This is a genomic window from Eleftheria terrae (genome assembly GCF_030419005.1).
Classification (GTDB): domain Bacteria; phylum Pseudomonadota; class Gammaproteobacteria; order Burkholderiales; family Burkholderiaceae_C; genus Caldimonas; species Caldimonas terrae.
This window is the reverse complement of sequence record NZ_CP106953.1, coordinates 461,372-576,714: the sequence shown is the minus strand read 5'-3', so window position 1 is coordinate 576,714 and position 115,343 is coordinate 461,372. Positions and strand designations below refer to the sequence as shown.

The window sequence follows — 115,343 nt, the reverse complement described above, 5'->3', positions numbered from 1 at the left end:
CAGCCGAAGGCGCTGCTGCCGGAGGAGGCAGGCGAGCGACGCGACGAGGCGATGCCGCAGGTGGAGGGCGGGCGGCAGGTGCTGTTGGCGGGCGGCTTCGCGGCGCAGCTGCCGGCGCTGCAGGCGATGGCGCCAGCGCTGCGATGGCAGCTGCTGGGTGGCGCGGCAGGCGGGGACACGGTGGCGCCCGGGGCGCTGCTGGCGCTGGCCGAGCAGGTGTACGGGCAGGTGCAGGCGCTGCTGCAGGGCAAGCCGAGGCAGCCGGTGCTGCTGCAGGTGGTGACCGACAGCACGAGCGGGCCAGGGGAGCTGGCGGCGGCGTTGAGCGGGTTGTTCAAGAGCGCAGGGCTGGAGAACCCGGCGTTCAAGGGGCAGGTGCTGGTGCTGCCGGGCACGGCGACGGCGCAGCAGCTGCACCAGGCGGTGCAGGAGAACGCGCAGGCTGCGGCACGCGAGGACGGAGAGATCCGCTACGTGGCGGGGCGCCGCGAGGTGGCCGGGCGCCAGGCGCTGGGGGCCGTCGAAGGCGCGGCCGCGGCGGCGACGGCGGGGGCCGGCATGCGCGCGCCGTGGCGGGCGGGCGGGGTGTACCTGGTCACCGGCGGGGCTGGTGGACTGGGGCTGATCTTCGCGCGGGAGATTGCGCAGCAGGCACGCGAGGCGACGATCGTGCTGGCGGGGCGCTCGGCCTTGGGGGAGGCACAGCGCCAGGCGCTGCAAGCGCTGCAGGCGCATGGACAGGGAGTGCGGCTCCACTACGTGCAGCTGGATGTGTGCGACGCGCAGGCGACGCAGGCGTGCATCGAGGGCATCGTGGCGCGGCACGGCGGGCTGCACGGCATCGTGCACAGCGCCGGGGTGATCCACGACAACTTCATCCTGAAGAAGAGCGCGGCGGAGTTCCGTGCGGTGCTGGCGCCCAAGGTGCTGGGGGCGTGCCACCTGGACCAGGCGACGCGCGAGCTGCGGCTGGACTTCCTGGTGCTGTTCGCGTCGATGTCGGGGGTGGAGGGCAACGTCGGGCAGGGCGACTATGCGCTGGCCAACGCGTTCCTGGATGGCTATGCCCGCTATCGCAACGGGCTGGTGCGGGTGGGGCTGCGCCACGGCAGGACGCTGTCGATCGACTGGCCGCTGTGGGCCGAGGGCGGCATGCGGGTGGATGCGGCGACGCTGGCGCAGATGCGAGCGCAGGGCCTGGACACGCTGGACAGCGCCGCCGGCATCGAGGCCTTCTACCGCGCCTGGCTCAGCGGCGAGGCGCAGGTCATGGTGGTCTCCGGCGCGCCGGTGGAGGCAAGGCGCTCTACCGCGCCGGCACGCCGGCCCGAAGCGGCGCACGCCATGCCGGCGGCCACCGTGGAGCCGGCCGTTGCGGCGGCCGTCACCGCGCCGCCGGGTACCGCGCAGCCGCATGGCGAGCTGCGCGAGAAGACGCAGCGCTTGCTGAAGACGCTGATGTCCGGGCCGTTGAAGCTGACGGCCGACCGCATCGAATCGGACGCGGGGCTGGAGCGCTACGGCATCGACTCGATCCTGGCATTGCAGCTCGTCAGTGAGCTGGAGCGCAGCTTCGGCCCGCTGCCGAAGACCTTGATGTTCGAGTACCAGAGCGTTGCGGCGCTGGCGGACTATTTCATTGAACATCACCGCGGCACGCTGGCAGCGACCTTGACGCCAGCGGCAGCGACGCCGCTGGCGGGCAGCGCGCCCGTCGCCGCGTCCGCGGCCCGGTCTGCCGCGGCCCGCCCGGAGCCGGCGCCCGGCGGCATGCCGGTGGCGCGCTCGCGCTTCGCGGCGCCGGCCGCGCCGGCCCAGCCCGCTGCCTTGCCGGCGCCGGAACCCGCCATTGCCATCGTCGGCCTGAGCGGGCGCTATCCGGGCGCAAGCGACATCCGCGCCTTCTGGCAGCAGCTGCAGGCGGGCAGCGACAGCATCCGCGAGATTCCCGCCGAGCGCTGGAACCACGAGCTGTACTTCGACGCCGAGCCCGGCCGGCCGGGCAAGACCTACAGCAAATGGGGCGGCTTCATCGACGGGGTCGACGAATTCGACTCGCTGTTCTTCAACATCTCGCCGATCGAGGCGCAGCACATGGACCCGCAGGAGCGCTTGTTCCTGCAATGCGCCTACCACACCATGGAGGATGCCGGCTACACCGCCGACACGCTGGGCCGCCGGGGCACCCCCGACACCGACCGTCGCATCGGCGTGTTCGTCGGCGTGATGTACGACGAGTACCAGCTCTACGGGGCGCAGGCACAGGCGCTCGGCCAGCCCTATGCGCTGGGCGGCAATCCGGCGTCGATCGCGAACCGGGTGTCGTACTTCTGCAATTTCCACGGACCCAGCCTGACGGTGAACACGATGTGCTCGAGTTCGCTGACGGCACTGCATCTTGCCTGCCAGAGCCTGCGCCGTGGCGAGTGCGTGGTGGCCATTGCCGGCGGCGTCAACGTCTCGATCCATCCCAACAAATACCTGGCGCTGGCGCAAGGTCAGTTCGCCGCGAGCAACGGGCGCTGTATGAGTTTCGGGGCGGGTGGCGACGGCTATGTGCCCGGCGAGGGCGTCGGCGCGGTGCTGTTGAAGCCGCTGGCCGATGCCTTGCAGGACGGCGACCACATCTATGGCGTGATCAAGGGCAGCAGCGTCAATCACGGCGGCAGGACCCATGGCTACACGGTGCCGAATCCGCACGCGCAGGCCAGGGCCATCGAGTCGGCCCTGCAGAGCGCCGGCGTCGACGCTCGCGCGGTCAGCTATGTCGAGGCACATGGCACCGGCACCAGCCTGGGCGACCCGATCGAGATCGCCGGCCTGACACAGGCCTTCTCGCGGTACACGTCCGACACACAGTACTGCGCGATCGGGTCCGCGAAATCCAACATCGGCCACCTCGAAAGCGCCGCCGGCATCGCGGCCCTCACCAAGGTGCTGCTGCAGATGGGCCATGGGATGCTGGTGCCGAGCCTGCACGCCGACACGCTGAATCCGCACATCGACTTCGATCGCACGCCTTTCGTGGTGCAGCGAGGCCTGGCGCCCTGGGCGCGGCCGGTCGTCGAGCGTGACGGCAAGACGATCGAGTATCCGCGCATCGCCGGCATTTCGTCGTTCGGCGCCGGTGGTGCCAACGCCCATCTGATCGTCGAGGAATGGTCTGAACCGTCGCGACGCGACCGCGACACGGCGGTGCTGTGCCCCGGGCAGCCCGCCTTGGTCGTGCTGTCCGCCAAGGACGAGGTGCAGCTCGCGGAACAGGTGCGACAGCTGCTCGCCCACCTGGCAAGCAGCACGCTCGGCGACGCCGACCTGCCGCACCTTGCGTACACCTTGCAGCTGGGGCGGGAGGCGATGGAGTGCCGCCTGGCCCTGACCGCGAGCAGCATGGCCGAGCTGGCCGACAAGCTGCGGCGCAGCCTGGAGGGCGGCGCGGCGGCCGCGGCGCTCGACGGGTGCTACCGGGGCGACACCAAGGGCCACAGGGCCGCGCTCGCGGTGTTCGGCGTCGACGCCGGCCTGCAGCAGGCGGTGGTGGGCTGGGTCGCCCAGGGGCACCACGGTCGCTTGCTCGACCTGTGGGTGCGGGGCCTGCCGTTCGACTGGGGGCGCTTGTACGAGCCGGACGCGCAATACAGCCTGCAGCGGCCCCGCCGCATGTCCTTGCCGACCTATCCCTTCGCACGCGACCGGCACTGGCTGCCCGTGACGCCGGTGGTCGCTGCGGCCATGCCGTCATCCACCGCAGCTGCGCCGGCCGTCGGCGGACAGGGCGAACGGCTGCTGCAGAAGGTGTGGCAAGCCGGACCGCTTCCGCTGCCGCCAGGCGACCTGCCCGGGGCGCTCATCGTCTGCACCGCGGCCACCCGGGCCTGCGCCGACGGCCTGGCAGGGCTGATGCCCGGCAGCCGGGTGATCGCCGTCGATGAGTCACCGCGCGAGCCGCTCGATGCGCAGGCGTGGCAAGGCCTGGCGAGCTGGATCGACGTGACCGGATGCAGTACCGACCGGCTCGACAGCCTCGACTGGTTCGGGCTCTTGCAGGACTGGCTGCGCGGTCGTGCCGGCGCCGGCGGGCTCGCGCTGTGCGTGACGCGAGGGCTGGAGGCCTGCGGCGACGGCCTCCCCAACCTGGGAGGCGCGGAGCGGGTCGGCCTGTACCGCATGCTCTCCAGCGAACATGCCGGGCTGCGGTCGCGGCATGTCGACCTCGATCCTGCGGCCGACCTCGCGACCCAGCTGCGACAAGTCGCGATGGAGTGCGCGGGTGGGCTGGACGAACTCGAGGTGTGTTACCGCCACGACACGCGCCATGTCGCCGTCCTCCAGGAAATACCGCATCGACCCGACTCCTTGGCTGACGCGCCAACGCCGTTCCCCGCCGATCGGGTGTTGTGGATCACGGGCGGAACCCGGGGGCTCGGCGCTGCCTGTGCCGAGCACTTCGTGCGCCGATACGGCGTGCGCAAACTGGTCCTGACCGGGCGCGAGGCCTGGCCGCCACGCGCCGACTGGGCGCTGGTGCAAGGGGACGACACCCCGCTGGCCCGCAAGATCCGGGCGGTGCTGGCGCTGGAAGCGGCAGGCGCGCAGGTGCGGGTGTTGTCACTGCCCTTGACCGACGCCGCCGCGCTGCAGCAGAGCGTGCAAGCGGTGAAGGCCGAGTGGGGCCCGGCGGGGGGCGTGATCCACTGCGCCGGAACCGCGGACCACGAGACCCTGGCATTGCTCGACAAGAGCGCCGCCGGCGTCTCGCGCGTGCTGGCGCCGAAGGTGGCCGGGCTCGATCGCCTCATCGAGAGCTTCGCTGGCGAGCCGCTGCGCTTCTTCCTGCTGTTCTCGTCCGTGTCGAGTGCGGTGCCCTGCCTGGCGGTCGGCTACGGCGATTACGCGATGGCCAACGCCTACATGGACTACGCCGCCCACGCGCATGCGGCGCGGCTGCCGATCCGCAGCATCCAGTGGCCGAGCTGGAAGGAAACCGGCATGGGCGAGACGAAGAGCAGCCGGTACCGCGACCTCGGCTTCCTCAGCCACACCACGGCGCAGGGCCTGCGCCTGCTCGACCAGGTGCTGGCGCGCGACACCGGCCCCGTCGTGCTGCCGGCGCGGGTCGACCTGGCACGCTGGCAGCCGCAGCAGCTGCTGCAGGTCGCGGCCCGGCCGCCGGTGCGCGCAGCGCGGCCGGCTGCATTGCCGGCGCCAGCGCCGGCAATGCCGTCGTCGGTGCAGGCCTGGCTCACGCAGCAGGTGTCACAGGCCTTGCGCATCGACGCCGCGCGCCTCGACGCCGACACGCCCTTGCCCGACTACGGCGTTGACTCCATCGTGCTGGCGCAGCTGCTGCGCCAGGTCGGGCAGCGCGTCGGACGCAGCCTCGACCCGTCGATCCTGTTCGAGCACCCGACCATCAAGGGCTTCGCGAACTGGCTCACCGAGCAGTTCGGTGCGGCGCTGCCGGACGCGCTGGCGCCCGCTGCGGCCGCCGGCCCTGCTGATGCGCCGGCTGGCGCAGGCGCCTCGGCAGTGCCGCCGCCGGTGTCGGGCGAGCCGCCGGAGCCGGTCTCGGCGCCGCCCGCGGCGGGCCCTTCGGCCACCGCCCCGGTCGAAGCCGGCATGGTCGGCTCCGGCGCGCCCGCGCCGCTCGACAGCTCCGGCCGCGACATGGCCGCCAGCGGCCCAGCCGGCCACCGCAGCGCAGGCAACGACGTCGCAGCGCACGACATCGCGGTGGTGGGCCTGGCCTGCCGTTTCCCCGGGGCCGCCGACCTGGATGGCTACTGGCGCCTGCTGTCGGAAGGTCGCTCGGCGATACGCCGCGTGCCGAGCAGCCGCTGGGGCCGGTCGAGCCCCTATCACGCCGCCACGTTCGACGAGGCAACGCGCTTCGACCGTGAGTTCTTCCGCATCTCCGCGGCCGATGCCCGGGCGATGGACCCGCAGGCGCTGATGGTGCTGGAGGAGAGCGTCAAGCTCTGGCACCACGCCGGCTACACGCCCGAGCAGGTCAAGGGACGGCCGATCGGCGTCTACCTGGGCGCGCGCAGCCGCAGCACGGCGGACGCGGCCGCACTCGCGGCGGCCGACAACCCCATCATGGCCGTTGGCGCGAACTACCTGAGCGCCAACATCTCGCGCCACTTCGATCTGCGCGGGCCCAGCATGGTGGTGGACACCGCCTGCTCTTCGGCACTGGTGGCGATGAATGTCGCGGTGCAGTCGCTGCGCAGCGGAGAGATCGAATCGGCGCTGGTCGGTGCAGTCAGTCTGCTCGACGGCGATCACGCGCTGCGGCTGTTCGAGCAACGCGGCATCCTGAGCCGCGAGCCGGCATTCCATGTGTTCGACCGGCGCGCCAGCGGGGCGGTCCTCGGCGAAGGGGCGGGCCTGGTCTGGTTGAAGACGGTGGATCAGGCGCTGCGCGACGGCGACTCCATCTATGCGGTCGTCAAGGCGGTCGCCATCAACAACGATGGCCGTACCGCCGGGCCGGCTGCGCCCAACCTGCAGGCGCAGAAGGACGTCATGGCGGCGGCGCTGGCACGCAGCGGCAAGTTGCCCGAGGAGATCGGCTACGTCGAGGTGAACGGGTCGGGGACCGAAGTGACCGACCTGCTCGAGCTGAAGGCCATCGAAGCGGTCTACCGGCCGTCCGGCCGGGTGGCCTGCGAGCTGGGTTCGATCAAACCCAACATCGGGCACCCGCTGTGTGCCGAAGGCATCGCCAGCTTCATCAAGAACGTGCTGATGCTGTTCCACGGGCGGCGCGTGCCGTTCCTGTCGGGCCAGCAGCCGATGCAGCACTACGACCTGGCGGCGTCGCCGTTCCGCTTCACGCACACCACCGAGGCGGCGGGGCCGGCGCCCACGGCGACGGCGATCAACAGCTTCGCCGACGGCGGCACCAACGCCCACGTGATCCTGCAGGCGTGGCGCGAGCCGGAGGGGCGTTCGCTGCGTCATGTGCCACTGGCGCCCCCGGTGCTGCGCCCGGTCGCCTGCGTCGCGCCGGCGCAGGCCGTGGCAGATGCCGCGGCCACGCCCGGCGCTGCGCAGGAGCTTGCGGGCATCGACACGCTGCTGGGGGCCGGCCCGGACGCGCCAGGCCGGTGGCTGCAGGCGCCTTCAGCCGAGGCGATCGAGTCGGGGCTGCGAGCAGGCACCGCGGTGGCCCGTCCCGTCCCTGGCAGCCAGGGCGGGGCCTTGGCCCGGAACTTCTGGAAGTGACGCAGTGACCACGCCGCGCGCGGCGCGCCATGCAACGAGCAAAGAGGAAGAACGGGGATGAAAGAGCAGCTGGCAGTCGGGATGGACAACCCGATCGTGCGTGACCACCGGGTCCTGGGGCAGCACCTGTTGCCGGGCCTGGCGTACATCGATGTGTTGTTCCAGGTGTTCCGCGATCACGGCCACGACCACCGGACGATCGAGTTGTCGAACGTGGCGATCTACCGGCCGCTGGTGGTGTCCACAGCGCAGCCGGTGCAGCTGGAGATCGAGGCGGTCGAGGCCGAGCCCGGTCACTGGCGCGTCTCGGTCGAGGGCGGCGGCCAGCGCTACCTGGGAGCCGAGGTGCGCCGGGTCGAGCCCGCCGGCTTCGACGAGGTGATCGACCTGGCCTCCATCGCAAGTGCCGCGCAGCAGAGCATCCCGCTGGAAACGCTCTACGCCGCCTGTCGCGAGGTCGAGCTGGTGCATGGCGAGTTCATGCAGGCGCAGGGCACGGTCTACGTCTCGCCCGAGGCCATCCATGTCGAATGCCGGCTCGGCGAGGAGGCGCTGGCACTCGCGCCCCGCCTGATGTTCCACCCGGCCCTGATCGATGCCAGCGCCGTGGGTGCCGGCGGCGCGCGTGCTGCGCTGGACGCCCAGGGCGAGCCGCAGCTCGCCCTGCCGATCTACTACGGATCGTTCCGGGCCACCGATCTGTTGCAAACCCATGCCTTCGCCCGGCTGCGCCATGCGTCGTCGCGCGACACCGCGGAGCTGCGCTACTACACGCTGGACTTCTTCGATGCATCCGGCCGCAAGGTGGCCGAGCTGAGGGATTTCGCGAGCAAGCAGGTGCGCGATGCGTCGATGATCGACCCGGCGCGCGCCGTGGCGGCGGGCCCCGCGACGACCGAACCGCCGGCTGCCAGCGCGCCCGCGGCGCGCAGCGACGACGCCGGCTTCCGGCGCCTGCTGCAGCGGCTGATCGGCGACAAGCTCGGCGTCCCGCCGCAGCAGCTCGATCCGGCGGCGGGCTACTACGAACTGGGCCTCAACTCGGTGGCGCTGCTGGAGCTGGTGGGCGACATCGAGCGCGAGGCCGGCGCGTCGCTGCCGCCAACGCTGTTGTTCGAGCACGTGACGATCGAGCAGCTCGCCGCTCATCTTGCCCAGCACCACCGCGCCGCAGCGGCGGATGGGCCGGCTCCGGACGAGACAGGCGCGGGGCGCGCCGCGACGCCCGCCGAAGGCGGCGCCGTGCCGAACGGCGACGAGGAGGTGGGCGACCGCCTGTGCGCACGTTGCAGCGAGCAAGGCCTGCCCGGGCCGGTCCGCCGCGGGCATGAACCGATCGCGATCGTCGGCATGGCGGGGCGCTTCCCGGAGGCCGACAACATCGACGCGTTCTGGGAGAACCTCAAGTTCGGCAAGGACGGCATCCGCGAGATTCCCGAGTCGCGCTGGGATTGGCGGCGTTTTGCCTCGATGCGCTCGCCGACCGGCAAGCACCTGTCACGCTGGGGCGGCTTCATCGATGACGTCGACTGCTTCGATGCCCAGTTCTTCCGCATCTCGCCGCGCGAGGCGGAGCACCTCGACCCGCAGGAGCGCCTGTTCTTGCAGACCTGCTGGGAAGCCATCGAGGACGCCGGCTATACCCCCGCCACGCTGACCGGCGGCGCGGCTGCACCCGGGGCGGTCGGCGTGTTCGCCGGTGTCATGCACAAGGACTACGCCTTGATTGCCAACGAGGCGCAGCGTCCGGGACAGTCGGTGCCGTTCTCGCAGAGCAATGCGGCCATCGCCAACCGCGTCTCCTATGTCTGCGATTTCCATGGGCCAAGCGTGTGCGTCGACACGGTGTGCTCGTCGTCCTTGATCGCGGTGCATCTGGCGCTGCAGAGCCTGCGCACCGGCGAATGCAGCGTGGCGCTGGCGGGCGGGGTGAACCTGTCGCTGCATCCCGCGAAGTACCAGGCCTATGGATCGATGGACATGCATGCCAGCGACGGTCGCTGCCGCAGCTTCGGCCGGGGCGGCGACGGCTATGTCTCCAGCGAGGCAGTCGCGGCCGTGCTGCTGAAGCCGCTCAGCCGCGCCATCGAGCAGCACGACCATGTGTACGCGGTGATCCGCGGCAGCAGCACCAACCATGTGGGCGCGGTGAGCGGCTTCACGGTGCCGAGTCCGGGCGCGCAGGCCGACCTGATCGCCGCCTGCCTGGAGGGCGCCGGCGTCGATGCGCGCAGTGTCAGCTATGTCGAGGCACACGGCACCGGCACGTCGCTCGGCGACCCGATCGAGATCGAAGGCTTGTGCAAGGCCTACTCGCGGCACACCGAGGATCGGCAGTTCTGCGCCATCGGGTCGGTGAAGTCCAACATCGGCCACGCCGAGTCGGCCGCTGGCGTCTGCGGGTTGATCAAGGTCGCACTGCAGCTGCACCATGCGACCCTGGTGCCGTCGCTGTATGCGGAGCCGCTCAACCCGTTGATCGACTTTGCGAGCACGCCGTTCAGGGTGCAGCAGTGCGCACAACCCTGGCCGCGGCCGATGCTGGAGACAGAGGCCGGCATCCAGGCGGGGCCGCGCATCGCCGGCCTCAGCTCCTTCGGCGCCAGCGGCTCGAACGCGCACCTGGTGCTGCAGGAGCATGAGCCGCCGCCCCGCCCGCCAGCTGGCCGGCTCGAGCCGGCGCTGGTCGTCCTGTCGGCGAAGAGCGCGCCTCAGCTGCGTGCGCAGGCGGCGCGTCTGCGCGACCACCTCAGGTCGCACCGATGCAGCGACGCCGACCTGGCCGACATCGCCTACACCCTGCAGGTGGGGCGGGTGGCGATGGACCATCGGCTGGCGGTGGTCGTGAGCAGCGTGGACCAGCTGGTCGCCCTGCTCGACGATGTGGTGGCAGGCCGCCGCCACGAGGACATCCTGCTCGGCCAGGCCAGGCGTCGCGACGACAGCACGATGTTCAGCGCCGACGACGATGTCGAGGGACTGGTGGCCGCCTGGCTGAGCAAGCGCAAGCTGCGCAAGCTGGCGTCGGTGTGGGTGCAGGGCCTCGGCATCGACTGGAACCGGCTGCATGTCGACGCACGGCCGCTGCGTGTGTCCTTGCCGACCTACCCGTTCGCCCGCGAGCGGTACTGGCTGGAAGCGCCGCTGCCGCTGCCGCAGGCGGATGGCGCCGTGCCGGACCCGCATGCCGCGCTGCATCCGCTGGTGCAGCGCAACACCTCCACCTTGGTGCGCCAGCGCTACAGCTCCACCTTCACCCCGGCGGCGTTCTTCCTGGCCGACCACCGCGTCCACGGGGCCGCGGTCCTGCCGGGCGTGGCCTACCTCGAGATGGCCCGGGCGGCCGTGCTCGCATCGATGGAGCCCGGGCCGGCCGGCGCCACCGAGGTCGAGCTGCGCAATGTCGTGTGGCTGCAGCCCCTGGTGGTGCACGAGACCACGCAGCTGCACATCGGGCTGTCGCCGCAGGACGGTGGCGACGTCGACTTCGAGGTCTATTCGTCCCCCCACGGCGAGGCCGCGCCCGACGCCACGATCGTGCATGCCCAAGGCCGCGCCACCTGCCGCACGGCCGCCGTGGTCCCACCGGCTGGCCCGCCGTTGCTCGATCTGGCGGACCTGCGGTTGCGTTGCGAGGGCCAGCTGGAGGTGGCCGGCTGCTACGAGACGCTGCGTGCGATGCAGATCGAGCACGGCCCGGCGTTCCGCGGGCTGCGGCAGTTGCGCACCGGGACTGACGCCGAGGGCGGCCGCTTCGTGTTGGCCGACATCGAGCTGCCCGCCTGCGTGCACGACACGGCACAGGCCTACCTGCTGCACCCGAGCGTGCTGGACAGCGCGCTGCAGGCGGCCCTGGGCTTCGCAATGGACGGCACGCCGGGCGCGGCGTCCGGCGCTGCAGGGCAGACCGCCCTGCCGTTTGCACTCGAGCGGCTGCAGATCTGGGCTGCCAGCCCGGCCGAGGCGACGGTCGTCGTCCGTGCGGCGACCGCTGCGAGTGCTGTCGCAAGCCCCGGCGCGCCGGTGCAGAAGCTCGATTTCGACCTCTGCGACCGCGAGGGCCGGGTATGCGTGCGCCTGCAAGGCGTGGCGTCCCGGGCGCTGGCGGGCGAGGCGATCGGGGCGCTGGCGCCGCACGGCCGCAGCTCGGTACAGCTGTGGACGCCCGGCTGGGCGCCCAGCGCGCTCATCGCGGCCGACACGGCGGCCGCGCCGGCGCACCACTGGGTCTTGCTGGCGCCGCACCACGCGAACCAGTTGGGCGAACTGGCGGCCTGCTGTCCTTCGGTGCAGTGGGCGGCGCTGCCCGGCCCGGCGGACGCGTCGACCGTCGGGTGGTATGCGCAGCTCGGCGAGCGTGTGTTCGAGCGGGTGCAGGCGCTGTTGCAGCACAAGCCCAGGCAGCCGGTGCTGCTGCAGGTCCTGGTGGCCCCGGACGAGGACCATGACGCGATCTTTGGCGCGCTCAGCGGCGTGCTCAAGAGCGCGCACCATGAGAACCCCCGGTTCTTCGGCCAGCTGCTCGCCGTGCAGCAGACGCGCGACAGCGAGGGGCTCGCGGAGCGGGTGTTGCGCGAGGCGCAGGCCGCATTGCAGGGCGAGGCGGAGGTCCGCGACCGGCAGGGACAGCGCGAGGTGGCCCGCTTCGAGCCGGCCGGCCCGGTCGACCGCAGCGCTGCGGTGCGCCTGCCGTGGCGCGACCGCGGCGTGTACCTGATCACCGGCGGCGCAGGCGGGCTGGGCATGGTCATGGCGAACGAGATCCTGCGCCAGGTGAGCGGCGCGCGGATCGTGCTGACCGGGCGCTCCCGGCTCGATGAGGATCGGCAGGCCGCGCTCGCCGCCCTGGCGGGCGACGGTGCTGCCGTCGAGTACCGGGTGATGGACGTGAGCGACGCTGCCGCGGTCGACCGGGTGATCCGCTCGGTGGTCGAGCAGCACGGCCGGCTCAACGGCATCGTGCACAGCGCCGGCGTGATCCGCGACAGCTTCATCCTCAGCAAGCAGCCCGCGGAGTTTCACGAGGTGCTGGCCCCCAAGGTGGCGGGCACCTGGCATCTCGACCTGGCCACCCGGGCGGTCGAACTCGACTTCCTGCTGCTGTTCTCGTCGGCCGCCGGCGCACTTGGCAACGTGGGTCAGTGCGACTATGCGATGGCAAACGCCTACATGGACCGCTACGCCGCCTATCGCAACCGCCTGGTGCAGGCCGGACACCGGCACGGCCGGACCCTGTCGATCAACTGGCCGCTGTGGGCCGAGGGCGGAATGAGCGTGGACGCCGAAGTGCGCGAGCGCATGCGGCGCCAAGGCTACGACCTGCTGGGCACCGCCGACGCGCTGGCCGCCTTGTACGCCGCCTGGGCCGTGGACGCCGCGCAGGTCCTGGTGCTGGCCGGCGACATCGCGCAACTCGAGGCGAGGATCTCGCCGCACGCGGCGGCCGCGGCACCGCCGGTCCACCATGCCGCGGGGAAGCAGCCGGTGGTGGCCGCGCTGCCGGCGCACACCGGGCCTGTGGCGGACGACCTGGCCGGGCCGCAGGCGTTGCTGCCGCCGTTGCTGGCCGCGCTGACGGCCGCCATTTCGCGCTTGCTGAAGGTGAAGGCGGAGCAGGTCGACGTCGACGCCGACATCAGCGAATTCGGTTTCGATTCGATCAGCCTGACCGCGCTCGGCAACGAACTCAACCGGACCTACGGGCTGGAGCTGAGCCCGACCATCTTCTTCGAGTACGCCACGGTGCGCGAGTTTGCGACCCACCTCGCGCACGCCCACGGCGCCACGCTGGCTCGGCACCTCCTGACGCGCCCGCCGGCTGCAGCAGCGGCGGCTGTCGCAGCGCCGGCGGCGGCCGCGCCGCATCGGCGCTTCCGGGGCCGGGACGACGGCGCCGCCGCGGCGGCGTCGCCACAGGTCGCGCCCGCCTGGCAGCCGGCGACCCCGGCGGCCCGCGAGCCGATCGCGATCGTCGGGATGAGCGGGCGCTTCCCGGGAGCGCGGGATCTGGACGAGTTCTGGTCGAACCTGGCGGCGGGCCGCGATGGCATCACCGAGATCCCACCCGACCGCTGGGACTGGCGCGCGCTCTATGGCGACCCGCACCGCGAGGCCAACAAGACCCATATCAAGTGGGGCGGATTCATCGAAGGGGTCGACGAATTCGATCCGCTGTTCTTCGGCATCGCGCCGAAGGAGGCGGAGATGATGGACCCGCAGCAGCGGCTGCTGATGATGTACGGCTGGAAGGCGATCGAAGACGCCGGGTATGCACCGCGCAGCCTGTCGGGCAGCCAGACGGGCGTCTTCGTCGGCACCGCCGGCTCCGGCTATGGCGAGCTGATCGCGCGTGCCAAGCTCGCCATCGAGGGCTACAGCTCGACCGGCGTGGCCGCGTCGATCGGGCCGAACCGGATCAGCTATCTGCTCAACCTGCATGGGCCGAGCGAGCCGATCGAGACGGCCTGCTCCAGCTCGCTGGTGGCGATCCACCGCGCCATTCGCGCGATGGAGAGCGGGGACTGCGACGCGGCGCTGGCGGGCGGCGTCAACACCATCATCACGCCGTGGGCCCACATCAGCTTCAGCAAGGCCGGCATGCTGAGCGAGGACGGCCGCTGCAAGACCTTCTCGAAGCACGCCAACGGCTATGTGCGGGGCGAAGGCGTCGGCATGCTCTTCCTCAAGCGCCTGCGCGATGCCGAGCGCGATGGCGATCACATCTATGCCGTCATCCGGGGCAGTGCCGAAAACCACGGCGGCCGGGCGAACTCCCTCACCGCCCCCAATCCCAAAGCCCAGGCGGCCTTGTTGAAGCGCGCCTACCGGGAGGCGCAGGTGGACCCGCGCGCGGTGACCTACGTCGAGATGCACGGGACCGGCACGCCGCTGGGCGACCCCATCGAGATCAACGGGCTGAAGAGCGCCTTCGACGAGCTGTATGCGGGGTGCGCGCCGCCTGCGGCGGACCTGCCGCCACCGCGTTGCGGCCTTGGCTCGGTGAAGACCAACATCGGGCACCTGGAGCTGGCGGCAGGCGTGGCGAGCGTGATCAAGGTGGTGCTGCAACTGCGCCATAGGACGCTGGCGCCGTCCCTGCACGGCAACCCGCTCAATCCGCACATCGAACTGGCCGGCACGCCGTTCTATGTGGTCCACCAGGCGCAGGCCTGGCAGCCGGGGTGGGACGAACTGGGACGAGAGCTGCCGAGGACGGCCGGCATCAGCTCCTTCGGCTTCGGCGGCGCGAACGCACACCTGATCGTCGAGGAATACCGTGCGCCGCAGCCGATCCCGCAGCCGCCGGCGGCGCCCGAGCTGGCGCGGCCGGCGCTGGTCGTGCTGTCGGCGCGCACTGCGCCACAGCTGGCGGAGCAATCGCGGCAGCTGCTGGCCTTCCTTGACGCCCACCCGCTTGCCGAGGCGGACCTGCCGCACCTCGAATACACGCTGCAGTTCGGCCGCGACGCGATGGAGCACCGGCTGGCGTTCTCGGTGCGCTCGGTCGACGCGTTGAAGCACCGGCTGCAGGCGTCGCTGCAAGCCCCAGCCGATGGCGTGGACACGCCGCTGCATCGGGGCCAGTCGCGCAAGCGCCGCGAGGCGCCCGGTGCGCCGGGTGACGCTGCTGTGCCCGTTTCCGACGACGCCGGGCGGGAGGCCGTCGAGCGTTGCATCGCGCAGGCGGCCTACGAGCCGCTGCTGGCGCAGTGGGTGCAAGGGGGGGCGGTGTCGTGGGCGGCGCTGCAGCAGCGCTGCCCGCTGGTGCGTGGCGTGGAGCCGCACCGGCTCAGCCTGCCCACCTATCCCTTCGAGCGGCGACGCTGCTGGATCGCCGTCGAGCCGAACCTCGGCAGCCAGGCCGCGGTGCCCGCCGTCGCGCCCCCGCCCGTCGGCGTGGTGGCCGCGGCGGCCGACGCGGCGCCGGCCGCGGCGCAGCAGGTCTCCTTGCGCGCGCTGTGCGGCTCGGCATGGGCGGTCTCCGACGCCAGTGCGTCGCCGCCCTCCCGCCACGGCGCGGTCACGCTCCCCGGCACCGCGGGCGGCGCCGCAGCCGTGTCCCCCGACATCCAAGACCAACCCAAGCGCGCCTCGGTCGACGAGGCGCTGCGGAACTTCGCGATCAACATGATGGACTTGTTCAGCAGCAGTGACGCCACCGAGCCGTCCCTTTCCGACCGAGCCGGCGAACTGCCGGCAGGGCCGGGTGGCGAAGCGCCCTTTGGTGCCCCTTCCGCGCCCGAGGCAGCGCTTGCGCGCGTCGGCGACCTCGGCGCACATCGGCTGCGCGAGACGCTCAGGCACACGCTCTCACCGGTACTCGGCGTCGAGCGAGGCGAGATCGGCGACGACGATGCTTTCGTCGAACTCGGCCTGGACTCGATCATGGGGGTCCAGTGGGTCCGCATCCTCAACGACCGCTTCGGACTCGACATCGACGCCGTCAAGGTCTACGAGTACCCGAGCGTGGCGGCCCTGGCCGACTATCTCGCGGCCGAGATCGAGCGCAGCAGCCGTGGCGCGCGGCCAGTGTCCGAGCCGCTGCCGCCGGGTGTGGCGTCCGGCGGCGCTGCACCGGCAGGGCATGAGGCGGCGCTGCCGGCGGAGCCCGCCACGCGGTTCGCGCATCTCCTGCCGCCGCACGACGCGAGCGGGGGGGCCCAGGCCGTGCCGCCCCCGCCGGCGCCGCCCCGCCTGCCGGTGCGCCAGATCCGCGACGTGCTGCGGCGCACCCTGTCGGCGGTGCTCGGGATCGACACCGCCGACATCGCCGACGATGCGGTGTTCGTCGATATCGGGCTCGACTCGATCATGGCCATCCAGTTGATCCGGGCGATCAACAGCCAGTTCAACCTCGACCTGGATGCGGTGCGCGTCTACGACCACCCCAGCCTGGAGGCGCTGGCGCAGCATGTGGCGAGCGAGCTGGCGGCCAGCCCGGGTGCTGCGCCGCTCATGCCGACGGCCGGGGAGGTGGCCACGGCGCGGCCGGGCGACGCGCGTTCCGAACCCGTGGCAGCCTCGGCGTCCGGGCCGGCGGTGCTTGCGCAGCCCGGCCCGGCGGGCCCGGTCAGCGTCTATGCCTCGGTCGTGCGCCTGCAGGAAGTCGAGCCCGGCATCGTGCAGGTGACCATGGAGGACCGCGCGCACAAGAACACCTTCTCGCCCGACCTCATCGCAGGCTTGACCGAAGCCTTCGACGCCATCGCCCGCAACGACACCTGCAAGGTCGTCGTGCTGACCGGCTACGACACCTATTTCTGCTGCGGCGGCACCAAGGAAAGCCTGCTGGACATCCAGTCCGGCCGCGTCAGCTTCACCGACACACCGGTGTTCAGCATCCCGCTGGCCTGCCCGGTCCCGGTGATCGCGGCGATGCAGGGGCATGCGATTGGCGCCGGCTGGGCCTTGGCGATGTTCAGCGACTTCGTGGTGTTCAGCCGTCAGGGCAGCTACGAGAGCAACTACATGAAATATGGGTTCACGCCGGGCGCCGGCGCGACCCTGATCTTCCCCGAGAAGCTGGGGGCGGGGCTGGCACACGAGATCCTGTTCACCGCGCGGCAGTTCACCGGCGCCGAGCTCGAACAGCGCCGCATTCCCTTCCCGGTGGTCCACCGCGACGAGGTGCTGCCGCATGCGCTGGCACTGGCGCGCACGCTGTGCCAGTCGCCGCGTGTCGCACTGATGGCGCTGAAGGAGCATGTCGCCAGGCCGGTCCGAGACCAGCTGCAGCAGGCCTGCGAGCAGGAAGTGGCGATGCACCGGAAGACCTTCGTCGACAGCCAGGACGTGCTGGAGCGCGTCGGCGCGTTGTACGCCGGAGGCAGCCGCCCCATATCCAGCCCGCCCGGCCGGGGGATATCGGCCCCCGTGGTGCAGCCGCCGGTGGTCGCGCCCCCGGCCGGGCCGGCGGCCGCGGCCCCGGCGGGGCAGGATCGGCCGGCCGCCTCCGCGCCTGCCGGGGGAGCACCCGGAAGCGGGAGCGCCGACCTGGCGATCGCCATCATCGGCATGTCGGGCGCGTTTGCGAATGCCGACTCTCTCGACGAGTTCTGGCGCCATCTCGCCGAAGGCCAGGGCTGCGTCTTCGAGGTGCCGCCGCATCGCTGGTCGACCGAGAAGTTCTACGATCCCGATCCCGACGTGCCGAAGAAGACCTACAGCAAATGGATGGGCGCGCTGAGCGAGGTCGACCGGTTCGACCCGCAGTTCTTCAACATCTCGCGCGCCGAGGCGGCGGTCATCGATCCGCAGCAGCGGCTGTTCCTGGAGCACAGCTGGCGCTGCATCGAGGACGCCGGCCTCAACCCGCGCAGCCTGTCTGGCAGTCGCTGCGGCGTCTTCGTCGGCTGCGGGTCGGGCGACTACGCCGCCTATGCCGATCTGTCGGCCGAGGGGATGATGGGCAACGCGCCGTCGATCCTGGCCGCCCGCATCTCCTACTTCCTCAATCTCAAGGGGCCTTGCCTCGCGCTCGACACCGCCTGCTCATCGGCGCTGGTCGCCATCGCGCAGGCCTGCGACAGCCTGTTGCTCGGCCGCAGCGAGCTGGCGATCGCCGGCGGGGTCAACGTGTTGACCGGCCCCGGCATGCACATCATGGCCAGCAAGGCCGGCATGCTGTCGAAGCAGGGCCGCTGCTTCACCTTCGACGAACGGGCCGACGGCTTCGTGCCCGGCGAAGGTGTCGGCGTGGTGCTGTTGAAGCGATATGCCGACGCGCTGCGCGACGGCGACATCGTGCAGGGCGTGATCCGCGGCTGGGGGGTGAACCAGGACGGCAAGACCAACGGCATCACCGCGCCGAGCGTCACCTCGCAGATTGCGCTGGAGCAGGAGGTCTACGAGCAGTTCGGCATCGCGCCGGACAGCATCACGCTGGTGGAGGCGCACGGCACCGGCACCGGCCTCGGTGACCCGATCGAGGTGCAGGCCCTGACGCAGGCGTTCCGCCGCTATACCGACCGGCGCCACTACTGCGCGCTTGGCTCTGTCAAGAGCAACATCGGCCACCTGCTGGCGGCAGCCGGGATCGCTGGCGTGATGAAGGTGCTGCTGGCGATGCGGCACCGGACCTTGCCGCCCACCGTGAATTTCGAGCAGCTCAACAGCCGCATCACGCTGGAAGGCAGCCCCTTCTACATCAACACGCAAGCGCGCGAGTGGCAGCCGGGCGGGGCAGGTGTGCGCCGTGCGGCGGTCAGCTCCTTCGGCTTCAGCGGCACCAACGCCCACCTGGTGATCGAGGAGCCGCCGGTGCAGGAGGCTGCGCTGCCCGAGGCGCGGCGCAGCGTGCCGGTGATCGTCGTGCTGTCGGCCAAGCAGGCCGACCGGTTGAAGGATGTGGCGCGCCGCCTGCTCGACCACCTGGCGTCGAATGCGTATGACGACGCGCAGCTGGTCGACCTTGCCTACACCCTGCAGGTGGGCCGCGATGCGATGGAGTGCCGCCTGGCCTTCGTCGCGACCTCGGTGCAGGAGGTCCGGCAGAAGCTGTCGGACTACCTGGAGGGGCGCCTGGAGCAGGCCGACGTCGAGCTGTGCTGGCAGGGCGAGATCGGCAGGCACAAGGAGGTGATGGCGGTGCTCAACGCCGACGGCGGTCTCGACACCCTGATCGCCGGTTGGCTGGAGCAGGGGCGCTATGCCTCGCTGCTGGAGCTGTGGGTCCAGGGCCTGTCGTTCGACTGGCGCCGCTTGTATGGCGAGGGTTCCGTCTACGGGCCGCGCCGGCCGCGGCGCCTGCGCCTGCCCACCTATCCGTTCGCGCGCGAACGCTGTTGGCCCAAGGCCGTGCCGGAGATCGCGGTCGGTTATGCCTTCGACGCGCAACCGGCGGCCCCGCTGGCCTCCGGGGCGGTGCAGGCGAGCCGGCCGCCCGAGCCGGCGCTACCGCCGCTGGCGGTTCAGGCGCCCGCGCCCGCCGGCCTGCCGGACGAGGCCGACCAGGGGCTCGCGGTCAAGCCGCGCGGCATCTCGCTGGCCGAACTGGGCATGTCGCCTCGGTCGGCGTCGGCGCCGGAAGCGGCGGCTCCGGCGATGCTGGCGGCCTCACCCGTCCCGTTGCACGAGGTCGCCGCGCCGGCGCCGGTGGATGCGCCACCGGCCTCGCAGGCCCACCAGGCACCGTCGGCCGGTGACCTGATCGTCGAGCTGGCGCAGAGCCTGGCCGAGGTGCTGTACCTGGAGAGCGATGACGTCGATATCGAGGCCGCGTTCAGCGAGCTGGGGCTGGATTCCGTCACCGGCGTCGGCTGGATACGCGAGCTGAATCAGCGCTACCACACCTCACTCAGCGCATCCCAGCTGTATGACTACCCCAATGTGAAGGCACTGGCCAAGCATTTGCTGACACAGGATGCGGTGCGCACGCGCGCGGTGGCGTCATCGGCACGTGGCACCGCGCACACCGCTGCCGAGCCGTTGCCGCCAGTCGGTGTGGCTGGCCTGGCGACGCCGACCGGGGCCGGCGAGCACCGGCAGGCGCCCGCTTCGGCGTCGGCCGCAAGGCCGGCGGCGACCCGTGGCGCCGACCGGGCCGAGGCGCCGGCGACGTCGGCTGCATCGATGGCCGCGCCGCCCGCAGTGCAGGCACCGCCGGCCCCCCAGGCACAAGGTGAAGCCGCTGGCGCAGGCGCGTATGCGGCGGCTGGCGGGCGTGCGGAGCGTGGGGGCGAGGCGAAGGAGGTGCGCAGGCAGGGCATCGCGGTGGTGGGGATGTCGGGTGCGTTCCCGATGGCGGGTGACGTGCAGGCGTTCTGGGAGAACCTGGCGCAGGGGCGTGACTGCGTGTCGGAGGTAGGGGGGCATCGGTGGTCGATCCAGGAGCACTACGACGCGGACCCGCAGGCGCCGGGCAAGACGTACAGCAAGTGGATGGGCAGCCTGGAGGAAGCGGACCGGTTCGACGCGCTGTTCTTCAACATATCGCCGGCCGAGGCGATGTCGATGGACCCGCAGCAGCGGGTGTTTCTGGAGCACAGCTGGCGCTGCATCGAGGAAGCGGGGATCGACCCGCGCAGCCTGTCGGGCAGCCGCTGCGGGGTGTACGTGGGCTGCGGGCCGGGGGACTACGGCTATGCGCCCGGGGGCAGCGGGCTGACGGCGCAGGTGCTGACGGGCAACTCGTCGTCGATCCTGTCGGCGCGGATCTCATACTTTCTGAACCTGCGGGGCCCGTGCATGGCGCTGGACACGGCGTGCTCGTCGTCGCTGGTGGCGATCGCGCTGGCGTGCGACAGCCTGGAGAGCGGGACATGTGATGCGGCGCTGGCCGGCGGGGTGTGCGTGCTGACGGGGCCGAGCCTGCACATCATGACGAGCAAGGCGCGCATGCTGTCGCGCCAGGGGCGCAGCTTTGCGTTCGATGCGAGGGCGGACGGTTTTGTGCCGGGCGAGGGGGTGGGGGTGCTGCTGCTCAAGCGCTATGCGGATGCGGTGCGCGAGGGCGACCAGATCCACGGGGTGATCCGTGGCTGGGGGGTGAACCACGACGGCAAGACCAACGGGATGACGGCGCCGAGCGTGAACTCGCAGGCGCAGCTGGAGCGCGAGGTGTACGAGCGCTTCGGGATCGACCCGGGGACGATCACGCTGGTGGAGGCGCACGGCACGGGCACGCAGCTGGGGGACCCGATCGAGGTGGAGGCGCTGACGGCGGCGTTCGGTGCGTACACGCAGCGGCGGCACTACTGCGCGCTGGGGTCGGTGAAGAGCAACATCGGGCACCTGCTGGCGGCCGCGGGGGTGGCGGGGGTGATCAAGGTGCTGCTGTCGCTGAGGCACCGGATGCTGCCGCCGACCATCCAGTACGAGAAGCTGAACGAGCACGTGGTGCTGGAAGGCGGGCCGTTCTACATCAACGACCGGCTGCAGCCGTGGGAGACGGGGGGGCAGGGTGCGCGGCGGGCGGCGGTGAGTTCATTCGGCTTCAGCGGCACGAATGCGCACGTGGTGATCGAGGAGCCTGAGGAGGGTGAGCGCGACGAGGCGCCGGTGGTGGTGGTGAATGAGGCGCAGCCGGGGCTGCTGGTGCTGTCGGCCAGGAGCGAGGAGCGGCTGCAGGCGCAGGCGCGGCAGCTGCAGGCGCACCTGCAGGCGCAGGCGTGGAGCGAGGCGCAGCTGGCGCAGATGCTGTACACGCTGCAGAGCGGTCGCGAGGCGATGGAGCACCGGCTGGCGGTGCAGGCGCGCACGCGGGAGCAGCTGGTGCAGGCGCTGGGGGACTTCATCGGTGGCCGGCGCAATGCCGACGTGCAGGTGGGGCGGGTGCAGCGCACGGCCGAGGGGGGCTGGCTGAGCGAGCAGGACGAGGACGTGGGGGCGCTGATCGAGGCGTGGGTGCGCAAGCAGCGGTGGAAGAAGCTGGGCGAGGCGTGGGTGCGCGGGGTGCAGATCGACTGGCGGCGCCTGTATGCCGCGGGCCGGCCGCGGCGCATCTCGCTGCCCACCTATCCCTTCCTCAGGGAGCGCTACTGGCTGCCGTCCGCCGGCACGGCGCAGCCGCAGGGCAGCGAGGCCGCGGCCGACCTCGCCCGCGCCAGCGAGGTGTCGCCGGACCGGCAGGCCGAGTCCCTGCCCGCCGCCGCGGGTATGACCGACCGGGTGGCGACCGCAGTGGCCGCGGTGGCCGAAAAGCCGCGTCGCATCAGCCTGCTGGACCTGTCGGCCACGCCGGCCGAGCCTCGGCTTGGCGAGCTGCCGCCGGTGGCGCCGCCGCGACCTGCGACGGCGGACGGCCCGCCTGCCGCGGCACCGGTGCCACGCCCGCCGGCGCCGGGCGCCGACACGTCGCGCCTGGAAGCCGACCTGTGCGACATGCTCAGCGACACGCTGTTGATGCGAGTGACTGCGGCGGACTGCGAGAAGCCGTTCTCTGAACTCGGCGTCGACTCGATCATTGGGCTGGAATGGATACAGGCGGTGAATCGCCGCTATGGCATCAACATCACCGCGTCGGTGCTGTACCAGCATGCCAGCATCCGGCGCTTCACCCACTACCTGGCACAGCAGCTCGGCGATGACGGCGGCGCGGATGGCGCGGGGCCGCAGCATCCGGCGCCGCGGCCGCCCGGCACCACCGCGCCACGGGCGGGCGACCGCGCCGAAACGCGCGGCCAGCACGAGACGGACGGCGAAGTCGCCGTGCTGTCCCGGCCCGCGGTCGTGAAGAGCTCCCCGAACCCGGCACCCCGTGTGATGTCGGCATTGGCGGCTGACAGCAGTGCTGCGGCACGGCCGGTCGGGCAGGCGGTCGCGGCGGTCCCGCCCCTGCAGCGTGATGCTTCGCTGGCCGGGGCCGTCGAGCACGACGTTCGCACGGTGCGCTGCCTGCGGGCGTCCGACAGCGCGACGACACGTCTGTTGCTGTTCTACTGCCTCGCGCACGGCGAGGGCAGTTATCAATGGGTGGACCGGCTTGCGCCGCATGTCGAGGTGTGGGGCGTGGGCACGACCGAGCACACCGACTGGCGCGCCATGGTCGGCCATCTCGCCGACAGCATTCGCGCCCTGTTCGACAAGCCGGTCGTCGCCTGGGGCCACTGCATGGGCGGCATCGCCGCATTCGACGTGCTATGCGACCTCGAACAGCGCCACGGGTTGACGGCCAAGGCGGCGTTGCTGTCGTCGAGCTGTACGCCGGATGTGTTCGAGTCACTGAAGTACACCGAACCGTTCCGGGATCTCGACACCTCGATCCCGGACGAGGAACTCGAGCAGCTGTTCGTCGAAAGCAACCTGATCTTCCCCAAATCCTGGGGCATGAAGATCGTGTCGCCCGCCGCCATCCGCAACGACGTGGCACTGATCCGCTCGTACCGCAGCGAGCCCGGCAAGCGGATCTCGACGCCGCTGGAGATCGTGCAGGCCAAGGACGACCTGCTGATGAAGGACCCGATGCTGTTCGCACGGTGGCGGCAGATGACCACGGCGAGCTGCCGCTACCAGCAGATCGAAGGGACGCACCTGTTCTTCATCAGTCCGCTGCAGAGCTTCGTCGATTTCATCGCCGACACCTGTTTGACGGCGCCTCCCAACCCCTGACCGGCGCTGCAGCAGCCCGGTGCGGCCGTGCGCTTTGGCGCGACATGTGAATGACACCTCCGGGGCAGTTGCCCCGGCCACAACCTGAGCAAGGGTACTTATGACAAGACAGGAACTGATCGACCTCATCGGGATGAAGGCACGCGAAATTCTGCCGGGCCTGGATGACCATGCCTTCGCCGGGACCGACCGGCTGGTCGATCTCGGCGCCAATTCGGTGGACCGCGCCGAGATCGCGATGCTGGTTCAGGAAGCGTTGTCGCTCTCGGTGCCGCGCGTCGAGCTGTTCGGTCCCAAGAACATCGGCGAGCTTGCCGACCTCTTTCTGAAGAAGCTCGATGCGGCCTGAACTCGTCGTCACCGGTATCGGCGTGATTTCGGCGATCGCGCAAGGCAAGGCCGACTTCACCGAGGCCCTGCTCGCCGGGCGCAGCGCCTTTGGCGTCCTGCAGCGACCGGGACGGCAGCACGAGTCGGCCTACCTGGGCGCCGAGATCCCCCATATCGTCTTTCCGGACAGCCTCCCGCCGCAGACCCTCAGGGCAGCCTCGCTGTCGGCACAGACCGCGCTGGTCGTGCTGCAGGAAGCATGGGACGAGGCCCGGCTGTCGGAGGTGGACTGCCGCCGCATCGGGCTGGTGATCGGCGGCTCGAACGTGCAGCAGCGCGAGATCGCGCAGTTGCAGGCGCGCTATCGAGAGCGCCCGCAGTTCTTGAAACCGACCTACGCGCTGTCCTTCATGGACACCGACCTCTGCGGTTTCTGCACCGCACAGTTCGGCATACGCGGGCTGTCGCACACCGTGGGCGGCGCCTCGGCGAGTGGCCAGCTCGCGATCATGCAGGCGGCCCAGGCGGTCCTCAGCGGGCAGGTGGACGCCTGCATCGCGATCGGCGCGTTGATGGATCTCTCCTTCTGGGAGTGCCAGGCCTTTCGCGCCCTCGGCGCGATGGGATCAGACCGCTACGCCGACGCGCCTGCGCTTGCCTGCCGGCCTTACGACCAGCAGCACGACGGCTTCCTGTTCGGCGAGTGCGCGGGCGCGGTCGTGATCGAGTCGCGCGCGGCGAGCCAGCGACGTGGCGCGCCCGCGTATGCGACCTTGAGCGGCTGGCGTGCCGAGATGGACGGCAATCGGAATCCCGACCCGTCGCTGGAGGGCGAGATCGCGGCCATCCAGGGCGCACTGGCGGCGGCCGGGTGGACCGCGGAGCAGATCGACTATGTCAATCCCCACGGCACCGGATCGGTGGTCGGTGACGAGACGGAATTGAAGGCCTTGCAGGCCTGCGGGCTGAAGGGTGCCCGCCTGAACGCGACCAAGTCCTTGATCGGCCACGGCCTGAGCGCTGCCGGCCTGGTCGAGGTGATCGCCACGCTGCTGCAGATGCGCTCCGGGCGCCTGCATCCCACCCGCAACCTGGACGAGCCGATCGACGCGTCGTTCAACTGGGTCCGGCACCAGCCCGTCGCCCACCGGATCGAACGGGCGCTGACCTTGAGCATGGGATTCGGCGGCATCAACACCGCGCTGTGCTGGCAGCGCACCGACAGGTAAACAGCCATTTTTCAGGAGAGCAATGCCATGTCATTGGTCGGAATCGAAGCACTCAACGTCTTCGGCGGAACCGCGTTTCTGGACGTCGCCGAGCTGGCTCGATATCGCAAACTCGACACCACGCGGTTCGAGAACCTGCTCATGAAGGAGAAGGCAGTCGCCTTGCCTTACGAGGACCCGGTCACGTTCGGCGTCAACGCGGCGAAGCCCATCGTCGACGCGCTGCCGCAGGCGGCCAAGGACCGCATCGAACTATTGATCACCTGCACCGAGTCCGGCATCGACTTCGGAAAGTCGATCAGCACCTACATCCACCAGCAGCTCGGGCTGAATCGGAACTGCCGGCTGTTCGAGCTGAAGCAAGCCTGCTATTCCGGCACGGCCGGCTTCCAGATGGCGGTCAACTTCATCCTCGCGAACACGTCGCCCGGTGCCAAGGCCCTGGTGGTGGCCACCGACATCTCGCGCTTCATGGTCTCCGAGGCGGGCGATGGCGTCAGTGAAGACTGGTCGTTTGCCGAGCCGAGCGGCGGTGCCGGCGCGGTGGCACTGCTGGTCAGCGACCGGCCGCATGCGTTCCAGGTCGACGTGGGTGCCAACGGCTACTACGGCTATGAAGTGATGGACACCTGCCGGCCGATGCCCGACAGCGAGGCGGGTGACACCGACCTGTCGTTGCTGTCCTACCTCGACTGCTGCGAGAACGCCTACCTGGAGTATGCGAAACGGGTGAGCAACGCGAACTACCGCGACACCTTCCAGTATCTGACCTTCCACACGCCGTTTGGTGGCATGGTGAAGGGAGCGCATCGCACCATGATGCGCAAGATGGTGCAGGCCAAGACGGCCGAGATCGAGGAGGACTTCCAGCGTCGCGTGATGCCGGGCCTGAAGTACTGCCAGCGGGTGGGCAACATCATGGGCGCGACCTCCTTCCTGTCGCTCGCCAGCACGATCGACCAGGGCCAGTTCAGCGCGCCCCGCCGACTGGGCTGCTTCTCTTACGGGTCGGGCTGCTGTTCGGAGTTCTACAGCGGCGTCGTCACCTCCGAAGGGCAGGCGCGGCAACGGCAGTTCGGCATCGAACAGCAGTTGAACCAGCGCTACCGCCTGACCATTGAGGAATACGAAGCGATCATCCGGGCCAGCAGCGCTGTGAGGTTCGGCGTGCGCAACGTCGTGCCGGATGTCGGCTTCATCGGCGAGGCCTATCAGTCGGCGCGCGGCAAGGGACGCCTGTTCCTGCGCGAGATCAAGGAGTTCCACCGCGAGTACGAGTGGCTCTCATGAGCTACCAGACCCTCAAGGTGCGCTTTCAGGACTCGATCTGCTTTCTGCAGCTCGACCGGCCGGAACGGGACAACGCGATCAACGGGCAACTGGTCGCCGAGTGCCACCAGGTCCTGTCGCTGTGCGAGCAGTCGGCGACGGTCGTGGTGCTGAGCGGCACGCCGGCGGCGTTCTGCGTCGGCGCCGACTTCAGTGCGCTCGCTGAGGCCCCGGGGCCCGGCACCGACGCGGCGGCCGAGGGGCCCGGGCCGCTGTACGACCTGTGGCTGCGGATGGCGACGGGGCCCTATGTGACCGTCTCGCACGTGCGGGGCAAGGCCAACGCTGGTGGCATTGGCTTCGTCGCGGCGAGTGACGTCGTGCTCGCCGAGGACAGCGCGCAGTTCAGCCTGTCGGAACTGCTGTTCGGCCTGTATCCCGCCTGCGTGCTGCCCTTCCTGACGCGCCGCGTCGGCTGGCAGAAGGCCCATTACCTGACGCTGATGACGCATCCGGTCGGCGCGGCGCAGGCGCTCGAGTGGGGGCTGGTGGATGCGGTGGATGCGGACAGCGAGTCCCTGCTGCGCCGGCACTTGTTGCGGTTGCGGCGTCTGTCGAAGGTGGCCATCACGCGCTACAAGACCTACATGAACCGTCTCGGTGGCCCGGCTCTGTCCGAGCTGAAGGCGCCGGCGGTGGCGGCGAACCTCGAGGTCTTTTCCGACCCCGCCAACCGGCAGGCGATCGTGCGGTATGTCGAAAAGGGGGTGTTCCCATGGGAGAAGGGCTGATGTCGTCCGAAGTGGTCGAGGTCGCGGAGGTGGAAGCGGGCGTCGTGCAGATCACGATGCAGGACCGCGAACACAAGAACACCTTCTCCAGGGCACTGGTGGCGGGGTTGATGGACGCGTTCCTGCATGTCCGGGACACCGAGCGTTATCGCGCGGTGGTCCTGACCGGCTACGACACCTATTTCTGCTCCGGCGGCACCAAGGAAGGCTTGCTGATGCTGCACCAGGGGCAGGGCAAGTTCACCGACATGAACATCTACAGCGTGCCGCTGGACTGCGAGATCCCGGTGGTGTCCGCGATGCAGGGCCACGGCATCGGCGGCGGCTTTGTGTTCGGCCTGTTTGCCGACTGCGCGGTGCTCAGCCGGGAGAGCGTCTACACCACCAACTTCATGAAGTACGGATTCACGCCGGGCATGGGCGCCACCTATGTGTTGCCCAAGAAGCTGGGGATGCCGCTCGCGGAGGAAATGCTGCTGGGCGCGCGTACCTACCGGGGTGCCGAGCTGGAGAAGCGAGGCATTCCCTTTCCGGTGCTGCCGCGTTCGGAGGTGGTCGCGCATGCACGACAGCTGGCACGCGATCTCGCAGACAAGCCCAGGGTGTCGCTCGTGACCCTGAAGCGCCATCTGGTGGCCGGCATGCGCGCGCGGCTGCCGGCCATCATCGAGCAGGAGATCGCAATGCACGACACGACGTTCCATCAGCCGGAGGTGAAGGCGCGCATCGAGCGCGTTTTCGACAACTAGGCAAGACGGCCCGGCGCAGCCGCGTGGCAGCGCGCGGTCGGGCCGAGCGAAGCGCGAGGCGACCGGGACGCTGCAGCTCCAGGTGGCCGACCATCTGCACCCATCGAGAGAGCCCATGGCCATGAAGAGAAACTACATCGGGTTGGCGTGTACCGGACATGACAACGCGCTCGCCGTCGTGAACGACCGGGGAGAGGTCGTGTTTGCGGAGGCGACGGAACGCTTTCTTCAGAACAAGCGGTCGTACAACTGCATCCCCGACAACCCCATCCTGATCGGCAAGGTGATCAAGCAGTACTGCGATCCGGAGGCCGACATCGTCATCGCGAAGACCTGGAGCGAGGACGCCCCCGGTATCCTGAGGCAGGAGAGCGCCCTGGCGGCCCAGCGGCTGCAGGGGCCCTACCGGCCTTACTCGTCGAGCTTCATCAAGTACGACGTCGGTGCCTATCAGTACGTGCTGAAGTCGGTCAGCGACAGCATCCAGAGCGCCGGCGTCAACCTGAAGTTCTATTGTGAACAGGTGTTGGGCAAGCAGGTGGAGTTCAGGTCGTTCAACCACCACCTGACCCACGCCGCGACCGCGTGCTACACCAGCCCCTACGAGCAGGCCGCCTGCATCGTCGTGGACGGCATGGGGGAGGGGGTCAGTGTCAGCGGCTATGCGTATCGCGACCATCGCATCGAAGCACTGCCGGTGCCGGTGCAGTCCATGCTCGGCAATCTCGCGAAGAGCCTGGGCTTCTTCTATTCGCACTTGTGTGGCTGGTGCGGCTTCGACCCGTGGGCCGGCGAAGAATGGAAGGTGATGGGCCTTGCGCCGTATGGCAAGTTCAACCAGGCCATCTACGACGTCCTGCGCGAGAGGGTCGCGGTGTCCGGCTTCGACATCGAGTGCCCGGACCCGGAATGGAAGTCGGCCTCCAGGCTGCTGAAGTACATCCGCACGCCCGACCAGCCGAGCCTGGCCGCCGCCGATCTGGCCCACACCGGGCAGGTGGTGTTCGCGGAGATGATGACGGCGCTGCTGAACCGCCTGTACGAGTTCGGCATCTCCGACAACCTGGTGTTTGGCGGCGGATGCGCCCTGAATTCGTCGTACAACGGCAAGATCACGCAGCTGACGAAGTTCAGGAACGCGCACATCTTTGCGGCACCGGGTGACGATGGCAACGCGGTGGGCGCCGCCTTGCTCGCCTGTGACCAGGATCGCCGGCTGCAAGGGCTCAACAGCCGGCCCAGCTCGCCCTACCTGGGCTCGACGATGTCGAAGTCGTCCTTGCAGGACCTGGCCCGCTACAGCCGCATTCCCGGGCTCCAGCACCTGCCCGACGACATCTGCCGGCGCACGGCACAGCTGCTGAGCGAGGGCAAGATCATCGGCTGGGTGCAGGGCCGGGCCGAATTCGGTCCCCGCGCGCTCGGCAACCGATCGATCCTCGCCGATCCGCGACGCGCCGACATGAAGGACAAGATCAATGCCCGGGTCAAGTTCCGGGAGGAGTTTCGGCCGTTCGCACCGTCCATCCTGGCGGAATACGGGCCCGAGTACTTCCTGCACTACCAGGACACGCCCTACATGGAGCGCACGCTCGCCTTCCGGGAAGAGGTGCGGCAGCACGTGCCGGCTGTCGTGCATGTCGATGGAACCGGCCGTCTGCAAAGCGTCAAGCGCAGCTTGAACGAACGCTACCATGCGCTGATCAGCGAGTTCCACCGGTTGACCGGGGTGCCGCTGGTACTCAACACGAGCCTCAATGTGATGGGCAAGCCGATCGTGCACTCGGTCGAGGACGCCTTGGCCGTGCTCTACACCACCGGGCTCGACGCGATGGTGATCGAAGACTACTTGATAGAGAAGCAATGACTCGATCTTTCGCGGCAGCTTCCACCAACAGCCACTCTTCCCCATGAGCTTCATGATTATTCGACCCAAGGTAAAAGGTTTCATCTGCACCACCGCTCATCCAGCAGGCTGCCGCGCCAACGTCGAGGAGCAGATCCGCTACATCCGCAGCCGGGGGCCGCTGGGGGGCGATGCGCCGAAGCGGGTGCTGGTGGTCGGGGCGTCGACCGGCTACGGGCTCGCGTCGCGCATCACCGCGGCCTTCGGGGGCGGGGCTGCCACGCTGGGCGTGTTCTACGAGAAACCGGCCAGCGACTCTCGCACCGCGAGCGCCGGCTGGTACAACAGCGTGGCCTTCCACCGCGCGGCCGAGCAGGCCGGCCTGTACGCGAAGAGCATCAATGGCGACGCTTTCTCGAACAGCGTGAAAGCCAAGACGATCGAGCTGATCCAGGCCGACCTCGGCCAGATCGACCTGCTCGTGTACAGCCTGGCGTCGCCGCGCCGCCTGCACCCGGACACCGGGGTGGTGCATGCGTCGGTGCTCAAGCCGATCGGCGAATCCCTGACGCAGGTGGGCCTGGACCCGGGCCGTGAGGTCCTGAAACCGTTCACCTTGCCCGCGGCGACGCAGCAAGAGATCGACGACACCGTGGCGGTGATGGGCGGCGACGACTGGCAGCGCTGGGTGCATGCGTTGTCGGCCGCGGGTGTGCTGGCGCCGCAGTGCAAGACGACTGCCTACACCTACGTCGGTGCCGCCCCCACCCGCCGGATCTACTGGGACGGCACGATAGGCGCCGCGAAGAAGGACCTGGACCGCACCGCAGCTGCGCTGCGCGGCGAAGGCTACGACGCCGCGGTGTCGGTGCTGAAGGCGGTGGTGACCCAGGCCAGCGCCGCGATCCCCGTGATGCCGCTCTACCTGGCGCTGCTGTTCCGGCTGATGAAGCAGGACGGCTCGCATGAAGGCTGCATCGAGCAGATCCACCGGCTGTTCGGCGAGTGTCTCTACAGCGCCGACCCACGCCGCGACGACGAGGGTCGCAACCGGGTCGACGAGCAGGAGATGCGCGCCGACATCCAGGCCGCCGTCGAGCGACTCGTGCCGGAGGTGACGACGGAGAACCTCCGCCTGGTCAGTGACTTCGACGGCTTCCGCGCCGACTTCCTCAAGCTGTTCGGGTTTGGCGTCCCGGGGGTTGACTATGAGGCCGAGGTGGAGGCGGAGCTGCCCATGCACGGCCTGGTCGACCTGTCGAGCTGAGCGATGGCGGGCTGGCAAGCATGAGAACCGTCTTCATGTTCTCGGGACAGGGATCGCAGTACTACCAGATGGGACAGGCGCTGTTGGCGCAGAACGACGAGTTCCGCCAGTCGATGCTGTCGATGGACCAGGTGGTCCGGCGCCTGACCGGACACTCCGTCGTCCAGGTGCTGTACCAGGAGGACAGGCGCAAGTCGGAGGCGTTCGACCGCCTGTTGCTCAGCCATCCCGCCCTCTTCATGGTCGAGTACGCGCTGGCGCGCGCGCTGATCGCAGCCGGCGTCGTGCCGGACGCCACGCTGGGCGCCAGTGCCGGCACCTTTGCCGCGGCGACCGTGGCCGGCTGCCTGGAGGTCGACGACGCGCTTGCGGCGGTCGTGCAGCAGGCGCGCATCTTCGAAGCCTGCTGCGAGCCCGGCGGCATGCTGGCGGTGCTGGGCGAGCCGGCGCTGTACGAGCGGCTGGGGTTGGCGGGTCGCAGTGAGCTGGCGTCGGTCAACTTCAGCTCGCATTTCGTGGTGTCCGCGCCGAGTGCCGAGCTGGACCGGATCGCGGCGGAACTCGACAAGCGCCTCCTCATCTGGCAACGCCTGCCGGTGCCGTTCGCCTTCCACTCGCGCTGGATCGACAGCGCCCGAAGCGCCTGCGAGGACTTGTCCTGGTCGGTTCGCTGCCGGTCGGCCAGCTTGCCGCTGCTGTGTTGCAGCGAGGCCGACGTGGTGGTCCGACCTGGTCGCAGCTACTTCTGGGACATCGCCCGCCGCCCGATCCGGTTTGGCGAGGCGATCGCGAAGCTGGAGCGGCAAGGTCCTTGCCGCTACATCGACGTTGGCCCGGCCGGCACCCTGTCGACGCTGCTGAAGCACGGCCTGCCCGCCGACTCGGCGTCTCGGGCGCACATGGTGCTCACGCCCTACGGCCAGGACGTGCGCAACTTCAATGCGCTGGTGGCCATGGGGGCGGCCTGACATGCTGCAGCTGCTCGGCCCGGGCGAGATCCACTTGTGGCTCGCCTTCTACGACCGCATCGACGACGAGGCCACCTTGGCGGCGTTCCTGGCCTTGCTCAACCCGGCCGAGCGGTTGCAGCAGGGCCGGTTCTACCGCGCTGACGACCGGCGCCGGTACCTGGTCACCCGGGCCCTGGTGCGCACGGTGCTGTCGCGGTACCTGCCCGTCGAGCCGGTCGACTGGGTCTTCACCGCCAACGCCTATGGCCGGCCGGCGGCGCTGAACGACGAGGCGCGCGATGCGCGGCTGTTGTTCAACCTCTCCCATACCCAGGGCGTGATCGTCCTCGCGGTGGCGCGCGACCGTGCGCTTGGCGTCGACGTGGAGAACATCCAGGCGCGCAAGGTCTCCACCGAGATTGCCGATCACTACTTCTCGGCCGCGGAAGTGGCGGCGCTGCACCGGGTGCCGCTGCAGCAACGCCAGGAGCGCTTCTTCGAGTACTGGACCTTCAAGGAGTCGTACATCAAGGCCCGCGGCATGGGCCTGTCGATTCCGCTGGACCGGTTCAGCTTCGACTTCCCGCACGAGCACGGCGTCCGGATCACGGTGGCCCCCGAACTTGGCGACACGCTGCCTTGGCAGTTCTGGCAGCTGCGCCTGGCACCTCGCTACCTGATCGCGGTCTGTGCCGAGCGGCTGCAGGGCGCCGGCCCGGCGCCGTCGGTGCGGGGCATCTGGCCATGGGGTCTCGGGGATGGCGTGACCGCGCTCATCAGCCGGGAGTCCGACCCGTCCTGCCATTCCAGCTCCATCACTGCATCTACACAAGGAGGAACCGCATGATTGCTTTCGTGTTTCCGGGCCAGGGGTCGCAAAAACGCGGCATGGGCCAGGGCCTGTTCGATGAAGTCGAGGAGTACTCGCGCGTCGAGCGGGATGTCGATGCCATCCTCGGCTATTCGCTGCGCCGGCTGTGCCTGGAGGACCCGGACCAGCAGCTCAAGGAGACGCAGTACACCCAGCCCTGCCTGTATGTCGTCAACGCCCTGCATTACTACAAGGCGCTTCAGCAGGGGCTGCGGCCCGATTTCGTGGCCGGCCACAGCCTGGGCGAATACAACGCACTGCTGGCCGCCGGCGTCTTCGACCTGCTGACGGGCTTGCGCCTGGTGAAGCGGCGCGGTGAGCTGATGGCCCAGGCGAAGAACGGCGGCATGGGCGCGGTGATCGGGCTCGGCGCGGCGCAGATCGGCCATGTGCTGCAGGAGCACGGGCTGGACAGCATCGACGTCGCCAACTTCAATTCGCCCTCGCAGATCGTGGTGTCGGGGCCCGTGGCTGACATCGCTCGCGCCGGCCCCCTGTTCGAGCAGGCCGGTGCGCGCATGTTCATGCCGCTGCAGGTCAGCGCCGCGTTCCATTCCCGTTATGTCGCCGCGGCCGCCGATGCGTACTTCGAGGCGCTGGCGCCGGTGTCCATCGCGGCGCCGAAGATCCCGGTGATCGCCAATGTCACGGCCGAACCGTATCCCGCCAGTGGCGACGCCGACGTGGTCAAGTCCTTGCTGGTGCGCCAGATCACCAGCCCGGTGAAATGGACGCAGAGCGTGCGCTACCTGCTGGCCGCAGGCGTGACGGAGTTCAAGGAGATCGGACCGGGCAACGTGCTCACCCGGCTGGTGCAGCAGATTCGCCAGGACGACCCGCCCTCCGTCGGGGCCACGTCCGGGCCAAGACGGGGCGCATGAGGAGATCGGCAGACATGGCGATGATCACCGCGGAGTCGCTGGGCAGTGCGGAGTTCCGGCGCAACTACGGCTTGCGCTACGCCTACCTTGGAGGCGGCTTGTACAAAGGCATCGCGTCCCCGGAGCTGGTGGTTGCGATGGGCCGTGCCGGCATGCTGGCCTATGTTGGCACCGGCGGCATGCGCTTCTCGGAGATCGAGGCGGCCATCAGCTACATCCAGGCGCGGCTGTCGCATCGCCAGGCCTATGGGTTGAACCTGATCTGTCACCTCGAGAAGCCGGAGCTCGAAGAGCAGACGGTTGACCTGGTGATCAGCCGCGGCGTCCCGTTCGTGGAGGCGGCTGCCTTCCTGCACATGACGCCCAGCCTGGTGCGCTGCCGGCTCAGCGGCCTGCAGCGCGCGGCGGACGGCAGCATCACGCGGCCGCGCCGCATGCTGGCGAAAGTGTCTCGGCCCGAGGTGGCCGCCGCGTTCATGAGCCCCGCGCCACAGGCCATCGTGCGCGAGTTGCGGGAGAGTGGCAGGATCACCGAGGTGGAGGCCGAACTGGGCCGCCTCATCCCGATGGCCGACGAGATCTGCGTGGAGGCGGACTCGGGCGGGCATACCGACCAAGGCGTGGCCTATGCGCTGATGCCGGCGATGTTCTCGCTGCGGGACCGCATGATGTCGGAACACCGCTATGCCACGCCGATCTTCGTCGGCGCGGCCGGCGGCATCGGCACCCCTCATGCCGCGGCAGCGGCCTTCGTCATGGGTGCGGACTTCATCCTGACGGGCTCCATCAACCAGTGCACCGTGGAGGCGCGTACCAGTGACGCCGTCAAGGACCTGCTGCAGGAGTTGAACGTGCAGGACACCGACTACGCGCCGGCCGGCGACATGTTCGAGATCGGTGCGCGGGTGCAGGTGGCCAAGCGCGGCCTGTTCTTTCCGGCGCGCGCCAACAAGCTCTATGAGTTGTACCAGCGACACAACTCGCTGGACGAGATCGATGCCAAGACGCGGCAACGGCTGCAGGACCAGTACTTCAAGCGGTCGTTCGACGAGGTGTGGCGAGAGACCCGCGAGTACTACGAGCGCACCGAGCCGGGCAGGATTGCCGAAATCGAACGCAACCCCAAGCAGAAGATGGCGCTGATCTTCCGGTGGTACTTCGTCCATACCACGCGGCTGGCCCTGCAGGGCCGCGACGAGCAGAAGGTCGATTACCAAATCCATTGCGGCCCTGCCATGGGTGCCTTCAACCAGTGGGTCAAGGGCACCGAACTGCAGTCGTGGCGCAACCGCCATGTGGACATGATCGGCCTGCGCTTGATGACGGAGACCGCCCGGCTGCTCAACGAGCGCTTTCTCGCCATGTCGGGCGCCGACGCACGATGAGGGACCACGATGACAGACGACGGTGCAGGGCGGCGCGCTGCGCCCACCCCGCCCGGTGCCTGTCGTTCACCTGAACAGGAGACCCATGCACGATTGGAGCCACGACCTCGCCGCCGCCCTGGCCAGCGGCGACGGCGCCGCCATGAAGGCCGCGTTGTCGGACCTGCCGCAAGACGTGATGCGCCGTGCGACGCCCTATCTCGAAGCCCAGGCCATGCGCCATCTCGGCGCTCGGCGACCGGACCTGGCCCTGCCTTACTACGACCAGTTGGTCCAGGCCGAGCCCGACCAGCCCGGCTGGCGCCGCGATCGGGCGCGTGTGTATCTGGCGCTGGGGCGCGCCACGGAGGCCCTGGCCGACGCGCGGTACGTGGTCGAGCTGGCCCCTGACGACGCGCTCGGCCATCTGCTGCAGGCCGAGGTGCACGAGCGGCTGCAGCAGTGGGGCGCCGCGCACCAGCTGTATCGGCAGGTGTTGTCCATCGAGGGCCTCCAGGCTGATGTGCAGCGGCGGGTGGTGTCGCTCGAAGCCGCGGTGCGAGACCGGGCCGCGGCTTCGCCCCCGCACGCGCCGCCTGCGCCGGCCGGGCCAGCCGCCGTGCGGACGGAGGGGCCGGCACCGCCCGCCGACCTGGCGTTCGACCCCGCGCTGTTCGAGGATGCCGCGCTGCCCGCTTCGGCTGGCGATGCGATGGTGAACGGGCTCAAGCGGCATCTCGCGCGGTACAGCGCGCTGCGCCACGTGGCCCACACGCTGGTCCGCCTGGAGGACCCCGTCTGGATGGGCGCGTGGGATCGCGCGCTGGCGACCTTGGCGGGCGGCCGGGTGCTGTTGCGAGGCAGTGAGCTGGGGGTGCTGGGCGCAAGGAGCCTCGAACAGGGCGCTGCGTCGGTGCACCTGCTCGAGGCCTCTCCCCTGGAGGCGCGCATCGCGCGCGGTGTGTTGCAAAAGCAGTTGCTGAAGCAGTGGCATGCCCGGCATGGCGCCCAGATACCCCAGTGGTCCGAAGAGCAGCGGCGCGAGTCCTTCGAGGCCCATACGCAGCATGTCGAGGTGGTGGCGGCCGACGAGTCGAGCCTGGCCGAGCCGGACTGCGACGCCGTGGTGTTTGCTCACCTCGACCACGCCTTGCTCGGCACCGGCATTGTGAAGGCGGTGCGCCAGCATCGGCGGTCCGGCACCGGTGCGCAGGTCCGGGTGCTCCCGACGCGGGCGACGCTGTTCGCGATGGCTGTCCAGTGGGTGTATCCGGGGACCGGATATCGCCTGGAGCCCGTCGAGCGGCTCCGCTGGAGTCCGTATCCGCAGGCGCTGGAGCTGTCGTCGGAGCATTGGAGGCCGCTGACGCCGGCCGTCCGCCTTGGTAGCATCGATTTCGAGGATTTCGCCGAGACGGTGTGGGACGTGCCGATGCCGGTCGTCAGCACGGGCAGCGTCGAGGCGCTCATCTTCTGGTACGAACTCGATCTTGGCGGAGCCTGCCTCGACAACGCGCCCGGCAGCGCGCTGTCGTGCATCAAGCCGGGTGTGCAGTACACCGATCCGATCGAGGTTACGCAGGGAGGCGAACCGCTGTCGCTGCGGGTGCATGTCAACGAGAACCGCCTTTACCTGCAGACGCAGCCGCCCGCGACGCGGTTGCGAACCGGCAGCTTGCCGTCGTGGTACCTGCGGATGTTGGGAGACAGGCGGCGCAATGACGCCTACCAGGCGTCGTTGCTGCGTGCCATCGGCACCCGTCCGTGCGAACTGGCGCTGGACATCGGCGCGGGCTTTGGCCTGTTGTCGATGATGGCCGCCGAGGCGGGGGCGCAGCACGTGCTCGCCTGCGAGGTCGACCCGGAGATGGCTGGCGCCGCAGCCGATGTGATCCGGCTGAACGGCATGGAGGACCGCATCACGCTGCTCCACCAGGACTGCCGCGAGGTCCGGGTGCCTGACCACAGCCCCCGGCGTGCCGACCTGGCGGTGTTCGAGCTGTTCGACTGCAGCCTGATCGGCAAAGGGGTGCTGCGCCTGCTCGCCCACGCACGCGAACACCTGCTGACCGAGCACGCAGGCTATCTGCCGATGGGGGCCCGGATACGGGCGATGGTGGTCGAGTGCCGGCTTGACCAGGTCCTCGGGGTCGACGTGAATTTGCTGAACCCCTATCGGTTCTCGCGGTCTTTCATCAACGTCGACGCGGAACGCCTCGCATACCGCGCCTTGACCGCGCCCTTCGACGTGTTCAGCTTCGATTTCTCCACCGCCACGCCGACACCCGAAGAGAAGACGCTCGATGTTCCCTGCGTCGCCGACGGCACGGCAGGCGCGGTGTTGTTCTGGTTCGACCTGCAGATGGACATCGCGAGTTCGCTTTCCAATGCGCCAGGCAGCGGCATGCCGCTGCACTGGAAGCAAGGGCTGCAGTGGTTGCCTGAACTGCGCGTCGGCCGCGACGTGTCACTGCCGCTGCTGGCCCGCCACGACGGCAGCGGCTTGAGCTTCCAATGGCGTGCCGACGCGGTGCCGCGGGACGCATGGTCGTCGCTGCCGCGCTTCGATCCGCACACGGTCGCGGCGGAGGCCGAGCTGGAGCAGCACACCGCTGCGCTGCTGCAGCATTGCCTGCAGCATCCCGACGAACACCGCCAGGTGGCAGCGCTGGCGCAGCGTTTTGCCATCGAGCCGGCGAGGCATGGTCTGGATCCGTCCATCGCCCAGCGCTTTGCGGCAATGATCCTGGGCATCTAGGGGACGTGCCCATGTCGGCGCTTGCCGGAACCCTGTCTGGCGCGCTCTCGGCGGCGCCAGGCTCGCCAGGAGCCGCCATGCCGCCATGCCACCGGCACGACGGTGCGGCTCGCCGCCTTGCCCGCGGGGCACGCCAAGGGCGCGTGCGACGGATGGCGTGCCGTCCTGCCCGGGCGCAGTCGCACCATCACTTTCCTTCTGGAGCGATATGAAAGAGCTGAACAACAAGGTTGCCGTGATCACCGGAGCGGCCAGCGGCATCGGGCGCGGCATGGCCGAGGTCTTCGCCGCAGCGGGCATGCGAGTCGTGTTGAGCGACGTGGAGCCATCGGCCCTGGATGCGACGACCCAGGCCTTGCGCGACGCGGGGGCCGATGTGCACGCCGTCCGATGCGACGTCTCCAAGGCCGATCAGGTCGATGAACTGGCGCGGCAGACGCTGCGTCGGTACGGCGCGGTCCACGTGCTGTGCAATAACGCGGGAGTCGGCGTGCGTGCCGGCCCCAGCTGGACCAACAGCCTGCAGGACTGGCACTGGATCCTCGGGGTCAACCTGATGGGCGCAGTGCACGGCCTGCGATCGTTCCTGCCCATCATGATCGAGCAGGGAACCGAAGCCCACATTGTCAACACTGCGTCGACCTCAGGGCTGATCTCCGACGACAACACGCTGTACGGGGTCAGCAAGTTTGCGCTGGTTGCGTTGTCGGAGGGGGTGTACTGGGAACTGCGGCACGGGCGCTACAAGCCGAAGATATCCGTCCTGTGCCCGGGATGTGTCGACACCAACATCCTGGCCTCGCAGCGCAACCGGCCGGCCGAGCTGGCCGGCAGCACGCCGGCCGCCATCGATCCGGTGGCGGTCGCGGTCCAGGAATGGTATGCCGAGCAGCTAAAGCAGGGGCTGAGTCCGCGCGCGGTCGGCGAGCAGGTGCTGGCGGCGATACGGGACGAGCGCTTCTACATCATGACGCATGCCGAGGAATACCGTCCTTACATCGAGCGCAGGATGAAAGACGTGCTCAGCGGCAACAATCCCACCTTCCTGCCACCGCGCGGCATCGCGTCACTGATGCAGAAGCTCAACGCATTGGCCGGGCGGTAAGGCCCCTTCGGGCCGCGGCTTGCGGCCCACCTGGGCCGGTGCGAGACCGGCGCGTCGACAAGCGGCGCGCACCGGCGGCGCGCCCTGGTGCCGCACGGCCCGACGCTGGCGGTGGCGGCCGGCGCCCCGCGCGGCGGGACAGTCGCAAAGGAAGGCCATGGCATGCTGGCCGGCCCCGGCTCCCGGCGAAGTACCCGTCGGTGGAGTCGACCGCGCCGAAGATGGTGGCGTGCCACAGACGCTGCTGGAATGGGTGAAGCGGTCGGAGATCGATGTGGGCACGCGCGCGGGTACGACGACCGCCGAGGCGTAGCGGGTGAGGGAGCCGAAGTGCGAGGTCAAGGAGCTGCACCGAGCCGACGAGATCCTGAAGCTCGCCAGCGCGTATTCCGCGCCCGCGGAGCCCGAGCGCCGCACGAAGCCTTGAAGGCGTTTGTCGAGATGGATTGGCATGACTTCGGAGTCGAGCCGATCTGCTGGGCGTTGGAGATCGGCCGTCGGGCTACTGCCGCCATGCGGCTGGCCGGTGGCAGCCGCGCCGCTGCACGCGCAGGGAACCGGTTCAATCAGGAACGACATCTCTCAGCTCAGCCGCCGCGAAACACCAGACGTACCGGCTACTGGGGGAGGAGTCTCCACTCCGAGACGGCAGAACCCGCGTTTCCCAGTTGCTGCTCAGCGGCAAATGGCTTGAGACCGCCAGCCTCGCAAGACGAGCGCAGGCCCGCATGAGGATCATGGTGGGCTGCTTGACTGTGGCGGTGAACTGACGAAACTCTGGGTGCCTGCTGCCAGGCAGTGACGACACAAGGTTGGCACCGCCAAGCGACACGGCGTTATTCGATCTTCCCTGCCTGTACCTGCCTGGCAGGTTGACCGATCAATCTTCCAGATCCGCCACCGCACTCGCCGCTCATGCCCATTCGCCGCTCTCTTCAGTTCATCGCGATTCTCGTCGTATTGATGGTTTGCGGGCGCTTTGGCGCCGCACTCTATCTGTTTTCGCTGGAGGATTATTCGCCCGTGCCGGGGTCGCTGACGTATTACCTTGGCCTCTCGAGCTTCATTCGGCATACACCAGTGCCATCTGATGCGTTGACAGTGAAGTATTTCGGCTCTGTGGGAGATGGCACGAAGCTGCCGCAATCCGAGGTGAGCTACCAAGTTGACGTCAGCAAAGCAGACGCTGCTTGGGCCGACATGAAACGGTACGCCGATGAGAGCGGGTTCTCCTATAAGGCTGGAGGGCTTGACGCTTCCGAGCAGCACGATGCAACGCTAGTGAAGAAGGCCGAATTCAGCTCACCGCACGAAGGAGCCTTGACCTTGACCCTGACTCACGACCTCGCGACTCAAGCACTACGACTACACATGACGCATTACGACTAGGGCCTGTTCGAGAAGGTCAGCCGAAGGCTGAACCGTCCCCAGCTCGCCGGAGAGCAGGAGGGCGCAATCAAAGCATTTGGCGCCTATCAAGCACAGCGCAGCAGAGTCCGATGCGCATCGAAAGAAGCCAGGGAGGTTTCATCTCAACTCCAGCGCACGTTCAAGCCGTAGGCGTCCGGTCTGGGCACATTGATCCAGTCCCGCTGGCGTTGGAAAGTTCCCACTATGGACATAGTGGACGCTAACAAGAGTGGCAAGAGCGCAGCCGACACGCCTTGTAAGCGACGCCCGCATGCTGAGGAATTCAAGCAGACGGTGGTCGATGCTTGTCGGGTACCGGGCGCCTCGCTTTCGGGCGTCGCGCTCAAGTATGGGGTCAACGCGAACCTGGCGCGGCGCTGGTGCAAGGAGCGACCCGCGGGTGTGCAGGCCCTGCCGCCCGCACTGCTGCCGGTGAGCGTCTGCAATCGGGCACCGAGGCCGACGGTGGCTGCGCCAGCGTCCCCTATCGAGATCGTGACCCAGAGCGTCCGCATCATCGTGCCGACTCACGTCGACGCCGGCACGCTGCGCGAGGTGCTGAAGGCCGTGAGCGAGGTCTATCGCTGATGCTGGGCCCGCCGCCGAACACGCGGGTGTGGATCGCGGCCGGCCTCACCGACATGCGCAAAGGGCTTCGAAGGCTTGGCTGCACTGGTGCAGACCGCATTGACCGACAACCCGTACTCCGGCCACGTGTTCGTGTTCCGAGGCAGGCGCGGCGACATGATCAAGGTGCTGTGGTTCGACGGCCAGGGCCTGCTGCTGTGGAGCAAGCGCCTGGAGCGCGGGCGCTTCGTCTGGCCGCAGGCCACCTCCGATGCCGTGTCGCTCACCCCGGCCCAGCTGTCGATGCTGCTGGAGGGCATCGACTGGCGGATGCCGGCTCGGACCTGGCAGCCCGAGATGGCGGTGTGAGGTGACCGACGGTCAACGCGGTTGCGACGGGACCGGGCCGTTGGCACAGTACAGTCCGTGGCCGCGATCTCCGTCGAAGACGGCGAAGCGCTCAAGGACCGCCTCGCCCAACGCGATCGCGAGCTGCTGCTGGAGCGCCCGCGGGTGGAGATGCTGAAGCTGGAAATTGCCCGGTTCAGGCGCGACAAGTTCGGTGCCAGTTTGGAGCGGCTGGAGCACCTCGAGCAGCTGGAGTTGCTGGTCGAAGACCTCGAGACCCGGTGCAGCGCGCTGCCGGACGGCGAGGCGCAGAGCACGGCGGCGTCGACCCCTGCGCATCATCCCCCTGCACGCAAGCCACTGCCGCCACACCTGCCGCGCGAGACGGTGCGTCACGAGCCTGCGTGCAACTGCAGCGACTGCGGCGGCGAGCTCCGCTACGTCGGCGAGGATGTGGCCGAGGTGCTGGAGCTGGTGCCGCAGCGCTTCAAGGTGGTCCGACACGTCAGGCCGAAGTACTCCTGTCCGCGCTGCCAGACCCTGACCCAGATGCCAGCGCCGTGTCGCCCGATCGCTCGCGGCTTGGCCGGCCCGAACCTGCTGGCACACGTGCGGGTCAGCAAGTTCGCCGACCACCTGCCCCTGTACCGGCAGAGCGAGGTCTACGCCCCCGAGGGCGGGGAGCTGGAGCGCTCGACGTGGCGGACTGGGTCGGCAGCGCGTCGCGCCTGTTGGAGCCGTTGATGGACGCGCTGCGGCAGTACGTACTCAGCGCCGAGAAGCTGCACGCCGACGACACACCAGTGGCCGTGCTCGCGCCAGGCAAGGGACGCACGAAGGCTGGGCGGCTGTGGGCGTACGTTCGGGACGAGCGCTCCACGGGCAGTCAGCTGCCGCCAGCCGTGGGGTTCCAGTACTCACCCGACCGCAAGGGCGAGCGGCCACAGGAACACCTGAAGCGCTTCAGCGGCATCCTGCAGGCCGACGGCTATGCGGGCTTCGAGGCGCTGTATGAGCAAGGCCGGGTGGTCGAGGCAGCCTGCTGGGCGCACGCGCGCCGCAAGTTCTTCGATTTGCACCAGGCCACGAAGTCACCGCAGGCCCATGAGGCATAGCGACGCATCGGCGAGTTGTATGAGATCGAGCGGCACATCCGGGGCCGGTCGCCTGACGAGCGGTGGCGGGTGCGGCAGGAGCACGCCGTGCCGAAGCTGCAGGCACTGCGCAGCTGGATGGACGGCGTGCTGGCGACCACCTCGTCGAAGTCCGAACTCGCCCGGGCCATTCGTTACTCGCTGGGCCGCTGGTCTGCGCTTTTGCGCTACGCGCAGGACGGGCGGGTGGAGATCGGCAACAACGCCGTCGAGCGTGAGATCCGGGCAGTGGCCCCTGGCAGGAAGAACTGGTTGTTCGCTGGGTCTGATGCAGGAGGCGAACGGGCGGCCACGTTCTATAGTCTCATCGGAACGGCCAGGCTGAACGGCCTGGACCCGCAGGCGTACCTTGCGCATGTGCTGCAACACACCGGCGAACATCGCGCAGATCGGGTGGCGGAGCTGCTGCCGTGGAATGTCGCCTGCCTACTGGTTCGCAACGGCGCAGACGAACTACAAGCGGCCTGATGTCAAGGCGTCGGCTGGAGACGCTTACACCAGCTCCTGCCCAGCGCCGCGGGCTTCGCACCGGTTCCCTTTCCGCTTGCCGAGACGTGTCTGTGAAACCGGTTCCAAAATGTTGCGCCTGGACACATCGACCTCACGTAGGCTCCCGCGCTGGTCCACCCACAGGAGCAGGAGACATGAGACTAAAAGTTTTGCAAAAGTCGCTGGTGATGCTGATGGGCCTGGTGCTCTCGCCTCTGGCGATTGCCCAGAGCTGGCAGCTTGTCTGGCAGGACGAGTTCAACGGCAGCATCGGCCCCGACTGGGTCTTCGAAACCGGCAATGGCTCGAGCGGGTGGGGCAACAACGAGTGGGAGTACTACCGGCGAGAGAACGCGAGCATTGAGAACGGCAGTCTGGTGATCACGGCCAAGCGCGAGGACTTTGGCGGATTCCGGTACACCTCGGCTCGGATGAAGACGCAAGGCCACAAGACCTTCAAGTACGGGCGTGTCGAAGCGCGCATCAAGCTGCCCACTGGCATGGGGCAATGGCCGGCGTTCTGGATGCTGGGAGCCAATATGCCCAGTGTCGGCTGGCCGGCGTCCGGAGAGATCGACGTGATGGAGCACGTCAACACCGACCCGCAGGTGTACGGCACCATCCACTGGCAGGACCACACCGGCAAGTACGCACAGTACGGTGGCCACACGCCTGCCAACGTGACCGACTGGCATGTCTACGCGGTGGAGTGGGACGCCAACGCCATCCGTTGGTACGTCGACAACAACAAGTATCACGAGGTCAACATACAGAACGGCGTCAACGGCACGGAGGAGTTTCACAGGGATTTCTTCCTGCTGCTGAACTTCGCGATCGGTGGCAACTGGCCTGGCTTCAACATCGACGAGACTCGCCTGCCTGCAAAGATGTATGTCGACTACGTTCGCGTCTACTCGCAGGGTGGTGGGGGTGGCGGAAGCACCGGGGTGGCCACCGCCTACCAACACTGCAACTACGGTGGGTACGGCGTTCCGCTGGCAGAAGGGCGGTATACCCTGTCGCAGTTGCGCGCGATGGGCGCGGCCAACGACGACCTCTCGTCACTGCGGGTCAAGCCGGGCTATCAGGTGACGCTGTACTCGGACGACAACTTCGGCGGCCGCTCGCTCACGAAGAAGTCCGACTCGGCCTGCCTGGTCAACGACGCCTTCAACGATCAAGCCTCGTCGATCGTCGTCTCCAAAGACGCAGGAAGCGGGTGGAGCTATCACGTCGAGGCCGAGAGTTTCACGGCACAAAACGGCATTCAGACGGAAGCTTCCTCCGAAGGTGGCCTGAACGTCGGTTGGGTCGACAGCGGTGACTGGTTGTCCTACGGCGCCATCGCCTTCCCGACCAGCGGCACCTACCGCGTCGAGTACAGGGTCGCAAGCGGCAGCGGCGGGGGCATGCTATCGCTCGACCTGAACGCGGGCAGCACCGCGCTCGGGCAACTCGCGGTGCCGGCCACCGGTGGCTGGCAGAACTGGACCACGATCTCCCACGTGGTCCACATCAACGCCGGCACCTACAACCCTGGCATCTACGCCGTCCAAGGCGGCTGGAACATCAACTGGGTGAAGTTCACCAAGCTGTGATCCGACGCACGGCAAGGGGGCTGCGGCGCCGTCGGTCAACTCGTGCTGAGCTGCGAGACGCGCTTGCTGAATTCACGGTCAGCATCGTCAGCGTGAGGGGGTAGACAAGTCATGTTGACTTCGTTTGCCGATCTCGCAGGCCAGCTACGTGAGGTCCACAATCTGGCCCGCTGCAAGCTTTGACGAATCGCTCGCCGTCGCCAGAACGGTATGCGTCCGCCGGTCACATCTTGACCGGCGGACGCATACCAGCGAGGAGCGTCCCAGCAAATTGCCAGTTCTTGTGTCCCGTGGCCCAGGGCCTGATCTGCCGTTCGTGGAAATTGTTGTCGATGGGCACGGCGGGACCAGCGAGGTAGCGCGTCAGCGCCGCCCACAGGTTCAGGCTGTAGTCCATGGCCTTGGCGGTCGCTGAGCCATCGGGCGCCTTCGGCCGGAACTCCATCAACCACTTGTGCAGGACCTGCGCCACCGGCGCCGCGCGCGTTCGTCGCTCTGGCAGCCCATCTTCGGCTGGCAGGTTCTTCACCTTCCGCTCGATGCCGCAGAGCTGCCCGATGAACTCGATGGCGGTAGCCGCCAGGGTGCTCTTGTTGGCCAGGTGTAGCTCCACGAACTTGCGGCGGGCGTGGGCCATGCAGCCGACCTCGGTGATGCTGCCGTCGAGGAACAGCGCCTTGTGGCCGGCCAGCCACGCTGACGAGTTGCTGCCTCATCGATGGACTGTGGGCCATTTGCCGATGGCATTGCTGAACGCGGCCGCTGCCGCAAGTTCGAAGCTCACTTCGTTCGAGTCGGTAGGGTGGCATGTGCCGCCAACTACTTGCACAGACAATCCTTCGCTACTGAACTGCCGTACTTGGCTCCTGGTTCGAAAAGGCGAACGATACCGCGCTCTACGGAAAGGCGGAAGACGCCGGGGATTGCTTCCTCGGAAACTTCCCACGTCACTAAAAGTGCCTGAGGCGTCTCCAGGCAATCGACTTCCAAAACGACGTGGCGAAGCGGCCGATGGGGCCACTCTGCCTAATGAAGCGACCCTCGCCTCGTGCTGACGGGCCGCAGCGCAAACGCTTCATCGAACCTTCCGACATCAGAAGCTGCAACCGCTGGATTCTAGAGTCGCTGCAGAGGTACTTAACCGCAGTCAAGACGGATTGGCCGTACGCCTACTTCAAGCCGGCCTCATCTACAGCTGCAATACAGCCTGAACCGCGGTACGGTGCTGGGGCCGCTTCCTGGCAGACGGCGAGGCCAGTGGCCATAAAAACCATCTCGAGAATCAGTTGCGCCCCTGGGCGATGAGGCGCAAGGCATGGCCGTTTGCAGGGAGCGAACTGGCGGGCCAGCGTTCGGCCATCGTCATGAGCTTGCTGCAGGCTGCCAAGCTGAATGAACACCATCCCTGGGCCTACCTCAAGGACGTGCTGGCTCGACTGCCGACATGTCTCAGCCACCGAACCGAGGAGCCGCTGCTGCACCGCCGGAGCCCGGCTCTCTGACCGCCATCGGCGTCGTAGTCAAAACGCGTTGCCGGCGGTCGCATACGGCTCATCGGTGCTCTCGAACAGCTCCCGTGCTGGTCAGTTTCGGACCACGCCGCCTCTAGTCCGGAGGGTTCATCCAACGAACGCGATGGTCATACTTGGCTTCAGACGCGAGGAGTGCACTTCACAGTGACGACGCTGGGCGCAATTCTTATCGAGCCTCAGCGGAAGTTCGAACGCCGGATCGAAGCTTCGCTGCTCGCCCAGCAGGCGGCTGAGCGCTTCTCCACTGCAGCGCGTCCGGTAGACGGACGTGCTGATGTGGAAGAACGACTGTGCAGACCTGGAAGGCAGCAGGCTATCTCGCGGTCTTGTTTGCGATTTCGTCCAGCATGATTTGGTACAGGATGCGCGCGCTGAGCTTCAGATCTTCGATCGGCGCGCCCTCGTTCAAGCCGTGGAGATTAATCGGTGGCCCGAACCCCAAGGTGAAGAGCGAGCCGGCCGCTACAAGATTGACCTGCCCTTTCGCATCCGTGCCCCCGCCGATGGCTGCCAACGGCATCGGTGCGCCGACCGCCCGTTCATAGGCGGCGCTGATCCGTCGGAACCGCGGGCTCTGCGGGTCGCGCACGTCGGGCGAAGCGGCGTTCACAGTCGTCACCGTGACGGCCTGACCCGGCCGGTCCTGCTGAAAGCGGCTTACCAGTTGCCCGAAGACATCGGGGAAGATGCTGGTGCCCGGCAACTGCCCCTCGGTCTTGCCGTCCCACGCCACGCTGTGATGGCCGAGGGCATAGCGGATGTCGATCCTGAGGGTCACATCCTGCGGGCTGGTCGTGACGCGCGTCAGCGCGTAGGTCGTTCCGTTGCCTTGCTCGAAGACCTGATCGTGGCGTTCGAGCAGGTCGGGATGCTTCTCGCCGAAGACAGTCGTGCCCCAACCCCAGGCCATGAACTCCAGCATCCGGCCGACCCCGTTCTGCGCGAGCGTCCCGTCGTCCACCAGGTGAGCAAGAAAGTTCGCGAGCGAGACGACCGGACTCGCTCCCTTCGCGCGGTTCTCATCCGGCACCGACCCGTGTTGCGCGCCGATGACCTTGGTGGTCAGGACCACCGCCTTCGCGTCGCGCGACACCTCGAGCGGCGCTCGCCGATACTGCGGATCATCGAAGCCGTATTGCTGGTAGAGATCGGCGACGTTGGCCGCCAGGCGGTCGAGCGCGGCCTCATCGTCGCCGTTGATGCGCGCAGTCACCGTATCCGGGATTTGATTTGTGGCTCCGGGGGCGCTGTTGAAGGCCTCGATGAAGAGGCCGTTGCTCGGCGCCGCGCCGAGCGGGACGGTGAAGATTGGCCGCTCAACTCCCTTCTCGGCGCGAACCGTCCAGGCCGCGTCGAAGACGATGCCGAAATCGGGCACGCCGACCTCCTGGAAGTAGTACGCGGTCGAGAAGTCGGTCTCCTCGGAGGTGTCGAAGATCAGTTCGATCGCCAATCCGTCGAGTGCGTTGGTTCCGTCGTAGAGCTTCGCCAGCGCCCGCATCACGATGAACCCGAGGACGGCTGGGCCCTTGTCATCCACCGCCCCTAGGCCTACCAGGAAGGGCTGGGCTGCGCCGCGGTAGTCGCGAGTCTCGACACGTGGCTCGAAAGGCCGCCAATCCGCATTGCCGGGTGGCACCGTGTCAAGGTGCGTCAGGATCGCGACCTTCTTCGGCCCGCTGCCGAGACGGAACCCGAACACCCATTGGGTCTGGGACGGGCCCTCCCGGCGCCACTCGAACGGCTCGAGCTTCAGGGTTTTCTGCCCCCGATTGAACTCTTCGGCAAGCCGCATCAGGTAGTTGCGCGCGCCCGCCAGGTTGTCGACCATCCGCTGCTCGCTTTTGGGGTCTTCCGTACGGTACGTCTGCAGCGTGACGAGGTGGCTTGCCTCGGAGACGAATTGCTGCGCCAGCATCCGTTCCAAGAACGAGCGGCTGTTGTCGCCATCCGAACCGCCGCACCCAGCGAAGAACACAAGGGCAGCGACAGCCAAGCGAGCGTGATGCACAAGGACGCGTTTCATGCAGCGAAGCATAGACTGAAATGCGTGCGATGTGTTCACATTGCACGCTTGCTGGCCTATGACGCACTCATTGCAGCCGCACCGCTGGCATTGCTCTACCCGACGTCCGTGTCCGTCGTCAAGGCGTCGGTGGTGGGACGCTTGCGCGCTCTCCCAGTCGCGCGGCGGACTTCATTCCGCTCGCCCCTGTCGTTGATGGTCGAGTCGCATTCGCATTCCTGCAGCCCAATCTGTCACCAGGGCTCTCTCGGAGGTGCCGCTGAACGGCGACAGCACGTATTCGATGGACCCTGCGTTTTGCGGTCTTGATGCCTGTGCCAGAGGATGTGTTATCCGGGGCGACATCAGCGTGCCAGGGCCTGTTTGATAGGTGAGCCGCTCCCGCCGAGGCTGAACGGGCATAGGTGAAGAGCGGAGGGACGGATGGCTCGTCATCTTCATGAGCTGCCCGATGCTGAGTGGGCGGTGCTGGAGCCGTTGTTGCCACCGAACAGAACGGCGGGGCGACCGTACGGGGAGCATCGCCGGATGCTCAATGCCATGCTGTTCCTGTTCGGGTGCGATCGGCCCGAGCGTTCCGGTCGATAGCAGAAGGTGTATTCGCGCTTGCAGCGGTGGTGGCGATGTGGGTTGTGGAACCGGATGCTGCAGGCGCTGCAGACCGCACTGGACGTGGCCGGGCGCCATCCAATGGTTGCTGTGGTTGTAGACGGCTCCGACGTGCGCGCGCGCAACGCGGCGGCTGGCGCGCAGAAAGAGTTGCCCGGGTGCGCCTAGACGGTGCGCGCAATGGTGTTGGCCAGCGCGCTGGCGGCGACGTTCTTGTTGCGACCCGCTGCCACGTTGGAGACCCAACCCCGCGGACCGGCCTTCTGCATTGCGCGTAGATAACGGATCTGGCACCGTGGATCAGCAGGGTGCGCAGGTACACCTCGCCGCGCTTGCTCATGCCAAGGAGATTCTGCTTGCTGCCACTGGAGTGCTGGGGTGGTACAAGGCCCAGCCAGGCGGCAAACTGGCAGACACTTCCCCTCTGGCACATCGATGCCGCTATAGGGGGGCGTCCATCCCATTGCTTACCTCAAGACTGTGCTTCAGAGGACACAACCGAGTAGCGACTTGGGCCGTCACGCCCAAGCGTCGGGACCTGCAGTGGCGCCGGCTCTTCGCGACGCGTCCATTTTTGGTTCCGTCGCTGCCGCCATGCCATCTGGCATTGCGCCGTGATTCCGATCGTGTGACTGGACGAAGAACCCGCTGGTGTGTACCGAACCGCCACCTGCGACTCGCAACTCGCAACTCGCCATGGTCGCGGAAGACGATCACGGTCGTCAGGTGGGGCGTCGTTGATCACTTCGATGCGGCCCTTGTTCTTGTGCAGCCGCGCCAGTGCGTCGGCCTCTATGCCGAGCCAGGGAGTCACGATGCGAGCATGCGGTCCGTCGAGAACAAGCGTTGCTTCGCACTCACGTACCGTCTGTACCACTTCCGCAGCGTTGGTCGCGAGATTCTGCAGCGCCGGCTCCCATAGTCCGCATCCCGCATTCGAAGTGCATCTCGGTCCATCGCAGCCGCTGTCGAACGTCAGCATCCATGCGCGCATCTTAGTCGATCGATGTCCCCGAATACGACGCTTGAGCACGCCATTCAACGTGGCGAACGCCGAACAGGGCTAGCAACTTCCGTTCTAGTATCCCGGTGGAGAAATATCCTGCGAGGAGCGCTCCAACATCCTTTTTCGGTCAGTACGGGAGTAGCACGCTAGTGCTGCTCACTCCACACCAAACTCGGATGAACAACTACGCCCGGCTTTCGGAACTGGCAATATTCGTTCAGCACCACAGGCAGCAGCTTGCTAATGGCGGCGTGAAGCGAAAGGATCCAGACTCCGTCATTCACACGACCCTGTCGACCTGGCGCATCGGGTAGCGCACACGGTTGATTTCCGCGCCGAAACACCTAAGGTCTGCCTGGGGCTTGCGCGGCGCTCGCGCCTCGCGCATGACTCTCCAAAGGTCCATTTGCCCTGGTCCCGCCCCTCACGGCTGGCGGCGCATGGAACGCCTCCGGCGAAGGGTGATCGAGCGACGGCGAATGAACCCTTCGACCAACTTTGCTGGAGTGATGAACAATGGACGTTCGAAGCAAGATCATGGCGCTGACCCTGACTGCATTCGCTGCCGGGTTTTCCTCGAATGCGCACGCGGTTGACTATGTGGTGGACCTCAGTGCACTCGTCGGCGGAAGCTGTTCGTCTTTTGGCTCCGAGTGGCAACAGTTTGCTTACGACGGCGCTTCCAAGATCATATTCTGCAAGAAGCGGAGTTCTGTGAAGCCGCCTCTTGGGGTAGTGGACGTGACAGGAATCTATCCCGGGCGCGGTATCAGTTGCTCGTCGGCGTTCGGTGCTACGTGGAAAGACTTTGCGTTTGACGACCCGGCGAACCTTCGCTATTGCGCCAAACTGGGTGACGTCGATACCAGCGAGAACTACGTCGAAGACATTAACGCTGCCGTAGGTGGGAGCGATGTATGCAACCGGTTCGCGGGCAGGGGGTGGGATCCCGTGGTCTACAACGGTCACTCCAACATCACCTTCTGCGCGAAGTTCAGGTAGTCGTGATAGGGGCGTCCTGCCAGTTCATTGATCTCCTCCGTTCCGTCCAGGGAGCTCGGCCTTGCCACGGCGCACGCCCTGCAGCCCGAGCTGGCGCATCAGCCGCTCGACGGTGCAGCGAGCCACCGCGACGCCTTCGCGGGTTGAGTTGGCGCCAGACGTTCTCGGCTCCGTAGACCTGCATGTTGACTTGCCAGACACGCTGCACCGCGGCAGTGGGCTCGCATCGCGCCGGGCTTACAGCCAGCACAAAGCCGCGCTACGTTGACGTGCAGCATGACGTCGGTACGCCAAGGAGGCGATCTTCAGGACGCGACAGATCGACTCGACCCCGAACCGCATTCGATGCTGATCGACGAAAGCCTTCAGGACCTGGTGCGGCGGTTGAGCTCCACCTGGGCGAAAAACGCGATGGCCAGCATATCGTTGGCCTCGCGCAACTCGCGCTCCAGGTCCTTAATGCGCTGGGCGTCGGCGGTCGAGACGCCATCACGCCGGCCGGCGTTGACCTCGTGCTATGTAAACCAGGCGTGCAGCGTCTGCGGCATACAGCTGATCTTGCCGGCGATGGACTCGATGGCCGCTCACTGCGACGGGTACTCGGCGAAGTGCTCCAGGACCACGCGCGCGGCGCGCTCAGGCGCCTCGGAAGAAAACTTCGGGGACTTCTTCATGGCTCCATTCTTCGGAGTCGGAGCCTCCACGAATCCCGGGGTGATTCATGGTGTCGTGGAGGCTTGGTGCACGGACGAAAACGAGAGCCGTCCTTGCCGCGCTCTCAATGACCTTGCGTTGGCCGAATACGCCTGTAAGACCAAGAAAATGGAGCCAGCCTAGCGACTCCACGGGCCGCGAGGCCAACCCTTCGGGTGGCTCGAAGAGCCCAAGCGGATCACTTCTTGGCACGCCGCCGTACGCCCCCCGCCATCAGCCCGAGGCCGGCCACGAGCAGAGTCCAGGTCTGCGGCTCAGGGACGGGGGCGGCCGCGACGGCGATGATGCCGGGCCGGGTGAAGATCTCCCCGTGGAAGAGCGTCGCCGACGCGGAGAACGGGATCACCGGACCAACCGCTGTACCTTGGAACCAGTATCGATAGCTCGCGTGCACCGTCGGATCGTCAGCGACGCCCTTGGTGAAGGTCAGCTCGATCTGGTCGCCCAGCGTCGAATCGAGAAGGGCCGTGGCCAAGCGTTGCGTCGTGCCGCGGAACTCGCGGTCGAACAGGCCGAGGCTGGGGGCGCCTGTGGCGCGGTCCTTGAACACCTGCAGGTCAAGCACGTCGTTCCAGCCGGTCTCGCTGGAGTTATCAAAATCATGCAGGCGTAAGCCATAGCTGTTGGCCTGCGCTGTCGCTCCAGGCGTGACCAAGTCGAAGAGCGCCGAGACCGTGAAAGTGTGATGCAGCTTCAAGCCTCGGTCGGCGGTCTCGGGTGTGCTCTGCGTGTTGACGTTCAGGTAGGCCGCCTGGAAGAGGATGCCTTCAGGCCGGCCCGTGACCGGATTCATGGTCGCTACGCCACGGTGGGAAGGATCGAGCGTTAGCTTGCCGCTCGATTCCTCGCCTGCGAAGTCGCCCACAGTGTGGCTGTATCCCGCGTTCGGCGAATTGATGAACGTAGTACCGATGGGAGGCGCGATGCCGTCGTTGTACTCGTCGAGGAAGATCGGAATGCCGTTGCGCTCGACCGAGAGCCGATCGATGCGGTACTCGACGGCGCCGACTCCCGAGGCCATTGCGGCAAAGGCGCTTGCGGCAACCAGCTTTAGTGCAGCGACACGGCGGCGGTGTTTCACGCCTTCTACACAAAACGACATCTTCATGATTCTCCCTCGCGTGAGGTCACGATTATCCCCGAATGAGCGCGGTCTTCCCTGAGTTCAGAGCGCCTCGAATTGCGGGGGGTGGCAGTGTCCGTCCTGGGATTCGCGACTGTTGCAACTTTTGAGAAGATCGGGCCGTCAGCTTCCCGATCCAGTAGACAGTTGAATCAGTGGCCTAACGGGGCCGCCTGGTCATTGGCGTCGGCGCTTTCAAGCCGGAAGTGGCGGGGACTGGTAGGCGCGCGCTCGACGGAAGCGACCTTCACGCCGATGCTCCGGTTGGAGCACGCCATGAAGCCGGTGACCTGCTGCAGGCCGGCGTTGACCGGTCTCGCGTCGTTTCCCTGGGGGGCGCCCTGCACGGCATCCGGACCTCAGCGGCCCCTTCGCCGCCAAGAGAGTAGGGGCTGCCATTGGGACCTCGCGAGCTTCCGTGTGGCGTTGCGCCATCTGGGTTTCGGCGCTTCAAAATGAGATCCAAGCACCGACACAACCGCTGAAACCACGCCATGCTGAACTTCATTCGCACGATCCACACCATAGACGCCCACACGGGCGGCGAGCCGCTGCGCATCCTGGTGTCCGGTATGCCCCCCGTGCCGGGCCACGACATCCTGCAAAAGCGTGCCTGGCTGAAGACATACCGTGACGACCTGCGGCAGTTCCTGATGAACGAGCCACGCGGCCATGCGGACATGTACGGCGCCTACCTGCTGCCACCCACCTCCGCACAGGCTGACTTCGGCGTGATCTTCATCCACAACGAGGGCTACAGCGACATGTGTGGCCACGGCATTATCGCCCTGGGCAAAGTCGTGGTGGAGATGGGCTACGTGGAGCGGCAGGTGCCGGTCACGCGCATTGGCTTTGACGCACCGGCCGGCTTCATCGAGGCCCATGTCGAATGGGACGGCTCCCGCGCCGGCGCCGTCACGTTCAGGAACGTGCCTGCATTTATCTTCCAGCGCGACGTGGAAGTTGATACCCCGAGCTTCGGTCGCATCGTCGGCGACATCGTCTTCGGTGGCGCCTTCTACTACTACATCAACGGCGAGCAAGCAGGGTTGGAGATCAAGCCGGAACTCGTTCGCTCCTTGATCCAGCTGGGGGCCGAGACCAAGACGGCCGTCAAGTCGAAGGTCACCATACAACATCCGCTGGAGCCCGGGCTGAATGAACTGTACGGGACCATCGTGGACGGCAGCCCCAACTGCGTGGGCGTCGACCAATCCAACGTCTGCATCTTCGCCGACCGGGAAGTCGACCGCTCACCGACCGGCACTGGCACCTCGGGACGCGCAGCGCAGCTGTTCCTGCGTGGCCGGCTGCCACTGGACCAGGACTACATCAACGGCAGCATCGTTGGCAGCCGCTTCAGCGTGCGCGTGACGGAGGCGGTTCCCGTGGGGCCTTTCGACGCTGCGATCACCGAGGTGACCGGCACGGCCCATATCAGCGGCTTCAACCAATGGGTCCTGGAGGAGAGCGACCCCTTCCCGTTGGGCTTCTTCCTGCGCTGAGGCGAGTGGCCCACGCGTTCGCTGCCGTACCAGAAGAAAGAGGTGCGGGCGTTTCGAGTGCGCGAAAGAGGGCTTCCACCGACCGCCGGGTGGGCTCAGCAGGATCCACGGCCATTTGTCCTGCAGGAGGTGTGGGGCACGGCCTCATCAAGCAGAGCCACCCTCGGCGCGAACAGCAAAGCGCGCCAGCCGACGGCCAGCTGCTGACGAGCCATCGCCTCGCAGTCGGGTGCATTCGGCAATGGCGAGGCCGGGGTGGGACGCGACGCAGGAAGAATCAGTGCCACTCAATACAGCATGGTGGCTCTCCTGAAAACGACGGGCCTCCGGCGGCAGGCGAGCTGCAGCGAGGCGGGCCAGCTGAGGCGACACAGCGGCAAGCGTCCGCTCGCCTTCATGAACAGGCCCGCGGCGCTTGGCGATCTGCAAGTGCAGCGCCCAGCCATCACCGAGCGAAACCACAAGCCGCAGCGGTGCGGCAGAGGAGTCGCGTAGCGCGATCGCCGGCCGCATCAGGAAGATCGGCATCTCGGCTTGGGCTGCGCAGCTCGGCAAGCGACCGATCTGCGCGGGCCGCGTCGGGGGCAACCAGGCGAGCACCGTTCCAAGGCCATCGGCTTTGGCGGCCTGCTCCGTGGCCCGCAGTCGCTCGGCCCGTGTATCGGCCCGCACCCGCACCAGGTGCCTCTCAGGCAGCCCCACCAGACGCAACCCGGGGCAGTAGGGCGCGTGAGGCGTGCCCACCAGCCACAACGACCGTTGCGCACTCGCCAGGCGGCTCTGGGCGGGACTGAGCAGCGCCGCTACTCGGCCGGGCTGTCCTGCGGCCGCAGGAGCTCGGCGACGCCGCCGCAGGGCCAACGGCCGCCCAGCACTCCGCGTCCAACGCATCGAAGCCTGTGCTCGCTGTGCACCGTTAGCTGCGGGCCAGCTGCGTCCCGCGTCGCAGCGAAGATTCAATCGCCGGATCAAGCGATCCCCAGAACGCCTCGGCGCACCGCCGGAGTGCGACGGGGGAGGGAAGAAGCGGCGGCGGACATGCGAGCATCTGTCTCCATATGCAGTATTCCGCTGCTCCGTTCTTGTTGAGTCAGGCGGATGCCTCCACACGCGGCGCGGCAAGAGCCGCACGCCGTTCCTCAGCAATGAGGCGCCATGCTGCTGCGGCGCAGCATTTCACATCTTCGAGAAGGTGGGCACAGGTGACTGAACTACGTCCCGGTCGGCAGTGATGCACGGCTGCTGCGGGCCTTTGGTGTGGGTCTGCCCAAGGGAGACCGGAGCCGTGGCCGCGCTACCAGGGCCCGATCGTCCGACGGGATGCCGAGCGCATTGAGCTGAAGCTGGAGTCGATCGCTGCGACCTGTTCATGCGGTGGACGCACAATGCCCCGGGCGAGGAGAAGCGAATGATGGCCATCTTGTCCGACGGCCCGTACCCCTCTTGGCTGGCAGCACCGGTACAGGAAGCGGGTCATCTGCTCCCCGCTTACCCCGCCGAGGCGATTGATGCTGAGCCGGCCCCACTTTCCCCGAAACCCACCGATTCATCACTGCTAGACGGTGCTGCACCGGCCGGCCACTGAAACTGAGGCACAGATGGAGATCCCCCGCAGATGAGGGGGGGCGGCACGCCGCCATCCCGCTAGTCTGCGACCAAAAAAAGAAGGCGGCGTCAGCTGGCTACTCTGGGCCCAAATTGCACTTGTCATCGGGTCAGCTTGCCGCGACGGTGAGCGCGAGCCGAGGGCCTCGGCATCTGCAGGACATCGCTACCACTGTTTGAAGCGGTCGAACATCGAGTTCGCATTTCCTGGACTTACCAGCCTCAGTGCTGCTAGGGAGACGTTGCGTGAGCCACTTACGTTGTCAATGGCAGAAGAACTTGGGTCGAGCTGCGATGCGTCGAGGATCGTGGATTGCAATGGCCCTCGTGACACTGAACGTCATCTCTCCGGGCACTGCCCAAGGCGGGACACAAGCGTCAGCAAGCTGGAGCGGTCTCAGCTTTCAGGTGAACGATCTGCGTCCGGCTGACAATCTGCCAGCGTGGTTTGAGATGACTCCGGCGAACGAAAACATGGACCAAAGCTTTGTCGCTTCGGTCCTGGAAAAAGGCGACCGTGCCGGTACGATCTGGTGGGATGGCCGCACAGAGGCCAAGCCGTTCGCACCGATGTCGGCGACGGTCTCGCTGGACGGCCGCCATGCTGCGGCAGAGATCGACGCGCAGGGGAACGGATCGGCCTCCGCGAGCTTGGAAGTGCGAGGAAAAGCCAGTTCAGCGGCCCGCGTGATGCGATATTCCTCTGATCGCTGGGAACCGCCAGAGGGCGGTTTCTTGCTGGCTCCCTACTCGACGTTGACCATCTCCCTTCTTGCGTCAGTGAAGGTGGAGGATGCCGGTCTACTGGACGGTGTGGAGAGTCATGCACGGGCTCATGCCTTCCTATCCGCTGTGCTGCCTGACTGGGGAGGATCGGCGACGTCGGTCTGGGATCGCGCAGAACTGAACACAACCGAGGACAGCTTCTCAGACCTGCTTTCAACATCCAGGCACCTCACCATCCTGGTGGTCAACAACACCGCTGATGTTCAGCGACACCGTCTTTACGTTGAGGTAGGCACAGCAGTATCGGCAGTGCCGGAACCAGGGACTGTCGTTCTGGCGCTGGTTGGCGGCGCGGTTCTTTGGGCATCACGGGGTAGACGCCGTCCTCAGGAGTAAGGAAATACCGGCTGGCTCGAGCACAGCCGCATGTCATTCATGACTTCGCCGAGAGCCGGGTCGCCAAGCTTGCCATGGCGTTCCTCAGTGACGGGCTTGGCGTGCTGGTCTGCGACGACTAAAGCGGCTAAAAGACGCTGATGGCTCTGGGCGAGACCGATGCCCACTGCCTGGCGCACGCCCGGCGCAAGTGCTGCGACCACTGGGCCAACAACCACAGCCAGATCGCCGAGGAGGCGGTCGGGCACTTTGGCAAGCGCTATGACGTCGATCGGAAAAGTGCAGCCCCTTGACCCACAGCACGGGAGCGGATCAGCTAGGAGTTGGCCCGGCCGGTAGCCCAAGCCTGGCACACATCGCTGGTGATGCATCGGGAGAAGGTGCCCGACGGCTCGGCAACTGCCAAGGCCATCGGCCGCAGCCTTGAGTGCTGGACGGCACGCGTGCGTTACCGCGACAACGGCGCCTTGCCCGCAGACAACAACTGGACACGGAACCGAATACGCCCTTTCGCGCTGGGACGCACCCGCTGGCTGTTCGTCGGCAGCTTGTGCCGGCAAGCGAGCGGCTGCCGTCATGAGCTTGATCCAGTCGGCCAAGCTCGACAACAAACACCCTTGGCTACTTGCGCGAGCTGATGGCTCGGTTGCCAACGCAGCCGGCAGCCCGCATCGCGGTGTATCGAGTGTCTGGCCAATGAGCACTGGGATCGACGGCGCGCCAATGAACTCGAGGCAGCCCGAATCAATCTAACGGGGTGAGGACGAAGAGGGCCTGGCGATACTCTCGATCCTCGCCGTGGGCAAGGATTTGGCCGCGCCGGTTGATCTGCTCTGCAACGATCAGCGTCCAGCCCTGCAGATCCCCCGGCCTGACCAGTTCGTTGAGGTCCATGAACGTCACGCCGTCTCGAGCGACGAGGGCGCGCCGACCCCGGGTCCCTGGCAAGTTTTCACCGACGCCGACCACAATCCCCTGATCGTTGAGATCAAACGCCCAGGCGTAGGACTGCGGACCGGTAGGCGAAGGGGGTCGCAGGTGGTGCAAGCGCCCGGCTCGCCATAGCGCAGCGTCCTGCGTCAGATGGGGGCTTGGCGGATTCATGGAGACGAGAGCCTCACCCCGGTCGTTGAGGTCATACGCGCCGCTGCCGAACGGCCCCTGCAGATTGCCGCGCGGCGGGGCTTGGATCGTCCCCAAGTCGATGATCCGGTCCCCGGACCACAACGTCGGCCGCGAAAGACGCCGTGCCGCATCCTGCTCGGCCTCAGTGGCGGTCGGCGAGCTAGAGCCGATCACCTCGCCGCGCTCATTGATCGCCACCGCAGAGCTGCTGCCCGGGCTTCCTGGTCGGTCGTAGAGCGACCCCAGGTCGATAGGGCGGCCCTCAGGTGTCCACAGAGTTGCCCGTGTAAGGGTCACGTCGCCTGACCGTAGAGAGGAGTAGCCGACTGCGCGCCCTGCGGCGTCAACTGCTTGGGCGAACGATCCCTCGGGGATAAAGCCTGGAATGGCCACTGGGGGCAACTGGAGCAGCTGGCCACTTCGCCACAGGAAGCCCCGTGCGCCAAGGGAGCGGCCCTCTCGCGAGAAGACCTCTGAGCTGCCAACGATCATACCGCTGTCGTTGATTGCAGAGGCGTAGGACGAGCCATATCCAGTGGCATCGGTGCCGAGGACTCCGATCTCAACGATGCCACCTGTCGGCGGCCACAGGACAGCTCGTACGCCGAGATGGGAGGGGCCCGCGTAGAGCGAGAAACTCCCGATGACAGCACCTGTCGCGTTGATTCCGTTCAGCAGCCAGTTCGAGCCTCCATCTGGCGGGTAGCTCGAGAGCGGAAGTTCACGCAGGCGTCCGGCGGACCAGACCGACAGTCGTCTGGTCTCACGTGACCAATGGGCCACCTGACCGGCGTCGCTGAGCCACTGGTAGAAAGTTCCAACAGACCCGGGCGTGCCACCTGGATCGATACCAGGCAGCTGCTCGGCACGGTATAGCGGTTGCGCCGCCACGGCAGCAATGCTGCTCAGCAGCGCGAGAAGGACGGCAATACAGCGGAAATGATGGAGAAGTAGGTTCATGCGGTCGCTCCTCTGTCCGCAGCATCGGACGGCCTGTCAGTTCAAATCCACGGCGGCTTGTCGCATGCCAGCGCTTTGGGTCGTCGCCTGCTCGTGCAGACTCGTTCCGCTCGGCGCCTTCATTGGGCAAGCCGTCTGGCTCAGCTCGACACAGAACAGCATAGGCGCCCGAGCCCGCACTACACAGCGAGATCGCCGCCTACTGAATCGCCCCGGCTTTCGTGGAGGCTGGTTGGTTTAAGTGGTCACGCCGTCACGGCCGATCACTCAGCGAGTTAGCGATGGTAGTTTGCCTCGGCCTCGGCCAGCGGCATGTTGCCCAGCGAGGCCATCAAGCGATGATGGGTGAACCAGGCGACCGATTCGAGCGTGGCAAGCTCGACGGCCTCGCGGGTCTTCCAGCTGCGCCGGTGAATCACCTCAGCCTTGTACAGCCCGTTGATCGTCTCGGCCAGGGCGTTGTCATGGCTGTCGCCCTTGCTGCCAACCGAGGGCTGGATCCCGGCCTCGGCAAGCCGCTCGGTGTAGCGAATGCTGACGTATTGCGAGCGCCTGTCCGAGTGGCAGACCCGCCCCGCTTCGGCTTCGGGCTGGCGGGCATACAGCGGCTGCTCCAGCGCATCCAGGACGAAGTCGGTGCGCATCGAGTGGCTCACGCACCAGCCCACGATGCGCCGTGCGAAGACATCGACGACGAAGGCGACGTAGGCGAAGCCCTGCCAGGTCGACACGTAGGTGAAGGCGCTCACCCACAGCCGGTTCGGCCGATCCGCCCGGAACCCCCTGTTGACCTTGTCGAACGGGCACGGCGCCTTGGCATCGGCCGCCGTGGTGCGAATGCCCTTGCCTCGGACCACGCCGCGAAGACTCAGGCTGCGCACCAGGCGCTCGACGGTGCAGCGCGCCACCTTCGTGCCTTCACGCCCGAGCTGGCGCCAAATCTTGTCGGCACCGTAGACCTGCCGGTTGGATTGCCAGACCCGCTCGATTTCCAGCATCAACCGGGCATCGCGCTGTGTGCGTGCGCAGCAGTGGCCCGGCTCGCGTCGGCGCGCCGCATGGCGTCGGTATCCCGACGGGGCGATCTGCAGCACCCGGCAGATCGGCTCGACCCCGAAGTCACCCCGATGCGCATCGACGAACGCCTTCAAGACTTCGTGCGGCGGTCGAGCTCCGCCTGGGTGAAAAACGCGCTCTCTGACTGCTTGACCCAATCCAGCAGCGTCTGCAGCACGCAGCCGATCTTCGGCGCGATCGATTCGCCTGCGCGCCACAGCGACGGGTACTCCCCGCGTGCTTCATGCACCATCCGCACTGCGCGCTCCCGAACCTCAGGTGAAAACTTGTTCGACTTCTTCATGGCTCCATCTTCTCAAGAGTTGGAGCCTCCACAAATCCCGGGGCGATTCATATCGCTTCTTCAAGGTCCAATCTCTTTCGGTGATCGAACGCTTGAGTCTCAGGCTGCAATTTTCCGGCGGCAGCGCAGTTGGCCGGGTGAGACGAACAGCAGCTTGCGCACGCCTCAAGCCCAATGGTCGTCACGTACGATCCACATCAGCCGGCCACCTTGCCCCATTCGCTTGTTCCCCTGGCGACCCACCAGGCGCACACATTATCCTGTGTACGTGAGCCGGTCTACCGCGTTTTGCCGGTATCCGCTCTTGCCAAGCCTGCTGATCGCCCTGACGGGACCGCGTGCCCGTAAAGACATGCTAGGCTGCAGCGATCCACTTGTGAGCGCGGGCACCGCGCCAGCGATAACGTCTGGTGCCCTTGTACTGCTCGGATAAGCAACTGCCGCCGCAAGCGCGAGCTACTCTTCCTGCATCGACGCGAATAGGTGCACCTGGCACTGGTGCAGGGCCGGTGCGACAGTCGCGCGGTCCCTGGCTGCGACAATCAGGGTGGGTGTCCAACCGGACCCTCCGATGCACTGCCAACCTCCCATGCCTCTCCTCGACCCGACTGCCGCCGCCGTACCGACACCTTTCTCTAACGCCCGCGGCGAAATGGCGCAGCGTATGCGCGAGCTCGCCTGGGAGAAAACCCCGATGGGGCCGGTCGATGCATGGCCGGCGAGCCTGAAGTCATTGGTGATGATGCTGTTGGAATGTCAGCTTCCCATGTACATCGCATGGGGCCCGAGGTTCACACAGTTCTACAACGATGCGTATCGTCCCATCCTCGGCGCGAAGCACCCTGCTGCGCTTGGCAACTCGGCCGCTGTGACCTGGAGCGAGATATGGGACACCATCCATCCAATGTGGCAAGAGGCGATGGGGGGCGAGCCAATAGGGTTCGACGATTTCAAACTCACAATCGAGCGCTACGGCTACCCGGAGGAGTGCTACTTCAACTTCTCGTACAGCGCTGTTCGGGATGACGAGGGGCGCGCTTCAGGCGTACTGGTCACGTTCGCTGAAACGACAAAGCGAGTTCTCACGGAAAGACGACTGCGCTTCCTTGATGAGCTGTCCCAGAGCACTCGCGCCGTTGCGCATCCGGCCGATGCGATGCGGCTGGCCTCCTCATCGCTGGGTCAGTACCTGGGGGCCAACCGCTGTGCCTATGCCCGGGTCCTGCCTGACGAAGATACCTTCGATCTGATCGGTGACTACAACGAGCGCGTTTCCAGTATCGTCGGCCGTTACCGCTTCTCGGACTTTGGAGCGGAGGTTCTCCGCTTGATGCGGGCGAACGAGGCGTATGTGAATCCGGACGTCGACCGACACCCCGTGACGGCCGGCGCTGACTTGTCAGCCTACCGACAAACGCAGATCCAGGCCGTGATCTGCGTGCCGCTGCACAAGAACGGCAAGCTGGTCGCCGCCATGGCGGTACACCAATCCGTTCCCAGGGCGTGGACGGAGCAGGAGATCGAGCTGGTCGAGACGGTCGTGGACCGATGCTGGGACGCGCTCGAACGACTTCGTGCCGAAGCAGCGTTGCATGACGAAGCGCGCTGCCTGGAGCTGCTGAATCGAACTGGCTCCGACTTGTCGGCCGAACTGGAGCTGGAAGCTCTCCTTCAACGGGCGACTGACGCAGCCACCCAGCTGACCGGCGCAACGTTCGGCGCGTTCTGCTATCGCGGCATCGATGCTCACGGCGACGAGCACCTGCTCTATACCTTCTCCGGAACGTCGCGCGAGGCCTTCCAGACGGTGGACCGGCTGAACCCCACGGTATTGTTCCGCCCAGCTTCTCGCGGTGAACTCCCCATACGATCATCCGATGTCCTGGCCGATGCCCGGTACAGTGAATGGGCGCCTCACCTTGCCATGCGACCCGGACATCCGCCACTTCGCAGCTGTCTTGCCGTCCCAGTAATCGGGCGCTTGGGCGAGTTGATTGGGGCCCTCTTCTTCGGGCACCCGGAAACGGCGATTTTTTCCGAGAGGAGCGAGCGCCTGGCCCTGGGCGTTGCGAGCCAGGCTGCCATCGCCATCGATAACGCACGCTTGTATGCACGTGCCCAAAGGGAGGCCGAGGAACGAAGCCACCTGCTCGACAGCGAACGGGCCGCACGTGCTGCCGCTGAGCGGCTGAGCACGGTGAAGGACGAGTTCCTCGCCACGCTGTCACATGAGCTTCGCACCCCGCTGAGTGCCATCACGGGGTGGTCCCACATCCTGAAGCGCAAGCTCCAAGCATCCGACCCGCAGCTCTTGCGCGGGATCGAAGTGATCGAACGCAGTACGCAGCTGCAGGTGCAGCTCATCGAGGATCTGCTCGACATGAGCCGGATCACCGCAGGCAAGTTGCCGCTCGACATGCAGCCAGTGGCGCCTGTCAGCTTCGTTCAATCCGCCATCGACGTTATCCTCCCAAGCGCCGACGCTGCCGGCGTCAGGATCGAGACCTTCTTCGAGCCGGTGAACTCGGTGTTGGGAGACGCTCGCCGCCTTCAGCAAGTGGTGTGGAACCTGGTTTCCAACGCTGTCAAGTTCACTCCGCGGGGAGGTGTCATCCGGGTGGACCTGCACTCCGTCGACGGTCATGCAGAAATCCGGGTGGCAGACACTGGCGTCGGCATCCCTGCGCAGGCCCTGCCCCAGCTCTTCGAGCGGTTCCGCCAAGGCGATGGTTCCATCACGCGCAGGTTCGGCGGCCTGGGCCTCGGACTGTCCCTGGTGCGCAGCCTGATCGAGATGCATTGCGGCACCGTCACCGCGCATAGCGAAGGAGAAGGACGCGGTGCCACCTTCGTGGTTCGCGTTCCACTGCTGTCCTACGGCGAGGACCGACGACTTGTCCCGATGACGGCGTCCCCGCCCTCAGATTGGGGCTCTCTCGATCGGGCTCCTACGCTGCACGGAACGCGCATCCTTCTGGTGGAGGATGACTCGAACACCGCCGAGCTGCTGATTCGGATCATCGAAGAGCAGGGTGCGCGGGTGCACTGGGCGAAGGACGCGGAAGCCGCGCTGGAGGCGGTTCAGCACTTCGGCCCTGTGGTGCTCATCTCAGATATCGGATTGCCCGGCACCGACGGCTATGAGTTGATGCGGCGAGTTCGACGGTTGCCGGCCGATCAAGGCGGCAGGGTGCCGGCTATTGCACTCACCGCCTTCGCTCGCGACAAGGACAGGGAGCGGGCCTTCGCCGCCGGCTATTCGGCCCATCTGACAAAGCCGCTCCTGCCGAACGCAGTGCTGGGCCTGGTGGCTCGCCTGTGTGCCGAGACACCGGCCGACCGATGATCGGTCGGCGTGGACGCCCAGCGCTCCGACGGTACTGCGCGGGCAGAGTGCCACCGGGCCAGCAGCAGCCAGCCGAGGCCTTTTGCCGTCCGTGAAACCGACGCTGGAATCTGCGTCCGCGCTCGAGATCGCCGAGGTGCGGCGACCGCCTCTCGCGAAGCCGCCGTCGGTGAAGCCGCGTGGCGACAAGAGTGCTCACCGTGGCTCTGCGGGCGGTGTACTGCCGGATGGTGCACGCCTTGGCATGCAGGCCGGTGGCTTCAAGCGCCTGGCAACACCTGGCGGATGATCTTCACCAGCTCCGCAGCCGCGACCGGCTTCACTAGCCAGCCCGTGGCACCGAGCTTCTTGGCCTCGTCACGCTTGGCCTGCTGGCTCTCGGTAGTGAGCGTCAGGATGGGCGTGAAGCGAAGGACCCGGCGGGCCTCCCGGATCAGTTCCAGCCCGTCCATCTTCGGCATGTTGATGTCAGTGACGATCAGGTCGGGCTTCAGGCCGGCCTTGATCTTGGTCAGCGCCTGTTCGCCGTCAGGTGCCGTGTCTACCTTGAATCCAGCCATCTCCAGCGAGCTCTTCAAGCTCATGAGCATGGTGGCCGAGTCGTCGACGATGAGAAGGTGTTTCATGAGGTCATGTCCGGGGAAATCGTTGAAATGGCGCGGGTCCGCACCGTGGAAGCGGGGGGCAACAGCAAGCTGAATACCGTGCCGGCACTCGGCTCACTGTGCACCAGCACATGTCCGCCGTGGTGCGCGACGATGCCGTGCACTGCAGCCAGCCCGAGCCCGGTGCCTTCGCCGACCGGCTTGGTGGTGAAGAACGGCTCGAAGATCTTTGACATCAATTCAGGCGGTATGCCTTCGCCGCTGTCGGCTACCTGTAGACGTGCCATCCGGGCGTTGCCGTGCACGGCAGGGGAGACGTCAGTCGGCGTGTCCGCCATTCCGACGGTCAACCGCACCCGTCCCCCCTGGCGGCGCATCGCGTATGCGGCGTTGTTGACGAGATTCAGCATGCATTGCTCAAGTTGAGCCTGGTCGATCGTGACGGCGCAGTCCTGCTCCACCTCGACGACCAGGCCGACGCCTGCGGGAAGGCCGGCCGCCAGGAGGGCACGCCGATGTTCGACAAACTGTGTCAGGGACACCGCCTCGAGCCGTTGCGGCGTCTGCCTCGCGAAATCAAGCAGCTGGCGCACCAGTCCTGCCGCTTTCTCTCCGGCATCGACAATGCGGCCCAGATTGCGCAACTGCCGGCTGCCGGCCGCGGCCTCTGCCTGGCACAGCTCGGCGAGTCCGATCATCGAGCCCAGCAGGTTGTTGAAGTCATGCGCCACGCCGGCCGCCAGCTGAATGACTGCCTGCAGCTTGTCGTGGTCGCGCAGCCGCTCCTCGAGTTTGTGCTGTTCGGTCACGTCGTAGAGCGCACCGCGCCAAACCAGCCCACCCCCGGACTGACGGCTGCCCTTGACATGTGCTCGCACCCATCGCGCACGGGCAGGTCCGCCCAGGCGCAGGGTGAGGGGCCGCGGCGCGAACTCGTCCTGGGCGGTGTCGATGCAGCTGCGCAGGAGCGCCAGGTCGTCCGGGTGCACCGCATCCAGTAGCGGCGTGGCGTCCTCGGCCAATGTCGGAGGTTCGAGGCCGGTGAGCTCGGCGAATCCCTTGCTTGCGTAGTCGAGCCGGAGGCGGCCGCCATGCCCCTGCACCAGGCAGAACAGCACACCAGGCAGCTGATCCGCCGTGCGCCGTGCCTGCAGCAGCTTGTCCTCCAGCTGCCGGCGCTGGCGCAGCGGCAACAGCGCGAACTCGTTGACGAGCCCTGCGCGGGCCGGGCGCCGTCGGGCACTCGCCAGCACGTGGAGCTCGCGGCCTGTCGAATCCAATAGCACCAGCTCCACTTCGTCTACGCGTCCTTCGACGTGCAGCGCAGGCAGCACCACGATTTCGGCATACAGGCGGGCGCCAGGACTGAGCACATCGGTGAGGTGCAGTCCGCGGAGCGTATCGGACGATCGTCCCAGCAGCGTCAGCAGCTCCTCGTTTGCCGCAAGCACGCGGCCGTCGTCGGCGACGGTCATCAGCCCGCAGGGAGCATGCCGTCCGTCACACCATTGCAGGGTCTGGGCCGCGTTCATGCGCACTCCGCCACGGGGCAACGATCGAGTTCCGCAGCGATGGCCCGGACGACCTCCTCGGGATGGCTCAGGTGCGGGCAATGGCCAGTGGCAGCCAGCCTCACCTGTCGTCCGCGCCGCAGCGTGCTTTCGAGGAAATCGCCCACCGATGCCGGGGCCAGGGGATCGGCGCTGCACTGCAGCACCAGGGTCGTCTGCTCGAGCAGGTGCAGGAATGCGCGGTGGTCGCCCAGGAACACGATGCGCGCGAACTCACGTGCCACCTCCGGCCTGAGTTGGCAGAAGTTGCCTCGCAACTCGTCGGCCAGTTCCGGCCGGTCACCGTTCTGCATCACGGTGGGCGCGAGGAAGCCGGGCCAGGCAAGATGGTTGCGTTCGATCAGCGCGAGCAAGCCCTCCAGCTGCTCACGCGAGAAACCACCCCGGTAGTCAGGCGGGTGGTCGGCAAAGCACGGAGAAGGAGCGATCCATATCTGGCGTGCGAACACCTGCGGTGCGGCAATGCCGGCCAGCAGCCCCATCATGGCGGCCACCGAGTGACCGACGAACGTGCAGCCCGACAGGTTCAGAGCCGCACACAGCTCCAGCAGGTCGTCCACATACCCATCGAGGCTCGCGTGACGTGCGCCGTAGGCTGAAAGCTGTGAACGACCGGCCCCGGCGAGGTCGAACATCACCACCCGGTAGCCTGACTCGAATGCGGGCGCGACATGACGCCAGACACTTTGCTCACAGCCGAAGCCATGGGCAAACACCAGTGTGCGCGAGCCCTCGCCCCGAACGGTGGTGGCGTGACGATGAAGCACGGCCTGCCGGCGCTCGTCGGACATCGCGCCCGGGAAGGTCCTCATGACGGCAAGGCCTCGTGCAGCGCCTGCTTCAACTGAGACCGGTTGAACGGCTTGGCGAGTTGCAAGGTGGCACCGGCCAGGCCGGCCGTCTGTAGGTTGAACTCCGGCGAAAGCACGCGGCGCCCGCCCGAGATGGCCAGGATGGGGAGCTGCGCGCCACGGCGGCGCAGCTCGACGATGAGCTGGGCGCCGTCCATGCCCGGCATCAGGACGTCGGTGATGACGAGGTCGAAGTGCTCGGCCTCGAACCGGTTCAGGCCGTCCCGGCCGTCGTGGGCCTCGACGACGCGGTGGCCGTCGACTTCGAGCATCTGCAGCACGGTGTCGCGCAGCAGCTCATCATCGTCAATCAGCAGGATCTTGGCCATGATGCCTCCTCAGAAGAGTTCAATGCGCGCCATCGGCGCGCCGGGTTGTTCGTCGCGGCTGGCGTCGGGGTCGCGATGCAGAGCTTCGCTGGCCAGGTAGTCGGTGACCAGCGCACGGGCGCGCTCGCTCAGCGCCGGCTCGTCCAGCTTTGGCTTGCCGAGGCCGTCGAACAGCTCGCCTAGCAGTTCATCCCGGGCCCGTAGGGCTGGGCTCACACGGTCGATGATCTGCTTGAAGACGTCCTGATACTGCGCTGTATCCAGCAGGGTCGCGATGCCCTCGTCCAGTTCGCTGTGGTGCCGCGTCACGGCGACCATCAGCATCTGGTAGAAGTCGCGCATGTCGACATAGCTCTCGTCGAGCTGCTGTGTCATCGTGGCCAGTCGTTGCGACTCCGCCTCGTTGTGGCGTGTGCGAGCCTGGAACTCGTCGCTGTAGCCGCCTTCGACGGTCCGCACGAGCATCGCGATGTCGGCGTCGATGCGGCCTGCCGTCTGGTTTGATTCGTTCGCTAGGCGTCGTACCTCCCCCGCCAGCACCGCGAAGCCGCGGCCGGCAGAGCCTGCCCGGGCCGCCTCGATGGCCGCGTTGATCGCGAGAATCTCGGTCTGCTTCGCCATGCCACGGATGGTCTCCGTCATCTGCTGTAGCTTCTTCACCTCGCCCACCAAGCTCTGGAAATGCGCCCGCTCCGCGGCAATCTGCTGGGGCAGCTGGCGCACGAAGGTGGCCAGCTCCGCAATGATGTGCGCGTTGCGGTGGATGCCGCTTTGCATGGCCTCGCTCTGCTTGCGGGCATGGCCCAGGTAGTCGATCAGCCGTGCCGACAGCTGGCGCAGGCCGCTCGCCCGCTCCATGCCTTGTAGTGCCTGCGTCTCAGACAGCGAGACCGCGCGCTGAAGCTGCAGTTCCAGTTGGTCGTTCAGTGCGTGCGACTCCGCCTGCACGGCCGCCATCGCGGCCGTACCGCGGACAGCCCCTCGGCCAGCACGAGGCCGCCAGGCGAAGAGTGCACCGGCGAGGCGGCGGCCCAGCTGCGCGAGCGCTCCGCGCAGTCGTTTCGGGTTCATCGGGTCACCTCCGTGCTCCGCACCGCGATACGGGCGCCTTCAGGTCGGTCGGCACTCATTCCTTGGCTCCCGGCAGGTCGGACAGCGCAGCCGCAAGCCAGGCCTCGCGCGGCGCGGCCAGCAGCACGGGGCGCAGCGCCAGCAGCACCTGCAGCGCGGCAGCGTGCAGGTGTTCACACTCGCCAAGATGGACGGCGGGACGCGGCAGAGCGCGCAAGTGCTGTGCGAGCGCCTCGGCGTCTTCGACGCTCACGGTCCCGGCCAGGAGCGCCTGGTCTTTGAGAAATTCGATGCCCATCAGAGCAACTCCTTCGGATTCAGGATCATCAGCACGCCGCCATCGCCCATGAGCGCTGTCCCGGCGAAGCCGGTCATGCCTGCCAGCACGCCCTCGAGCGGCTTGAGGATGATGTCGCTGGCACCGTGGAACTGGTCCACGACCAGGCCGACGTTCTCCGCCCCCAGGCGCACCACCAGCACGGCCAGCTCGCCGTCGTCATTGGCCCTTTGTGGCGCATCGAGCGCCAGCAGGTCGTTGAGCTCGCGCAGCGGCACGATGCGGCCACGCAGCACGGTGGTGCGCGCCTGCTTGAAGTGGTGGATGTCATCGCCGTGCACGCGCACCGTCTCGACGATGAGGTCCATCGGCACACCGAAGCGCCGGCCGGCACTCTCGATCACCATCACGTTGCTCACCGCCATCGACAGCGGCAAGGAAAGCCGCAGGCTGGTGCCGAGCCCCGGCCGGCTGGACAGCGTCACCTGCCCGTTGACGCGCTCCACCGCAGTGCGCACCACGTCCATGCCGACGCCGCGGCCGGACAGGTCCGACACCGTGTCGGCGGTAGAAAAGCCGGGCAGGAAGATGAGTTGCACTGCCTGCTCGTCGCTCAGCGCAGCCGCCCGGTCCTCCGGCACCAGGCCTCGCTCGACCGCCTTGGCACGCACGCGCGCCGCATTGACGCCGGCGCCGTCGTCGGCAATCTCGATGACGACGCGGTCCCCCTCCTGCCGCGCGGTGATGCGGATGGTGCCGTGCGCCGGCTTGCCGGCCGCCAGGCGCTGCGCCGGTTGTTCGATGCCGTGGTCAAGGCTGTTGCGCAGTATGTGGATCAGCGGGTCGGCGAGGGCCTCGATCACGTTCTTGTCGGCCTCGGTGTCCTCGCCCTCGACCAGCAGCTGCACTTCTTTGCCCAGCCGCCGCGACAGGTCGCGTACCAGCCGTCCGAAGCGCTGGAACACCACGCCCACCGGCAGCATGCGCACCTCCATGATGGCGCGCTGCATGTCTTCCGCGATGCGGTGGATCACCCCGTACTGCGCCTTGATCTCACGCGCCAGCTCGCGCTGGCCGAACGTCGTCTCGGCTCGCTGTGCCAGGTAGGGCAGGCCATTCTTGGCCACCACCATCTCGCCGATCAGGTCCATCAGGCGGTCGACCTTCTCCTGGCCGACCTTGAGGACGCGCTGCGTGCGCTCGCCGCCGGTGCTCTCCTCGGTGCGCCGGCTGTCATCCGGCACGGCGGCGGCGGTGCGCGGCGCCGGTCCATGCACCGAGGCCCACGCCGCCAGCGCCGCCGCTTCCAGCGGACGAGGCAGAGCGTCGAGCGTGGCCATGGCCGCCTCGCTGTCTGCCCAAGGCGCGGCGCACAGCAGTCCACGCAATGCGCGACGCGCCGCTTCGACGCTATGCGGTGCGACCGAGGGGCGTGACAGCAGCGCCAGCTGTTCGTGCCAGATGGCGGATGCCCGCTCGCGCAGCGCCGGAGGTGCCTCCCCGGCCGCAGGCTGGGGCACCGCTGCGAGACCGTGCCATTCCACTTGCTCTGGCACGCAGCGGAAGTGCTGCTCGAGCTCGGCTTTCGCTGCTGCGCTCACTAGCACGATGTCCAGGTTGCAGCGGTAGCAGTCCCAGTCGGCCAGGGCTGCGGCGTCCTGCGGCCAGGGCGCGTTCTCCGCCACACCCGCGTGCAGCAGGCCGGGCGCGGTGAGGGCCAACCGCCACGGGTCCTCCCCCTTGAAGAAGCAGTCCGGCTCGGGCAGATAGCGCAGGGCGGTCGCTCCGGCCGGCGCATTCGTTGCCAGGTTGGCGGGAATGCGTGTCAACCACGCGGGCGGCTCCTGCGGCGGCGCTGCGGCCGGCGCGTGGGCCGTCTGCTCCGAGCCATCGAGCGCGGGGGTGTCGGGGAGCAACGCTCGCAGCGCCTTCGCAAGAGCGTCGGCCCGGGCGTCTGCGGTGTCGAGCCGTTGCTCGCGTTCGATGCGGTCGATCAGCTCGGCGCTGTAGTCCATTGCATCGAGCAGCGCGTCGGCCAACTCCGGGCCATAGGGCAGCTTGCCCTGCCGCACCCGGTCCAGCAGGTCCTCGCCGGCGTGCACCACCCTTTCCAGCGGCTTGAATTCGAACAGGCCGCAGTTGCCCTTCAGCGTGTGCACCAGTCGGAACAGGTCGTTCAGCAGGGCCGCATCGGCCGGGTTGCGTTCCACTTCGAGCAGGCGTTCGCCAATCGCCTCCAGGCCCTCGCGGGCTTCGGTGACGAACTGGTCCAGCAGTTCGGTGGTGTTCATCGTTGAACTCCTTGTGCCGTCGTACGCGCAATCTCGCGCGCACCGAGCAGCAGGGCGGCGGTCAGCACCAGGGCACCGGGCCGGGCGGGCTTGACCAGGTAAACATTTGCACCCGCGTCCAGGGCGGCGCTGGCGTCTCTTGCCTGGGCTTCGGTGGAGACCATGACCACAGGCGCCTGATGAACCAGCGGCAAGCGGCGCAGCTCGCGCACGAAGCCGTAGCCATCGAGCTTCGGCATGTTGACGTCCACCACGTAAAGATCGAACGGCGCCTGGCCGGCTTCGGCATGCAGCCGCTCCAGCGCCTCGACGCCGTTGCTGGCTTCTTCGGTGTGCCAGCCGGCATCACCCAGCAGCTTGCGGTGGTAGAGCCGCACCGTGGCGGCGTCGTCGATGACGAGGATGCGGTTCATGTGAGCGGCTTCTGGTGCACCATCGCCTCGGGAAAGCGGCGCACGGTGAAGAGGGACGAGATGCGGCTCATCGACTCGGAATGGCCGAGGCAGATGAAGCCGCCAGGTGTCATGGCGTCGTACATCGCCTCGGCGGCAACACGGCGCGACAGGTCGTCGAAGTAGATGAGCAGGTTGCGGCAGAAGATCACGTCGATGTCCCGGAAGCGGCGTGTGTCGGCCGGCTCGCTGAGGTTCACCCGGCTGAATTCGACCGACTCCACCAGGTCGCGAGAGATGCGCCACTGGCCGTCCGGCAAGGCAGTGAAGTACTTGTTCAAGTAGGCCGACGGCAGCTGGGCCACCGATCGCGGCGTGTAAATGCCCCGCCTGGCGGCGGCGAGGACTTCGGTATCGATGTCCGAGGACAGGATCTCCACGTCCCAGTCTTTCAGGCCGGCCCACTGCTCCAGGAGGTACATCGCAATCGAATACGGCTCCTCGCCGGTGGACGAAGGCACAGACCAGATGCGGATGCGGTCGCCCGGACGCTTGCGGGACGCGACTTCGTCCAACAGGTGGCGCACCAGGCAATCGAACTGGTAGGCCTCCCGGAAGAAGTAGGTCTCGTTGACGGTCATCACGTTGACCAGCTGCTGCAGCTCGTGAGCCGAGGCCTCGAAGCGCAGCGAGATGAAGTACTCGCGGAAGCTGCCGGCACCGGTGGCCTCGATACGCTCAATCAGCCGCTTGTCGACGAAGTAGCGCTTGTTCGTCTCGAAGTGAATGCCGGTCTTGCGATAGAAGTACTCGGCAAACTTGGCGAAGTCCGCGTCCGAGATCAAGGGCTTGGCCGCCGCCGCGGCCGGACTTGCACATGCGCTTTTCATGCCGCCTCGATGCGCGACTGCGCCAAGTCGGCGGCAAAGCCAATGTAGGGATCGTCGGCAAACCGGCGGCGGGCCGCGACCAGGGCCCCGAGCGAATCGGGCGTGCCGATCTCGGCCAGCACCTCCAGCGCAGCAGCCACCACGTTCACCGCGGCCTCCTCGTGCAATACCCGTTCCAGCCAAAGCGGTACGTCGGGATGCGGCAGGTCGCCAAGCAGGTTCACCGCGAAGATGCGTACGTCGCCATCGGCATCGTGCAGCAGTGCGTCGAGGTGCGGCAAGACGGCGTCGGGCAGGCGTGCCAGTACCTCTATGGCGCCGTTGCGCAGGGCGGCGTCCTCACTGCGCAGCAGCGGAAGCAGGCCGGCAACGGTGTCGTCGCCACCAACACAAGCGAGGCTGGTGAACAGCACGCTGCGCACGGTCGGATCGGTCTCCACCTGCAGCCTGGCGCACAAGTCCGGCGCCGACTGGGCGCAGCTCGCAAGGTCACGCGCTGCCCAGCGGCGCACGACAGGGTCGGCGTCCTGCAGCTGGGCCAGCAGCCCTTCGGCGTCGCGGGCATAGCTGCGTGCCTCGACGGCATGCAGGGCACGAATGGTGGAGTGGGCTTTGGTCAGTGCCATGGCGGCGGTCTCGGGCGGTCGGTTCAGGGGAAGGCAGCTCACTGCACCCAGTGGCGCAGCTGCTGAGCAATGGCGCCGGCTGGCAGCACCATGGAGGCACCGCCGCGCTGGATCAGCTCCTGCGGCATGCCGAAAACGACGGCCGTGTCGGCCGATTCGGCGATGGTGCGTCCGCCGGCGCGGTGCAGCTTGGTCATGGCGGCGGCGCCGTCATAGCCCATGCCGGTCAGCATGACGCCCAGCAGCCGCTGTGGCGGCAGCACCTTCATGGCGCTGTCCACGAGCACGTCGACTGAGGGGTGCCACGGCATGCCGGCCGTCTCAGGGCGCGGCACCGCATAGGCGCGGCCGCCGCGATCGCTGACCGCCAGGTCGGTCCCGGCGCGGCCGATGTAGACCCGGCCGGGCTCCAGCGGCACGGGGCCCTGCACCTCGCTGACATGCAGGGCGCACAGGCCGTCCATCCGGCGGGCGAAGGCATCGGTGAAGTTCAGCGGCATGTGCTGGGCCACCAGGATCGGCCAGGGGAAGTCGGCGGGCAGGCGCGGCAGGATGTCTTCCAGGGTGCGCGGACCGCCGGTCGACACGCCGACCAGGACCGCGCCCATCGCGTCGCGAGCCGTGTCCGCCGCACGGGCGGCTGGCCCGGCTGCCGCGGCGGGGCTCACCGGCTTGGATGCCGGCGCATGGCGTGCCAGGCTGGCACTGCCGGCGGGCGGCTTGGCCGTTGGCGCCGGCCCCGGGCGCAGGCGAGCTTGTGCCGCAGCGGCCACCTTCGCCAGCAGCAGGGCCTTGATGTCGTCGACATGGAGCGTGATGGTGCCGCCCGGCTTGGCGATGAAGTCCACTGCGCCGAGGGCGAGCGCCTCGAAGGTCGCCAGCGCTCCCCGCTCGGTCAGCGAGGACACCATCACCACCGGGGTAGGGCGGGCCGCCATCATCAACGAGAGTGCGGTCAGTCCGTCCATCTCCGGCATGTTGATGTCCAGGGTCACCACGTCGGGCTGCACTGCGAGCAGCCGCTCCACGCCTTCCGCCCCATGGCGCGCGGTGTGCACCTCATAGCCGGCTTCGCCCAGCACGCCGCCGATCAGCTTGCGCATCAGGGCGGAGTCGTCGACGACGAGCACCTTCTTCATGCCACGCTCCTCCCTGCTCAGGCCGCCAGCGGCAGGGCGGCCGGCTCTTGGCCGAGCAGGACCGAGACCATACCGGCCTCGCCGTCATGCAGCAGATGATCGGGCTCGATCAGCATGACCAGGCGCTTGCCCCCGTCGAGGTTGGCAACGCGGCCGATCAGCCGGCCCTGTTCATCCGACAGGCGCGGTGCCGGGGCGATGTGGTTGCGCGGGATGCGCAGCACTTCGGCCACCGAGTCGACGATAAAGCCGGTGCGCAGGCCACCCAGCAGGTAGACCATGATGCGCTGGCCTTCATTGCGCTCGATCGGCGCAAGGCCGAGCCGGCTGCGCTGGTCGACCACCGGCAGCACGGTGCCGCGCAGGTTGATCACCCCTTCGACGAAGGGCGGCGTCTTCGGCACGCGGGTCAGGGTGTCGGGCACACGCACGATCTCCTGAACACTCATGATGGGAACGCCGAATTCCTCTGCACCCAGGCGGAAGATCACGACCTGGGCGTCTTCGTCGCCGCTCTCGCGGGCGGTATCGTGGGTTTGCATCTCGATGGTCCGGGCAGATGGGTCTTCGATGCAGGCGGCGTTCGCCGCTTGCAGCGCGTCGTGCATGCCGGGCAGGCGCAGCAGGCTGCCGGTGTCGACGATCGACACCAGGCGGCGACCGCCGTCCAGGCGGCAGATCGCCGAGAACTCCTGCAGCTGCTCGTTCGTCGCCAGCACTTCGGGCACCGGCTCGGTCTGGGAGCGCGGCACGCTCATGACCTCCTTGACCGCGTCCGTCAGGAGGCCGACATGGGCGCCACCGGGCAGGGCGGTCACCAGAATGCGCTGCAGTGCGTCGTCGCAGGCAGCAGGCAAGCCGAACAAGGCGCGCAGGCTCACCAGGGGCAGCAACCGCTGGCGCAGCGACATCACGCCAACCACATGGTGGGCGGTGTTGGGCAGCACGCTCAGTCGCTCCGGCATTTGGACGATCTCCTGCACATCGGCGATGTCCAGGGCGTACTCCTGGCCCGCGACGGAGAAGGACACCAGCCGCAGTTCATCGCTGGCCGTCTCCACGTCGCCGCCCTGCGGCTCGTGGTCGCTGGCCCGCTCGTCGGCGCTGAAACGGCCGGAGCGAGAAGCGCCGCCGAACGCCGCGAACTGCCCCTCGACCAGCTGTTCGAAGTCGACGATCAGCAGCATTTCGGTGCCACCGCCGACCTGCGGCCGCTTGATGACGCCACGCAGGTAGTCCGCGCTGACGACGCTCTGGATGCTGGATGCGCTTTCGATCTCCGACGGCTCGACGTTGACGACGCTCGCCACCCGGTCCACCACGAAGCCAAGCGGCTGGCCGAGCTTGATGACCACCGCACGGGTGGCATCGTCGTGCTCGCGCTCGCCGCAGCCGAACAGGCGGCGCAGGTTCATGATGGGTAGCACGCGGCCACGCAGGTTGGCCAGGCCGTCCAGTGCGGCGGGTGCCAGGGGCAGGCGGGCGACTTCCGGCACGCGGATGATCTCCTGCACGGGCGCCATCGGCACGGCGAACATCTCGCCGGCGACCGAGAAGGTCACGAACTGGCGGTTTCCCGCCTCGGTCGCTGCGTCATCGGTGGCGACCGGCTTCTGGGATGTGCTCATCGCACACCTCCTTCTTGTCTGATGGTGGGAGGGCTCAGGCGCTTTGCAGTTCGTCGGCCAGCGAGGCAATCTCCTCGATGGCAGCAGCCAGTTCCTCGGCGCCCTGGGACTGTTGCTGGGCGGCGCTGGCGGCCTGCTCGGCGGCCTTTTCCGCCTCGCTTGCGGCAGAGGAGATCTGCTGCACGCCCACCTTGACCTGGGTCACCGCAGCGGCAATCTCCTGGGCCGCGACGACAGCCTCCTGGTTCCCCTTCTCGATGGACTGCACGTCGGCTTCGATCCGGTTGAGTGCGACGGTGATGCTCTTGGCCTTCTCCACCTCGGCGAGTGCTGCGCTCACGATCTCGTGCAGGTCGCGACCCACCAGACCGATCTGGTCCTGGATGGCCTTGACCATGTCCTTGATGCGGTCGGCGTTCTCGGCCGAGTCGTGGGCCAGGTTGCGGATGTCGGTGGCGACCACCACGAATCCCTTGCCGTATTCCCCGGCACGCGCCGCTTCGATGCTGCCGTTGACCGCCAGCATGTTGGTCTGGATCGACACCTGCGTAATGGCGTCGACGATCTTGTCGATCTTGCGCGAAACCAGCTCCAGCTCCTTGACCTGCTGGATGCTCGTCTGGGTGGCGCTGACGCTGGTCGACACGCCAGTGATCAGGGTGTCGATGTTCTGCTTGTTCTCGCCCATCAGTGCACGGATGGCCTTGGCTCGTTCCCCGGCGTGGGTAGCGCGCGACTCGGCAAGTTGCGCGCCCTTCTCAATCTGGGTGACCGCGGCGGCCGACTCGGTGGTGGCGGCAGCCTGGGTCTGCGCACCCTTTCGGATCTGCTCCAGCGCCACCATGATCTGGCTGGCCGAACGGTTGATTTCCTGCACGGCGGAGGACAACTCTTCCGCCGAACTGGCGACTTCCTCTGCGCTCTTGGCGATGTCGGTCGAGTTCTTCAGTTCATCGGCAATCTCGGACAGGCCTTGCGCCGTCTGTTCGCAGATGCCCAGGGCCTGCGTCTGCTCACCGACCGTCTTGTTGGCCTCCTCGCAGGCCGACGATTGCTCGGTGGCAGCGGCGGCGATCTGCTCGGCGCCCTTCAGTGCCTGTTGCGCTGCGATGTTGCTCTGGCCTGCGGTCGTGGCAATCTCGGCAGCGCCGCCTGAAATGTCGGCAGCATCAATGCGAATCTGTTCCAGCTGGCGCAGGATGACGCCGCTCTTCTCAACTTCGCCCTTGACCGTCTCGGCCGAGGTGTTGATGCCTTCGGCGATGACCTTGACCTCACCCTGGATCTGGCCTACCAGATCCTGGATCTGCTTGGCGCTTTTCTCGGACGTCTCGGCCAGGGTGCGGACTTCGTCGGCCACCACTGCAAAACCCTTGCCGTGCTGGCCGGCGCGGGCGGCCTCAATGGCGGCGTTCAGCGCAAGCAGGTTGGTCTGGTCCGCGATGCGGGCCACGGCCTTCACGATGTCGCCAATATTCGCCGCCTGACGCTCCAGCTCCGTCATCATTTTCACGGACGCCGCTTGGCGCTCGGCGGCCGTTGCGACATTGCCGACCGTGGCCTCGACCTCGCTGTTGACTTGCGCAGCAAGGCTCTGCATGGCTTCGGCTGTGCCTTGTGCGGCAGTGACAGCAGTCAGCTGGCGGGTGATGGAGCCCGACACCTGCGTCAACGCGGCGAGCGATTCCTGCGCCGCCCCAGCGGCTTCCTCGGCGCCCGTGGCGATTTGCTGGGCGGCGCGCTTGAGCTGCTCGGCGGCCGAGGCAGCTTCGTTGATTCCGGAGGACAACTGGCTGGACGCGGCGGCGACGCGTTCGGCCGCCTGCTGCTGCTTGGCCAGCGTGCGGGCGCGCTTGCGCTGCTGGTCGGCATTGCGGGCGACATGGCGGGGCAGGGCGCCTGCGACGGCGTGGGGAGTGGGGGTGGATTCCGTAGCGGCGAGGGCCTTGCGAACGAGGGACATCAGGGAGCTTTCAGCAGTTGAAGAGGACGCCTGCTTTCGGCGAACCGGGCAGCGCGTGGGGTACCCTGCTATTCGGCGCTGCAAGACGCCGCCAGAATCAGGCGGACCCTGGTGTGCCCTCAGGCGATCCCCGAGGACCGCGCCGGCCTGGACTTGCGCCAAGTCATGCACTTCCGCCCCACGCCGCGCCGGTGCTAGCCGTACCGCGCGCCAGGCGCCTCAGGGAAATCCCGAGGTCGGCCTCAGGACGGGTCCGGCGAGACCAGTCCCTGCCGCACCGCGTACAAGACGAGCCGTGGCACGTCGCGAATGTTGAGGCGCTCCATGATCTGCGCGCGGTGCGTCTCCACCGTCTTGACGCTCAGTCCAAGGTCATATGCGATCTCCTTCATGCCCTTTCCGGAGGCAAGCAGGGTCAGGATCTCGATCTGCCGAGGTGTCAACGGGGTTGTTTCCGACAAAAGCGGCGCAGGCACGGTTTCTCCGCTATGCAATAGCGCGTGCTGGACCACCGTTCCAGACACCGCGGGGCTCAAATAGCGCCGTCCGTTGGCAACCGCGTCGAGCGCGAATTGCAGCTCCACGGCCGCTGCGTCCTTCAGGAGGTAGCCATCGGCGCCGAGGCGCAGCGCCTGCATGACGAAATCGCCGCTGTCGTACATGGAGACGATCAACAGTCGTGTGGCCGGGCTCACGCTCTTCAGTCTCGGCAGAGCGTCCAGCCCGCTGAGGCGTGGCATGGTGATATCGAGCACGATCACGGCCGGCTTCAGCCGCAGTGCCAGCGAGATGGCCTCCTCGCCATCCTGCGCCTCGCCCAGCACCTCGTAGTCCCCGAAATCTTCGATCAGCGAGCGCAGGCCGGCACGCACCAGTTGGTGGTCGTCGGCCAGAACTACTGTTTTCCTTGGCGAACTTACGGCGTTTTCCACGGTAGAGTGGCTGCAATCCTGGTGCCCGTCCCCGGGCGGCTGTCGACGCACAAGGTGCCGCCGAGCAGCCGAGCTCGCTCTACCATTCCTATTAGCCCGAGTGTCGGCCGTGTCGTGTCGCGCGGCCTGCAGAAGCCCACCCCGTCGTCTTCAATGCTCACCGTCAGCGCCTGTGCATCACACCGCAGGTGCACCTCGATGCGGCTGGCCTGGGCGTGCCGGAGAGCGTTCGAGAGGGCTTCCTGGACGATCCGATAGGCAGCGATTGCAAGGTCAGGGTGCACCGGCTGCTCCAGGCGGGGAGCGCTGAAGCGGATCTTCACGTCGTGTACCTGGCGCAGTTCGTTGATGTGCCAGCGCAGTGCCGCCTCCAGGCCGAGCGTTTCTAGCTGGGGCGGATGCAGTAGTAGCGACAAGCTACGCACCCGGCCAAGCGTGCTCTCCGTCATCGTCGCAGCGCTGCCTATGAGCGCCAGTAGCTCGGGGCTGTCGAGGCGACGCTGCAGCTTTGCGAACTGCACGCGGATCGCGCTCAGGCTTTGCCCGATCTCGTCATGCAGCTCGCGGGCAATGGAGCGGCGCTCCCGCTCTTGCACCTCGATCAAGCTGCTCGACAGCGCCGCGAGTTCGGCGCGGGCTTGTTCGGCCTCCCTTTGGGCGAGCAGGGCATCATCCACGTTGCGCAAGATTTGCAGGACGGCCGGTCGGTCGTCAAGATGAACGGCGCTGATGCCGACTTGGGCCTCGAAGCGGCTGCCGTCGAGGCGCAGCATCGTACGCCGCAAGAATCGCAGGTCACGCGGGCCGCCGGACAATACTGCCGCCATGCGAGCCTCGACCTGGGCATGACATTCCGGCGCGAATCGCTCCAGCAGGGGCGAGCCGCGCAGGCGCTCCCCGGCGCCCGGCGCCAGCAGGTCCTGCGCCACCTGGTTCGCGTAGACAATTTGCTGCCCATGCGTAATCAGCACCGCTTCGGGCAGCAGCGTCAGGAGCCGCTCCAGTTCCTGCGCGCTGCGCCGCACGGCGGCCGCGGAGGCCGCCGCTTCCCGCGACATCGCGTCCAACCTCCCTTGCAGGCTGCGCAGGACGGCATACAGCAACAAGGTCGTGATGCACAGGAAGCCAATGCTCTCCGCGGTGTGCCAATGGCCGGCCGTATAGCCTTCCCAGCGGACGGGTAGTGCACCGTCGATGACGAAAATCCATGCGGCGCTTACTGCCGCGTAGACCAGACTGACGCACAGGGGCGAGAGCAGGCGGCGATTCCTCCTGACTACCCGCCTTTGCAGGGCTGGCGCCGCTTCATGGCCGAGGAAGCCGGGCGGATGTTCGCGGGCATGCACCACTGGAACGGCCTAGACCACGGAAATCGGTGCCGCGCGGTACAGATCGAAGCCGCCGAGCAGCTCAGGGGCCAGGGAATCAATCGCCGGCAGATCCCCTGGCGCGGCCGTCAGCCGGCCCAGCGCGTCCTCCAAGCGTGTGTCGAAGGTATAGCCCATCGCCCATCCCGGAAACCATCGCGCAGCCGAGGTGGCGCATATCGGCCACTCTACAAGTACGCAGTGGCGGGCGTCTGCGCGAATCGAGTGCATCAAGGCCTCGAGCGCCCCGGGCTGCCCTTCGAGCAGCTGCGCAAAATGATCGCCCGAGCAGCAGAGCAAGCCGGTCACATCCAGCGCTGCATTTCGGGAAGTGGCGACTTCGAGGATGCGGCGCAGTTCGGGCCCACAGGGGTCGACCTTGCAACGGCTGATGTAGAAAAGGCGGTGGAGGGATTGCATATGCGACCTCGTGCGCTCCTGCCACTTGCGCAGCAAGGTTCACGCCCATGGCGCACTGCGGCTCCACCCAAGAAGCGGCCCTGCGGGGCGGCGGCCGAGCCACCACACCGGGTTCTACGTTCCGCAGCCAGGCCAGCAGGCCGAGCATCATCGCGTCAGCTGGGTGCGCGCCGGCATCGGTGTCCCTGGTGTCCTTGGGCCAGGCCAGGGCGGACATATTTAAGTTGCCCTGCATTACATCAACGAGATGGCGCGTAACGACCAGCCCGATTGCAGTCCCTTCGATGGACCGGTCAGCAGCCAAGCGATTGAAGGGCTCATATGGTCGTTGCAGCCGTTTGGGAGAATGTTCGCGTCCGGTATCGCTGGTGTCGCCGCCACATCGGCCCCCCTCACGTCCATCGAGACGCTCACTGCTCCACCTATGCGGTTGTATTTGATGGCGTTGCTGAGCAGATTGGCCAGGACTTGGCGTAAGCGTGGACAAGTCGCGACACTCTGTCAGCGCCGAGATGCGCCTGGCGACTGCGACTCGGTCGTCCGGGTGGATGTGGTCCAACGGCAGGGTGCTGTCCAGTGCGTGCGGCAGGCACCCAAGCGCGTCGGTTAACGAAGGACCGACGTAGGGGTATCGGCCGTCCGGCAGGCGCACGCACACAACGTCGCGAAGCCGAGACAGGATGAACGCTGCCAGCCATGCTGCGTCTTTCAACAGCGGGCGCGAGGGCCGGAGGCGATGTGCCGATTTCAGGTGAGGACAACGTGGTTGGCGGGATCCGCCGCCCTCCGGACATGCGCCCGGGACTGGTTGATTTTCCTCAGGTCGTGCTCATCTCCCGGAACGCGCTCCAAACGGCCGAGTACGAATGACCCCAGACGGCAGGCCGGCGCAAGGAGCGACCGCATTCTTCCCGGTTAGGCAACGTACGTACCCGCTAGCCGGAAACTGCATCCCGGCCCCTGAGATAAGGCAGTCCCCTGATGGCGGCATCGATGCGTACCGCGCCGGTCCCGAACTTTCTGCCATATCGGTGAGAGGTGCGGCATCGAGGCGCTTGACGGACTGCTGTCAGTTGCGCTTACGGGCCGATCACCGCCACCAGAGGCAGGATGGCATCCACTCAAAGCGACGGCCTGCGCCGTCGCTTGCTGGCCCTGTTTCGGGATCTTCGGTTCACCCCGAACACGGCGGAGCAGTTGCCGAGGCCTGGTGCTCCTCCAGAGCGGCTCCTCTTGGTGGACGCGGCGCTCCCGGTCTGGCTGCGCGACCCGGCGAGGAGCGGCTGGCCAAGCACCTTGCCGCCGGCACACGCATCGTCCTGCTCGCTGGGCTGAGCAGTGAGGCCGCGATAGCGGTTTCTGGCCGTGTGGCCGTGCTGTACAAGCGGTGCGCCGCTCCAGCCTGCGAGCAATGCTCGACAACTCCGCTGAGCAGGACGACGACGCGTTGCCACCGCAGGGGGGACAGCACCTATGACCCACCGTCCATGATCGACTGCAGCGTGCTGCTTGAATCGCCCCGGGATTTGTGGAGGCTCCAACTCTTGAGAAGATGGAGCCATGAAGAAGTCGAACAAGTTCTCACCTGAGGTTCGCGAGCGCGCAGTGCGGATGGTGCAGGAAGCGCGCGGGGAGTACCCGTCGCTATGGGGTGCAGTCGAATCGATCGCGCCGAAGATCGGCTGCGTGCCGCAGACGCTGCTGGATTGGGTCAAGCAGTCAGAGGTAGAGGCCGGTACGCGCGCTGGCACGACGACCGCGGAGGCGCAGCGCGTGAGGGAGCTGGAGCGCGAGGTCAAGGAGCTGCGCCGGGCCAACGAGATCCTGAAGCTGGCCAGCGCGTTTTTCGCCCAGGCGGAGCTCGACCGCCGTACGAAGTCTTGAAGGCGTTCGTCGACGCGCATCGGAGTGACTTCGGGGTCGAGCCGATCTGCCGGGTGCTGCAGATCGCCCCGTCGGGATACCGACGCCATGCGATGCGCCGGCGCGAGCCGGGCCGCTGCTGCGCACGCACGCAGCGCGGTGCGCAGTTGATGTCGGAGATCGATCGGGTCTGGCAAGCCAACCGGCAGGTCTACGGTGCCGACAAGGTCTGGCGCCAGCTCGGGCGTGAAGGCATGAAGGTGGCGCGCTGCACCGTCGAGCGCCTGATGCGCAGGCTGGGTCTTCGCGGCGTGATTCGAGGCAAGCGCGTTCGCACCACGGCGGCCGATGCCAAGGCGCCGTGCCCGTTCGACAAGGTCAACAGGGTGTTCCGGGCGGACCGGCCCAACCAGCTGTGGGTGAGCGACTTCACCTACGTGTCGACCTGGCAGGGCTTCGCCTACGTCGCCTTCGTCGTCGATGTCTTCGCACGGCGCATCGTGGGCTGGCGCGTGAGCCACTCGATGCGCACCGACTTCGTCCTGGATGCGCTGGAGCAGGCGCTGTATGCCCGCCAGCCCGAAGCCGAAGCGGGGCTGGTCTGCCACTCGGACAGGGGCTCGCAATACGTCAGAATTCGCTACACCGAGCGGCTTGCCGAGGCCGGGATCGAGCCCTCGGTGGGCAGCAAGGGCGACAGCTATGACAACGCCCTGGCCGAGACCATCAACGGGCTGTACAAGGCCGAGGTGATCCACCGGCGCACTTGGAAGACCCGCGAGGCCGTCGAGCTTGCCACGCTCGAATGGGTCGCCTGGTTCAACCATCATCGATTGATGGCACCGCTGGGCTACATCCCGCCGGCCGAGGCCGAGGCAAACTACCACCGCCAACTCGCCGAGCGATCGGCCGTGACGGCGTGACCACTTAAACCAACCAGCCTCCACGAAACCCGGGGCGATTCACAATGCCTTTATTTCAGAAGCGGTGGCGCCTTCCTGCGAAAAGACGACCGTGATCCGCTCTCGGTCTTCGATGTGGCGCACGACGGTCCACCCTGGCTCCGAGGCGTCCCAAAGGCGCGAGTAGTTCTGCAGATCCATGGAAGCGCTTAGCAGCGAAGGGCAACGAGCCTGGAGACCCACATGGTAGCTCGCGTCAACGTCCGCTGCCGCTGCTCAGTGGCCATCGGCCGAAGTTCATCGAAGGGCCGCAACGGGTCGGGATACGACCGTCGTCCTTTTCCGCAGGAGGGGTCACAGCTGGGCAGGTTTGGGTTTTTCTCCAGTTTGCTCCTCCAAGACGATGCGCAACCGTTCTCTTCGACACGCACATAAGTGCTTGTCCCGAAACGACTTCTGCGAAGGTCGAATCGAGAAAGTAGCTTAAGATTCCTAAGAAACACCAGGCGCTATTGGCTGGAGGGAGAAGCCGAAGTGCGCCGCACGGCGATGAAGTTGCTTGACGACACGCTCTCAGTATCGGCGCTCGTACTGATCGGCGCCCGGGCCCTAGCAGGCTGCTGAAATACTGCGCTGAAGCACCTACCTCGACCCGCGAGCTGATGGAGTTTCGGTAGCTGCCGTCGCGAGGAGTGTCAGAAGGGCCATTTCCGGGCCGGTTCGCCCCTGTGGAGGGCCGAGTTGCGCACCTGCGCTGCTCATCTGGCGCCTTGCAGACGGACCTGTCCCAGCGAGCGCATGCGCACCAAGTTGTAGGCCGCCATGTTCAGCACGAACAACTGGTCCACCTTCTTGAGTCCGCGCACCATCACCTGCCGGATCGAGCCGATGGTCTTGGCCCACCCGAAGGCCTGCTCGATGCGCTTGCGGCATTGCATCGACAACGCGTACCCGTCGGTCTGGGCGATCTCATCGGGCACCGCCGAGCGACGCCCCGACTTGTTCTGCGCCACATGAGGCTCGACCTTGAGCTGCTGCAACTCGGCGATGAACTGCGCCGCGTCGTAGCCCTTGTCTGCACCCAGCGTGATCTCTGCCTCAGGGTTGACCTGCCGGGCATCGTTGATCATGGCCCGGGCCGCCGCGCGCTCGGCATAGCCGTCTGCCTGAGTGACCACGGCATTGACGATCAGGCCGTGCCGGTTGTCCATCAGTGTGTGGCCCATGAAGCGCATCTCGCTGGCAGTCTTGCCCTTGCAATACAGGCGGCTGTCTGGATCGGTCTTCGATTCGTGCGTGTCGTTGCTGCGCGGCTGGCCCCGGAAGTCGCTGCCATCGTTGCTGCTGCCACCGCCCGCGTCGTCGTCGTCACCGGCCTTCTTGGGCACAAAGCTCTTGTGGCTGGCCCACGCCTGGATCAGCGTGCCGTCCACACTGAAGTGTTCCTTGGACAGCCAGTTCTTGCGCTCGGCTTGCGCCAGCACTTCGTTGAAGAACGCGACCACCGCATCGTGCTCGATCAAGCGCTGTCGGTTCTTGCTGAATACCGTGGGCACCCACACGTTGTCGTCCATCGATAGGCCGATGAACCAGCGAAACAGCAAGTTGTATTGCACTTGCTCCATCAGCAGTCGCTCCGAGCGCACCGAGTACAGCACCTGCAGCAACATCGCCCGTAGCAGCTTCTGCGGGGCGATGCTCGGACGCCCGCCCTTGGCGGCGTCCTCATACATGTCGGCGAACATGTCTTCAAGCTCGATCAACGCGTCGTTGACCATCGCGCGTATCGCTCGCAGCGGATGCGTGGCCGGCACGAAGTCGTCCAGCTTCTTGACGCTGAACAGGCTCTCGGTGAAGGTGTCGGGACCGCGCATAGGTGACAACAAGATTCAGGTTCGGGTGCTGGGTGACACTGTGCCGCATCTCCGCCAGGATGCGCTGCCGACGGCGAGGTATTTCAGCAGCCTGCTAGTAGCGCATGCCGAAGCGCATCGCCCTGTAGAAGAGGATGGCGATCTTTCGAGCCGTGGCGGTTAGAGCCTTGGCCTTGCCGATACGCGCGGCCAGTCGCCGGTAGAACGCGCCCAGTGCGGTCTCGGTCCGGCCGACGGCCGTGGCAACTAATCGTAGGCGCGCGGCGATGCGGTTGTTACTCTTGCGTGTATGTGACGAGAGCACCTTGCCGCCGCTGATTTTGCAGCCAGGCGACAGCGTCAGCCAGGAGGTGAAGTGCTTTTCGGTTGGCCATCGGCTGAGGTCGGTGCCGCACTCGGCAATGAGCGCCAGCGCCACGCTGGGGCCAACCCCGTGGATTTGCGCCAGATCGATGTCTGTGAGTTGGTACAGCAACGGGCGGACGTCGAAGTTCAGCGAGTTGCTTTGCCGCGTGAGACTTCGTGGTGCGCCCAACGGCTCTTGAGGTTGAGCTTTGTCGGCGATCAGCATCTCCAGCGTTTGCTCGATCTGCGCATCGCATTCAGCGATACGAGCTTGGTACGAGTCGTACAGCGCCAGAGCCTGCGCCAGTGCGAAGACATGCGCCGGCTGGTAGTTGCCGACCAAGGCGGCACGAATCGTCTCGATGCTCTCGCGGCAGCGCCCATCTCGCATGGACGCCAGGACGCCGGGGTCACGTTCACCTGCAACGATCGCGCGAATGATCTTCATGCCAGTCACACCGGTGACATCGCTGACGACATGGTGTAGCTGAAGGTTCATGTGGGTCAGCGCCTTCTGCATGTGCTGGATGTGCGCTGCCGCGTACTCCATGTGGCGATCCCGGACTCGCATGTACGCACGCAGCGCGGCGATGTCGCGTGCCGGGCGGAAGCTGGCGCGCAGCAAGCCGCAGGCGTGCAAGCGTTGCAGCCATTGAGCGTCGTTGACATCGCTCTTGCGGCCTGGAACGGCCTTGCACTCTCGTGCATTGGCCAGCACAACTTCCAAGCCTCGATCCTCCAAGATCTCGTACACAGGAATCCAGTACACGCCGGTCGACTCCATCGCCACGGTCTTGATCCCCAACGACACGAGCCAGTCGGCCATGCGTTCGATATCGGCCGTGAAGCACTGGAACATCTGCACCGGAGCGTCGCACAGCTCGGGAGGTACTGCGGCGACCTGTATGCGCGCGCCAATGTCAACGCCGGCCGCGTACGCGTTGATGACCGGTAACCCCATTGCCTTGCCCTGCTTGGACATATCACCTCCACTCGGTAGTACGCCAGACGGGGGATCGGAACGGGTCAGTTTCCTAAACGGGGTCGCACGAAGCGCCACCACAGCTGGGTCCGCAAATTCCCCCTGGGCCAGGTTTTTAGACGGGGACGATCGCCTCCAAATAGAGATCGGCCACGGTCCGGCACTGCTCAGTGTAGGCGTTCCCCGTGTTTCTTTTCATCGGGCCGCGGCGAGACTGCGAGAGACGTTTTTAGAGAAACGGCGGCAAAAGAGAGTCGAGCTATACCGACCCCTCAGGGCTGTACCGGCTGACCCGCAAGGTGTTCACGGCCGCGCCGGGACGCTTGCGCCCCTAGCAGGCTGCTGAAATTCTGCGCTGAAGCACCTACCTCGACCCGCGAGCTGATGGAGTTTCGGTAGCTGCCGTCGCAAGGAGTGTCAGAAGGGCCATTTCCAGGCCGGTTCGCCCCTGTGGAGGGCCGAGTTGCGCACCTGCGCTGCTCATCTGGCGCCTTGCAGACGGACCTGTCCCAGCGAGCGCATGCGCACCAAGTTGTAGGCCGCCATGTTCAGCACGAACAACTGGTCCACCTTCTTGAGTCCGCGCACCATCACCTGCCGGATCGAGCCGATGGTCTTGGCCCACCCGAAGGCCTGCTCGATGCGCTTGCGGCATTGCATCGACAACGCGTACCCGTCGGTCTGGGCGATCTCATCGGGCACCGCCGAGCGACGCCCCGACTTGTTCTGCGCCACATGAGGCTCGACCTTGAGCTGCTGCAACTCGGCGATGAACTGCGCCGCGTCGTAGCCCTTGTCTGCACCCAGCGTGATCTCTGCCTCGGGGTTGACCTGCCGGGCATCGTTGATCATGGCCCGGGCCGCCGCCCGCTCGGCATAGCCGTCTGCCTGAGTGACCACGGCATTGACGATCAGGCCGTGCCGGTTGTCCATCAGCGTGTGGCCCATGAAGCGCATCTCGCTGGCAGTCTTGCCCTTGCGATACAGGCGGCTGTCTGGATCGGTCTTCGATTCGTGCGTGTCGTTGCTGCGCGGCTGGCCCCGGAAGTCGCTGCCATCGTTGCTGCTGCCACCGCCCGCGTCGTCGTCGTCGCCGGCCTTCTTGGGCACAATGCTCTTGTGGCTGGCCCACGCCTGGATCAGCGTGCCGTCCACACTGAAGTGTTCCTTGGACAGCCAGTTCTTGCGCTCGGCTTGCGCCAGCACTTCGTTGAAGAACGCGACCACCGCATCGTGCTCGATCAAGCGCTGTCGGTTCTTGCTGAATACCGTGGGCACCCACACGTTGTCGTCCATCGATAGGCCGATGAACCAGCGAAACAGCAAGTTGTATTGCACTTGCTCCATCAGCAGTCGCTCCGAGCGCACCGAGTACAGCACCTGCAGCAACATCGCCCGTAGCAGCTTCTGCGGGGCGATGCTCGGACGCCCGCCCTTGGCGGCGTCCTCATACATGTCGGCGAACATGTCTTCAAGCTCGATCAACGCGTCGTTGACCATCGCGCGTATCGCTCGCAGCGGATGCGTGGCCGGCACGAAGTCGTCCAGCTTCTTGACGCTGAACAGGCTCTCGGTGAAGGTGTCGGGACCGCGCATAGGTGACAACAAGATTCAGGTTCGGGTGCTGGGTGACACTGTGCCGCATCTCCGCCAGGATGCGCTGCCGACGGCGAGGTATTTCAGCAGCCTGCTAGTGGGAGGCCGAGCGCCTTGTGGGCCGAGAAGACCTGCTTCAGAACCGATAGGCATAGATCTTGTTGGTGGGGTCCGATGGCGGAGCCGGCCCCCAGCGCGGGAATACCTGGGCACTGTAGACGAGGATGGCCTCGCCGCGACGATTGATCGCCACATGCTCCGACATCAGCCGGGGCTTGTCTGCGACCAGCTTCCAGGGAGTCCAACCGTTCACGAAGTCGAACCGTGCGTAGGCCAGGATCGGTTTGTGCGGGTCGTACGGGCCGTCCATTCTTTTGTTGATTTGCGCCGTTGCCACGGCTTGACCTTGGTCGTTCATGGCCATGCGGATCCGGTATCCGACCCCCATGCCGCCCAGATCGGCCAGGTTGCCAATCGCCGCCTGCGGCGTGGACCAAGGAGTGCCCTTGCGGGAGGCCGACCATTTCAGTTGCCAGTGCGCGGCCATGATCGGTTGCTCCACCCACATCGCCAGGGCGTTGCCTTGAGAGTCCATCGCGAGGGCAGGTATGCCGACCTGCGTACCTGGGGCGTTGACCCGCACGCGATTGCTGCGCATCCCGTTGCCGGTGGTGTCCAGAATGAAGAGCTCCAGGCTGTGCTGATCGCAACCACCCCGCTCGTCGTCACCGGCCACCATCGTTGCCACCGCGTAGTTCGTCGGTGAGGTCGCGGCAAGCAAGGGCGAGGTATTCCAGGAAGAACCGAGCATGCACAGGTTGCCGTGATAGGTGGCCAGCGTGACGGGTGTGGCCTGCCCACTGACGGGAGAGACGACGGCTGCGCGAAGATCCACGCCTTGAGGCTCTTGCTTTGCCCCTGTAATCCAGAAGAATCGTCCCGTCCCGTCGCGATTGGCAGCGAAGTAGGCGAAGCGCGCCGCGTCGTCCGGCCGGGTATCGAAGGTGACTTCCTGGGCACCGGCATGCGGCTGTTGCACCACGACGAAGTGCTGGGGCTGCGTCGGGGTCCTCTCGGTATATGCACTGAATACGAAGGACTGGTTCTCCAGCAGGGTGACGTCAGCGCTGACTGATGTCTCCCAAACGCCCTTGATCTCGCCCGTGCCTAGCTCGTAGACGGTCGGCTCCCACGCGCCAGAGGAAAGAAAGCGAACGGATTTCGGACCGGGCTTGAGGTGGGGTGGCCGGGGATCAGGGCCGTTATCCGTTGCCCAGGTGAGCAGCGCGTTGCCGGCGGCGTTCACTTGCAGCTTGTAGCCATAGGCGGTGCTCGGGCTGTCCGCTTGCGGCAGCGGCCGCTCGGTACCCCATCGGCCAGGGGCATCCGACATATTCCACACCGTGATGGCATGGGCCTGCGTGTCGAGCTTTTTCCTCCAGACTGCCAGCGCCCGGCCGTCGTCCATGAGGGTCACGTCGGAGAAAGAGAAGGAGAACTTGCCATCGACGTTGGGCGGACTGTCCGTGCCGATCACCACCGTGCCGGGAGCGTGTCCGTATTGGCCCAGGCCATCACGCAACCGGTCTGACTCATCACCTTCGCCTCCGCCTCCGCCACAAGCGCTGACCACCACGGTCGCAGCCACGACAAGGGCTGAGCACCTTTTTCCCATCTACACTCCCTTGCAATGCTGTGTTGTAAGGGGGGAGACTGTAGCCGAATCGCGGGCGCCCTTGGAGGTCAGATACCGTCTTGAAGGCCTCTGCGCACACCTCAGTGGCTGTGCGTCCAGTTCTCGATGTCCAGTGCTGCCACACGGCCGAAGTGGCGACAGTTATTGGTGATGAAGACTGCGCCTGCCGCGATGGCGTGGCGGGCAATCATCGCGTCCATTGCGAGGATAAATGTACGCGGCATCGTATGGACCGGAAGGTCCGCTTTCGCTGCTCAGCGGGTATCGGCCGAAGTTCATCGAAAGGCCGCAACGGGTCGAGATGCGACAGTCGCGACTGGCAGCCAGGCGATTGGTGATAGCGGGCTCTCCAGTGTTCTGTCTCTGCTCCACCAGCGCGTTGCGCAACCGCTCTCTTCGACACACGCGTAAGTGCTTGATCCGGAACGACTTCTGCGAAGGTCGAATCGAGAAAGTAGCTTAAGATTTTTAGAGAAAGAGGGGCAAAAGAGAGTCGAACTCGGCCTCTAACGGGCGGCGAAGGACAGGGCATCGACCTTCGCAAACCGGCCGGAACCCCGCACCGGCGCGGGAAACGCCCAAACGAAAACGCCCAACCGAGAGCGGTTGGGCGTGATGTTCTGGTGGAGGAGAAGAGGGCTATGGCGAACCTTCCTCTTAAGGTGAGCGTACGGCCGGGGCGCCTTGACCGGACCTACCCTCCACGCCGGCACAATGACTGCTTTCCGTCCCAGGGCGACGTCGGCTTTGCAGCGTGAGCGGACCTCGGAAATGCGCTACTGGATGCCTTTGATATCTTCTTGTAGCCTTGCGGGCATGCGACCCAAGACGGAAAGACAGTTGCGGCAAGACGCCCTTCTGAAGATGCTGCGGGCGCGCAGCAATGTCATACCTGCGGTGTGCAGATCGGAGAGTGATGCGCCCGAGCACTCGTACGCCGTAAGGATGATGACGCTCGACGACGAAGGTGGAGTCATCGATGTATCGCAGAACACCCTTACGCCGAAGGCTCGAAGCTCAGAAGAGCTACGACAGCTTATCCTGCAGCTCATCGAGCGGGCGGAACTGGGTGATGTTGAATGCGGACAGCCGCCTCGGAGAGTAGGTAAAAAGGAACTGGAAGAGTTGGAGCTTTTGATTGGTCTTCCCGTCTTCAGCTATCGGACGGCGTAACGACAGTCCAAAAAGGACCGCTTCCAGCCTGACGCTGATCTGCTCCAAGATCGGGGACACGCTGGAGGAAACAAGTGAACCTACTGGAACTTCAATCTGGCCGCGTGCTGCGGGACTATTGCCATGTTGAGTGGTACGAGGTCGATGAGCTTGCGCGTGACGTGGCGTCTAGCAGGCTGCTGAAATACCTCGCCGTCGGCAGCGCATCCTGGCGGAGATGCGGCACAGTGTCACCCAGCACCCGAACCTGAATCTTGTTGCCACCTATGCGCGGTCCCGACACCTTCACCGAGAGCCTGTTCAGCGTCAAGAAGCTGGACGACTTCGTGCCGGCCACGCATCCGCTGCGGGCGATACGCGCGATGGTCAACGACGCGCTGAGCGAGCTTGAGGACATGTTCGCCGACATGTATGAGGACGCCGCCAAGGGCGGGCGTCCGAGCATCGCCCCGCAGAAGCTGCTACGGGCGATGTTGCTGCAGGTGCTGTACTCGGTGCGCTCGGAGCGACTGCTGATGGAGCAAGTGCAATACAACTTGCTGTTTCGCTGGTTCATCGGCCTATCGATGGACGACAACGTGTGGGTGCCCACGGTATTCAGCAAGAACCGACAGCGCTTGATCGAGCACGATGCGGTGGTCGCGTTCTTCAACGAAGTGCTGGCGCAAGCCGAGCGCAAGAACTGGCTGTCCAAGGAACACTTCAGTGTGGACGGCACGCTGATCCAGGCGTGGGCCAGCCACAAGAGCTTTGTGCCCAAGAAGGCCGGTGACGACGACGCGGGCGGTGGCAGCAGCAACGATGGCAGCGACTTCCGGGGCCAGCCGCGCAGCAACGACACGCACGAATCGAAGACCGATCCAGACAGCCGCCTGTATCGCAAGGGCAAGACTGCCAGCGAGATGCGCTTCATGGGCCACACGCTGATGGACAACCGGCACGGCCTGATCGTCAATGCCGTGGTCACTCAGGCAGACGGCTATGCCGAGCGGGCGGCGGCCCGGGCCATGATCAACGATGCCCGGCAGGTCAACCCCGAGGCGGAGATCACGCTGGGTGCAGACAAGGGCTACGACGCGGCGCAGTTCATCGCCGAGTTGCAGCAGCTCAAGGTCGAGCCTCATGTGGCGCAGAACAAGTCTGGGCGTCGCTCGGCGGTGCCCGATGAGATCGCCCAGACCGACGGGTACGCGTTGTCGATGCAATGCCGCAAGCGCATCGAGCAGGCCTTCGGGTGGGCCAAGACCATCGGCTCGATCCGGCAGCTGATGGTGCGCGGACTCAAGAAGGTGGACCAGTTGTTCGTGCTGAACAGGGCCTGTCCGATTTTTTGTGTGTGAGGCGCTGAAGGCTGCTCAGCAAAGTGAGCGAACCCGAGCCGCATCTTAAGCGGCGGTCTTGATGAAGCGGTCGCCGTAGGCGATCGCGAACTGGTTCATGGCCTCGCGCCATTCCTTGGCAGCGCGTCCCCAATCGGCAGTGATGTTGCGCAGCGCCAGCCAGATCAGTTTGGTGGCGGCATCGTCGCTGGGGAAATGCCCGCGCGTCTTGATGATCTTGCGCAGTCGGGCGTGAACGCTCTCTATGGCGTTGGTGGTGTAGATAACCCGGCGCACCGCTGGTGCAAAGGCAAAGAAGGGAATCACTCGGTCCCAGTTGCGACGCCAGGCGGCGACCACCGTCGGGAACTTCGTGCCCCACGGCCCAGCTTCAAAGGCATCCAGTTCGTGCGCCGCCGCTTCAGCACTGACGGCGGTGTAGATGGGCTTGAGCGCAGCGGCCAGCTGTTTGCGGTCCTTCCAGCTGGCGAAGTCCAGGCTGTTGCGGATCAGGTGCACGATGCAGGTCTGCAGCGTGGTCGCGGGGAACACCGCCCCCAAGGCCTCGCCAATGCCCTTGAGCGCGTCAGTGACGGCGATCAGGATGTCGCCCACCCCGCGGGTCTTCAGATCGTTGAAGACCTTGAGCCAGAACTTGGCGCCCTCGGTTCCCTCGATCCATAACCCCAGGATGTCGCGGCTGCCGTCGGGCAGCACCCCAAGCGCGAGGTAGATGGCCTTGTTGCGCACCACCGCATCCTCTCGGATCTTGACCCGTAGGGCGTCGAAAAACACCACCGGGTACATCGGCTCCAGCGGCGGGCTCTGCCAAGCGGTGACCTCTGACATGACGGCGTCGGTGACCGAGCTGATGAACTCCGGTGACACCTCGGTGCCGTATTGCTCAGCAAGGAACCCCTGGATCTCACGCACCGTCATGCCACGGGCGTACATTGCGACGATCTTGTCGTCAAAGCCGGTGAAGCGGCGCTCGTGCTTGGGGATCAGAACCGGCTCGAAGCTGCCTTCGCGGTCGCGCGGCACCTCGATGCGCAGCGGCCCATCCTCGGTCTGCACGGTCTTGGCGCTGGCGCCGTTGCGCTGGTTGCCGGCGTCTTCGGGCTTCGCAGCCCCAGGCGGGTAGCCCAAGTGGTGCGACAGCTCCGCGCCCAGCGCGCGCTCGATCAAAGCCTTCTTGAACGCCATTGAGGCGGCCTGAACCGCCTCGGCACTCATCGGGCCCTTGACGAACTGGTCCACGAGCTCCTTCGGGATCGTCGGCAGCGCCGCCGCCGGCGGCTTCTTCTTGCTTGGCATAGATGTTCCTCTTCGACATGCTATGCCTCAAACACAAAAATCCTGACAGGCTCGTCATGGCTGGTCATCTCCGGGCCGTTGTCCATGCGGATTGACTTCGGCGGTCCGTACCACTCGATCAACCGATCCAGCGTCCTGATCAGCAGCGTCGAAGGGATGGACTGCGACACCTCGATGGCCAGCGCTTCGCGGTTGGCCTCGTCGATCACGTTGAGCGTGCGGAACCGCCGTCCGTCGTACAGCACGTCGTGCATGAAGTCCAGCGCCCAGCCGTCGTTGACAAAGCCGGTGGCCGCCAGCGGGACCGGAACTCGTTTGGGGATGCGTTTTCTCGTGCGCCGCGGGATGTTCAGCCCCAGCTCGCAGTACACGCGCCAGACCCGCTTGTGGTTCCATGGCCGGCCATCCAGGCGCAGCCGGTCGAAGCACTTCCAGAACCCCCAGCGGCCGTTCTTCTCCACCACGCCGTTGAGCGCGTCGATGACCTCGGCATCCTTCTCCTGGGGTAGTACCGGCGTCTTGTAGTACGCCGCCCGCGACAAGCCTGCAGCCGTGCAGGCTCGCGCAATCGACAAGCGATGCTCGGTCACCATGACCTGCACCACCTGCCGCTTCGCGGACGGCGTCAGAACTTTTTTGACAGCACGTCCTTGATGGCCGCGTTCTCCAACGCCAGGTCCGCGTACATGCGCTTCAGCCGCGCGTTCTCGGCTTCGAGTTCGCGCATGCGCGTCAGGTCCGATACCGTGGCCCCAGCGTACTTGCTCTTCCACGCGTAGTACGTCGCCGCGCTGATGCCGTGCTTGCGGCACACCTCGGCCACCAGCATTCCGGCTTCCCCTTCCTTCAAGATCGCCACGATCTGGCTCTCGCTGAACTTGCTCTTCCTCATTCGGCCTCTTCCTTCCTATGAGGCCGCATTCTCCAGAAATCGGTTGTCTACTCACAGGGGGAGCTTACGAAGTCGCTCACCCACAGCTGGTTGGGCCGGTCCGCCCGGAACACCCTGTTGACCTTGTCGAACGGGCACGGCGCCTTGGCATCGGCCGCCGTGGTGCGAACGCGCTTGCCTCGAATCACGCCGCGAAGACCCAGCCTGCGCATCAGGCGCTCGACGGTGCAGCGCGCCACCTTCATGCCTTCACGCCCGAGCTGGCGCCAGACCTTGTCGGCACCGTAGACCTGCCGGTTGGCTTGCCAGACCCGATCGATCTCCGACATCAACTGCGCACCGCGCTGCGTGCGTGCGCAGCAGCGGCCCGGCTCGCGCCGGCGCATCGCATGGCGTCGGTATCCCGACGGGGCGATCTGCAGCACCCGGCAGATCGGCTCGACCCCGAAGTCACTCCGATGCGCGTCGACGAACGCCTTCAAGACTTCGTACGGCGGTCGAGCTCCGCCTGGGCGAAAAACGCGCTGGCCAGCTTCAGGATCTCGTTGGCCCGGCGCAGCTCCTTGACCTCGCGCTCGAGCTCCCTCACGCGCTGCGCCTCCGCGGTCGTTGTGCCCGCGCGCGTACCGGCCTCCACCTCTGACTGCTTGACCCAAACCAGCAGCGTCTGCGGCACGCAGCCAATCTTCGGCGCGATCGATTCGACTGCGCCCCATAGCGACGGGTACTCCCCGCGCGCTTCCTGCACCATCCGCACTGCGCGCTCGCGAACCTCAGGTGAGAACTTGTTCGACTTCTTCATGGCTCCATCTTCTCAAGAGTTGGAGCCTCCACAAATCTCGGGCGATTCAGTCTGCGAATCCCACAGATGAGCAGCGCAGGCGCGCAACTCGGCCCTCCACAGGGGCGAACCGGCCTGGAAACGCCCCTTCTGACACTCCTCGCGACGGCAGCTACCGAAACTCCATCAGCTCGCGGGTCGAGGTAGGTGCTTCAGCGCAGCATTTCAGCAGCCTGCTAGACGGAACGTCTCGGCGTTATCAAGAAAACGGTCGCACTCGAATGTAAACGCATGGCATACGGTCGCACTGCCTTCCCGTTTCTCCAACAAGCCGGAATTTCCGTTGCCTTACTCGCTTCTCCTGGCATCAATCAAGCGCTCAATATGAGCTGTGAGCCCAATTAGATCGTCGTGTGCGACAGGCCCGAACGATGGGTCTGTTGCGGCAAGATACTGTGCTGCCGTGATTCGGGACTGCTCGGCGAGTGCTTTTACTTCAATCATTCGCTTCGGGCAAATAACCCAATTTGTCCCGCTCAGCAATTCCCTTTGCCTTCCTACCATCGCCCAAGGAATTAACCCTTCATAGCTTTGCACTGCTTCCTGCAGCAAAGCAACTACGCGTGGATCTTCAATCTCAAAACGGAAGTGCACTGTGGGAGGAATATGGGACTGATCGACCGTGATGAACTGCGGGCCCTCAAGATAGCTAACGATCCTTCCGGTTCTTTTTCTCCACTCAGTAGACGAGATACTTTCAATCACATCAAGAATATCTATCGGCTCGGTCGTATTCATACTGTCACCGCAGACCTTTCAGCTTGTCGGAGATTGTGATGCCCTCGGGGTTCGTCGCCCTCATATGCTGCTCCCAGTCTCCCTTTGGGATCGGCTCTGGGGACAAGCGAGGATCATATACGTAGCGTCCGTCCGTATAAATCTGGTGATACCTCTGTTGGATCGAAAGTTGACCGTTTTCGTATACATTCAGGTTGTTCTTCCGCTTCGGGGTCACCTCTAGGATCTGACCCTTACCGCCGGAGGCCCTGTATAAGCGTTCGGCGATTTCTGAGCAGTCGACACAGTCGAGCTCGTTCACCAGCTTGGTGATATGGGGAGTCCGCATCGCCTCGACCACGGCTACGTCTGGAGGGAATGTTTGATTCGGAGAACGGGGCGGTCGCTGCATTCCGGGTAGAGGCTGCGACGGCGCTTTTGCCGTGCCTTTTCCCCCGTCGGTATCGATGAGGGACAAGCCAAGTACCGCTCCGAACATCACCGGGTTCGAGGCGAGCTCATGGCGTACATACTTATCGACGGGCTGCTCTGACCCTTTCCCTTCTTGGATCCGTGATATCGCGGCTCCAAGTTGCTGTTCCGAGAACGGTGCGTCAGAGAGTGTTCGCAGGAAACTCGCCGCCGCCACGTCCGGAGTCAAGCGCCCCGTGGCCGCATCCCGTGCCTGTACATAGAAGGAGCGCTCAATCCGCCGATCGGCCACGCAGTTGGGATCGCCGCCGCACATTGCAGCAATCTTGTCGTCGCTCAGCAGCTTCGCTTGCGCATCCAGCATCGCCACGGCATTCGAGCAGCTGGCGGGCCCCTTGCAGTCTTCGCCGGCCCGCAGGATCGCCTGCTGCACCTTCGGGTCCAGGATCTTGCTGTGGTGCTGCAGGTAGTTGTTGCTCGTCTGGGCCAAGCCGGCCGCCGCGCCAGCTGCGTTGCCGGCGGCCGCACCGACGGCCGCTCCAGCGACCATGACCAAGGCGTGCTTGATGGGCTCCGGCGCATCGAGTGCGGCAATCTGGTCACCGATGACCGGAACAGTGGCGGCACTCGCGGCCGCACCTGCTGCGCCGGCGCCGCTTCCCGTGACAAGGCGACCGACCAATGCGTGCGCTGCAACGCGATAGACGCCGCCTTCTCCCCACTTGCCGGCTTCATCGACCAGAGCCTGCCGTTTCACAGGATCAGTGACCTGTGCTGCCTCCACCAGCAGCTCACGTTGCTTGTTGTCGGCATACTCCCCCAAGGCCTTTGGCATTCGGCGACTGGCCTCTGCGGTGATCTGCACACCCAGCTGCACCTGGTCCTTGAGCAGCTCACCATCCCACTCCTTCTTCAGGCCATTGCCAGCATCGATGCCACTGAGGACCTTCCGATCCACCGCCGCCACCGCTTGCTCAGCCGATCCACCGGTCAGCGCCTTCTGCTTCGCTTCATCGCCGATGACCACCTGCCCCTGGCTGATGCCAGCCGTCGTGACGCTCCGCTGCGAGCCGCTCTCGCTCGCAATACCGGCGGCCGTCCCGTTGGACTTCGTGTCGAACCCCTGCACCGCCACACCGTCGCCCACCGGCTTTGCCATTGCCTTGCCGCTGTCCGACGAACTCACGCTGCCACCGCCGCTCAGGCTCACCGCGTCAGCGCGGTACGAGTCCCGGTTGACGATGTCCGAGGTCGTCAAAGTGCCCGTGCTCAACCGGTTGCGCTCGGCCTCCACCGCCTTGCCGCTGCTGGCGATCACGCCGCCCTTCAAGTCGGTGTTGCCCTTCACCGCCACGTCGAAGCCGCCATCGCGGGCCTGGATCCCCGACTGCTCCTGCACGCTGGCGTAGTCCGCCTCGACCTTGGCCCGGCCGTAGCTGCCGCTGGCGCTGAAGCCCATGCCGGCCGTGACGCTGCCACCGGCGTTCTCGTTGCGGCTCTTGAAGCTGCTCGTGTCCTGCAGGCTCTCGATCTTCAGGTCGCCACCCACCTGCGCCTGCACCCGATCTCCGCTCACCACCGCCCCTCGCACCGTGGTGTCGGTGCCCGAAGCGAGGCTGGCCGTCTTGCCCGCTTCGATGCGGGTGTGGGTGTGCACCACGTCCTGCCCATCGGCCTTGCCGCGCGCCGCACTGGCACTGGCCGTCACGCCGAAGGCCGCGCCGCCTTGCTGCCCCACGCTGATGGCCACGCCCACCGCGGCGCTGGAGCTCTTCTCGCTGCTGCGCTGCGTCACCGTATTGCGTGCCGCCAGCAGCCGCAGCTCGTCCTCGGCCTGCAGCTTCACGTCCCCGCCGGCCTGCACCTGGCTGCCTTGCACGGTGAGATCGCTGCGCGCCCCGTCCCCGCGGGCACTGATGCGCACGTCACCCCCCGCCAGCAACCGAGAGCCGGCCGCCGTGGACTGCTCATCCGTGCGCCGGTTCTCGCTGCGGCTGGAGCCCACCGTGAGGCTGACGTTCAGCGCCTCGCCGCTTGCCGCCTGGCTGGCCGCCTGCGCGGCGTCCTTGGCCGCCATCAGCGTGGTCGCTGTGCCGAGCGCCTTCATGCGGCTGTCCTGCACCTTGCTGGTGGCCTCGGCCGCCTGGGCGGTGCTCTGCAGCGCCGCAATGACGGGGCTGCTCACCGAGACGCTCAGGCCGCTTTGCTTGAAGCGCTGCTCGGTCTCGCTGCGCACAGCCTCGCGTGCTTCGACGATGTCCACCCGCTGCGCCGCGATGTCCACGTCACCTTGCGGGGTCACCACGTCGCTGCCCGCTTGGCGATAAGCGCCACCCGCCTTGATCGTCACCGAGCCGTTGGTGGAGCCCACCGTGGAGCGGGCGGCCGTGGTGACGCTGGTGTCGGTCGCCGTGCTCTTCTGCTGCTTGCCCAGCGTCAGGCTGCCGCCGCTGCTGAAGACGCCGCTCTTGCGCTTGTCCTTCAGGTGGCTCTCGTCAGTGAGTTCCTGCACCGCCTCGACCACCACGTCGCGCCCGGCCTGCAAGGTGGTGCCATGGGTGGACGCAACACCCGAGCCGCGCACCGCCAGGTCACGCCCGGCCTGCACGCTCACGGTCTCGCCGCTGAGCGTGCTGCCTTGCGACGTGGTCTGTGCCACCGCATCATGCGTGGTCGTGCGGGTCTTGCTCGTCAGGCTCTTGCTCACGTAGTAGTGCGCCTGCTCCATCGACTGGCTCGTCTGCGCCGCCTCCAGCGCCACATCCCGGCCCGCCGCCGCTGCGATGGCGCCGGCCGAGCTGCTCACGCTCGCGCCGCGTGCCGCCAGGTCCTGGCCGGCCTGCAGGCGGATGTCGCCCGCCGCCTGCACGACCGAGCCGACCTCCTGGCTGCTGGCTTCGCGATGCCAGTTCTTCGCGTTCCAGTTCGTGCTGTGCTGCTGGTGGGTGGCCACCGTGCCAAGGGTCAGGTTCCGGCCCGCGGCCAGCAGCGTCTGGCCGGCTTCGCCGGCGTTGTTCACCTGGGCGGCCTGCAGGTTCAGGTCTCGCCCGGCGGAAGCCAGCAGCAGCGCCGCCGGCTGGCTCACGTAGAGCCCCGCCACCCGGTCCAGGCTGACCCGGCCGCCTTGTGCGTACTCGTTGCTCGCCGTGGTGCTCTGCACGGTGAGGTCGCGCCCCGCTGTCACCTCCAGACGCTTGCCGGCATCGATAACCCCGCCCAGGTTGCGCAGGTCTTCGCTCGCCTGCAAGGCCACCTCGCCGCCGCTGATGCGGCCGCCCAGGTTGGCGATGTTCCCGGCGTTGATCTGCACCACCCGCCGGCCGGCAATGGTGCCGCTGTTGTCGAGGTCGCCCTGCAGGCGCAGGTCGATGTCGCGCGCGGCGATCAGGCTGCCGTCGCCCGTCACGTCGCCCGGCTGCACTCGCACATAGACCTGCGGCACCAGCACCCGGGCGGAGCCGCCATCGGCCAGCGCCACCTCGCGCTCCACCAGCCAGACGATGTCGCTCGTGAGTTGCGCCATCTGCTCGGCGCTCAGCGCCACCCCAGGCCGCAAGCCCCATTGCCGGGCCACCGTGGCGCCGTTGTTCATCAGCGCCCGGTACTGCGCCTCGTCGTCGGCATAGCCGTCCAGGAAGCGCCGCCCGGTCAGCTGGGCCACCTGCTCGCGCAGCAGGCGTTGTTCATAGAAGCCGTCGCCCAGGCGTTTTTGCACCGCGGACGGGTCGGCGGCCAACTGCTGCAGCAGGTAGTCCGATCCCAGCCATTGCTTCTGCTGGGTGAAGCGGGGATCGGTCTCGACGAGGTAACGCGCTCCTGGCTCCGGTCGGGTGAGGAACAGGCTGCTGTTGGGCAGCACCAGCGGTGGCGCAACGGTGCGCACCACCAACGGTGTGGGCGTGCCGGCACTCGCCGGGCCCGACACCGCCACGGCCGGCGTGGCCGCCGCCGGGGGCAGGGGTGCGCCAGCGCTTCCCGGTGCCTGGCTGGCGGATGCCGGCAGCGAGCCGGCCGGACCGGCGTTCACCGTTTGGCCGGAGGAGGCGACGACGGTGCCGATGTGCGCCGGCACTTCGACGATCTGGCCGATCCTGGCACTAGCATTCGCGCTGCCGGCCTTGTCGATGGTCGCGCCCACCGGCTGCACCGGCGTCGCCACTGGCGCCTGTCCGCCGTAGCCGGGCGTGGTGTGCGTCTGCACCTGGGCCACGCCGAGCTCCACGCTAAAGGACTGCTCCGTGTGGTGCGGCGCCCAGCTGTACTTGCGATCATCGCTCGCAAAATAGGTGTGCACCCGTCCGCCGTCCCGCACGGCCCGGCCCTCGGCTTGCGCACCGACGTTCTGCACGCGGCCAACGTCACCACTGAGGGCGCCACCCACCACCACCTGGCTCTTGTCGTTCACCAGGCTGCCGTGCAGCACCAGGTCGCCCCCCACCGAGAGGCGCGCGGGGCTCGACTGCTGCACCACCGGGGTGTGGCGCGATTCGCTCACGTCCAGGTAGTCCCACACCGCCACGCGGCGCGAGTGCACGTCGGCCGCGAAGGCCTCGATCTCGGCGTTGAGCGCGACATAGCGCGCATGGTTGCGCTGCTTCCACGCCGCATACGCCTGCTGGTCGGCCGAGCAGTCCGAATTGCAGGGCGGCGCATAGGCGGGCGGTTCCGCGTCCGGCTTCTGCACGCGGAACAGGTCCCACAGCGGGCTGGAGGGGCCGTAGCGGTAGGTCTCGGGCGACTGCAGTTCACCGCGGATGTACCGGTCGGGCGAGAAGGCCGCCTCCGGCACCCGGTGCAGGCCGCCAGCCGGGCCGAAGCGGGAGAACGGGTAGCGCTCCGACGGCAGCAGCAGGTACTTGTCGTCGACCTCGCCGAGCGGGGTGCCGTCGTTGAAGAAGGTGCTGTCGTCCAGCGTCCACAGCTCCTCGCTCTCGCGGGTGCTGCGCTTCTTGGAGAAGATGACCTCGGCGTTGCTGTACTCGCGGCCGTTGACGAGGTGCACGATGCGCCGGCCACCGTCTTCCACCCGCGTGGCGGTGCTGAAGTGCTCGTTGCTGTTGCGCAGTTCGCCGACGTCGAGCCGGGCGCTGCCCAGCACCTCGATGCTGGCGCTGTGGTTGCCGAAGCTGCCGGCCTGGCCGGTGGCGCGGTCCTGGCTGTCGAGCGAACCGCCCAGCGCCAGATCGCCGCCGCTGAAGATGAGTCCGTGCTCGCGGTTCACGCCTGTCTGCACGCCGAGGTCCAGGCGCTCGCGGGCAGCGATCGTCGCGGCACGCTCGCCCTCGGCATCGTTGCGCAGTGATTGGGCCTCGATCGCCAGCTGGCTGCCGTAGAGGCGGCCGGTGCCCAGGTTGTCGAGCTGCGTCGCATCGATACGGACACGTTCTCCGTCGATCAGGCCGCGGTTGGTGAGCGTGCCAGCCACTTGAAGGTGGGTGGTGCCCGCTGAGATCTCGCCAGCGGCCTGGTTGTCCAGGTGCTGCGCCGCGATGTCGAGGCGGCCCCCGGCGGTCAGGCTGCCGCTGTTGAGCAGCCGGCCGCCGATGGCCACGCGGCCGTCGCGCGTGGCGCGCACTTCACCGCTGTTGTCGAAGTCACCGGCGAGGTCCAGCGACAGGTCGCCTTGCGACAGCAGCCGCCCGTCGCCGCTCAGCTGCGCCGCATTCACGCTCAGCGACTGGCCCGCCAGCAGCGTGCCGCCCGTGTTCTTGATCGCCAGGGTGGGTGGCGACGCACTCACGTCGGCGGGCGCTGTCTCAGCACGTTCTGCCAGCCTGAGCGATCCGCCCGAAGACATCCGGCCTTGCGAGTTGTCAATGCGGCCGCGGCTCACCACTTGAAGCTGCTCGTCGGCCCGGATGGCGCCGCCCCGGTTGTCCAGGGTCTCGGTGGTCAGGGTCACCGACCGGCCTTCCAGGCCCTTGTCAGCACCGCTGCCCGTCTCGCGGTTGTCGATCGTCTTCGCGTGGACTGCCAGCGTCGCGCCCGACCGCAGCAGGCCGGCCGTGTTGACCAGGGCAGTGCCCTGCACGCCCAGGTCCTGCAGCGCCTGCATCTGCCCGGCGCGGTTGTCCACCGCGCCGGTGGCTTGCACGTTCAGCGCCTGCTCGCTGCTGATGACGCCGGCCAGGCGGTTGTCGACAGCGGCAGCCGTGACGGCCATCGCGCCACGGCTGCCGATGAAGCCGCCCTGGTTGTCCAGCAGGCCGGTGTCCAGCGTGGTCCGTCCCTGGCTGCTGATGCCGCCCGTAGCGCCCGTGCCGGTGTTCACGAGGCGCTCGCCCTGGGTGGTGACCTGCAGGTCCCCGCCGGCCTGCAGGCGACCGGCGTGGTTGTTCAGCTCACCGCTGCGCACCGTGAGCGCGCCCTGGGCGGCCAGGGTGCCGCCGGCGTTGTCCAGCGACTGGCCGCGTGTGTCGATCTCCACCTGCCCGGCGGTGACGGTGCCTTGCGCGTTGAGCAGGCCACCGGTCTTCAGCACGGTGCGCTCCCGGCTTTGCAGGCGGCCGCCGGTGTTGTCGGTACGGCCCTCGGTGCCGATGTCCAGCTGGTCGCCCACCGAGGCGACCGTGCCTGCGCGGTTGTCGAGGCGGGCCGCCTGCAATGTCACGGCGGCTTGGGCCGCCAGTGTGCCGCCGGCGTTGTCGATGGTGCCGGCCGAGGTGACGGTCAGTGCGCCGCCGGCCGTGAGCTGGCCGTTTGCGTTCAGCAGCGCCTGGGCGTCGAGCTTCGCGTGGCCCGCGCTCAGGATCCGGCCTTGCGCCGAGTTGTCCACCGTCCCGCTGGCGTGCAGCGACAGGCCGGCGTCGCCCGCGGCCTGCACGGTGCCGCCGCGGTTGTCCAGCTCACCGGCGTGCAGCGCCGCCGCGCCATTGGTGGCGATGAGGCCGCGCCGGTTGTCCAGCCGGGCTTGCACGTCGATGCTGGCCGCCGCGTTTCCGGTGGCCACCACGTGGCCGTCCACATTGCTCAGGCTGGCGGCCGCCAGGCTCAGGCGCTCGGCGTTCATGCGGGCACCGTCGTGCACCAGGGCGCCGGCAGCCACCGCCAGTTCGCCGTTGCTCGCCATCTGGCCACGTTGGCCATCGAGCTGGCGCGCCTCGATCTGCAGCCGGCCCTCGCCGGCGTGCTCGATGCGCCCTTCGGTGTTGATGAGTCGATCCGCCGCCAGGTGCAGCGACGCCGCATTGCCCGCGATGCGGCCGCCGGTGTTGTCCAGCGTGCCGGTCACGACGAGTTGCGCCGGGCCCTGGCCGGTTTGCGCCAGGTCGCCCCGGGTGTTGTCGAGGTGGCCGAGTTGCAGCTGCAGCTGCTGGGCCGAGGCCCGGCCACCCGCGTTGTTCCAGCCCGCGGTGGGGCTGGCGTGGGCGGACACGGCGAGCGTGCCGCCCGCCGTCACCCGGGCCGCCTGGGTCCCCACCTCACCGGTGGTGGCGGTGAGCGTGATGTGGTGAGCCGCTGTCTGGCTGCCGGTGAGGTCGAGGTGGGTGCCTTCGAGTTTGAGATCGCCGGTGGCGAGGTGCTGGCCCTTGCTGGCGAGGAGCCCTGTGGTCGTCGCTTCCAGCGTACCCTGACCGGTCAATCGGCCATCGGCCCCCAGGCCGGCAGCCAGCACTGCTGTTCCCTGGTTGACCATCTCGCCCGCCGTCAGGCGGGTGTCGCCGCCAGCAGCGAGGATGCCGGTGTTGTCGAGCCGTGCGGCAACGGCGGCCTGCAAGCGGCCGACGGCGTACAGGCTGCCGCCATTGTTCAGTCCGGCAGCCTCCACCTTCAAGTTGCGGCCGGCCTGCACTTGCCCGCGGGCGGTGTTGTCGAGGTGGCCAGTGAGGGCCAGTTCGGCATCGCCGGCCAGGGCCTGCAATCGGCCGTCCGCGTTCTGCAGGTCGCCTGCCTGCACCGCCAGTGACTGCCCAGCCGCCAGCAGCCCGCCGCGGTTGTCCACCGCGCCCTGTGCCTGCAGGTGAAGCGTCTGCTGTGCCGTCAAGCGGCCTGCCTGGTTGTCCAGTGTGCCGGCCGAGACCGTGGCGGTGGTGCCCGCCTGCACCGCACCCGCTTGGCTGTTGTCCAAGCGGCCCAGCACGTCGAGCTTGACGGCGCCCTGAGCAGCCTGCACGGTGCCACCCCGGTTGGCCAGCTGCGACGCCGCGATCTCCAGCGAGGCGCCGGTCGCCTCTGCAACGACCAGGCCGCCGCTGTTGTCGAGCCGGCCAGCCGTTGTCAGCGACACGGCAGCTTGCACCGACTGCACCCGACCACCGGCGTTGTCGATGCGCGCTTGTGCCCCCGTCGTGGCCAGCGTCACCGGCCCGCCGGCAGCCAGCGTGCCGCCGCTGTTGTCCAAGTGCTGACCGGCCTGCACGTCAAGGGCGGCAGCCGCCGTGACGCGGCCGTGCTCGGCGTTGTTCAGCGTGGCCGCATGCAGCGTGGCACTGCCGGCGCTTTCGATGCGGCCGGCGGCATTGTCGAGCCGGCCTTGCACATCGAGCCGCAGCCCCTCGGCATGCGCCGACTGCAGCTCACCACCGCGGTTGTCCAGCTGCCCGGCACGGACAGCGAGCCGGCCGTTGCTTGCCATGCGGCCGCCGGTGCTGTCCAGCGTCTGCGCCACCTCGACGGTGGCGGGCCCGCCGCCGGTGTGCAACAGGCGCCCCTGCCGGTGGCTCAGCGCCTCGGCCTGGATGCCGACCTGGCGTGCCTCCGTGGTCGCGCCGTCGAGCGTCACCTGGCCGCCGCTCAGCGCCAGGGTGCCGCCGCTCAGCAGGGTGCCCTGGGCGCCTTCGATGACGTTGGCCCGCACGCTCAGTGTGCCGGCGCCGGCGTGCTCGATGCGGCCCTTGGTGTTGTGCAGCGCGCCCGCCTGCAGCCGCAGCGATTCGGCCTGAGTGGCGATGCGCCCGCCGCTGTTGTCCAACGTGTCGGCCAGCTCGATCTGCAGGGCGGTGGCGCCGGTCTGCAGCAAGGTGCCACCCCGGTTGGACAGCGCCTGTGCCTGCAGCCGCAGCTCATCGGCCTGCAGCGTGCCGGCGTCGGTGCGCACCGTCTGGGCCGCCTGCAGTGTCACGCGCTCCGCCTGCACGCTGGCGCGCCCCAGGTCGATGTCGCCTTGCCGGGCGGTGAGCGCAATCGTCTTGGCAACCGTCTCGCTGCCCGACAGGTCGAGCCGCTGGCCTCGGGCCGACAACGCCTGCGCCGCCACGTTGCGGCCCTGCGCCACCAGCGCTTGCGCGGCCCGCACGGCGAGGTGGCCGCTGGCCCCCAGGCGGCCGTCGGCCTGCAGGCCCGCGACCAGCAGGCCGCCTGCGTTGTTGCGCACGTCCTGCCCGCTATCGAGGGACACGCTGCCTGCCGAGGCCATCACGCCGTCGTTGACCAGTTCACCGTGGGAGGCCACCGTCAGCTCGCCACCGGCATGCAGCCGCCCGGTGTTGCTGACCGCGCTGGCCGAGACCTGCATGGCCTCGCTGCTCCTGAGGTCGCCCGCGTTCTCCAACCGGCCATCGGCCGTCACCACCAGCTGCCCTGAGCTCGCCCCCAGCGTGCCGGCATTGCGCACACCCACGCCGGCCTCGGTGCCCACCAGCCGGATCTTGCCGGCATACATGCCGCCCAGCTGGGCCACGTCGATGGCGAAGGCCGGCTTGGTGCCGTCGCCGGCGGCCGGTGTTGCAGTCGCGCCGTCGGCCGCCACCCGGTTGGCCCCGGTCGTGACCTGCAGGGTGTTGGCCCACAGTCCCGCGTTGACCTGCACGGCGCGGGCGATCAGCTCGGTGTAGTCGGCCTGTGTCGCATCCAGGCCGGCGCCTTCCACGCGCAGCGTGCCCCGGCCCACCAGGTAGCCGTCCAGCCGGCCATCGGTGAGCACCGGCGTGCCGGTGGTCAGGGTCGCGCGGCTGGCATTGATGAAGCCGCAGCCGTCGCAGGTGATGCCGGCCGGGTTGGCGATCACCACCTGCGCCCGCTGGCCGGCCACTTCAAGCCAGCCGCGCAGCTGGCTCGGGTCGGCCGCGTTCACTTCATTGAGGATGATCCGCGCCGGGCCCTTGGCGAGCCAGGGATTGCCCTGCACCCAGCCGCCGAGCTGGGTCTGCACGTGGGTGCGCGAGTTGTTCAGAATGGCGCCCTGCCGCTGCACGTCGAAGCGGCTGTAGGTGTTGCGGGACACGCCGGCCGCGCTGGGCGCCTGGATGTTGACCAGGGGCACGCCATTGGCCGCGTTGAGCACGGTGGGCCGCTGCTGGCGCGGTGCGTTGGGGTCGCCGATGATCTGGGCCTGCGCGGGATCCAGCAGCAGGCCCAAGCTGCCGATCACCACCATCGCCGCAAAGGCCACCGGGCTCAACGTGGCGCCGAGCGTGCGCGTGGAGCCGCCGGGCCCGTCCGCCTTGCCATGGGCGCTGGCGGTCTCGGCGACGGCCATCAACAGCCCGCGGGCTGCGTTGTAGACGATGCGATAGAGCTGCTTGTTCATGCGCTTGTTGTTCGTGTCAGGGACAAGGGCAAGCCGCCGCACGCCGCACAGCGGCGGGTGGCTGCCGACGGTCGCTCAGAGCGACCAGTTCAGGCTGAAGCCGGTGACGGTGTGGGCCGCCTGGAAGCCGGCCGGTCGGGCGACCGGGGTGCCGGCGAAGGCGTCGTAGCTGAAGCCACGCCACCCGCCCCGCAGGCCGAGCACCGCCCCGGTCAGCCGTCGGCCGACCAGCCAGGCGGCGGACGGCCCGCTCACTTCGCCGTGGTCCAGGCCGAGGTAGGCCTCCTGGCCGCTCGAACCGAGCGCCAGGCCGATCTCGTTGCGCAGCAACCAGCCGCGGTCGGCCGACAGCACCGTCTCGCCATCGAAGCCACGCACCGTGTAGCGCCCGCCGATGGAGAAGCGGTCCTGCGGCACCAGCGGAGTGCGGTTCCACTGCGCGCGCCAGCTGCTGCTGTAGCGCAGCTGTTGTGGGCCCCAGGGTGTGGTGACCTTGGCACCGCCGGACAGGCCCAGCTCGGCGCTCATGATCTTCATGCGCGCGCTGCCTTCGCCGAAGGACTGCTCCGGGGCGGCCATCGCACCGAAGGCGCCGGTGCCGCGCCGGTACGCCAGGCGGGCGTCCAGCGTCGCGGTGCCGATGAACTCGCGGTGGCTGGCCGCCACCTCCCAGCCCGCCGTGCGGCGGCGCTGGTTCTCGACCTCGGTGTCGTCGATGTGGTTGCGCGAGGCGCGCAGCCAGCCCCGCAGTGCCGCGGTGGTCTTGCGCACCGCGTCGCGGTACACCACGTGCGAGAGCTGCAGCTCGGCATTGCGGCTCTGGCCACTGTAGAGGTAGGTCTCGTAGGGGCCGGCCACCGCCTGCCGGTAGTGGTTCTCGCTCAGCGTGGCCCCGAGCAACCAGTAGCCGAACGGCAGGGAGTAATGGGCGGTGTAGCCCCGGGTGCCGCGCTCACCCGTCTCGCCGCCACCCAGGTCGTGGTTCAGGCTGAGGTAGAACAGGTCGTTGAGGGTCCACCAGTGGTCATAGGACAGCGTGACGCCCCCCTGGTAGGGGCCGGTGGCCCGGGAGCCGCCGTCGTCCACCGACAGCGCCAGCCGCAGCGGCAGCGCCTGGCGCCAGCGAATCACCAGGTCGCTGTCGCCGGGGCCCGCATCGGCGGCGGTCGAGGGCTGGATCTCGATGTCGGCCTCGGCCGTCGGCACTCGCTTGAAGTTCTCCAGCGCCTGCTCGATGTCGCGCAGGTTGAGGACGTCGCCCCGGGAGACCGGCACGGCGTTCCAGGCGGTGGCCCGCCCACCGGCTTCGGCATCGAAGCGCACTTGCCGCACCCGGCCGGGGACGACCGTCAGCACCAGCTCTGCGCTTTTGAGGTCTTGCGGCGCGGCCAGCACCCGGGTGGTGACGAAGCCGCGCTCGACGATGGCGTTCTGCACCTGCGCCATGACCGCCGCGATGCCGCGGGCACCGAGGCAGCGACCCACCGCGCGATCCGCGCCGCCGATGACCGAGGCCAATGCAAAGCCGAAGCGATCCGCCGATTGGCCGACCAGGCGAACGCGCTCGATGCGAAAGCACGGCGTCTCGGGCTGCGTCCAGTCCGGCTCGACGGTGGCAGGGCGGGGCAGGCGCACGTCTGGCCGCGTCTCCTGCTGCCTGCGCAGTTCTCGCTCGCGCTCTTCTCGCAGTTGTTGCTCGCGGGCGCCGGGTTCAAGGGTCGATGTCTGCGCCCAGGAAGAGGAGGCGGCACTCATGGCGACCAGGACCGCCGCCGCTGTGCCGGCCATATGCCCTCCCACGCGGGATGTGCGGCAGTGGCGCATGCCGGAATGCGCGCGCCGCGTGTTCGAAACTCTCATCGTTGTTCTTGCTTCGCGCCTTCGAACGACGCCGGCGTCGGGCTGACCCATACCGGCCGTTAGCCGGTGCAGTGCCAGTGCGCCGCACATGCCACGCGCCCACAGCAAAGCTGAGCGGAGGACGGCGACAAGTCCGAACGTCGAGCGTGAATGTGTCAAATAGTGACGAGTCTATCGAGTCGAAAGCCAACCAATGAGGAACTAGTTGGCATTTCGAGGGTGCCTTCCTGGTACAACCCCTCGTCTTGGGGAAGGCGGATCCATGTATTGCGCCAGGCAGCCATGGCGACTGCTGCGGACCCACGATCAAGCCGCAAGGGCCAGCCCGACCCGACGGGCGAAGCGGCCTTCGCTGCACGGCGCGCTTCCCACGATTCCCGGCGCCTCGTCCACGCCGGGTGGCTGGCCCCGTGTCCAAGGCTCTGGCGGTTCTTGCCTTCCACGATGCCCTCGGGCGCGGGCCATCGCGCCACTGAGAGGCAACACGGTGATGCGCTGGATCGGACGTCATGGAGAGGTGTGGCGGAGCGGCAGCTGGGGATCGCTCCATAACCGACAGCGTCGTCTGTGCGCCAAGGACCTGTGGGACAGGGACAGGCGGGGCTTCTGGCGCGGGGCGCCACATCGAGCTGGGCCTGCCGGTGTATGGCGTGCACTGCTAACGGGAAGTGCATCAAGCCAGCTTGAAGGAAGCCCGCGGTGAGGTCCACTGACCCATGCGTACCCTCGCCACCACAGCTTCGGAGCGTGCCGAGCCGTCGGGTGACGACATCGACAGTCGTCGGTAGGCCCGAGCGTTGAGCAGGCGCCGGTCTGCCGATCGCTAGGAGCCATAGCGCGCGTCCTGGTATCGCCATTTGACCGCCCCTATACCTCAACCCGAACCCGCCCTGTGGCCTCGGACTCAACGATGCGGTGTCCGTGAAACCGGGTCGACTCCAACTCCAACGACTGTGGCCGGTGACCGAAGAACCGCTACACTCGCCGGCGCTCGCGCGCAACGGCGCCAGGAACTCGTCCAAGCGACGCTAGGCGGCCAGCGACAAACACTCAGATGGTCCAGGCTACAGGCCTATGCCCGCACAGAGTGAGCGAGGGCCGGGGCGTAGCCCAAATCAACCAGTCTCCCGGGTCGCCTCCCCCAGCTGACAGTACAGCGCAGGACCGCAAAGCTTATTCATGTCTCTTTCGCCGCCGAGCGGTTCGGCTTCTTGGCGTTTGGGCCAATGCAATGGCGTGATCGCGCCTCGATGATGACGTGGACACTTTGTAGGAAAAGAATGAAAACGACGTTTACTCAACTCGCGCACCGCCTCGCCCTGTTGACGCCCCTGTTCTTGGCTGCATGCGGCGGGGGCGGCTCCAGCTCCAGCTCTCAGGAGCAGGTGCCGTCGACGCCGGCCCCCCCGCCCGCGGCAGAGCCTGCACCTTCGCTCCCACCTCGCAACCAAGCGCCCTCTCCGTCCCCCGCGCCCGAGGCGCCACCGGTAGCACCGCCCCCACCCGCCCCCGCGCCGGCCCCTACGCCCCCCCCTGAAGCGCCTCCAGCTCCCGCCAATGTCATCGCCACGGACGTGCAGTCCTTCGTCGTGATGCAGAACCGCTACCCGGGCCGGTCCATCACGGGCAATCAGGTCGAACTGGACTTCGCACTTCACGGCATGAGTTCAGGGTATGAGTTGGAGTTTGTCAGCGGCTCTCTCAGGGGTGGCTACTACCTCAGCCCGCTCGTGGTTCTGCCTGCACGTCTCAAGGCCTCCGCGTCGTACGACGTCGAGCTGAACGGCTTCAAAGTGAAGGGCTCTGAAAGCAAAGGCGCTCCTCCGGCTGACACTGCCCGGCGTTACTTGGCGTCGGTCCAAACACTGGTGGACAGCGGGATCGTCCACGTGGGCATGGGCAACTGGAAATACTACGGCGACTACCAGAGCGGCTACTTTTCGGGTGAAAGGCAAGTGGTTGGCAGCTTCGTGTTCGGCACGCCGACGCCGGTAGCGCAAGTCGACGCGGTGAAGAGCGGCAGCTACGCGGGCCACAGTCACGGCACCGCACAGCTCTATTCGTTTGACATGTCATGGTTCGACCGGTACGACCAGTCGACAGCAAAAGCGAACATTACCTACGACGCGACAACGCGCAGCGTGACCGTGACGCTGCTCGACTTCCAGGTATGGCTCACGTCCCTCTACTCCACACCCTGGGCCACATGGGACCCATCGGATGCAAGTTCGACACTCATCACGTCGTTGAGCTGCACGGGGACGGTCCCGGTGAACGCCAACATCTTCACATGTGCTTTTGCAGATGATCAGGGATTCGTGCAAGGCAAGTTTTTTGGGCCGAACGGCAGCGAGATTGGTGGCACGTTCAACTTTCGCGGCGTGTTCCATGGGGGACCCGACGAGGCAGTTGCCGGGGCGTTTGTGGCAAAGCGGAACTAGCTAGACGCTTACGTCCTCTCGGCAGCGGCTCCAACCCATCCCCCCGCCCTTCCCAGGGAAGGGGGCGAGTCGCCCTCTGCCATGTGCGGTGCCAGGCCTTCAACGGCCAGGCACTGCACACGGCGAGCATCGGTGGGCGCACCACCGCGTCAAGGGCAAGCCCTCACGGGCGGCCGGTGGCCGGCCTGGACTCGGATGCTGCGCTTCAGCGTGCCAAGTACTGATTGCCTGCGATTAGCCCTGCATCAATCACTCGCCGAAGGGCCTCCGCGTCGTACTCCGGCCGGCCATCGAGTTCACCCGAATCGTTGAAGGCTGTTGACCCACCAAACTCGAACAGTGCCATAACCACAACTGCCGCAAACAACCAACTTCCTCGCGTTGTTACGTCGCCCATGTGGGTCGCGGCGTCATCGCCCGTGAGCTCGGTTGGGTATTCGCCGAAGGAGACCCAGCAATGCTCATGAACGCCGTTGCCACGAACCGTCACGATTGAATCTGCCAGAGCCTTTGGCGGACTGGTGGGCTCATGCAGTTGCACTTCAGGTGGCGCGAGACCAAACCCTTCGAATGCACGACCGACCGCCTGTTGAACCTCGCCCAGGGATGCGGGTAGTCGATGAACCGGAACGAAGACGCTGTTGGACACATTACCTCCCTGGCACAACGAGCGTGCCTTGCGTGATGTTGAGCCAGCCGTCGCCGAACTTGACGTAAACGTTGTTTACTGAGCCTTCATTCAGGATGCGTCCGACCGGCGTGTTAGGAGTCACGAACTTGGCAAAGCCGTCGATGCTGACTCCTGTTCGGGTCGCGTCCACAGCGATGTCGCCGACGTAACCCTGAGCGGATATGTTCCGGGCGCCCTTGACGATGTTGCGAAGAACCGCCTGTTCGCCATTGCCCGTCACAATTTTCAACTGGGTCGGCACACCGTCGAGCCATCCGTCAATGCCGGGGAAGCTATCCGTCGGCGCCCCGACGAACTTACCACCACGGAACGAAGCAAGGTCCTGCGCTTGAGCAAACTCGGCATCGCTAAGAGCGTTCCTTGTGACCGTTCCAGGTTGTCGCGAAAGCGTCAGTAGCGGCGGCGTCTCCCCAATAGCCAGGCTGCTAGCACTTCCGGTATTGCCAAAAGTAGAAAGTCCGCTCGAAGCGGACTTTCGCCATGCGCAAAGCGCAACGGGATGCGTCTAATTTTCGGCAATGAATTCAACATCGTCGAGGTATAAATTTATGCGCAAGCGCTCTGAGTCGCCAAAGCCCAAGACGACACTACTCCCGGGGCGAGGTGATTCAATGGATATCTCAGGAACGGCTCGGTTGGCAGCCTCAATGCTTCCACCGCTTTTGACAAGACGAAGGAAGTTAACCATCGTCGAAACGTCGTCTGCGCTGCCGCTTGCGAAGCCGCCCTTCACATCGGCGCCCAGTAGATTGGAGTACACGTAAGCAGACCGAGCTAGGAACAACGCCCCAGTTCCGGAAGGAGAGCCGTTTGGAATTTTAACCCACGCCCCCGCATATTCAGAATCTAGCAAAGCCCGCCCATCTCGAAACATTAGACGGGAGTCCGCTATCGCGAGGCGAGCCACTTCTCGCCACAAGGGATGTTGTGCCCAACAGTCAATGTGCACAGATGCGCCGACCAGTGGAAGCAATTCATTGCTGTGGGCGGAAGCGTACGGGTCAATGATTGGCACACGGTTTAGCTCACCCAATGTCAATATCTCACCGCCACATATGCGGCAACGAGTTGCCTTGAAACCTTCATTCATTGAATTTTCCTCGGATGGCAGCAGATGATTATCGCAATACGTTTCCACCCGCAGGCATCATGGGTGGGCTGTTTAGGGCGCGCCAATAACCTTGATTGTCAAAAGTTCCCAGCCAGTAGTCAGTTCCAGGCGCCCTGGTTCCAGTGGTCACGATATAGCTCCGATTTTGCTTCAGGCGCCACAGATAACCAACATCGCCGAATTCTCCGGACGGTGCCAAATGGTAGAGCGTATCTCTCGGATGAGAGTGCACGATAAGACGGTCTACATCAAGCTTCAGTACATCCGAAACATTGTCTGCAGCTCCACGAACCAACATACGCGACCCATTGCCCAGTCGTACAACGGCGTGCTCCCGCCAGTCGCATTCGAAAGAGCCGACACGTCACCGAATACAAGGTTCCCCAAGGCGCCTTTACGGCCCGAGTGCCTTGGAACGATGCTGCTGAAAGGCGCTCATGAAGCGCCAGTTGGTCGGGGGTCAGAATGTCCAAGCCCTTGGCGCTCGGACCAAAGGCAACGCTTCTTTGGGGGAAAGCTGCGCCGACTTCAACATTGCCTAGAGTGAAGTTCCCCCGCGACGTTGCAGCTGTCGGACTACCGCGCATTCTCCCTAGCATCAGCCCTGCCAAACTAAAGGTCGATTCCGCGGCTCTTTCCGGATCTCCTGCCCCTACCGCTCGTGCCAAGTCTAAGGTGGAGTTAACCCCTTCTCTTATCGCCTCGCCATAGTAGCCAAGCAACGAGCCGCCATCTTGGAAATATCGCCCGGCACCGCTCGACGCCCGCAGGTTCTGGTCATAGGACAGACCAAGGCCAGCCCTAGCACCGTTCCAGCTGAAAGCAACGCCATCGCGCAGCATGTCGTACGTCTCAACAACTGGTACCCACGTGAAGTTGCGAAGCCCCCGACCAAGTGCCTCTGCCACGGGTGAATCTGAGGGTGCGTCGAGAGCGGTCCTCTGGCCTCCTAGCAGGCTGCTGAAATACTGCGCTGAAGCACCTACCTCGACCCGCGAGCTGATGGAGTTTCGGTAGCTGCCGTCGCGAGGAGTGTCAGAAGGGGCATTTCCAGGCCGGTTCGCCCCTGTGGAGGGCCGAGTTGCGCGCCTGCGCTGCTCATCTGGCGCCTTGCAGACGGACCTGTCCCAGCGAGCGCATGCGCACCAAGTTGTAGGCCGCCATGTTCAGCACGAACAACTGGTCCACCTTCTTGAGTCCGCGCACCATCACCTGCCGGATCGAGCCGATGGTCTTGGCCCACCCGAAGGCCTGCTCGATGCGCTTGCGGCATTGCATCGACAACGCGTACCCGTCGGTCTGGGCGATCTCATCGGGCACCGCCGAGCGACGCCCCGACTTGTTCTGCGCCACATGAGGCTCGACCTTGAGCTGCTGCAACTCGGCGATGAACTGCGCCGCGTCGTAGCCCTTGTCTGCACCCAGCGTGATCTCTGCCTCGGGGTTGACCTGCCGGGCATCGTTGATCATGGCCCGGGCCGCCGCCCGCTCGGCATAGCCGTCTGCCTGAGTGACCACGGCATTGACGATCAGGCCGTGCCGGTTGTCCATCAGCGTGTGGCCCATGAAGCGCATCTCGCTGGCAGTCTTGCCCTTGCGATACAGGCGGCTGTCTGGATCGGTCTTCGATTCGTGCGTGTCGTTGCTGCGCGGCTGGCCCCGGAAGTCGCTGCCATCGTTGCTGCTGCCACCGCCCGCGTCGTCGTCGTCGCCGGCCTTCTTGGGCACAATGCTCTTGTGGCTGGCCCACGCCTGGATCAGCGTGCCGTCCACACTGAAGTGTTCCTTGGACAGCCAGTTCTTGCGCTCGGCTTGCGCCAGCACTTCGTTGAAGAACGCGACCACCGCATCGTGCTCGATCAAGCGCTGTCGGTTCTTGCTGAATACCGTGGGCACCCACACGTTGTCGTCCATCGATAGGCCGATGAACCAGCGAAACAGCAAGTTGTATTGCACTTGCTCCATCAGCAGTCGCTCCGAGCGCACCGAGTACAGCACCTGCAGCAACATCGCCCGTAGCAGCTTCTGCGGGGCGATGCTCGGACGCCCGCCCTTGGCGGCGTCCCCATACATGTCGGCGAACATGTCTTCAAGCTCGATCAACGCGTCGTTGACCATCGCGCGTATCGCCCGCAGCGGATGCGTGGCCGGCACGAAGTCGTCCAGCTTCTTGACGCTGAACAGGCTCTCGGTGAAGGTGTCGGGACCGCGCATAGGTGGCAACAAGATTCAGGTTCGGGTGCTGGGTGACACTGTGCCGCATCTCCGCCAGGATGCGCTGCCGACGGCGAGGTATTTCAGCAGCCTGCTAGGGTTGCCATGACAAGTCCCTTCCATAAACGCTGAACCGTGCCGATGCCGTACCAGAGTGCGCACCATCGGTTGTGCGCCCGAGCATTCGCGCACTGCCGGCCGTAACAGTGCCCGTCGGTCTATACGACACCGCCGGACGTAGGAATGGATCGGCGTTGGTCTTCGAGAACAATCAGCGCTGCTCGCAAGGCGGCCATAAGCGTCTTGCTGTTCGCCTCCTCGAAGTGCCCCTGTGGAATGGCCTTCGCTGTTTCCTCCAGCTCCGCGAGTCGCGCGTTCACCTTCTCGATGTTCCGATCGATGCTCTCAAGATGGTCGAACTGCTGTGCACGGTCCGTCACGATCATTCCTTCTTCGTATTGCGATCGCTGCGATCCAACCACATGAAGCGCCCGCGCTCAAACAGAGACGGCGGCCAGTGCGTCAAATGGCTGCTGATCTGACTCACGAACAGCACTTTGCTCTGTCCACTCCTGCCAGCGGCGGATAACCACGTCGGCGTACTTGGCATCCAGCTCCATCACCCGCGCAACCCTGCCACTTTTCTCAGCGGCGATCAGGGTCGTTCCCGAGCCAGCAAATGGGTCGAGGACAACGTCACCCGGCCTGCTCGAGTTGCGGATCGCTCGTTCCACCAGCTCGACCGGCTTCATCGTGGGGTGCAGGTCGTTCTTTGCTCGTCGATCGATCTGCCAGAGGTCGCTCTGGTCGCGGTCCCCGCACCAGTGACGCTTGGCGCCCTTCGGCCAGCCGTAGAGGATCGGCTCGAACTGGCGCTGGTAGTCCGCGGTTCCCAGCGAGAAGCGATTCTTCGCCCAGATGATGAAGGTAGACCAGTGACCGCCTGCCTCTCGGAATGCTGTCTGGAGC

General features: G+C 66.8%; 58 protein-coding genes, 13 pseudogenes and 5 other annotated features (2 of these 76 running past the window's edge). Of the genes and pseudogenes, 30 read left to right on the top strand and 41 right to left on the bottom strand.

Features of this window, described 5'->3' with window-relative positions:
- The 18 genes and pseudogenes from N7L95_RS29165 to N7L95_RS29075 all read left to right on the top strand — a co-directional run.
- Positions 1-7,230, top strand: the 3' portion of a protein-coding gene (locus tag N7L95_RS29165; protein ID WP_435870131.1) for a non-ribosomal peptide synthetase. Its footprint begins 17,313 nt before the window's first position; only the last 7,230 of its 24,543 coding nucleotides appear in the window; its start codon lies beyond the left edge, outside the window; it ends in the stop codon at positions 7,228-7,230.
- A gap of 57 nt (positions 7,231-7,287) precedes the next feature.
- Positions 7,288-23,277, top strand: a complete 15,990-nt coding sequence (locus N7L95_RS29155) for an SDR family NAD(P)-dependent oxidoreductase (RefSeq protein WP_301261106.1) — start codon at positions 7,288-7,290, stop codon at positions 23,275-23,277.
- Between the two features lie 100 nt (positions 23,278-23,377).
- Positions 23,378-23,626 (top strand): acyl carrier protein, encoded by a 249-nt coding sequence (locus N7L95_RS29150; RefSeq protein WP_301261105.1) that lies wholly within the window; start codon positions 23,378-23,380, stop codon positions 23,624-23,626.
- Entirely contained in the window at positions 23,616-24,836 is a 1,221-nt protein-coding gene (locus tag N7L95_RS29145; RefSeq protein ID WP_301261104.1) for a beta-ketoacyl synthase N-terminal-like domain-containing protein, read from the top strand. Before N7L95_RS29150 ends, N7L95_RS29145 begins: the two co-directional genes overlap by 11 nt.
- Before the next feature lie 27 nt (positions 24,837-24,863).
- Positions 24,864-26,126 carry a hydroxymethylglutaryl-CoA synthase family protein gene (locus N7L95_RS29140; protein WP_301261103.1) on the top strand — a complete coding sequence of 421 codons (1,263 nt, stop codon included), beginning with the start codon at positions 24,864-24,866 and terminating at the stop codon, positions 26,124-26,126.
- Positions 26,123-26,896: an enoyl-CoA hydratase/isomerase gene (locus tag N7L95_RS29135; protein ID WP_301261102.1), complete on the top strand. Its 774-nt coding sequence runs from the start codon at positions 26,123-26,125 to the stop codon at positions 26,894-26,896. Before N7L95_RS29140 ends, N7L95_RS29135 begins: the two co-directional genes overlap by 4 nt.
- Positions 26,896-27,645 carry a polyketide synthase gene (locus N7L95_RS29130; RefSeq protein ID WP_301261101.1) on the top strand — a complete coding sequence of 250 codons (750 nt, stop codon included), beginning with the start codon at positions 26,896-26,898 and terminating at the stop codon, positions 27,643-27,645. Before N7L95_RS29135 ends, N7L95_RS29130 begins: the two co-directional genes overlap by 1 nt.
- A gap of 115 nt (positions 27,646-27,760) precedes the next feature.
- Positions 27,761-29,512: a carbamoyltransferase family protein gene (locus tag N7L95_RS29125; RefSeq protein WP_301261100.1), complete on the top strand. Its 1,752-nt coding sequence runs from the start codon at positions 27,761-27,763 to the stop codon at positions 29,510-29,512.
- Positions 29,513-29,564: 52 nt separating this feature from the next.
- Entirely contained in the window at positions 29,565-30,758 is a 1,194-nt protein-coding gene (gene fabV, locus N7L95_RS29120; RefSeq protein WP_301261099.1) for an enoyl-ACP reductase FabV, read from the top strand.
- A gap of 20 nt (positions 30,759-30,778) precedes the next feature.
- Positions 30,779-31,726 carry an acyltransferase domain-containing protein gene (locus N7L95_RS29115; RefSeq protein WP_301261098.1) on the top strand — a complete coding sequence of 316 codons (948 nt, stop codon included), beginning with the start codon at positions 30,779-30,781 and terminating at the stop codon, positions 31,724-31,726.
- Between the two features lies 1 nt (position 31,727).
- Positions 31,728-32,555: a 4'-phosphopantetheinyl transferase family protein gene (locus N7L95_RS29110; protein ID WP_301261097.1), complete on the top strand. Its 828-nt coding sequence runs from the start codon at positions 31,728-31,730 to the stop codon at positions 32,553-32,555.
- A pseudogene (gene fabD, locus N7L95_RS29105) lies at positions 32,552-34,845 on the top strand (ACP S-malonyltransferase). The gene N7L95_RS29110 and the pseudogene fabD overlap by 4 nt, the downstream one beginning before the upstream one ends.
- Before the next feature lie 85 nt (positions 34,846-34,930).
- Complete coding sequence (locus tag N7L95_RS29100; protein ID WP_301261096.1) at positions 34,931-37,582, top strand: methyltransferase domain-containing protein; 2,652 nt, start codon at positions 34,931-34,933, stop codon at positions 37,580-37,582.
- Between the two features lie 157 nt (positions 37,583-37,739).
- Positions 37,740-38,687, top strand: a complete 948-nt coding sequence (locus N7L95_RS29095; protein ID WP_301261095.1) for an SDR family NAD(P)-dependent oxidoreductase — start codon at positions 37,740-37,742, stop codon at positions 38,685-38,687.
- Between the two features lie 381 nt (positions 38,688-39,068).
- Positions 39,069-39,184, top strand: a sequence feature (AL1L pseudoknot).
- Positions 39,185-39,602: 418 nt separating this feature from the next.
- Positions 39,603-40,076 carry a hypothetical protein gene (locus tag N7L95_RS29090; protein WP_301261094.1) on the top strand — a complete coding sequence of 158 codons (474 nt, stop codon included), beginning with the start codon at positions 39,603-39,605 and terminating at the stop codon, positions 40,074-40,076.
- A 608-nt stretch (positions 40,077-40,684) separates the two neighbouring features.
- Positions 40,685-41,033: pseudogene (gene tnpB / locus N7L95_RS29085) on the top strand (IS66 family insertion sequence element accessory protein TnpB).
- Between the two features lie 57 nt (positions 41,034-41,090).
- Positions 41,091-42,634: pseudogene (gene tnpC / locus N7L95_RS29080) on the top strand (IS66 family transposase).
- A 176-nt stretch (positions 42,635-42,810) separates the two neighbouring features.
- Positions 42,811-44,253 carry a carbohydrate-binding protein gene (locus N7L95_RS29075; protein ID WP_301261093.1) on the top strand — a complete coding sequence of 481 codons (1,443 nt, stop codon included), beginning with the start codon at positions 42,811-42,813 and terminating at the stop codon, positions 44,251-44,253.
- Positions 44,254-44,494: 241 nt separating this feature from the next.
- Here N7L95_RS29075 and N7L95_RS29070 read toward each other — a convergent pair.
- Positions 44,495-44,941 (bottom strand): annotated as a pseudogene (locus N7L95_RS29070) (IS66 family transposase); the annotation flags it as partial.
- Between the two features lie 550 nt (positions 44,942-45,491).
- Here N7L95_RS29070 and N7L95_RS29825 point away from each other — a divergent pair.
- Together N7L95_RS29825 and N7L95_RS29820 are read left to right on the top strand one after the other, a co-directional pair.
- Positions 45,492-45,590, top strand: a pseudogene (locus N7L95_RS29825) (hypothetical protein); the annotation flags it as partial.
- Positions 45,591-45,617: 27 nt separating this feature from the next.
- A complete protein-coding gene (locus N7L95_RS29820) occupies positions 45,618-45,755 on the top strand; it encodes a transposase domain-containing protein (RefSeq protein WP_435870130.1) in 138 nt (45 codons plus the stop codon).
- A 343-nt stretch (positions 45,756-46,098) separates the two neighbouring features.
- Here N7L95_RS29820 and N7L95_RS29060 read toward each other — a convergent pair whose 3' ends face one another.
- Entirely contained in the window at positions 46,099-47,811 is a 1,713-nt protein-coding gene (locus N7L95_RS29060) for a M20/M25/M40 family metallo-hydrolase (RefSeq protein WP_301261092.1), read from the bottom strand.
- Between the two features lie 423 nt (positions 47,812-48,234).
- Here N7L95_RS29060 and N7L95_RS29815 point away from each other — a divergent pair, with 423 nt between their 5' ends.
- On the top strand, positions 48,235-48,399 hold the full coding sequence (locus N7L95_RS29815; protein ID WP_435870129.1) for a transposase: 165 nt from the start codon (positions 48,235-48,237) through the stop codon (positions 48,397-48,399).
- A 185-nt stretch (positions 48,400-48,584) separates the two neighbouring features.
- On the opposite strand, the pseudogene N7L95_RS29050 reads toward N7L95_RS29815, so the two are convergent.
- Positions 48,585-48,826: pseudogene (locus N7L95_RS29050) on the bottom strand (transposase); the annotation flags it as partial.
- 1,137 nt (positions 48,827-49,963) lie between these two features.
- On the opposite strand from N7L95_RS29050, the gene N7L95_RS29045 reads away from it, so the two are divergent.
- Complete coding sequence (locus tag N7L95_RS29045) at positions 49,964-50,428, top strand: hypothetical protein (RefSeq protein ID WP_301261091.1); 465 nt, start codon at positions 49,964-49,966, stop codon at positions 50,426-50,428.
- Between the two features lie 60 nt (positions 50,429-50,488).
- Here the strand turns inward: N7L95_RS29045 and N7L95_RS29040 are convergent.
- Positions 50,489-51,102: pseudogene (locus N7L95_RS29040) on the bottom strand (IS3 family transposase); the annotation flags it as partial.
- Positions 50,723-50,839, bottom strand: a sequence feature (AL1L pseudoknot). It overlaps the preceding pseudogene by 117 nt.
- Before the next feature lie 218 nt (positions 51,103-51,320).
- The gene (locus N7L95_RS29035) at positions 51,321-52,250 is read right to left on the bottom strand and encodes a PEP-CTERM sorting domain-containing protein (protein ID WP_301261090.1); all 930 of its coding nucleotides are present in this window, start codon (positions 52,248-52,250) and stop codon (positions 51,321-51,323) included.
- 509 nt (positions 52,251-52,759) lie between these two features.
- Between N7L95_RS29035 and N7L95_RS29030 the strand changes: the two genes are divergently transcribed.
- Positions 52,760-53,770 (top strand): proline racemase family protein, encoded by a 1,011-nt coding sequence (locus N7L95_RS29030; protein WP_301261089.1) that lies wholly within the window; start codon positions 52,760-52,762, stop codon positions 53,768-53,770.
- A gap of 147 nt (positions 53,771-53,917) precedes the next feature.
- On the opposite strand, the gene N7L95_RS29025 is transcribed toward N7L95_RS29030, so the two are convergent.
- On the bottom strand, positions 53,918-54,298 hold the full coding sequence (locus N7L95_RS29025) for a hypothetical protein (RefSeq protein WP_301261088.1): 381 nt from the start codon (positions 54,296-54,298) through the stop codon (positions 53,918-53,920).
- 1,404 nt (positions 54,299-55,702) lie between these two features.
- On the opposite strand from N7L95_RS29025, the gene N7L95_RS29020 reads away from it, so the two are divergent.
- Both N7L95_RS29020 and N7L95_RS29690 read left to right on the top strand, forming a co-directional pair.
- Positions 55,703-56,497 carry a hypothetical protein gene (locus N7L95_RS29020; protein WP_301261087.1) on the top strand — a complete coding sequence of 265 codons (795 nt, stop codon included), beginning with the start codon at positions 55,703-55,705 and terminating at the stop codon, positions 56,495-56,497.
- Positions 56,498-56,637: 140 nt separating this feature from the next.
- Positions 56,638-57,135, top strand: a pseudogene (locus tag N7L95_RS29690) (IS66 family transposase).
- 106 nt (positions 57,136-57,241) lie between these two features.
- Here N7L95_RS29690 and N7L95_RS29010 read toward each other — a convergent pair.
- Both N7L95_RS29010 and N7L95_RS29005 read right to left on the bottom strand, forming a co-directional pair.
- Positions 57,242-58,582 (bottom strand): hypothetical protein, encoded by a 1,341-nt coding sequence (locus N7L95_RS29010; protein WP_301261085.1) that lies wholly within the window; start codon positions 58,580-58,582, stop codon positions 57,242-57,244.
- A gap of 275 nt (positions 58,583-58,857) precedes the next feature.
- Positions 58,858-59,942, bottom strand: a pseudogene (locus N7L95_RS29005) (IS3 family transposase).
- Positions 59,659-59,775 (bottom strand) — a sequence feature (AL1L pseudoknot). Its footprint overlaps the pseudogene before it by 117 nt.
- Before the next feature lie 589 nt (positions 59,943-60,531).
- Here N7L95_RS29005 and N7L95_RS29000 point away from each other — a divergent pair.
- Positions 60,532-63,288, top strand: a complete 2,757-nt coding sequence (locus tag N7L95_RS29000; RefSeq protein ID WP_301261084.1) for a hybrid sensor histidine kinase/response regulator — start codon at positions 60,532-60,534, stop codon at positions 63,286-63,288.
- Positions 63,289-63,548: 260 nt separating this feature from the next.
- On the opposite strand, the gene N7L95_RS28995 is transcribed toward N7L95_RS29000, so the two are convergent.
- The 16 genes from N7L95_RS28995 to N7L95_RS28920 all read right to left on the bottom strand — a co-directional run bounded on the left by N7L95_RS28995 (position 63,549) and on the right by N7L95_RS28920 (position 79,640).
- Positions 63,549-63,914 carry a response regulator gene (locus tag N7L95_RS28995; protein WP_301261083.1) on the bottom strand — a complete coding sequence of 122 codons (366 nt, stop codon included), beginning with the start codon at positions 63,912-63,914 and terminating at the stop codon, positions 63,549-63,551.
- Positions 63,911-65,425, bottom strand: coding sequence for a PAS domain-containing sensor histidine kinase (locus N7L95_RS28990; RefSeq protein WP_301261082.1), 1,515 nt, complete (start codon positions 65,423-65,425; stop codon positions 63,911-63,913). The genes N7L95_RS28995 and N7L95_RS28990 overlap by 4 nt, the downstream gene beginning before the upstream one ends.
- Positions 65,422-66,255, bottom strand: a complete 834-nt coding sequence (locus N7L95_RS28985) for an alpha/beta fold hydrolase (protein WP_301261081.1) — start codon at positions 66,253-66,255, stop codon at positions 65,422-65,424. Before N7L95_RS28985 ends, N7L95_RS28990 begins: the two co-directional genes overlap by 4 nt.
- Positions 66,256-66,272: 17 nt before the next feature.
- Positions 66,273-66,644, bottom strand: coding sequence for a response regulator (locus tag N7L95_RS28980; RefSeq protein WP_301261080.1), 372 nt, complete (start codon positions 66,642-66,644; stop codon positions 66,273-66,275).
- Positions 66,645-66,653: 9 nt separating this feature from the next.
- Positions 66,654-67,601, bottom strand: a complete 948-nt coding sequence (locus tag N7L95_RS28975; RefSeq protein ID WP_301261079.1) for a methyl-accepting chemotaxis protein — start codon at positions 67,599-67,601, stop codon at positions 66,654-66,656.
- 169 nt (positions 67,602-67,770) lie between these two features.
- The gene (locus N7L95_RS28970) at positions 67,771-68,013 is read right to left on the bottom strand and encodes a hypothetical protein (protein ID WP_301261078.1); all 243 of its coding nucleotides are present in this window, start codon (positions 68,011-68,013) and stop codon (positions 67,771-67,773) included.
- The gene (locus N7L95_RS28965; protein WP_301261077.1) at positions 68,013-70,283 is read right to left on the bottom strand and encodes a chemotaxis protein CheA; all 2,271 of its coding nucleotides are present in this window, start codon (positions 70,281-70,283) and stop codon (positions 68,013-68,015) included. Before N7L95_RS28965 ends, N7L95_RS28970 begins: the two co-directional genes overlap by 1 nt.
- Positions 70,280-70,696 carry a response regulator gene (locus N7L95_RS28960; RefSeq protein ID WP_301261076.1) on the bottom strand — a complete coding sequence of 139 codons (417 nt, stop codon included), beginning with the start codon at positions 70,694-70,696 and terminating at the stop codon, positions 70,280-70,282. The genes N7L95_RS28965 and N7L95_RS28960 overlap by 4 nt, the downstream gene beginning before the upstream one ends.
- Positions 70,693-71,565 (bottom strand): CheR family methyltransferase, encoded by an 873-nt coding sequence (locus N7L95_RS28955; RefSeq protein WP_301261075.1) that lies wholly within the window; start codon positions 71,563-71,565, stop codon positions 70,693-70,695. Before N7L95_RS28955 ends, N7L95_RS28960 begins: the two co-directional genes overlap by 4 nt.
- Positions 71,562-72,191: a HEAT repeat domain-containing protein gene (locus N7L95_RS28950; protein ID WP_301261074.1), complete on the bottom strand. Its 630-nt coding sequence runs from the start codon at positions 72,189-72,191 to the stop codon at positions 71,562-71,564. Before N7L95_RS28950 ends, N7L95_RS28955 begins: the two co-directional genes overlap by 4 nt.
- A 38-nt stretch (positions 72,192-72,229) precedes the next feature.
- Positions 72,230-73,330 (bottom strand): chemotaxis-specific protein-glutamate methyltransferase CheB, encoded by a 1,101-nt coding sequence (cheB, locus tag N7L95_RS28945; protein WP_301261073.1) that lies wholly within the window; start codon positions 73,328-73,330, stop codon positions 72,230-72,232.
- 17 nt (positions 73,331-73,347) lie between these two features.
- Entirely contained in the window at positions 73,348-74,958 is a 1,611-nt protein-coding gene (locus N7L95_RS28940) for a chemotaxis protein CheW (protein WP_301261072.1), read from the bottom strand.
- 34 nt (positions 74,959-74,992) lie between these two features.
- Positions 74,993-76,921, bottom strand: a complete 1,929-nt coding sequence (locus tag N7L95_RS28935) for a methyl-accepting chemotaxis protein (RefSeq protein ID WP_301261193.1) — start codon at positions 76,919-76,921, stop codon at positions 74,993-74,995.
- Between the two features lie 242 nt (positions 76,922-77,163).
- Positions 77,164-77,853, bottom strand: coding sequence for a response regulator (locus N7L95_RS28930; protein ID WP_301261071.1), 690 nt, complete (start codon positions 77,851-77,853; stop codon positions 77,164-77,166).
- A complete protein-coding gene (locus N7L95_RS28925; RefSeq protein WP_301261070.1) occupies positions 77,838-79,199 on the bottom strand; it encodes a sensor histidine kinase in 1,362 nt (453 codons plus the stop codon). The genes N7L95_RS28930 and N7L95_RS28925 overlap by 16 nt, the downstream gene beginning before the upstream one ends.
- A gap of 12 nt (positions 79,200-79,211) precedes the next feature.
- Positions 79,212-79,640 carry a BLUF domain-containing protein gene (locus N7L95_RS28920; protein WP_301261069.1) on the bottom strand — a complete coding sequence of 143 codons (429 nt, stop codon included), beginning with the start codon at positions 79,638-79,640 and terminating at the stop codon, positions 79,212-79,214.
- A 1,560-nt stretch (positions 79,641-81,200) separates the two neighbouring features.
- On the opposite strand from N7L95_RS28920, the gene N7L95_RS28915 reads away from it, so the two are divergent.
- A protein-coding gene (locus N7L95_RS28915) for an IS3 family transposase (RefSeq protein ID WP_301261068.1) occupies positions 81,201-82,426 on the top strand; the annotation gives its coding sequence in 2 pieces (ribosomal slippage) (positions 81,201-81,489 and positions 81,489-82,426; 1,227 coding nt in all).
- Positions 81,479-81,595 (top strand) — a sequence feature (AL1L pseudoknot). (Overlaps the previous gene by 117 nt.)
- A 39-nt stretch (positions 82,427-82,465) precedes the next feature.
- Here N7L95_RS28915 and N7L95_RS28910 read toward each other — a convergent pair.
- The 6 genes and pseudogenes from N7L95_RS28910 to N7L95_RS28885 form a co-directional block, all read right to left on the bottom strand.
- Positions 82,466-82,606, bottom strand: a complete 141-nt coding sequence (locus tag N7L95_RS28910; RefSeq protein WP_301261067.1) for a hypothetical protein — start codon at positions 82,604-82,606, stop codon at positions 82,466-82,468.
- 557 nt (positions 82,607-83,163) lie between these two features.
- Positions 83,164-84,279: an IS5 family transposase gene (locus N7L95_RS28905; protein ID WP_301255679.1), complete on the bottom strand. Its 1,116-nt coding sequence runs from the start codon at positions 84,277-84,279 to the stop codon at positions 83,164-83,166.
- Between the two features lie 97 nt (positions 84,280-84,376).
- Positions 84,377-85,606 (bottom strand): annotated as a pseudogene (locus N7L95_RS28900) (IS110 family RNA-guided transposase); the annotation flags it as partial.
- A gap of 480 nt (positions 85,607-86,086) precedes the next feature.
- Complete coding sequence (locus tag N7L95_RS28895; protein ID WP_301261065.1) at positions 86,087-87,202, bottom strand: IS5 family transposase; 1,116 nt, start codon at positions 87,200-87,202, stop codon at positions 86,087-86,089.
- A 136-nt stretch (positions 87,203-87,338) separates the two neighbouring features.
- Positions 87,339-88,850, bottom strand: coding sequence for a hypothetical protein (locus N7L95_RS28890; RefSeq protein WP_301261064.1), 1,512 nt, complete (start codon positions 88,848-88,850; stop codon positions 87,339-87,341).
- Between the two features lie 128 nt (positions 88,851-88,978).
- The gene (locus N7L95_RS28885; RefSeq protein WP_363324902.1) at positions 88,979-89,122 is read right to left on the bottom strand and encodes a PIN domain-containing protein; all 144 of its coding nucleotides are present in this window, start codon (positions 89,120-89,122) and stop codon (positions 88,979-88,981) included.
- A gap of 724 nt (positions 89,123-89,846) precedes the next feature.
- On the opposite strand from N7L95_RS28885, the gene N7L95_RS28880 reads away from it, so the two are divergent.
- Both N7L95_RS28880 and N7L95_RS28875 read left to right on the top strand, forming a co-directional pair.
- Complete coding sequence (locus N7L95_RS28880) at positions 89,847-90,071, top strand: hypothetical protein (RefSeq protein WP_301261063.1); 225 nt, start codon at positions 89,847-89,849, stop codon at positions 90,069-90,071.
- 266 nt (positions 90,072-90,337) lie between these two features.
- The gene (locus tag N7L95_RS28875; protein WP_301261062.1) at positions 90,338-91,411 is read left to right on the top strand and encodes an IS5 family transposase; all 1,074 of its coding nucleotides are present in this window, start codon (positions 90,338-90,340) and stop codon (positions 91,409-91,411) included.
- Positions 91,412-91,456: 45 nt separating this feature from the next.
- Here the strand turns inward: N7L95_RS28875 and N7L95_RS28870 are convergent, their stop codons facing one another.
- From N7L95_RS28870 to N7L95_RS28845, 6 genes and pseudogenes are all read right to left on the bottom strand, one after another.
- The gene (locus N7L95_RS28870; protein ID WP_301261061.1) at positions 91,457-92,707 is read right to left on the bottom strand and encodes an IS256 family transposase; all 1,251 of its coding nucleotides are present in this window, start codon (positions 92,705-92,707) and stop codon (positions 91,457-91,459) included.
- 56 nt (positions 92,708-92,763) lie between these two features.
- A pseudogene (locus N7L95_RS28865) lies at positions 92,764-93,599 on the bottom strand (IS3 family transposase); the annotation flags it as partial.
- 68 nt (positions 93,600-93,667) lie between these two features.
- A pseudogene (locus N7L95_RS28860) lies at positions 93,668-94,401 on the bottom strand (IS3 family transposase); the annotation flags it as partial.
- Positions 94,007-94,123 (bottom strand) — a sequence feature (AL1L pseudoknot). Its footprint overlaps the pseudogene before it by 117 nt.
- A gap of 327 nt (positions 94,402-94,728) precedes the next feature.
- A complete protein-coding gene (locus tag N7L95_RS28855; protein WP_301261060.1) occupies positions 94,729-95,178 on the bottom strand; it encodes a hypothetical protein in 450 nt (149 codons plus the stop codon).
- A gap of 4 nt (positions 95,179-95,182) precedes the next feature.
- Positions 95,183-106,057, bottom strand: coding sequence for a two-partner secretion domain-containing protein (locus N7L95_RS28850; RefSeq protein ID WP_301261059.1), 10,875 nt, complete (start codon positions 106,055-106,057; stop codon positions 95,183-95,185).
- 75 nt (positions 106,058-106,132) lie between these two features.
- Positions 106,133-107,812 (bottom strand): ShlB/FhaC/HecB family hemolysin secretion/activation protein, encoded by a 1,680-nt coding sequence (locus N7L95_RS28845; RefSeq protein WP_301261058.1) that lies wholly within the window; start codon positions 107,810-107,812, stop codon positions 106,133-106,135.
- Positions 107,813-109,491: 1,679 nt separating this feature from the next.
- Between N7L95_RS28845 and N7L95_RS28840 the strand changes: the two genes are divergently transcribed.
- On the top strand, positions 109,492-110,358 hold the full coding sequence (locus N7L95_RS28840) for a HupA family protein (RefSeq protein WP_301261057.1): 867 nt from the start codon (positions 109,492-109,494) through the stop codon (positions 110,356-110,358).
- 205 nt (positions 110,359-110,563) lie between these two features.
- Here the strand turns inward: N7L95_RS28840 and N7L95_RS28835 are convergent, their stop codons facing one another.
- From N7L95_RS28835 to N7L95_RS28815, 5 genes and pseudogenes are all read right to left on the bottom strand, one after another.
- On the bottom strand, positions 110,564-111,007 hold the full coding sequence (locus N7L95_RS28835) for a hypothetical protein (protein WP_301261056.1): 444 nt from the start codon (positions 111,005-111,007) through the stop codon (positions 110,564-110,566).
- A gap of 1 nt (position 111,008) precedes the next feature.
- Positions 111,009-111,290, bottom strand: a complete 282-nt coding sequence (locus tag N7L95_RS28830) for a hypothetical protein (protein ID WP_301261055.1) — start codon at positions 111,288-111,290, stop codon at positions 111,009-111,011.
- Positions 111,291-113,258: 1,968 nt separating this feature from the next.
- On the bottom strand, positions 113,259-114,374 hold the full coding sequence (locus tag N7L95_RS28825; protein ID WP_301261054.1) for an IS5 family transposase: 1,116 nt from the start codon (positions 114,372-114,374) through the stop codon (positions 113,259-113,261).
- A 218-nt stretch (positions 114,375-114,592) separates the two neighbouring features.
- A complete protein-coding gene (locus N7L95_RS28820) occupies positions 114,593-114,820 on the bottom strand; it encodes a hypothetical protein (protein WP_301261053.1) in 228 nt (75 codons plus the stop codon).
- 51 nt (positions 114,821-114,871) lie between these two features.
- Positions 114,872-115,343, bottom strand: a pseudogene (locus N7L95_RS28815) (site-specific DNA-methyltransferase); it runs 780 nt beyond the window's last position.

Coding starts and splice junctions, on each gene's coding strand:
- N7L95_RS29155 (WP_301261106.1), top strand. CDS start 7,288: ATGAAAGAGCAGCTGGCAGTCGGGATGGACAACCCGATCGTGCGTGAC.
- N7L95_RS29150 (WP_301261105.1), top strand. CDS start 23,378: ATGACAAGACAGGAACTGATCGACCTCATCGGGATGAAGGCACGCGAA.
- N7L95_RS29145 (WP_301261104.1), top strand. CDS start 23,616: ATGCGGCCTGAACTCGTCGTCACCGGTATCGGCGTGATTTCGGCGATC.
- N7L95_RS29140 (WP_301261103.1), top strand. CDS start 24,864: ATGTCATTGGTCGGAATCGAAGCACTCAACGTCTTCGGCGGAACCGCG.
- N7L95_RS29135 (WP_301261102.1), top strand. CDS start 26,123: ATGAGCTACCAGACCCTCAAGGTGCGCTTTCAGGACTCGATCTGCTTT.
- N7L95_RS29130 (WP_301261101.1), top strand. CDS start 26,896: ATGTCGTCCGAAGTGGTCGAGGTCGCGGAGGTGGAAGCGGGCGTCGTG.
- N7L95_RS29125 (WP_301261100.1), top strand. CDS start 27,761: ATGGCCATGAAGAGAAACTACATCGGGTTGGCGTGTACCGGACATGAC.
- fabV (WP_301261099.1), top strand. CDS start 29,565: ATGATTATTCGACCCAAGGTAAAAGGTTTCATCTGCACCACCGCTCAT.
- N7L95_RS29115 (WP_301261098.1), top strand. CDS start 30,779: ATGAGAACCGTCTTCATGTTCTCGGGACAGGGATCGCAGTACTACCAG.
- N7L95_RS29110 (WP_301261097.1), top strand. CDS start 31,728: ATGCTGCAGCTGCTCGGCCCGGGCGAGATCCACTTGTGGCTCGCCTTC.
- N7L95_RS29100 (WP_301261096.1), top strand. CDS start 34,931: ATGCACGATTGGAGCCACGACCTCGCCGCCGCCCTGGCCAGCGGCGAC.
- N7L95_RS29090 (WP_301261094.1), top strand. CDS start 39,603: ATGCCCATTCGCCGCTCTCTTCAGTTCATCGCGATTCTCGTCGTATTG.
- N7L95_RS29075 (WP_301261093.1), top strand. CDS start 42,811: ATGAGACTAAAAGTTTTGCAAAAGTCGCTGGTGATGCTGATGGGCCTG.
- N7L95_RS29820 (WP_435870130.1), top strand. CDS start 45,618: ATGAGCTTGCTGCAGGCTGCCAAGCTGAATGAACACCATCCCTGGGCC.
- N7L95_RS29060 (WP_301261092.1), bottom strand. CDS start 47,811: ATGAAACGCGTCCTTGTGCATCACGCTCGCTTGGCTGTCGCTGCCCTT.
- N7L95_RS29815 (WP_435870129.1), top strand. CDS start 48,235: ATGGCTCGTCATCTTCATGAGCTGCCCGATGCTGAGTGGGCGGTGCTG.
- N7L95_RS29045 (WP_301261091.1), top strand. CDS start 49,964: ATGGCGCTGACCCTGACTGCATTCGCTGCCGGGTTTTCCTCGAATGCG.
- N7L95_RS29035 (WP_301261090.1), bottom strand. CDS start 52,250: ATGAAGATGTCGTTTTGTGTAGAAGGCGTGAAACACCGCCGCCGTGTC.
- N7L95_RS29030 (WP_301261089.1), top strand. CDS start 52,760: ATGCTGAACTTCATTCGCACGATCCACACCATAGACGCCCACACGGGC.
- N7L95_RS29025 (WP_301261088.1), bottom strand. CDS start 54,298: ATGCCGATCTTCCTGATGCGGCCGGCGATCGCGCTACGCGACTCCTCT.
- N7L95_RS29010 (WP_301261085.1), bottom strand. CDS start 58,582: ATGAACCTACTTCTCCATCATTTCCGCTGTATTGCCGTCCTTCTCGCG.
- N7L95_RS29000 (WP_301261084.1), top strand. CDS start 60,532: ATGCCTCTCCTCGACCCGACTGCCGCCGCCGTACCGACACCTTTCTCT.
- N7L95_RS28995 (WP_301261083.1), bottom strand. CDS start 63,914: ATGAAACACCTTCTCATCGTCGACGACTCGGCCACCATGCTCATGAGC.
- N7L95_RS28990 (WP_301261082.1), bottom strand. CDS start 65,425: ATGAACGCGGCCCAGACCCTGCAATGGTGTGACGGACGGCATGCTCCC.
- N7L95_RS28985 (WP_301261081.1), bottom strand. CDS start 66,255: ATGTCCGACGAGCGCCGGCAGGCCGTGCTTCATCGTCACGCCACCACC.
- N7L95_RS28980 (WP_301261080.1), bottom strand. CDS start 66,644: ATGGCCAAGATCCTGCTGATTGACGATGATGAGCTGCTGCGCGACACC.
- N7L95_RS28975 (WP_301261079.1), bottom strand. CDS start 67,601: ATGGCGGCCGTGCAGGCGGAGTCGCACGCACTGAACGACCAACTGGAA.
- N7L95_RS28970 (WP_301261078.1), bottom strand. CDS start 68,013: ATGGGCATCGAATTTCTCAAAGACCAGGCGCTCCTGGCCGGGACCGTG.
- N7L95_RS28965 (WP_301261077.1), bottom strand. CDS start 70,283: ATGAACACCACCGAACTGCTGGACCAGTTCGTCACCGAAGCCCGCGAG.
- N7L95_RS28960 (WP_301261076.1), bottom strand. CDS start 70,696: ATGAACCGCATCCTCGTCATCGACGACGCCGCCACGGTGCGGCTCTAC.
- N7L95_RS28955 (WP_301261075.1), bottom strand. CDS start 71,565: ATGAAAAGCGCATGTGCAAGTCCGGCCGCGGCGGCGGCCAAGCCCTTG.
- N7L95_RS28950 (WP_301261074.1), bottom strand. CDS start 72,191: ATGGCACTGACCAAAGCCCACTCCACCATTCGTGCCCTGCATGCCGTC.
- cheB (WP_301261073.1), bottom strand. CDS start 73,330: ATGAAGAAGGTGCTCGTCGTCGACGACTCCGCCCTGATGCGCAAGCTG.
- N7L95_RS28940 (WP_301261072.1), bottom strand. CDS start 74,958: ATGAGCACATCCCAGAAGCCGGTCGCCACCGATGACGCAGCGACCGAG.
- N7L95_RS28935 (WP_301261193.1), bottom strand. CDS start 76,921: ATGTCCCTCGTTCGCAAGGCCCTCGCCGCTACGGAATCCACCCCCACT.
- N7L95_RS28920 (WP_301261069.1), bottom strand. CDS start 79,640: ATGCAATCCCTCCACCGCCTTTTCTACATCAGCCGTTGCAAGGTCGAC.
- N7L95_RS28910 (WP_301261067.1), bottom strand. CDS start 82,606: ATGGATCTGCAGAACTACTCGCGCCTTTGGGACGCCTCGGAGCCAGGG.
- N7L95_RS28905 (WP_301255679.1), bottom strand. CDS start 84,279: ATGCGCGGTCCCGACACCTTCACCGAGAGCCTGTTCAGCGTCAAGAAG.
- N7L95_RS28895 (WP_301261065.1), bottom strand. CDS start 87,202: ATGCGCGGTCCCGACACCTTCACCGAGAGCCTGTTCAGCGTCAAGAAG.
- N7L95_RS28885 (WP_363324902.1), bottom strand. CDS start 89,122: ATGCCGCGTACATTTATCCTCGCAATGGACGCGATGATTGCCCGCCAC.
- N7L95_RS28880 (WP_301261063.1), top strand. CDS start 89,847: ATGACGCTCGACGACGAAGGTGGAGTCATCGATGTATCGCAGAACACC.
- N7L95_RS28875 (WP_301261062.1), top strand. CDS start 90,338: ATGCGCGGTCCCGACACCTTCACCGAGAGCCTGTTCAGCGTCAAGAAG.
- N7L95_RS28870 (WP_301261061.1), bottom strand. CDS start 92,707: ATGCCAAGCAAGAAGAAGCCGCCGGCGGCGGCGCTGCCGACGATCCCG.
- N7L95_RS28855 (WP_301261060.1), bottom strand. CDS start 95,178: ATGAATACGACCGAGCCGATAGATATTCTTGATGTGATTGAAAGTATC.
- N7L95_RS28850 (WP_301261059.1), bottom strand. CDS start 106,057: ATGAACAAGCAGCTCTATCGCATCGTCTACAACGCAGCCCGCGGGCTG.
- N7L95_RS28845 (WP_301261058.1), bottom strand. CDS start 107,812: ATGAGTGCCGCCTCCTCTTCCTGGGCGCAGACATCGACCCTTGAACCC.
- N7L95_RS28825 (WP_301261054.1), bottom strand. CDS start 114,374: ATGCGCGGTCCCGACACCTTCACCGAGAGCCTGTTCAGCGTCAAGAAG.
- N7L95_RS28820 (WP_301261053.1), bottom strand. CDS start 114,820: ATGATCGTGACGGACCGTGCACAGCAGTTCGACCATCTTGAGAGCATC.